Source organism: Streptomyces sp. NPDC002868, from assembly GCF_055563295.1.
This window is the reverse complement of sequence record NZ_JBVHDR010000002.1, coordinates 730,630-842,016: the sequence shown is the minus strand read 5'-3', so window position 1 is coordinate 842,016 and position 111,387 is coordinate 730,630. Positions and strand designations below refer to the sequence as shown.

The window sequence follows — 111,387 nt, the reverse complement described above, 5'->3', positions numbered from 1 at the left end:
ACGGCCAGCACCACCGAGTCCGTCGGCTTGCGGTAGTACAGCTCGATGCCACCGTCGTCGGTCAGCACCGGGGCGAGCGGGCCCCCGGGGACCGGCAGCCGGCTGTCCGGGCGGAAGGTGAGCGGCAGGCCCATGGTGTCCTGCGTCCAGTGGTGCACGCTCTCGCGGCCGGAGCCGAAGACATGGACCCGGCCGGCACTGTCCACGACCGTGGACAGACCGTCCTGGATCTCCGCTCCGCCGAGGTCGCGCCAGCGGTCCCAGCGCCCGGCCCTGTCGCGGACCCGGGTGCTGATGCCCTTGTCGGCATTGCGGACGAAGAGGTGGACCCGGCCGTCGGGGGCCGCCACCGCCACCGGGACGCCGATGCGGCGGCCGCGGTCGTCGTCCCGCTCGGGGTTGCCCAGACCGTTCCAGGCGAGGAACTCGCCGCCGGGGGAGCCCTGCTCCAGCAGGACGACCTCGCGCTGGTTGGGGCCGCCGTGGCCGTCGAGGGCGGCGAAGCGCAGCGCGAACAGCAGCTGACGGCCGTCCTTGAGGGTGGCCGCGCCGAGGGCGGGCGCGAGCGGGCCGCCGCCGAGGTCGTCCGGGGCGCCCCACTGGCCGCTGCCGGGCCTGGTCTCCCGCCAGCGGACCGCACGCAGCCCGAGCACGCCGTAGGCGACCAGCCGGCCGGACGCCTCGGTGGCGACGGTGGCGCGGGGGCCGGGGTAGCGGTGGTGAGTGGCGCGGACCCAGCCCTTCTTGTTCTTGAGCGGGCGGATGCCGCCGACGTTGTAGTCGCCGCAGCCGGCCGTGTTGCCGCAATCCCAGTCCGGGCTGCCGCCGTACGGGACGAGGGCCGCGGCCTTCTCCCGGAGCACCGCGGCCGGGAGGTTCTTCGGCCAGTGGCGGTTGTAGTAGCCGCGGAAGGCGGTGGCGACGAAGCCGGGCACCTCACCGCTGTCCTTCGTCGCACGGGCGACCCAGCGGACCATCGCGGCCCAGCTGAACAACGCGACGGCGGTGTGGTCGGCGTGATCCGAGTAGCCGCGCTGTTCGCTGTCCTTCTTACGGGTCGCCTCGTCGCTGTGCTGGACGTCGGGATCGGGGTCCAGGGTCTGGATCACGGTCGGCCGGTACTGCTCCATGAGCCCGACGAGTACGTCGATGAGCTCGTCGTAGTCGTACGAAACTGTCCCGCGCAGCGGAGAGCCCGCGGCGACAACGGTGTTGAGGCCGAGCGAGCGGTCCCGCCACAGGCTGGGGAGGGCCATGTAGCGGCGAGTGGTGTGCATGGGGAGGTTGAGGAAGATCAGCTCGACCGTGGCGCGGCCGTTGGTGAGGGTGTTGATCTCGGCCCGGTGGCCGCCCTGCAGCGAGGCGACATCCTTGGTCCAGCCGGCGAACCTGTCGAGCCCGAGCAGGGCCGCGTAGGCCTGTCGCAGGCCCTGGTGGCGGGCGGCGGAGTAGGCGGGCCGGTCCGCGGGGACGTCCCAGTCCCCGGGTATGTGGTTCTTGCCGTCGTGCTCACCCGCGGTGACATATATGCAGACCAGCGGAACCCCGGCGTCCAGCATCCGCTGGGTGTCGGGGTTCATGAAGTACAGATCGTCATCCGGATGGGCCAGTATCTGCATCGCCTGCGCCCGCCGCGAGCTGGCGATCGGCATGCCCGGCGCGGGGTCCGCGGCGGGGGTGGAGCGCCGCGGGGCGGGTACGGAGCAGGAGCTGAGGGCCACGGCGGCGGCGAGGACGGTTGTGGCGGTGACCACATGGCGTCTGCTCGGGCCGCCGGGGCGCGCGGCAGCCGTCCCCCGGGCAGGCGCGTTGTTCATCTGTCGTGCTCCGTCCGCTCCCCCGCAGCGGGCAGAAAGGCCCCCCGTGCTGCGTACTGTCGATCTCAGGCAATGGCGGACGGGCTGCTGGTCAGAGCCGTTCCGCGGTCAACAAGACGGCTGAGTGACACGCGAGGTTGCTTCACTGTCGGAAGCTTGTGCGTGAGGCGGAGCGGTGGGGTACTCTCTCCGGCTGCGATTGGCGCGGGGTGTGCCCCCTATGGCACACTGACCAGGTTGCTCGGTTGAGTTGCCGATGTTGCGCGCCTCCCGCCGGGAGGACCGGAAGCGAGTCCCACAGTACTCGTCGCCCCATCTGCCGTAAGGCAGCGCTGGAGCGGACGTACGGGAATCTTCCGGGAAGTGTCAGCGGGGTACCAGCCAGGCACTCGGTGGGTGTTCTTCCCCCGACGCGTGGTCTTCGGCCCGCACCCCCTTGGCTGGGAAATCCTTCGGGAGATCTACGTAGAGGGAGTGCGACACGCCCGACCGCGGGGGTCGGAGAAGATCGCAGGACCGGCCGAGTTCCAGAGCGTTTCTAGAGACAGGACTACTGAGTAGCCATGGCGGGACAGAAGATCCGCATCCGGCTCAAGGCCTACGACCACGAGGTCATCGACTCATCGGCGAAGAAGATCGTCGAGACGGTGACCCGAACTGGTGCGTCGGTCGCGGGCCCGGTGCCGCTGCCCACTGAGAAGAACGTGTACTGCGTCATCAAGTCGCCGCACAAGTACAAGGACTCGCGCGAGCACTTCGAGATGCGCACGCACAAGCGCCTGATCGACATCCTCGACCCGACGCCCAAGACCGTTGACTCGCTGATGCGCCTGGACCTTCCGGCCGGCGTTGACATCGAGATCAAGCTCTGAGAGGCGCGGAAGAGATGGCTAAGCAGATCAAGGGCATCCTGGGCGAGAAGCTCGGCATGACCCAGGTCTGGGACGAGAACAACCGTGTCGTCCCGGTCACCGTGGTCAAGGCCGGTCCGAACGTTGTGACCCAGGTCCGTACGAATGACTCCGACGGCTACGAGTCGGTCCAGATCGCCTTCGGCGAGATCGACCCGCGCAAGGTGAACAAGCCCCTCAAGGGTCACTTCGCCAAGGCCGACGTAACCCCGCGCCGCCACCTGGTGGAGCTCCGTACCTCCGACGCCAGCGAGTACACGCTCGGCCAGGAGATCACTGCCGAGGTGTTCGAGTCCGGCGTCAAGGTCGACGTCACGGGCAAGAGCAAGGGCAAGGGCTTCGCCGGTGTCATGAAGCGTCACAACTTCAAGGGCCTCGGCGCCGGTCACGGTACCCAGCGCAAGCACCGCTCGCCCGGTTCCATCGGTGGCTGCGCCACCCCTGGGCGTGTCTTCAAGGGCATGCGCATGGCGGGCCGCATGGGTAACGAGCGGGTCACCACCCAGAACCTGACCATCCACGCGGTTGACGCGGAGAAGGGCCTGCTGCTCATCAAGGGCGCGGTTCCTGGTCCGAACGGCGGCCTCGTCCTGGTCCGCACTGCGGCCAAGGGGGTCTGAGGACTATGAGCACCATTGACATTCTGTCGCCCTCCGGCGACAAGTCCGGGACCGTCGAGCTCCCGGCCGAGATCTTCGACGCCAAGATCAGCATCCCGCTGCTCCACCAGGTCGTCGTCGCGCAGCTGGCCGCCGCCCGTCAGGGCACGCACAAGGTCAAGCGCCGTGGCGAGGTCCGTGGTGGTGGCAAGAAGCCTTACCGCCAGAAGGGCACCGGCCGCGCGCGCCAGGGTTCGACCCGTGCGCCGCAGTTCGCCGGCGGTGGCGTTGTCCACGGCCCCACGCCGCGTGACTACTCGCAGCGGACCCCGAAGAAGATGAAGGCCGCCGCCCTGCGCGGTGCCCTCACCGACCGGGCCCGCAACTCCCGTATCCACGTCGTCACCGGCGTGATCGAGGGTGAGGTCTCCACCAAGGCCGCGAAGACCCTGCTGGGCAAGATCAGTGAGCGCAAGCACGTGCTCCTGGTCGTCGAGCGGGCCGACGAGGCCGCGTGGCTCTCCGCCCGCAACCTGCCCCAGGTGCACCTCCTGGAGCCGGGCCAGCTGAACACGTACGACGTGCTCGTCTCGGACGACGTGGTCTTCACCAAGGCCGCCTTCGAGTCCTTCGTGTCTGGTCCCAAGGCCGATGAGACCGAAGGGAGCGACGCCTGATGTCTGAGGCGACCGTAACCAGCAAGACCTTCTCGGACCCGCGCGACGTTCTCGTCAAGCCGGTTGTCTCCGAGAAGAGCTACGCCCTGCTCGACGAGAACAAGTACACGTTCATCGTCGCGCCCGGCTCCAACAAGACCCAGATCAAGCAGGCCGTCGAGGCGGTCTTCTCGGTCAAGGTCACCGGGGTCAACACGATCAACCGTCAGGGCAAGCGCAAGCGCACCCGCACCGGTTTCGGCAAGCGCGCCAACACCAAGCGCGCCATCGTGACCCTCGCTGAGGGCGACCGAATCGACATCTTCGGCGGCCCGACCTCCTGACGGAGGTCGAGTCGTCCGGAATCGGACGAGGACTGAGAAATGGGTATCCGCAAGTACAAGCCGACGACCCCGGGCCGTCGTGGCTCCAGCGTCGCCGACTTTGTCGAGATCACGCGGTCCACGCCGGAGAAGTCGCTGGTCCGCCCCCTGCACAGCAAGGGCGGCCGTAACAACACCGGTCGTGTGACCGTCCGTCACCAGGGCGGTGGCCACAAGCGCGCCTACCGCCTGATCGACTTCCGTCGTCACGACAAGGACGGCGTTCCGGCCAAGGTCGCTCACATCGAGTACGACCCGAACCGCACCGCGCGCATCGCGCTCCTGCACTACGCAGACGGCGAGAAGCGCTACATCATCGCGCCGCGTGGCCTGTCGCAGGGCGACCGTGTCGAGAACGGCCCGGCCGCCGACATCAAGCCCGGCAACAACCTGGCGCTGCGCAACATCCCGGTCGGTACGACCATCCACGCCATCGAGCTGCGGCCCGGCGGCGGCGCGAAGTTCGCCCGCTCCGCGGGTGCCTCCGTGCAGCTGCTGGCGAAGGAGGGCTCCATGGCCCACCTTCGTATGCCGTCGGGTGAGATCCGCCTGGTCGACGTCCGCTGCCGCGCCACCATCGGCGAGGTCGGCAACGCCGAGCAGTCGAACATCAACTGGGGCAAGGCCGGCCGTCTGCGGTGGAAGGGCGTTCGCCCGACCGTCCGCGGTGTCGCCATGAACCCGGTCGACCACCCGCACGGTGGTGGTGAGGGCAAGACCTCCGGTGGTCGCCACCCGGTCAGCCCGTGGGGTCAGAAGGAGGGTCGTACTCGCTCGCCGAAGAAGGCGTCCAGCAAGTACATCGTCCGCCGCCGCAAGACGAACAAGAAGCGCTAGGAGCGGGTTTAGATGCCGCGCAGTCTCAAGAAGGGGCCCTTCGTCGACGACCACCTCATCAAGAAGGTGGATGTCCAGAACGAAGCCGGCACCAAGAACGTCATCAAGACCTGGTCCCGTCGCTCGATGATCATCCCGGCCATGCTCGGCCACACGATCGCGGTGCACAACGGCAAGATCCATGTCCCGGTGTTCGTCACCGAGTCGATGGTCGGCCACAAGCTCGGCGAGTTCTCGCCGACTCGCACCTTCCGCGGCCACGTCAAGGACGACCGGAAGTCGAAGCGCCGCTAACGCGGGGTGACTGACTATGACTTACACCGAAGGGACAACCATGGAAGCCAGGGCCCAGGCGCGGTACATCCGCGTCACGCCCATGAAGGCCCGCCGAGTGGTGGACCTCATCCGTGGCATGGATGCCACGGAGGCTCAGGCGGTCCTGCGTTTCGCCCCGCAGGCCGCGAGCGTGCCGGTTGGCAAGGTGCTTGACAGCGCCATTGCCAACGCTGCACACAACTACGACCACACCGACGCCTCTTCGCTGGTCATCAGCGAGGCGTACGTGGACGAGGGCCCGACCCTGAAGCGGTTCCGTCCGCGTGCTCAGGGCCGTGCCTACCGGATCCGTAAGCGGACCAGCCACATCACCGTGGTCGTCAGCAGCAAGGAAGGAACCCGGTAATGGGCCAGAAGGTTAACCCGCATGGGTTCCGGCTCGGCATCACCACGGACTTCAAGTCCCGTTGGTACGCCGACAAGCTGTACAAGGACTACGTCAAGGAAGACGTCGCCATTCGTCGCATGATGACGAAGGGCATGGAGCGAGCCGGTATCTCGAAGGTTGAGATCGAGCGCACCCGCGACCGCGTCCGCGTTGACATCCACACCGCCCGCCCGGGCATCGTCATCGGTCGCCGTGGCGCCGAAGCCGACCGCATCCGCGGCGAGCTGGAGAAGCTGACCGGCAAGCAGGTCCAGCTGAACATCCTCGAGGTCAAGAACCCCGAGGTGGACGCTCAGCTGGTGGCCCAGGCCGTCGCCGAGCAGCTCTCCTCCCGCGTCTCCTTCCGTCGCGCCATGCGTAAGAGCATGCAGGGCACGATGAAGGCCGGCGCCAAGGGCATCAAGATCCAGTGCGGTGGCCGTCTCGGCGGCGCCGAGATGTCCCGCTCGGAGTTCTACCGCGAGGGCCGTGTGCCCCTGCACACGCTCCGCGCGAACGTCGACTACGGCTTCTTCGAGGCCAAGACGACCTTCGGCCGTATCGGTGTGAAGGTCTGGATCTACAAGGGCGACGTCAAGAACATCGCCGAGGTCCGCGCCGAGAACGCTGCGGCCCGTGCGGGTAACCGCCCGGCCCGTGGTGGCGCCGGCGACCGTCCGGCCGGTGGCCGTGGCGGTCGTGGTGGCGAGCGGGGCGGCCGCGGTGGTCGCAAGCCGCAGCAGTCTGCGCCGGCAGCCGAGGCCCCCAAGGCCGAGGCTCCCGCCGCTGCCGCTGCTCCGGCTGCTGAGAGCACCGGAACGGAGGCCTGACCGAAATGCTGATCCCCCGTAGGGTCAAGCACCGCAAGCAGCACCACCCGAAGCGCAGCGGTATGTCCAAGGGTGGTACGCAGGTTGCGTTCGGCGAGTACGGCATTCAGGCCCTCACTCCGGCGTACGTGACCAACCGCCAGATCGAGGCGGCTCGTATCGCGATGACCCGCCACATCAAGCGTGGCGGCAAGGTCTGGATCAACATCTACCCGGACCGCCCGCTGACCAAGAAGCCTGCCGAGACCCGCATGGGTTCCGGTAAGGGTTCCCCTGAGTGGTGGATCGCGAACGTCAAGCCCGGTCGGGTGATGTTCGAGCTGTCCTACCCGAACGAGAAGATTGCGCGTGAGGCGCTTACCCGCGCTGCTCACAAGCTTCCGATGAAGTGCCGGATCGTTCGGCGCGAGGCAGGTGAGTCGTGATGTCGGCCGGTACCAAGGCGTCCGAGCTGCGCGAGCTGGGCAACGAGGAGCTTGTTGCCAAGCTTCGCGAGGCCAAGGAAGAGCTGTTCAACCTCCGCTTCCAGGCGGCGACCGGTCAGCTCGAGAACCACGGCCGGCTCAAGGCCGTCCGCAAGGACATCGCGCGGATCTACACCCTCATGCGTGAGCGCGAGCTGGGCATCGAGACGGTGGAGAGCGCCTGATGAGCGAGAGCAATGTGACTGAGACCAACACTGACCGCGGTTTCCGCAAGACCCGTGAGGGTCTGGTCGTCAGCGACAAGATGGACAAGACCGTCGTCGTCGCTGTCGAGGACCGTGTGAAGCACGCGCTGTACGGCAAGGTCATCCGCCGTACCAACAAGCTCAAGGCGCACGACGAGCAGAACGCTGCCGGCGTCGGCGACCGCGTCCTCATCATGGAGACGCGTCCGCTGTCGGCGACCAAGCGCTGGCGCATCGTCGAGATCCTCGAGAAGGCCAAGTAATCCCTGAGGGGTTTCCCTCAGGACAGTTCCGCCAGGCTCGGCAGGGGCACCCAGGTGCCCCTGCCGGGAACCGGCAGACGATCAGGAGATAGACGTGATCCAGCAGGAGTCGCGACTGCGTATCGCCGACAACACTGGTGCCAAGGAGATCCTTTGCATCCGTGTTCTCGGTGGTTCCGGTCGCCGCTACGCGGGCATCGGTGACGTCATCGTCGCCACCGTCAAGGACGCGATCCCCGGTGGCAACGTGAAGAAGGGTGACGTCGTCAAGGCGGTCATCGTTCGCACCGTCAAGGAGCGCCGCCGCCAGGACGGCTCGTACATCCGCTTCGACGAGAACGCCGCCGTCATTCTGAAGAACGACGGCGACCCTCGGGGCACCCGTATCTTCGGCCCGGTGGGCCGTGAGCTGCGCGAGAAGAAGTTCATGAAGATCATCTCGCTCGCGCCGGAGGTGCTGTAAGCATGAAGATCAAGAAGGGCGACCTGGTTCAGGTCATCACCGGCAAGGACAAGGGCAAGCAGGGCAAGGTCATCGCGGCCTTCCCCCGCGAGGACCGCGTCCTGGTCGAGGGTGTCAACCGGGTCAAGAAGCACACCAAGGCCGGCCAGACCGCTCGCGGTTCGCAGACCGGTGGCATTGTCACGACTGAGGCCCCTGTTCACGTGAGCAACGTTCAGCTCGTCGTGGAGAAGGACGGCAACAAGGTCGTCACGCGCGTCGGTTACCGCTTCGACGACGAAGGCAACAAGATCCGCGTTGCCAAGCGGACGGGTGAGGACATCTGATGGCTACCACCACCACTCCGCGTCTGAAGACGAAGTACCGCGAGGAGATCGCGGGCAAGCTGCGTGAGGAGTTCTCGTACGAGAACGTCATGCAGATTCCCGGCCTCGTCAAGATCGTGGTCAACATGGGTGTGGGCGACGCCGCCCGCGACTCCAAGCTGATCGATGGCGCGATTCGCGACCTCACCACGATCACCGGCCAGAAGCCGGCCGTCACCAAGGCCCGTAAGTCCATCGCGCAGTTCAAGCTGCGTGAGGGCCAGCCGATCGGTGCCCACGTCACGCTTCGTGGCGACCGCATGTGGGAGTTCCTGGACCGCACACTGTCGCTCGCGCTTCCGCGCATCCGCGACTTCCGTGGTCTGTCCCCCAAGCAGTTCGACGGCCGTGGCAACTACACCTTCGGTCTCACGGAGCAGGTCATGTTCCACGAGATCGACCAGGACAAGATCGACCGCGTCCGGGGTATGGACATCACCGTGGTCACCACGGCGACCAACGACGCTGAGGGCCGCGCGCTCCTTCGTCACCTCGGCTTCCCGTTCAAGGAGGCGTAAGCGAGATGGCGAAGAAGGCTCTTGTTGCCAAAGCTGCTCGTAAGCCCAAGTTCGGTGTGCGCGCCTACACCCGCTGCCAGCGCTGTGGCCGTCCGCACTCCGTCTACCGCAAGTTCGGCCTGTGCCGCGTGTGCCTTCGTGAGATGGCTCACCGTGGCGAGCTGCCGGGCGTGACCAAGAGCTCCTGGTAATTCCCTTCTTGGGAATTACCGGAGGCTCTCGGTAAGTATCTGGTCGGCGGGAGCCCTCCCTCACATGCCGTAGGCTTGTGGGGTTGGGCGCCCGTCGCCCTGACCGACTTACTACGCCGTAGGTCCCCGCACCGCACCCGTCCCGCCACTGAGTGGGGAGAGGGATGGCGCATACAGGAAACCCCGGCGAGAGAGGCCGAAGGCCAATTCATGACCATGACTGATCCCATCGCAGACATGCTCACGCGTCTGCGTAACGCGAACTCGGCATACCACGACTCCGTCGTGATGCCGCACAGCAAGATCAAGTCGCACATCGCGGAGATCCTCCAGCAGGAGGGCTTCATCACCGGCTGGAAGGTCGAGGACGCCGAAGTCGGCAAGAACCTCGTCCTGGAGCTGAAGTTCGGCCCGAACCGCGAGCGTTCGATCGCCGGCATCAAGCGCATTTCCAAGCCGGGTCTGCGCGTGTACGCGAAGTCCACCAGCCTGCCGAAGGTTCTCGGCGGCCTGGGCGTGGCGATCATCTCCACGTCCCACGGTCTCCTGACCGGCCAGCAGGCGCAGAAGAAGGGCGTGGGTGGGGAAGTCCTCGCCTACGTCTGGTAGTCGGGAACGGAGGAAAAGCTAATGTCGCGAATCGGCAAGCTCCCCATCCAGGTTCCCGCCGGTGTGGACGTCACCATCGATGGCCGCACGGTCGCGGTGAAGGGCCCCAAGGGTTCCCTCTCGCACACCGTCGCCGCGCCGATCGAGGTCACCAAGGGCGAGGACGGCACCCTGAAGGTGCTGCGCCCGAACGACGAGCGTCAGAACAAGGCCCTCCACGGCCTGTCCCGCACGCTGGTGGCGAACATGATCACCGGCGTGACCCAGGGGTACGTCAAGGCGCTCGAGATCAGCGGTGTCGGTTACCGCGTTGCCGCGAAGGGCTCCAACCTGGAGTTCCAGCTCGGTTACAGCCACTCGATCCTGGTGGAGGCGCCCGAGGGCATCTCCTTCAAGGTCGAGTCGCCGACCAAGTTCTCGGTCGAGGGCATCGACAAGCAGAAGGTCGGCGAGGTCGCCGCGAACATCCGCAAGCTGCGGAAGCCCGACCCGTACAAGGCCAAGGGTGTCAAGTACGCCGGCGAGGTCATCCGCCGCAAGGTCGGAAAGGCGGGTAAGTAAGCCATGGCATACGGTGTAAAGATTGCCAAGGGCGACGCGTACAAGCGCGCTGCCATCAAGCGCCGCCACATCCGCGTCCGCAAGCACGTCTCCGGCACGCCGGTACGTCCGCGCCTGGTCGTGACGCGCTCCAACCGCAACATCGTTGCGCAGGTCATCGACGACATCGCGGGCCACACGCTCGCGTCGGCGTCGACCCTGGACACCTCGATTCGTGGTGGCGAGGGCGACAAGAGCGCCCAGGCCAAGCAGGTCGGCGCGCTTGTCGCCGAGCGTGCGAAGGCTGCCGGCATCGAGACCGTCGTGTTCGACCGTGGTGGCAACAGGTACGCCGGGCGCATTGCCGCTCTGGCTGACGCCGCCCGCGAAGCCGGGCTGAAGTTCTAAGCCCCGGTTCCGGGACTAACGGACGTAACAGAGAGAGGTAAATCCAATGGCTGGACCCCAGCGCCGCGGAAGCGGTGCCGGTGGCGGCGAGCGGCGGGACCGGAAGGGTCGCGACGGTGGCGCTGCCGCCGAGAAGACCGCTTATGTTGAGCGCGTTGTCGCGATCAACCGCGTTGCCAAGGTTGTCAAGGGTGGTCGCCGCTTCAGCTTCACCGCGCTGGTCGTGGTGGGCGACGGTGACGGCACCGTAGGTGTCGGATACGGCAAGGCCAAGGAAGTTCCCGCGGCCATCGCCAAGGGCGTTGAAGAGGCCAAGAAGAACTTCTTCAAGGTTCCGCGTATCCAGGGCACCATCCCGCACCCGATCACGGGCGAGAAGGCCGCGGGCGTCGTCCTGCTCAAGCCTGCTTCCCCCGGTACCGGCGTTATCGCCGGTGGCCCGGTGCGTGCGGTGCTCGAGTGCGCCGGCGTTCACGACATCCTGTCGAAGTCGCTCGGCTCGTCCAACGCGATCAACATCGTGCACGCGACCGTGGCGGCCCTCAAGGGCCTGCAGCGTCCCGAGGAGATCGCGGCTCGCCGTGGTCTGCCCCTCGAGGACGTCGCCCCCGCGGCTCTGCTTCGTGCACGTGCGGGAGCGGGTGCGTAATGGCCCGTCTCAAGATCACGCAGACGAAGTCGTACATCGGTACTAAGCAGAACCACCGCGACACCCTGCGTTCGCTCGGGCTCAAGCGCCTGAACGACGTGGTTGTCAAGGAGGACCGTCCCGAGTTCCGCGGCATGGTGCACACCGTCCGCCACCTCGTCACGGTTGAGGAGGTCGACTGACATGGCGGAGAACAACCCGCTGAAGGTCCACAACCTCCGGCCCGCCCCGGGCGCCAAGACCGCCAAGACCCGTGTGGGTCGTGGTGAGGCGTCCAAGGGTAAGACCGCCGGTCGTGGCACCAAGGGCACCAAGGCCCGCTACCAGGTTCCGGAGCGCTTCGAGGGTGGGCAGATGCCCCTCCACATGCGGCTCCCGAAGCTCAAGGGCTTCAAGAACCCGTTCCGTACCGAGTACCAGGTCGTGAACCTGGACAAGCTGGCCACGCTCTACCCGCAGGGTGGCGAGGTCACTGTGGCCGATCTGGTCGACAAGGGTGCGGTTCGTAAGAACAGCCTCGTCAAGGTCCTTGGCCAGGGCGAGATCTCCGTGGCGCTGCAGGTGACGGTTGACGCCGTCTCCGGTTCCGCCAAGGAGAAGATTGCCGCTGCCGGCGGCACCGTCACCGAGCTCGTCTGAGACGAGTTCGATGGCTGAAAGCTGAAAACCGACCGGGGATGCCTCTCAAATGGGGCATCCCCGGTTGGTCGTTCCTAGGGGGGCACTTCCGCCGGTAAGGTGGCGTGCACTGTTGCTGTAAACAAAGGGGGTTCTGCCCCCGGCCGCGCGGTCTGTCCGACTAAGATCGTGCGGATTGCCTGTTACGTATTCGTCGATCCTCAATACCGTCACCTCTGACGCAGTAGCGCGGGGGTCGCAGGAGGCACCGTGCTCACCGCGTTCGCCCGGGCGTTCAAGACGCCCGACCTGCGCAAGAAGCTGCTCTTCACACTCGCCATCATCGTGCTGTACCGGCTGGGGTCCCATATTCCGGTCCCAGGCGTCAGCTACCAGAACGTACAGATCTGTGTGGACGCGGCCCAGAAGGGCAACAACAGCCTGTTCGGCCTGGTGAACATGTTCAGTGGCGGGGCGCTGCTGCAGATCACCATCTTTGCGCTGGGCATCATGCCGTACATCACGGCGAGCATCATCCTGCAGCTGCTGACCGTGGTCATTCCGCGGCTGGAGGCCCTCAAGAAGGAGGGTTCGGCCGGCACCGCGAAGATCACGCAGTACACGCGATACCTGACTGTCGCCCTCGCCGTGCTGCAGGGCACCGGCCTGGTGGCAACGGCCCGCAGTGGTGCGCTCTTCAGCGGCTGCACAGTCGCCGACCAGATCGTTCCGGACCGGTCGATCTACACGACCATTGTCATGGTCGTCACCATGACCGCGGGCACCGCGGCCGTCATGTGGCTCGGTGAGCTCATCACCGACCGCGGTATCGGCAACGGCATGTCGATCCTGATGTTCATCTCGATCGCCGCCGGCTTCCCGGGCGCCCTGTGGGCCATCAAGGAGAGCGGCAAGCTCGCCAAGGGCTGGATCGAGTTCAGCACGGTCATCCTGATCGGCTTTGTAATGGTCGCCCTGGTCGTCTTCGTCGAGCAGGCTCAGCGCCGTATCCCGGTGCAGTACGCGAAGCGCATGATCGGGCGGCGGTCGTACGGCGGTACGTCCACATACATCCCGCTCAAGGTGAACCAGGCGGGTGTGATTCCCGTCATCTTCGCCTCGTCGCTGCTCTACATCCCGGCGCTGGTCGCGCAGTTCAGCAGTGGCACTTCGGGCTGGAAGACATGGATTGAGCAGCACTTCGTCAAGGGTGACCACCCGTACTACATCGCCACGTACTTCCTGTTGATCGTGTTCTTCGCCTTCTTCTATGTGGCGATCTCGTTCAACCCCGAGGAAGTCGCGGACAACATGAAGAAGTATGGTGGCTTCATCCCGGGTATCCGGGCAGGTCGACCTACTGCCGAGTATCTGAGCTACGTGCTCAACAGGATCACTTGGCCGGGCTCGCTGTACCTGGGTCTGATTGCTCTTGTCCCGACGATGGCGTTGGCAGGCTTCGGCGGCGCGAACCAGAACTTCCCGTTCGGCGGGACGAGCATCCTCATCATCGTGGGTGTGGGTCTGGAGACCGTGAAGCAGATCGAGAGCCAGCTCCAGCAGCGCAATTACGAAGGGTTCCTCCGCTGATGCGAATCGTCCTCGTCGGACCGCCCGGTGCCGGCAAGGGAACGCAGGCTGCGTACCTTGCCAAGAACCTGTCGATCCCGCACATCTCCACGGGCGACCTCTTCCGCGCCAACATCAGCCAGGGCACGGAGCTCGGCGTACAGGCCAAGGCCTACATGGACGCTGGAGAGCTGGTGCCCGACGAGGTCACCATCGCGATGGCCAAGGACCGGATGGAACAGCCGGACGCCGCGAACGGCTTCCTGCTCGACGGCTTCCCGCGCAATGTCTCGCAGGCCGAAGCGCTCGACGCGATGCTGAAGGCCGAAGACATGACGCTGGACGCGGTGCTCGACCTGGAGGTCCCCGAGGACGAGGTCGTGAAGCGGATCGCGGGCCGCCGCATCTGCCGCAACGACTCGAGCCACGTCTTCCATGTGACGTACTCCCCGCCGAAGACCGAGGGTGTCTGTGACATCTGCGGCGGCGAGCTGTACCAGCGTGACGACGACTCCGAGGAGACGGTGCGCAGGCGGCTCGAGGTCTACCACACGCAGACCGAGCCGATCATCGACTACTACAAGGCCCAGGGCCTGGTGGTCACGATCTCCGCGCTGGGCAAGGTCAATGAGGTGACCCAGCGGGCGATGGACGCGCTCAAGAAGTCCCGCGAGGACTGAGCAGTACTCCGTAGTACCCCAGCAGTACCTTCAGTACGGCCGCGGTGTCCGATGGGCGCCGCGGCCGTACTGTTGAGCAGAGACACGTCAGAGGTGGAAGGCAAGGCAATGGTGCAGATCAAGACCCCGGAGCAGATCGCGAAGATGCGAGAGGCGGGGCTGGTCGTCGCCGCGATCCACGCGGCGACCCGCGAGGCGGCGGTGCCCGGCGCCACCACCAAGGATCTGGACGAGGTCGCCCGCAAGGTGATCGACGACCACGGTGCGAAGTCGAACTTCCTGGGGTACGGCGGGTTCCCCGCGACCATCTGCACGTCGGTGAACGAGGTTGTCGTGCACGGCATCCCGGACGAGAAGACCGTCCTCAAGGACGGCGACATCATCTCGGTCGACGCCGGCGCGATCATCGACGGCTGGCACGGGGACGCGGCCTTCACCGCGTTCGTGGGCACGGGGCACCCTCCGGAGCTGATCGAGCTCTCCCGGGTCACCGAGGAGTCGATGTGGGCCGGCATCGCCGCGATGAAGAACGGCAACCGGCTGGTGGACGTCTCGCGTGCGATCGAGACGTACATCCGCCGCCAGCCGAAGCCGGGTGGTGGCCGGTACGGGATCATCGAGGAGTACGGCGGCCACGGCATCGGCACCGAGATGCACATGGACCCGCACCTGCTGAACTACGTCACGCGCAAGCGCGGCAAGGGCCCGAAGCTGGTCCCGGGCTTCTGCCTGGCGATCGAGCCGATGGTCTCGCTCGGCACCCCGCACACCGAGGTCCTCCAGGACGACTGGACGGTCATCACGACGGATGGGACCTGGTCCTCGCACTGGGAGCACTCGGTGGCGCTGACGGAGGAGGGCCCGCTGGTCCTCACGTCTCCTGATGGCGGCAGGGCGAAGCTGGCGGAACTGGGCATCACCGCGGCCCCGGACCCGCTGGCCTGACCCCCTCGCCGCCGCTTAAGGATCTCCGTCGGTGGGCAGACTTGCCGGATTCGTCTTTTCGAGTGGCCTGTCGTAGACTGATGCGTCGGCTCTTGTGTACCCGTGTGTCTCCATGCGGCCGCGCGAGTCGATCAAGGTAGCCGATTCGAAGGGCGAAGCGTGGCCAAGAAGCAAGGTGCCATCGAAATTGAGGGCACCGTGATCGAGTCCCTCCCGAACGCGATGTTCAAGGTGGAACTCCAGAACGGTCACAAAGTCCTCGCGCACATCTCCGGCAAGATGCGGATGCACTACATCCGTATCCTCCCGGACGACCGGGTCGTCGTGGAGCTCTCTCCGTACGACCTGACGCGTGGCCGGATCGTCTACCGGTACAAGTAGATCTTGTCGTCACCCCATTCCGTGGGGTGCCGGCACTGACCCGGAGAACCTCACATCCCATGAAGGTCAAGCCGAGCGTCAAGAAGATCTGCGACAAGTGCAAGGTGATCCGCCGTCACGGCCGGGTCATGGTCATCTGCGACAACCTGCGCCACAAGCAGCGCCAGGGCTGACGCACGACCTTTTGCACTCGCAGTTCTTCGGGCGACGCACGTAAGTAAGTACATACGCAGATCCCGCCTGGCTTCGGCTGGCGATACCCCCGGTGGAGGCCGGGGACCTGGTCCGTACCACCCTCCTTTTTCACTAAGGGTCGGCGGCCACGGAATGGCTCTGCGGAAGACCTCCGAAATTAAACAGGAGCCATGAATGGCACGCCTTTCCGGCGTTGACCTCCCGCGCGAAAAGCGCGTCGAGATCGCCCTCACCTACGTCTTCGGCATCGGGCGTACCCGGTCCAAGGAAGCCCTTGCGGCCACCGGTGTCGACCCCAACACCCGCGTTCGTGATCTGCCCGAAGAGGACCTGGTCAAGCTCCGCGAGTACGTGGACGCCAACCTCAAGACCGAGGGTGACCTCCGTCGCGAGGTCCAGGCCGACATTCGCCGCAAGATCGAGATCGGCTGCTACCAGGGTCTGCGGCACCGCCGTGGCCTGCCGGTCCACGGTCAGCGCACCAGCACGAACGCTCGTACCCGCAAGGGCCCGCGTCGCGCCATCGCCGGTAAGAAGAAGCCGGGCAAGAAGTAGTCCTCAGCCGGACGCTCATCAGCGGTCTTCGCTGTAGGACCGACCACCTCCCGTAGGAGTAATAGATGCCCCCCAAGGGTCGTCAGGGCGCTGCCAAGAAGGTGCGCCGCAAGGAAAAGAAGAACGTCGCTCACGGGCACGCCCACATCAAGAGCACGTTCAACAACACGATCGTCTCGATCACGGACCCCTCGGGCAACGTGATCTCCTGGGCCTCCGCCGGCCACGTCGGCTTCAAGGGCTCGCGCAAGTCCACCCCCTTCGCCGCGCAGATGGCCGCCGAGTCGGCCGCCCGCCGCGCGCAGGAGCACGGCATGCGCAAGGTCGACGTCTTCGTCAAGGGTCCCGGCTCCGGCCGTGAGACCGCGATCCGCTCCCTCCAGGCCACGGGCCTCGAGGTCGGTTCGATCCAGGACGTCACCCCCACCCCGCACAACGGCTGCCGCCCCCCGAAGCGCAGGCGCGTCTGACCTCAGGTGCGTGACGCATCTGTGGTTTCGGGCGGTACGTTCCTTCCGGGGCGTGCCGCCCGTACCCTTGTTCCGTTGGCATCAAATAGTGGGTGCCAAGACTGGAGGCATTTCTCATGCTTATCGCTCAGCGTCCGTCGCTGACCGAAGAGGTCGTCGACGAGTACCGCTCCCGGTTCGTGATCGAGCCGCTGGAGCCGGGCTTCGGCTACACCCTCGGAAACTCCCTTCGCCGTACGCTCCTCTCCTCGATCCCCGGCGCTGCTGTCACCAGCATCCGGATCGACGGTGTCCTGCACGAGTTCACCACCGTGCCGGGCGTCAAGGAGGACGTCACCGACCTCATCCTGAACATCAAGCAGCTGGTCGTCTCCTCGGAGCACGACGAGCCGGTCGTGATGTACCTGCGCAAGCAGGGTCCCGGCCTGGTCACCGCTGCTGACATCGCCCCGCCGGCCGGCGTCGAGGTCCACAACCCGGACCTCGTTCTCGCGACGCTGAACGGCAAGGGCAAGCTGGAGATGGAGCTGACCGTCGAGCGCGGTCGCGGCTACGTCTCCGCCGTGCAGAACAAGCAGGTGGGCCAGGAGATCGGCCGTATCCCGGTCGACTCCATCTACTCGCCGGTGCTCAAGGTCACGTACAAGGTCGAGGCGACCCGTGTCGAGCAGCGCACCGACTTCGACAAGCTGATCGTCGATGTCGAGACCAAGCAGGCCATGCGTCCGCGCGACGCCATGGCTTCGGCCGGTAAGACCCTGGTCGAGCTGTTCGGTCTGGCGCGCGAGCTCAACATCGACGCCGAGGGCATCGACATGGGTCCGTCCCCGACGGACGCCGCGCTCGCTGCCGACCTGGCGCTGCCGATCGAGGAGCTCGAGCTCACCGTTCGTTCGTACAACTGCCTCAAGCGCGAGGGCATCCACTCCGTGGGTGAGCTCGTGGCGCGTTCCGAGGCCGACCTGCTCGACATCCGCAACTTCGGTGCGAAGTCGATCGACGAGGTCAAGGCGAAGCTGGCCGGCATGGGCCTGGCCCTGAAGGACAGCCCGCCCGGATTCGACCCGACCGCCGCCGCCGACGCCTTTGGCGCCGACGACGACGCGGACGCCGGTTTCGTCGAGACCGAGCAGTACTGATCGGGACCCGTCCGGCGGTTGAGTCCTCAATCGCCGGACGGGTTTGATCCACACACTTCCGGTGGGCGGCCGCCTGCCGGTAACTGACACCGGTACCTGGTACGGCCGGTGCAGATCACAAGGAGAAACACCATGCCGCGTCCCACCAAGGGAGCCCGTTTCGGCGGCAGCGCCGCGCACGAGCGTCTGCTTCTCGCGAACCTCGCGAAGTCGCTGTTCGAGCACGGCCGCATCACCACGACCGAGGCCAAGGCCCGCCGCCTGCGTCCGGTCGCCGAGCGCCTGATCACCAAGGCGAAGAAGGGCGACATCCACAACCGTCGCCTGGTGCTGCAGTCGATCACGGACAAGGGCGTCGTCCACACGCTCTTCACCGAGATCGCTCCGCGTTACGCCGAGCGCCCGGGCGGCTACACCCGTATCACCAAGATCGGCAACCGTCGTGGCGACAACGCCCCGATGGCTGTGATCGAGCTGGTCGAGGGTGAGATCGCGAAGAAGGCGACCGTTGCCGAGGCCGAGGCAGCTGCCAAGCGCGCGGTCAAGGAAGACGCCCTCAAGAAGGACGAGGTCGTCGAGGACGCCAAGCCCGAGGGCGACGCCGCTGCGGCGGACGAGTCCAAGGACGCCTGAGCGTTCTGAAGGCTGACGGACGGGCCCGTATCCCTTCGGGGGTGCGGGCCCGTTCCGCTTTGAGAGGATCTTTTCCGTGAGCGATGAGGTGGAGCCGGGGTACGTCCGGGTGCGGCTGGATCTGTCGTACGACGGCAAGGACTTCTCCGGGTGGGCCAAGCAGGCCGCTGGGCGGCGGACCGTCCAGGGGGAGATCGAGGACGCGCTGCGTACTGTGACGCGGTCCTCGCAGACGTACGAACTGACCGTCGCCGGGCGCACCGATGCCGGGGTGCACGCGCGCGGGCAGGTCGCGCACGTCGATCTGCCGGAGAGTGTCTGGGCCGAGCACCAGGACAAGCTGCTGCGGCGGCTGGCCGGGCGGCTCTCGCACGATGTGCGCGTCTGGAAGGTCGAGCAGGCGCCCGCCGGCTTCAACGCGCGCTTCTCGGCGATCTGGCGGCGGTACGCGTACCGGGTGACCGACAACCCCGGTGGCGTCGACCCGCTGCTGCGCGGTCATGTGCTGTGGCACGACTGGCCGTTGGACGTCGAGGCCATGAGCGCGGCCGCGGCCGGGCTGGTCGGGGAGCACGACTTCGCGGCGTACTGCAAGAAGCGCGAGGGCGCCACCACCATTCGTACGCTCCAGCAGCTCGCGTGGGAGCGGGACGAGGCGGGGATCATCACCGCGACCGTGAAGGCCGATGCCTTCTGCCACAACATGGTGCGCTCGCTGGTCGGCGCGCTGCTGTTCGTGGGAGACGGGCACCGGCCGGTGGAGTGGCCGGCCAAGGTGATGGCCGCGGGGGTGCGGGACTCGGCCGTCCATGTGGTGCGGCCGCACGGCCTCACGCTGGAGGAAGTCGGTTACCCCGCCGACGAGTTGCTGGCCGCCCGGAACCGGGAGGCCCGCAACAAGCGGTCGCTGCCGGGGTCACTGTCCGGCGGGAGCGGTGGCTGCTGCTGAGGCCTGGGCCTCGCCGCGGCGCACGATCTGACGGAACGTGAACTCCGCGAGGTCGTCGCCCGTCTGGAAGGCCTTGGTGTCGCCCTTGGTGACGGACTTGGCCTTGGTGTAGCCGGTGGCGGTGAAGTAGGCGTAGCGGCCGTAGGAGTTGGCGGTGAACCGGCAGACCGGGCCGCCCTTGCAGAAGGCCCCGACGCCGGCGCCGGGGAGCGGGGCGACATTGCCCTGCGCCTGCTGAGCGGCCTTCTTGGCCTCGGCCTCGGTGCCGAAGACCGCGACGCCGACGGTGACGGCGATGCCGTCCTTGCTGTACGTGGCGCGGAAGACCTGGTCGCAGCCGTTCTTCTCGAGGACCGAGCCGAGCGCGCCCTGGGTCGCGGAGGGGCAGGTGCCGGTGCGGGCGGTGGCGCCCTTGGCGTAGACCCGGTCGCCCATCGTCAGCTTCTTGCCCGGGAAGAGGATCTCCGCGCTCAGCGGCGCGGTGTCCTTCTTCTCGTCGGAGATGAAGTCCTTCGGGTTCGGTGGCGGCAGCGGCGCGACCGAGGAGAAGGACGGTTCGGGCTGCGTGGTGTCGCTGGGCAGGTCGGGGGCTGCGGGCAGCTCGCTCGCGTTCTCGTCCCCGGCCCGGTTGCCCCCGTCGCTGTTCGAGGAGACGATCCCGGTCGCCACGACGCCGGCTATCAGGGCGGTCGCGAGTGCGCCGCCGCCGACCAGCAGCCACCGCTTGCGGCGGGCGCGGGCGGCGGACGCGTCCGCCAGCGCGGCCCAGTCCGGGGTGTCCCTCTGCGCGCTCGAGCGCAGGCCGAAGGGGTCGGGTGAGCCCGGCCCGGAGGTGTAAGGGTCTTGCCCCCCGTACGGGTTCTGATTCTGTCCACCGGGGCCCCACTGAGGTCCCCCTTGCCCAAAGCTCATGCCGCGCATCCTAAACCTGTTGGGCGAGGGGGACGGCGGCGGCGAGAATCGGCGCATGGGACATCTCGAGGCGGCGCATCTGGAGTACTACCTACCGGACGGACGGGTGCTGCTCGGCGACGCCTCGTTCCGGGTGGGTGAGGGCGCGGTGGTCGCTCTGGTCGGCGCGAACGGTGCGGGCAAGACGACGCTGCTGCGGCTGATGGCGGGGGAGCTGCAGCCGCACGGCGGCACGGTGTCGGTCAGCGGCGGGCTCGGCGTGATGCGGCAGTTCGTCGGGTCGGTACGGGACGAGCGGACCGTACGGGATCTGCTGGTGTCGGTGGCGCAGCCGAGGATCCGCGAGGCCGCGCGGGCGGTGGACGCCGCGGAGCACCTGATCATGACGGTGGACGACGAGGCCGCGCAGATGAAGTACGCGCAGGCGCTGAGCGACTGGGCGGAGGTTCGGGGGTACGAGGCCGAGACCGTCTGGGACATGTGCACGATGGCCGCGCTGGGCGTCTCGTACGAGAAGGCGCAGTGGCGGCTCGTACGGACTCTGAGTGGCGGTGAGCAGAAGCGACTGGTGCTCGAGGCGCTGCTGCGGGGACCGGACGAAGTGCTGTTGCTGGACGAGCCGGACAACTATCTGGACGTGCCGGGCAAGCGGTGGCTGGAGGAGCGGCTGAGGGAGACCCGTAAGACGGTCCTCTTCGTCTCCCACGACCGGGAGCTGCTGTCGCGGGCGGCGGAGCGGATCGTGAGCGTGGAGCCGAGTCCCGCGGGGTCGGACGTGTGGGTGCACGGCGGTGGCTTCGGTACCTACCACGAGGCGCGCAAGGAGCGCTTCGCGCGTTTCGAGGAGCTGAAGCGGCGCTGGGACGAGGAGCATGCGCGGCTGAAGGCGCTGGTGCTGCGGCTGCGGCAGCAGGCGGCGATCAGCCCGGACATGGCGTCGCGGTACCGGGCGATGCAGACGCGCTTCAAGAAGTTCGAGGAGGCGGGGCCGCCGCCGGAGCCGCCGCGTGAGCAGGAGATCCGGATGCGGCTGCGGGGCGGCCGGACCGGGGTGCGGGCGCTGACGTGTGCCGGTCTTGAGCTGACCGGCCTGATGAAACCGTTCGACCTGGAGGTCTTCTACGGGGAGCGGGTCGCCGTGCTCGGCTCGAACGGGTCCGGGAAGTCGCACTTCCTGCGGCTGCTGGCGGGGGATGCGGTCTCCCACACGGGAGAGTGGAAGCTGGGGGCGCGGGTGGTGCCCGGGCACTTCGCGCAGACGCATGCCCATCCGGAGCTGCTGGGGCGGACGCTGGTCGACATCCTGTGGACGGAGCATGCGAAGGACCGGGGCGGCGCGATGAGCGTGCTGCGCCGGTACGAGCTGGAGCGCCAGGGCGACCAGCCCTTCGAGAAGCTGTCGGGCGGACAGCAGGCGCGGTTCCAGATCCTGTTGCTGGAGCTGGAGGGGACGACGGCGCTGCTGCTGGACGAGCCGACGGACAACCTGGACCTGGAGTCGGCTCAGGCGCTGCAGGAGGGGCTCGAGGCGTACGACGGGACGGTGCTGGCGGTGACGCACGACCGGTGGTTCGCGCGGGCGTTTGACCGGTATCTGGTGTTCGGGTCGGACGGGGTGGTGCGGGAGACGGGGGAGCCGGTGTGGGACGAACGGAGGGTGGATCGGGTGCGGTGACCTCGGGCCCGTCCGTTCCCGGGACGGGGCTCGGCCGTATCTGGAGCGCGTCGGTCAACGGCCGTTACAGTGGCGGCCGTTGACGGGTGGGGCAGGACCCGGGGGGCGGGCATGCAGGGTGACGGGGTCGCGGATGCGGTCGAAGTGGGGCGCGGCAGATTCGGGCCGTTCACGGTGCTGGCCGAGCTGGCCAGCGGTGGCATGGGGCGGATCTATCTCGCCCGATCGCCCGGCGGCCGTACGGTCGCCGTGAAGACGCTCCTCACCGACAGCGAGGACGACCGCCGGCGGTTCGCCCGTGAGGTGGTGCTGGCGCAGCGGGTCCGGGGCGTGTACACCGCGAGCGTCGTCGAGGCCGACGCGGGCGCGGCGGTGCCGTGGATGGCCACCGAGTACATCCCCGCGCCCTCGCTGCGGGACCTCGTCGAGGGCTGCGGGACTCTCGGCGCGAGTGCGCTCCACTGGGTGGCGGCCGGAATGGCCGAGGCCCTGGTCTCCATCCACGCGGCCGGCCTGGTGCACCGGGATGTGAAGCCGTCGAACGTACTGCTCCCGGTCGAAGGCCCGCGGGTGATCGACTTCGGCATCTCACAGGCCGGTGACGTGACCCGTACGCAGGTGGCACTGGGAACGGTCGCCTACGCCGCGCCCGAGCAGGCGCGGGGTGAGCCGACCACCGCAGCCTCGGACGTGTTCTCGCTGGGGGCGACCCTCTTCTGTCTGGCGACGGGCCGGGCGCCGTACCGCAACGGCGGCGCGGGCTCCGCGATGGAGCAGCTGGTGCGGGCGGCGACTGGCGATCTCGACGTCTCCGGGCTGCCCCCCGAGCTGGACGCGCTGATCCTGCCGTGCCTGTCCGTGGACCCGGCCGACCGCCCCGCCCCTGCCGAGATCCTGGCGTACTGCGGGTCCCGGCTCCGTGAGCGGCCGGACGCCCGCAGTGGCGAGGACTGGCTGAATCCGGCGTGGACCGAGGCCATCGAGCGGCACCGGGAGCGGCGGACCCGCGCGGTGGAGGACGCCCGGCGGCGGGTGCAGCCGGACGCGGTGACGGACGCGGTGCCGGCGCCTCGGCCGACCTCGCGGATGGCCACGGCGGGGCCGCCGGCGCCGGGTCCGGCCCGGGGCGGCCGGCTCTGGTGGGCTGCCGGCGCGGCGGTGCTCGCCGTAGGGCTCGCCGTGGTCCTGGTGGTGCGCCCGTGGGAGGGCGGCGGGACCGCAGCTACGAATGCCCCGGACAAACCCGTGCGCATCCTGGAGGTGGAGAGCGAGTCCGCCGGGACGTGCCCGACCGGTTCGCCGGACGGCCGGTCCTTCACTTCGGACGACCGCCAGACCTGCGTCGTCGTGTCGACGGCGCCCGGGATGACCGTCAACAGATTCAAGGAGGTTTCCGCCTTCGAGCACAAGGAGCCGGGGATGAGCGGCTGGGCCGTCAAGGTGACCTTCGAGGATGCCGACAAGGGGAAGTTCGCCGAGCTGACCGGGCAGGTCGCGGGCCGGCCCGGGCCGGAGGACCAGCTTGCGTTCGTCCAGGGCGACAATCGGCTGCTGGCAAGCCCGGCGATCATTGAGCGGCTGCCCGGCGGGAACGCGATCATCGCCGTGCGGCTCGGGGCCAACGAGGCCGAGTTTCTGGCCAAGGCGCTGGGCGCGCCCTGACCGGTACCCGTCACCGGTTTTGACCCGCCCGGGGGAGCGCGGGTATTCTTCTGGTTCGTTATGCGTATTGGCTTGCTCTATCTCACGTGAGGGGCCCTTACGCCGGTCCACCGGGCCGATGACCAGCGGCAGGCACTCGGGTTGCGTCCCCGTAGCGCCGCCAAGGCTGTCGTGATCGTCCGGGTGGCCCAGTCAGGACCCTTCCCCTAAGCCCTGGGGCTTGGGGAGGCCCCATCACTGAAGAAGCGAAGGCTACGACCGTGCGTACGTACAGCCCCAAGCCCGGCGATGTCACGCGCCAGTGGCACATCATCGACGCGCAGGACATTGTCCTGGGCCGTCTGGCGACTACGGCAGCGAACCTCCTCCGGGGCAAGCACAAGCCGATTTACGCCCCCCACATGGACATGGGCGACTTCGTCATCATCATCAACGCCGAGAAGGTTCACCTCTCCGGCAACAAGAAGACCCAGAAGATGGCGTACCGCCACTCCGGGTACCCGGGTGGTCTGCGCTCCGTCCGCTACGACGAGCTGCTTGCCAAGAGCCCGGAGAAGGCTGTGGAGAAGGCCATCAAGGGCATGATCCCCAAGAACACCCTGGGTCGTCAGATGCTCTCGAAGCTGAAGATCTACGCGGGCGCCGAGCACCCGCACGCTGCTCAGCAGCCGGTCCCGTTCGAGATCACCCAGGTCGCGCAGTAGTTCCGGCCACCCCCTAAGACGTACAGAAAGATCTGAGGAGAATCGTGGCCGAGACCACTGCAGAGACCCCCGTCGAGGGCACCGAGGCTGAAGAGACCTTCGCCGAGGTGACCACCTTCGAGTCGGAGGTTCCCGTCGAGGGCGAGTACACCAGCGAGTCGCTGGCGTCCCGCTTCGGCGACCCCCAGCCGGCTGCCGGCCTGGGCCGTCGCAAGAACGCCATCGCCCGCGTCCGGATCGTTCCGGGCACCGGCAAGTGGAAGATCAACGGTCGCACCCTTGAGGACTACTTCCCCAACAAGGTGCACCAGCAGGAAGTCAACGAGCCCTTCAAGGTGCTCGAGCTCGACAACCGCTACGACGTCATCGCCCGTATCTCGGGTGGCGGCGTCTCCGGCCAGGCCGGCGCCCTGCGCCTCGGCGTGGCCCGCGCCCTGAACGAGGCGGACGTGGACAACAACCGCGCCCCGCTGAAGAAGGCCGGCTTCCTCTCCCGCGACGACCGTGCGGTCGAGCGCAAGAAGGCCGGTCTCAAGAAGGCCCGCAAGGCCCCGCAGTACAGCAAGCGCTAAATCGCACGCTGGCCTGTACGGCTTTCGTTCGCCCCGGCGGCACTCCGTGCTGCCGGGGCGTTCGTTTATCGACAACCTCGGGCGTATAACGGGCTATGGCGCCCAGAGGCTTGCATTTTCGGAGCATTTTCGGAGGACAGCTGTGGGACGACTCTTCGGCACGGACGGCGTGCGCGGTGTCGCCAATGCGGATCTGACGGCGGAGCTCGCGCTCGGCCTGTCAGTCGCTGCGGCGCATGTGCTCGCCGAGGCGGGGACCTTTGAGGGACATCGGCCGACCGCCGTGGTCGGACGTGATCCGCGTGCGTCGGGAGAGTTTCTGGAGGCCGCCGTCGTGGCGGGTCTCGCAAGCGCGGGCGTGGACGTCCTGCGCGTCGGTGTGCTGCCCACCCCCGCGGTGGCGTACCTCACCGGTGCGCTGGGCGCCGACCTCGGCGTGATGCTCTCCGCGAGCCACAACGCCATGCCGGACAACGGCATCAAGTTCTTCGCGCGCGGCGGGCACAAGCTCGCCGACGAGCTCGAGGACCGTATCGAGACGGTGTACGAGCAGCACCGGACCGGTGCGCCGTGGGAGCGGCCGACCGGCGCCGGCGTCGGACGCGTGACGGACTACGACGAGGGCCTCGAGAAGTACGTCGCCCATCTCATCTCCGTACTGCCGAACCGGCTTGACGGGCTGAAGGTCGTCCTCGACGAGGCGCACGGCGCGGCCTCCCGAGTCTCGCCCGAGGCCTTCGCGCGGGCCGGGGCCGAGGTCGTCACCATCGGAGCCGACCCGGACGGGCTCAACATCAACGACGGCTGCGGGTCCACCCACTTGGGTCTGCTGAAGGCCGCAGTCGTCGAGCACGGCGCGGACTTGGGTATCGCGCACGACGGCGACGCCGACCGCTGCCTGGCCGTCGACGGTGCGGGCGAGGAAGTCGACGGGGACCAGATCCTGGCTGTGCTCGCCCTCGCGATGCGCGAGGCCGGGGCACTGCGCAAGGACACCGTCGTCGCCACCGTCATGTCCAACCTCGGCTTCAAACTGGCGATGGAGCGCGAGGGCGTACAGCTGGTGCAGACCGCGGTCGGCGACCGGTATGTGCTTGAGTCGATGAAGGCCGAGGGGTACGCGCTGGGCGGCGAGCAGTCCGGGCATGTCATCGTGCTCGACCACGCGACGACCGGCGACGGCACGCTCACCGGCCTGATGCTGGCGGCACGTGTCGCCGCTACGGGCCGCTCGCTGGCCGACCTGGCGGGGGTCATGGACCGGCTGCCGCAGGTGCTCATCAATGTGCCGGACGTGGACAAGTCGCGGGTCAACACCTCCGCGGAGCTGGCGGGCGCCGTCTCAGAGGCGGAGCGCGAACTGGGCGCCACCGGTCGCGTACTGCTGCGCCCGTCGGGTACGGAGCCGCTCGTACGGGTAATGGTGGAGGCCGCCGACATCGAGCAGGCCCGCTCGGTGGCCGGACGACTGGCTGATGCGGTGAAGTCCGCGCTCGGCTGACCTGATCACGCAAAGCGATACGCCGCCCGCCCCCTCCACGGGGCCCGGCGGCGTATCGCGTAGACCGCGTATCAGAGCAGCGACTTGGCCGCCGTACGCTCGCGCTGCTTCGCCCAGAAGAACTTCTGGGCGAGCAGCGTCAGCGTGCCCGCCAGCACGATGCCCAGCAGATTGAGCAGCAGTTGCCCCGTCGAGCCCCACGCCTGCTTGTACTCCTGGAAGCTGAAAGCCACCGCCGCGTTCGCCGCCGCCGGGACGGTGGTGACCGAGATCGCCACGCCCACCAGCGCACCCGACTTCGCCGAGGTCAGCGAGAGCATGCCGGCCGCGCCCGCCAGGACCGCGACCACGAACGAGAACCAGTCAGGGCGGTAGATGAAGTTGGTGTTGGGACGTTCCGCCGCCAGCATCTCCTGCTCGAAGAGGTCCACCCAGTCCATGAAGTAGCTGAAGACCACCGTCACGAGCATCGCCGCTGCGAAGCCCACGATCAGCGCCAGGAACGAGCGCCACGCCAGCCGCGGGGCGCGCTGCACCAGCGCCGTGCAGAAGCCCGCCAGCGGGCCGAACTCCGGGCCCACCGCCATCGCGCCCACGATCAGGATCGCGTTGTCGAGCACCACGCCGCACGCCGCGATCATCGTCGCCAGCGCCAGGAACGCGATGTAGGTGACCGAGAGCGTCGACTCCTCGTGCGTCGCGTCCGTCAGGTGCTCCCACAGGACCGCGTCAACGCCCTCGCCCGGAGCCTCTTCCTCCGCCTTGTCGGCACGCCCGGACAGCGACAGATCGATGTTCTCGACGGCGATCGAGCCGGACTCGTCGATGCCGAGCGCGCGCAGGCCGCCGATCAGTTCGTCGCCCGCTTCGCGCGCGACATCGCACATCACCAGGTCGCCCGGGGGATTGCGGGCGGCGCCGGGCACGACGGCGAGGTGCGTCGTGCCGACGGTCCTCTCGATCAGCCGGACCACTTCCGCGGTGCGGTCGGCCGGGGTGATCAGGCGAAGGTGCAGCACGCAGGCGGCTCCTCGGAGTTGGCGCCGGAGTTGCGTCGGAGCACGCGTCAGAGCTTGCGCAGGGACAGGCGCTGGACCTTGTGGTCCGGGCCCTTGCGCAGCACCAGCGTGGCACGGCCGCGCGTCGGAGCCACGTTCTCCAGCAGATTGGGTTTGTTGATGGTGCGCCACATCGTACGGGCGTAGTCCAGCGCCTCCTCCTCGGAGACCTGGGTGTACTTCCGGAAGTACGAGAACGGGTTCTGGAACGCCGTCTCGCGCAGCTTGCGGAAGCGGTTGAGGTACCAGGTCTCGATGTCCTCGGGGCGGGCGTCGACGTACACACTGAAGTCGAAGTAGTCGGCGAGGCCGACTCGCGTGCGGCCGTCCTTGCCGGGCAGGGCCGGCTGGAGGACGTTGAGGCCCTCGACGATCAGGATGTCGGGGCGGCGGACGGTGAGGCGCTCGCCCGGCACGATGTCGTAGATCAGGTGGGAGTAGACCGGGGCGGTGACCTCGTCCTTGCCCGCCTTGATGTCGGCGACGAAACGGGTCAGGGCGCGCCGGTCGTACGACTCGGGGAACCCCTTGCGCGACGTCAGGCCGCGGTCCTGGAGCTCCTTCATGGGCAGCAGGAAGCCGTCGGTGGTGACCAGCTCGACGCGCGGGTGCTCGGGCCAGCGGGCAAGCAGAGCCTGGAGCAGACGGGCGACGGTGGACTTGCCGACCGCGACCGAGCCGGCGACTCCTATGACGAAGGGGGTGCCGCGCTGCTCGCCGTGGCCATTGCCGGCTTCACCCAGGAAGGTGTTGAGCGCGCCGCGCAGACCAGCGGTGGCCTGTACGTACAGATTGAGCAGGCGGGACAGCGGGAGGTAGACGTCCCGCACCTCGTCCAGGTCGATGACATCGCCGAGACCGCGCAGCCGCTCGACCTCCTCGGCGGTGAGGGGGAGCGGAGTTTTCTCGCGCAGGGCGCTCCACTCCGCACGGGTCAGGTCGACGTACGGCGTCGACGCGTGCTCGGCCCGGCGGTGGGCGCTTCGTGGCGGCGAAGAGATCACACGGTCATTGTCGCGGTTTCATGGGCGCCGTGGCGGGTGGGATCGGTCACGCGCGGGGCGCGGGGCGCGGGGCGCAGACGACGAGGGTGGAATGTCAGTGGCGTACGTCACAGTTGTGGAAGGAGTGGGCGCCGACCCCGGCCCCCGCCGACCCCGAGGGGAATCCCATGACGTACGCGATCCAGGCGGAGGACCTGGCCAAACGGTTCAAGGAGACCCGGGCGCTGGCCGGAGTGGATCTGGCGGCCCGTACCGGCACGGTGCTCGGGCTGCTCGGGCCCAACGGGGCGGGGAAGACGACGGCGGTGCGGATCTTCGCCACACTGCTCCGGCCCGACAGCGGCAGAGCGTTCGTGGCCGGTCATGACGTTGTGAAGGAGGCCGGCGTGGTGCGCTCGCTCGTCGGCCTGACCGGGCAGTACGCCGCGGTGGACGAGAATCTGACCGGCACCGAGAATCTGCTGCTCATCGGGCGGCTGCTCGGCCTGCCGAGGTACGAGGCGAGGGCACGGGCCGCCGAGTTGCTGGACCGCTTTCAGCTGAGTGATGCGGCCGGGCGCGCGGTGAAGACTTTCTCGGGCGGGATGCGGCGGCGCCTCGACCTGGCGGCCAGCCTGGTCGGTCGGCCCAGGATCCTCTTCCTCGACGAGCCGACCACCGGTCTCGATCCGCACAGCCGAGGCGAGCTGTGGGACATGCTGCGCGGCCTGGTCGCCGACGGGGTGACGGCGCTGCTGACGACCCAGTATCTGAACGAGGCGGACCAGCTCGCCGACGACATCGTGGTGATCGACAAGGGCAGGGTCATCGCCGAAGGTACTCCCGACCAGTTGAAGTCCCAGGTGGGCGGACAGGTGCTGCAGGTAAGGCCGGTGCGAGCGGTGGACTTGGCAAGGGCACATCTGCTGGTGGCCGAGGCGGCGGGCCCGCAGACCCAGATCGAGGGCGAACTGATCACCGCTCCGGTGAAGGACCCGGAGTTGATGCCCGCGGTCGTCCGGCGGCTCGACCGTGAGGGAATCGCGGTGGGTGAACTGACGTTGCGGCGCTCCTCGCTGGACGAGGTGTTCCTGGCCCTGACCGGACACCGGGCGGAGCCCGAGCGACCCGACGACGCCGACGACGCAGGGCCGGACGAGAGCGAGCTGGAGAAGGCGGTGAGCTCGGCATGACCGCGACGACGATCACTGCCCCGCTGACCAAGTCGGGCCGGGTGCGGCCGCTGGCGGCGCTCCAGCAGACACTCACGATGGCCTGGCGGAGTCTGGTTGCGGTCAAGCACAACCCGCTGGAGCTGGTGGACTACAGCATCACGCCGATCATGTTCGTGTTCCTCTTCACCTATGTGCTCGGCGGGCAGATGGCCGGCTCGCCCCAGGAGTATCTGAAGTACGCGCTGCCCGGGATCATCGTCCAGAACACGCTGTTCATGACGATGTACACGGCGATGGCGCTCAACACCGACCTGACCAAGGGAGTCTTCGACCGGCTGCGCAGTCTGCCGATAGCCCGGTCCGCGCCGCTCGTCGGACGGATCACGGCGGACCTCGCCAAGCATGTGTGGGCGATGCTGCTGATGATCGGGCTGGGCCTGGCGCTGGGGTTCAGGATCACCGGCGGCCTCGACGGATTCCTGCTGGGCGGGCTGCTGTTGGTCGTCTTCGCGGCGGCGGTGTCGTGGAGCGCGGTGCTCATCGGGATGCTGGCGGGCGACGCGGAGAAGGTGCAGGCGTTCGCCTTCACACTGATCTTCCCGATCACCTTCACCAGCAGCGCGTTCGTCCGCGTCGACACGATGCCGGGCTGGCTCCAGGCGTGGAGCGACGTCAATCCGGTCACTCATCTGTCGGACGCGTACCGAGGCCTGCTGCTGGGCGGCGAGGTGGCCGAGCCGGTGCTCTGGTCGCTGCTGTGGGCCGCCGGGATAGCCGCGGTGTTCTACCCGCTGGCGATGCGGGCGTACCGGGCGAAGGCCTGACGGGGGTCGTAGGCTGCGGACATGTGCGGAATCGTGGGTTACGTCGGCGGACAGTCGGCGCTTGATGTGGTCGTCGCGGGCCTCAAACGGCTCGAGTACCGGGGCTACGACTCGGCCGGTGTGGCGGTACTCGCCGACGGCGGGCTGGCCGCGGCGAAGAAGGCGGGCAAGCTCGTCAACCTGGAGAAGGAGTTGGTGGACCGGCCGCTGCCGACCGGGTCCACCGGCATCGGGCACACCCGGTGGGCCACGCACGGCGGGCCGACCGACGCCAACGCCCATCCCCATCTGGACAACGCGGGGCGCGTCGCTGTCGTACACAACGGGATCATCGAGAACTTCGCGGCGCTGCGGGCCGAGTTGGAGACACGCGGGCACGAACTGGCGTCGGAGACCGACACCGAGGTCGTGGCGCATCTGCTCGCGGAGTCGTTCTCGTCGTGCGGGGACCTGGCCGAGTCGATGCGGCAGGTGTGCCGGCAGCTGCAGGGCGCCTTCACGCTGGTCGCCGTGCACGCGGACGAGCCGGATGTGGTGGTCGGTGCGCGGCGGAACTCCCCACTGGTGGTGGGCGTTGGGGAAGGTGAGGCCTTCCTCGCGTCGGACGTGGCCGCGTTCATCGCCCACACGCGGTCCGCGATCGAGCTGGGGCAGGATCAGGTGGTGGAGCTCCGCCGGGACGGCGTGACGGTCACCGACTTCGACGGTGCGCCCGCTCAGGTGCGGACGTACCACGTGGACTGGGATGCTTCCGCGGCCGAAAAGGGGGGCTATGACTACTTCATGCTCAAGGAGATCGCCGAGCAGCCCAAGGCTGTCGCCGATACGTTGCTCGGGCGGATCGACGCCGGCGGGTCGCTGACGCTCGACGAGATCCGGATCCCGGTGTCCGTGCTGCGGGAGGCCGACAAGGTTGTCATCGTGGCGTGCGGCACCGCCTTCCACGCCGGACTGATCGCCAAGTACGCCATCGAGCACTGGACCCGCATCCCGTGCGAGGTGGAGCTGGCGAGCGAGTTCCGCTACCGGGACCCGATCCTGGACCAGCGGACGCTGGTGATCGCGATCTCCCAGTCCGGCGAGACCATGGACACCCTGATGGCTCTGCGGCACGCGCGCGAGCAGGGCGCGAAGGTGCTGGCCATCTGCAACACGAACGGCTCGACGATTCCACGCGAGTCCGACGCCGTGCTGTACACGCACGCGGGTCCCGAGGTCGCGGTCGCGTCGACCAAGGCGTTTCTGACGCAGCTGGTGGCCTGTTATCTGGTGGCGCTGTATCTGGGGCAGGTGCGCGGGACCAAGTGGGGCGACGAAATCCAGGCCGTCATCCGGGACTTGGCGCAGATCTCGGGAGCGGTCGAGCGGGTCCTGGAGACGATGGAGCCGGTTCGGGAACTGGCGCGCTCGCTCGCCGGCAAGAACACGGTGCTGTTCCTGGGGCGGCATGTGGGCTATCCGGTGGCACTGGAGGGCGCGCTGAAGCTCAAGGAACTGGCATACATGCACGCGGAGGGCTTTGCGGCGGGCGAGCTCAAGCACGGGCCGATCGCGCTGATCGAGGAGGATCTGCCGGTGGTGGTCGTGGTGCCGTCACCGCGTGGGCGTTCGGTGCTGCACGACAAGATCGTCTCCAATATCCAGGAGATCAGGGCGCGCGGGGCGCGGACGATCGTGATCGCGGAGGAGGGGGACGACACAGTCGTGCCGTACGCGGATCACCTGATCCGCATCCCGGCCACGCCGACGCTGCTGCAACCGCTGGTGTCGACCGTGCCGTTGCAGGTCTTCGCGTGCGAGCTGGCGACGGCGCGCGGCAATGAGGTCGACCAGCCGCGGAACCTCGCGAAGTCTGTCACCGTCGAATGATCATCGGGGTGGGGATCGACGTCGCCGAGATCGACCGGTTCGCCGCGACGATGCGGCGCACGCCAAACATGGCCGGACGGCTGTTCCTGGAGCGGGAGTTGCTGCTGCCCAGCGGTGAGCAGCGGGGATACGCCTCGTTGGCGGCGCGGTTCGCCGCCAAGGAGGCGGTGGCCAAGGCCCTCGGCGCGCCCGGCGGGCTGTACTGGACCGACGCCGAGGTGTACGTCGAGGACAGCGGGCAGCCGCGGTTGCGGGTGCACGGGACGGTGGCGGCGCGGGCGGCCGAGCTCGGTGTGCGGTCCTGGCATGTGTCGCTCAGTCACGACGCGGGGGTGGCGTCGGCGGTGGTGATCGCGGAGGGTTGACCTTATGCGTACCGCTTACAGCGTGGAGACCGTACGGGCCGCCGAGGCCGAACTGATGGCGAGCCTGCCACAGGGCGCGCTCATGCAACGGGCCGCTGCCGGGCTGGCCGCGGCCTGTGCGGATCTGCTGGGCCGGGTGTACGGCGCGCGGGTGGTGCTGCTCGTCGGGAGCGGGGACAACGGCGGCGACACGCTGTACGCGGGGGCGCGGCTGGCGCGGCGGGGAGCCGGGGTGTCGGCGGTCCCGCTGGGGGCGCGCATCCATGAGGGCGGCCTCGCTGCCCTGCTCGGCGCGGGCGGTCGGGTCGCGGACGACCCCTTCGAGGTGCTGGCCGCGGCGGACCTGGTGCTGGACGGCATCACCGGGATCGGCGGGCACGGCGGGCTGCGTCCTGACGCATTGCCGGTGGCGCGGGCCGCGCGCGGGTCCAACGCGGTCGTCGTCGCGGTGGATCTGCCGAGCGGGGTGGAGGCGGACACCGGGGAGGTGCGGGGCGAGGCGCTGCGCGCGGATGCGACGGTGACCTTCGGTACGTACAAGCCGGGGCTGCTGATCGACCCGGCGAAGGAGTATGCGGGGACGGTGCGCCTCGTCGGCATCGGCCTGGAGCCGCATCTGCCGTCCGTGCCGGACCTCGAGGCGCTCCAACACGCGGATGTGGCTCGGCTGTTGCCGGTGCCGGCCGCGGAGAGCGACAAGTACCGGCGGGGTGTCGTGGGCGTCGTCGCCGGTTCCGCGCGCTACCCGGGCGCGGCGGTGCTCGCGGTCGCGGGCGCGCTGCGCGGCGGCGCGGGGGCTGTGCGGTACGTCGGGCCCGCGGCAGAAGCCGTGATCGCCCGGTTCCCGGAGGCCCTGGTCCACAGCGGCCCCCCGTCGAAGGCGGGCCGGGTGCAGGCGTGGGTCGTCGGCCCGGGGCTCGGCGACGGTCTGGATGTCGTACAGGAGGTACTGGACTCCGACGTACCGGTCCTGGTCGACGCGGACGGCCTGCGGCCGCTCGACGCGTCGGCGCTGCGGGACCGAGGCGCGCCCACGCTGTTGACCCCGCACGCGGGGGAGGCGGCCGCGCTGCTGGGCGTTCCGCGCGAGGAGGTGGAGTCCGCGCGGCTCGCGTCCGTGCGGGAACTGGCCTCGCGCTTTGGAGCGACGGTGCTGCTCAAAGGCTCGACGACACTGGTCGCTGACCCGGACGGTGGCCGTTCCCCGGTCCGGGTGAACCCCATGGGCACGCCCTGGCTGGCGACGGCCGGCAGCGGCGATGTCCTGTCGGGCCTGTCGGGGGCGCTGCTCTCGGCGGGCCTCGACGCGCGCGACGCGGGCTCGGCGGCGGCGTATCTGCACGGCCTGGCGGCCCGCCACGCGATCACGGAGGGCGCGCCGATCACGGCGTACGAGGTGGCGGGGGCGCTGCGGTCGGCGTGGCGCGACGTGCAGGAGACGGGCTGACGGTGCAGGAATGACGGGCGGGGCAGCCGCGACCTCGGCGAAACCGCCCTCCGTTCCCCGAAACCGTGATCAACCGCACAGGCGCAGACTTGTTGAACTCCGCACCGGTAGTACGACCGCTGTCGTACCCCTCTGAGACACTGGGCCCGATGAGCCAGACACTGCCCCTGAGAGCCCGCGCCGAGATCGACCTCGCGGCCCTGCGCGCCAATGTGCGTGCGCTGCGTGCCCGCGCTCCCCGTGCTGCCCTCATGGCCGTGGTGAAGTCGGACGCGTACGGGCACGGCATGGTGCCCTGCGCCAAGGCCGCGCTCGCGGCCGGGGCGACCTGGCTCGGGACCGCCACGCCGCATGAGGCCCTCGCCCTGCGCGAGGCCGGCATCCGGAGCAGGGTCATGTGCTGGCTGTGGACGCCCGGCGGGCCCTGGCGGGAAGGCATCGAGGCCGATCTCGACATGGCCGTGAGCGGCCTGTGGGCTCTCACGGAGGTCACCGCCGCCGCCCGCGAGGCCGGGCGGCCGGCGCGGATCCAGCTCAAGGCCGACACCGGGCTCGGGCGCAACGGCTGTCAGCCCGCCGACTGGCCCGAGCTCGTCGCCGCCGCACTCGCCGCCGAGGCCGAGGGCACCGTAGAGGTCACCGGGCTCTGGTCGCACTTCGCCTGCGCCGACGAGCCCGGGCACCCCTCCATCGCCGCCCAGATGGACGTGTTCCGCCAGATGGTGGCGTACGCCGAGAAGGCGGGCATCGAGCCCGAGGTCCGGCACATCGCGAACTCCCCGGCGACGCTGACCCTCCCGGAGACGCACTTCGATCTCGTACGGACGGGCATCGCGATGTACGGCGTCTCGCCCAGCCCCGAGCTCGGCACGCCCGCGGACTTCGGGCTGCGGCCGGTGATGACGCTCGTCGCCTCCGTGGCGCTGGTCAAGCAGGTCCCGGCGGGCCACGGCGTCAGCTATGGCCATCACTACGTCACCACGGACGAGACGACGCTCGGCCTCATCCCCCTCGGCTACGCGGACGGCATCCCGCGCCATGCCTCCGGCCGTGGGCCGGTCCTGGTCGGCGGCGAGTGGCGACGGGTGGCCGGCCGGGTAGCCATGGACCAGTTCGTAGTCGATCTTGGCGGGCAGAAGATCCCGGAAGGCACCGAAGCGCTGCTGTTCGGACCGGGCGACCGGGGCGAGCCGAGCGCCGAGGACTGGGCGCAGGCGGCGGACACCATCGCGTACGAGATCGTCACCCGCATCGGAACGAGAGTTCCGCGCGTCTTCCTGAACGAGGACCCCGACGAGTAGGAGCGGCACGGTGAGCGAGACCAGCACGGGGCCCGTAGTGGCCGCCGCGGCGACGGCTGCCACGACGGGCAACTGGCGCCGGGCGGGCATCGCAGGCGCCGCGATAGGTGTGATCGCCGCCGGCGCGGCCGCGGGCGTCGCGCTCGAACGCCTCACGGTCGGCCGAGGCATGCGCAAGAAGGCGCGGCTCGCGCTGGACGCGTCGGGGCCGTACGGCTCGCTGCGCGGCCTGCCGGGCAAGGCGATCGCCGACGACGGCACCGAGCTCTACTACGAGGCCGATGAGGTGGACCCGGAAGCGGGTGCCCCGCGCCGCCGCAGGCTCTTCGGCCGCAAGGCGCCCGCCCCGGTCACCGTCGTCTTCAGCCATGGCTACTGCCTGAGCCAGGACTCCTGGCACTTCCAGCGCGCGGCTCTGCGCGGCCTGGTGCGCACCGTGTACTGGGACCAGCGCAGCCACGGCCGGTCGGCCAGGGGAGCGGCCCAGTCGGGCGAGGACGGTGTGCCGGTCGCCATCGACCAGCTGGGCCGCGACCTCAAGGCGGTGATCGACGCGGCCGCGCCCGAGGGCCCGCTGGTGCTGGTCGGGCACTCCATGGGCGGGATGACGGTGATGGCGCTCGCCGACCATTTCCCCGAGCTGGTACGGGAGCGGGTTTCCGGAGTCGCCTTCATCGGCACCTCGGCCGGCAAGCTCGGCGAGGTCAACTACGGCCTGCCGGTCGCGGGCGTGAACGCGGTGCGCCGGGTGCTCCCGGGCGTGCTCAAGGCGCTCGGCTCGCAGGCCGAACTGGTCGAGCGGGGCCGCCGCGCCACCGCCGACCTCTTCGCAGGCCTCATCAAGCGGTACTCGTTCTCGTCCAGGGACGTGGACCCGGCGGTGGCCCGGTTCGCGGAGCGGATGATCGAGGGCACGCCGATCGATGTGGTCGCGGAGTTCTACCCGGCGTTCGTGGAGCACGACAAGGCCGAGGCGCTCGAGATCTTCCGCGAGGTGCCGGTGCTCGTCCTGGCGGGTGACAAGGATCTGGTGACGCCGAGCTCGCACAGCGAGGCGATCGCGGACCTGCTGCCGGACTCGGAGCTGGTGATCGTGCCGGACGGCGGGCATCTGGTGATGCTGGAGCACCCGGAGGTCGTCACGGACCGGCTGGCCGACCTGCTGGCCCGGGTCGGCGCGGTACCGGCACCGGCTAACGTTGGCCCGTATGGAAGCACCGCACAGCCCGGCGGCTGAGAGCGCCACCAACTCCACCAGCGCCCCCCGCCCCACCAGCGCCGCCCGTCTACCCGTCGAGTCCCCCGAGCAGATGCAGGAGTTGGGTCGCCGGCTCGCGAAGCTGCTGCGCGCCGGCGACCTGGTGATGCTCACCGGCGAGCTCGGCGCGGGCAAGACGACGTTGACCCGCGGCCTGGGCGAGGGCCTCGGAGTCCGCGGCGCCGTCACATCCCCGACCTTCGTCATCGCCCGCGTTCACCCCTCGCTGACCGGCGGCCCTGCCCTGGTGCATGTGGACGCGTACCGGCTGGGCGGCGGCCTCGACGAGATGGAGGACCTCGATCTCGATGTCTCGCTGCCGGAATCGGTGGTGGTCGTGGAGTGGGGCGTCGGCAAGGTCGAGGACCTCTCGGACGACCGGCTGCAAGTGCTGATCCACCGGATGGTCGGTGACACGGACGACGACCGCCGCGAGGTCACCCTGACGGGCTTCGGCGCGCGCTGGGCAATGGTCGACCTGGCGGCCCTGGGGGCCTGAGCCGTACAGCACCGGCGTATGCAGGACTCCACCGGCGTATGTATGCCGTTGTATGCCGTCAGTGTGTACGTTCCGACAAGACGTCGGCAAAATGTTGCGCAGGCCGTGCCGGGCGTGGTCACATGGTATCGGGCAGGTTAGGTCTGCCTAACCATGACTGCCCCCGGAGCCCCAGGAGGCGTCCATGTCGGCATCCGAGCGCGAATCCCAGTCACGGCAGCAGCCGGCGCGGCCGCAGGCGCTGACGCCGTCGGCCCTGTCGATGCGCGATCTTCTGGCGTCGTGCGCGGCGGCCAGCGCGGTCTCCACTCCGCCCCGTGAGGAACCGCTCCCCGAGGAGCGTGAAACCCGGCGCGACGCCGCGTAGTCCGTACGAGCTACTGGCTACGAGCCACGAGCCACGAGCTACGAGCCACGGGCCACGGGCTACGGGACGACGACGACCTTCGAGCCGATCGACGCGAACTCCCACATGGCGTCGCCGTCCGCCCGCTTCATCCGTACGCCGCCGGTCTTCTTGTCCGGGTCCGGGCTCGCCATCGACCCGTTCACCGCCGCGCTGAAGCCGATCGCCACATCGTCGACGCTCGCGAACCGCACCACATGCTCGATCGGCACCCCGTCCGACCCGGGGACGGTGCCGGACCGCGAGGTCACCGCGTACACACCGGGCGGCGGGCTGACCGTCGACGGCATGACCTCGAAGGTCCGCGTCAGCTTCCCGTTCTCGCCCACCAGCCACACGCGCCGCTCGGACAGCGAGTACACGACGCGCACGCCGACGCCCGACTTCGCGGGCAGCTGGAGAGGGTTCTTGGAATTGTGCTTGGGGCTGCCGGAGGCATGCGCGGACGGCACCGGGGTCTTGGGCTTGCCGAGCTGGTCGGGGGCGCTCGCCGACGCCTGGTAGGCGAGGTATCCGACGACGGCCAGAGCGGCCGCCGTGAGCCCGGCCACGAGTCCCGAGCTGCTCCGTGCCACCGTGCCCACCTTTCGAAAGTACGTATCCGTGGTGACGGTAGCAGCAGCCGCTTCCCTGGACGCGGCACCGTGCCCGGGCGCCGGAGCCGTAGGCTGTTTGCGTGCTCTTGCTCGCCGTTGATACCGCCACGCCCGCCGTTACCGCCGCCCTCCACGACGGCAATTCCGTCGTCGCCGAGTCCAGTCGCGTCGACGCCCGCCGGCACGGGGAACTGCTGCTGCCCGCCGTCGACCGCGTCCTGGCCGAGGCCGGGGTGAAGCTCGACGCCGTCACCGCCGTGGTGGCCGGCGTCGGCCCCGGTCCGTACACCGGGCTGCGCGTCGGACTGGTCACGGCCTCGACCTTCGGCTCGGCGCTGGGCGTTCCGGTGTACGGGCTGTGCACGCTGGACGGGCTGGCGTACGCCTCCGGTCTGGAGGAGCCGTTCGTGGTGGCGACGGACGCGCGCCGCAAAGAGGTGTACTGGGCGCGGTACGAATCCGCCCGCGGTCGCGTGAGCGAGCCCGCCGTCGACCGGCCCGCCGACATCGCCGAGCAGGTCGCGGGTCTGCCCGCGGTCGGCGCCGGTGCGCTGCTCTACCCCGAGACGTTCCCGGATGCCCGCGGGCCCGAGCATGTCTCGGCCGGTGCGCTGGCCGCGCTGGCCGCCGAGAAGCTGGCAGCCGGGGATGACTTCCTGCCGCCGCTGCCGCTGTATCTGCGCCGGCCGGACGCCCAGGTGCCGAAGAACTACAAGGTGGTCACGCCGAAGTGACCGACCGACCCACCGACCGACCCACCGCTGTGCTGCGTGAGATGCGCTGGTGGGACCTGGAGCATGTGCTTGCGCTCGAGCACGCGCTGTTCCCGGAGGACGCCTGGTCGGCCGGGATGTTCTGGTCCGAGCTCGCCCATGCGCGCGGCCCGCGGGCCACCCGCCGCTATGTGGTGGCCGAGGCGGAAGGGAAGATCGTCGGATACGCGGGCCTCGCGGCGGCCGGCGGCCTCGGAGACGTACAGACGATCGCCGTCGCCCGCGACCAGTGGGGCACGGGACTCGGCTCCCGGCTCCTGACCGACCTGCTGCAGCACGCCACCGCCTTCGAGTGCGACGAGGTGCTCCTCGAAGTGCGCGTGGACAACACCAGGGCCCAGAAGCTGTACGAGCGCTTCGGTTTCGAGCCCATAGGATTCCGCCGCGGCTACTACCAGCCGGGCAATGTCGACGCCCTCGTCATGCGGCTCCACGTACAAGGAACAGAGACTTAACTGATGGCTGACGAACCGCTCGTACTGGGCATCGAGACCTCCTGCGACGAGACCGGCGTCGGCGTCGTCCGCGGTACGACCCTGCTCGCGGACGCCGTCGCGTCCAGCGTGGACACGCACGCCCGGTTCGGCGGCGTGGTGCCCGAGATCGCGTCACGCGCGCATCTGGAGGCGATGGTTCCGACCATCGAGCGCGCCCTGAAGGACGCGGGCGTCTCGGCGCGCGACCTGGACGGCATCGCGGTGACGGCGGGGCCGGGCCTCGCGGGGGCGCTGCTGGTCGGGGTCTCGGCGGCGAAGGCGTACGCGTACGCACTGGGCAAGCCGCTGTACGGGGTGAACCATCTGGCCTCGCACATCTGCGTCGACCAGCTGGAGCACGGACCGCTGCCCGAGCCGACGATGGCGCTGCTGGTGAGCGGTGGCCACTCGTCCCTGCTGCTCGCGCCCGACATCACATCCGACGTACGGCCGATGGGCGCGACGATCGACGACGCGGCGGGCGAGGCCTTCGACAAGATCGCGCGGGTCCTTGACCTGGGCTTCCCGGGCGGTCCGGTGATCGACCGGCTGGCGAAGGAGGGCGACCCGGCGGCGATCGCGTTCCCGCGCGGCCTCACCGGCTCGCGCGACCCGGCGTACGACTTCTCCTTCTCGGGGCTCAAGACCTCGGTGGCCCGCTGGATCGAGGCCAAGCGGGCGGCGGGCGAGGAGGTGCCCGTACGGGATGTGGCGGCGTCGTTCCAGGAGGCGGTCGTCGATGTGCTGACCCGCAAGGCGGTGCGCGCCTGCCAGGACCAGGGCGTCGACCACCTGATGATCGGCGGCGGCGTTGCCGCCAACTCGCGGCTGCGGGCGCTGGCCCAGGAGCGCTGCGAACGGGTGGGGATCCGGCTGCGGGTGCCGCGGCCGGGGCTGTGCACGGACAACGGCGCGATGGTGGCGGCGCTGGGGGCGGAGATGGTGGCGCGCAACCGGCCCGCCTCCGACTGGGAGCTGTCCGCGGACTCGTCGCTTCCGGTGACGGATCCGCATGTCCCGGGGTACGCCCACGACCACGATCATGTGCACGAGACCAGCAAGGACAACCTCTACTCATGACGGTCGCGCTGATGTGGGAGGCCCGGGCCGTGCAGGGGCGGGGCGCGGAGCTGCTCGAATGGGCGCGGGCCCAGGAGCTGGCCCGTGAGCCGGTGCGCCGCGAGACGTTCCGGGCACCCGGGGACCGGGTGCTGGTGATCACCTGGTGGGAGGGCTCCGACGTGGGCGCAGAGCTGCCCGAAATCCCGGAGCCGGACGCCGAGTTGATCACACGGGCGGTGCACCGCTGGCGCTTCGAGTCGCTGGAGACCCTGCCGTCCTGAGCCGTCCCGGGCCGTCCGGTGGCCGCTCCGGCAATCTCTGAGAAGAATTCTCCGAAGAATCTGCCGACGGATGTCGATCCGGCCGTCTCCCGTTCGACGGACGGGTGAGAGGCGGGGAACGGCCCCGCCCTCAAGACCCGAGGAGTCACCATGCCGCGCTACCTGTCGTTGGTCCGTATCGACGAGCAGAACGCCCCCGCCGAGGGCCCCAGCCCCGAGCTCATGGAGCGCATGGGCGCGCTGCTCGATGAGGTCACCAAGGCCGGGGTCATGCTGGACACCGCCGGGCTCACCCCGACCTCCGAGGGCACCCGGGTCACCTGGTCCGGCGGGAAGCTGAGCTACACGGACGGGCCCTTCACCGAGAGCAAGGAAGTCATCGGCGGCTACGCCATCATGCAGTGCAAGGACAAGGCCGAGGCCCTGGAGTGGACCAAGCGCTTCCTGCAGGTCCACGAGGATTTCTGGACCGTCACCGCCGAGGTTCGCGAGATCGCCGAGGGTTGATCCGGCCGCGCTTGCCCCGTCTCGATGCGGCTGCTCTGATGGGTGGCTGTGACGGCAGCAAGCGCGATGGAAACGGTCGAAGCGGTATTCAGGATCGAGTCCGCGCGGATCATCGCCGGCGTCACCCGCATCGTTCGGGACGTGGGCATCGCCGAGGAGATCGCGCAGGACGCTTTGGTCGCCGCGCTGGAGCAGTGGCCGGAGTCGGGTGTCCCGGACAAGCCGGGTGCCTGGCTCATGGCCACCGCCAAGCACCGCGCGATCGATCTCGTACGCCGCAAGGAGACCTACGCCCGCAAGCTGGCGGAGGTCGGGCGAACTCTGGAGGACGTACCGCCGCCCGAGCCGGCCGACGCCGAGGACATCGATGACGACCTGCTGCGACTGATCTTCACCGCCTGCCATCCGGTGCTCTCCACCGAGGCGCGGATCGCGCTCACACTGCGCCTGCTCGGCGGTCTGACGACCGAGGAGATCGCCCGCGCCTTCCTGGCCACGGAGCCGACCGTCGCCCAGCGCATCGTCCGCGCCAAACGCGCCCTCGCAAAGGCGGGCGTCCCCTTCGAAGTGCCGTACGGCTCCGAGCGCGCAGCGCGCCTGGACTCCGTACTGGAAGTCATCTACCTCGTCTTCAACGAGGGCTACTCCGCGACCGCAGGCGACGACTGGCAGCGCCCGGCCCTCTGCGAGGACGCCCTACGGCTTGCCCGGGTGCTGGCCGGCCTGATGCCCAAGGAGCCCGAAGTCCACGGCCTGGTCGCACTGTTGGAGATCCAGGCATCCCGCACGGCCGCGCGCACCGGCCCGGGCGGCGAGCCCGTGCTGCTCGCCGACCAGAACCGCTCCCGCTGGAACCAACTGCTGATCCGCCGCGGATTCACGGCGCTCGGCCGCGCGAACGCGGTGGCGGCCGGGGCCCCCGGGCCGTACGCACTCCAGGCCGCGATCGCCGCCTGCCACGCCAAGGCGGTGCGCTACGAGGAGACGGACTGGTCCGCGATCGCCGCCCTGTACGGGCAACTCGCGGCCCTCACCCCGTCCCCCGTCGTGGAGTTGAACCGCGCGGTCGCGGTCTCGATGGCCGAAGGCCCGGCGGCGGGCCTGGAGTTGGTGGACGCGTTGGCGGAGGAACCCGCGCTGAAGGAGTACCACTTGCTGCCGAGCGTGCGCGGGGATCTGCTGGCGCGGCTGGGCCGACGGGCTGAAGCGCGGGTGGAGTTCGAACGGGCGGCGTCCCTGACCCGTAACGCACGGGAGAGGGAGTTGCTGCTGGCGCGGGCGGAGGAGCGCGGCTGACCGCGGCTGATCATCCCTCCGGTACGGTCGGGGCGTCCCCGGTCCGCCGCGCCCGAGAAGGAACCGCATGCCCAGCCGTACGTTGCCGCCGCCTCCGCCGCCCGTCGAGATGCGGGCCTGGCCCGACCGTGAGGCTTTGCTCGCCGACCGGGCGCGGGCGATGGGCGAGTTGATCCGGCTGAGCATCGGGGTGCCACGACTGCTGCTGCTGTGGCTGACCGTGGCGGGCTTCGCGGTGGGGTGGAGCCTGATCGGCGCCGCGCTGGCGGCATTCGAGGAGAGCATCGACCCGCTCAGCTACCTCTTCGGCGGGATCTTCGCGTGTATCGGTGCCGCGTGCGTGATCCCGACCGTGTTCGTGATCGGGTTCGGCATCCGTCGCGACAAGCTGGTGCGTGAACGGCTCGGCCAGTGGTCGTCGTTGGAGCGTGACCCCCTGCGCGACGCCCACTTGCGGTCGCCGGCGCAGAGCCTGTTCTGGTTCATACCGTCGTTTCTGCTGGGCGCGCTGGGGCTGTGGATGTGCTTCGCGATTCCGGCGACGGCGAAGCCCGGGCGGGAGACGTATGCGGACGTCGCTCTGATGATGGGGCTGGGCTTCATCCTCTGGCTGACGGGCCTGATCGGTGTCGCGAAGGCGGTGAGCCACTACCGGTGGGCGGTGCGGCTGCTGGGCGCCGCGGGCTCGCCGACTGGGGCGCGTCAGGCGCACGCCGGGAGCCGGGGCCGGGCACACCGCTGAGCTCCGATGCTGTCAGTGCAGGGACCGGACTTCGTCGCTCGGAAGGTCCAAGGCCAGGCACGCAGCGAGCGAAGGCCGGTCGTCGCAGGGCGTGAATGCCGCTGCGCGGCGCGGCCGGGGCGGTGCCCTCGAAGAGCTCGCGTGCCACGTCTGCCTGACTCTCGGCCTGCCGCATACGCCGCAGCGCGCGGTACCTCGGCTTACGAGCGCGCGGTACCTCGGCTTACGCAGGCCGCCCGATCAGCATGGTCGGCGCCCCCGCCACCCTCGTCAGAAACACCGTCGCCGCGTTCGGCCCCTGCGGCTTCACCCTGCGGCGCAGCTCTTCCGGCTCCACCGCCGAGCCGCGCTTCTTCACCGTCAGTACGCCGACCCCGCGCTCCCGCAGCAGCGCCTTCAACCTCTTCAGACTGAAGGGGAGTTCATCGGTGATCTCATACGCCGTCGCGTACGGCGTCGCCCGCAGCTCGTCCGCCGTGATGTACGCGATCGTCTCGTCGATCAGCCCGCCGTCCAGCTGCTCGGCGACCTCGGCGACCAGATGCGCGCGGATGACCGCGCCGTCGGGCTCGTAAAGGAAGCGGCCCACCTTGCGCACCGCCGGGTCGGGCAGGCCAGTGCCGGTGAGCGAGCGCGGGCCCGGCAGCAGCGTGGCGCCGACCGTGCCCGGGCGCGTACCGAACCAGAACACCGCCTCCTTCACGTCGCCGCCGTCCGAGATCCACTCCGCCTCGGCGTCCTCGGGGACGGCCTCGTGCGGGATGCCGGGTGCGATCTTGAGCGCGGCGTGCGGGCGGGTGCGGGCCGCGCCGATCGCCCAGGACAGGGGCGGGGAGTACGCCTCCGGGTCGAAGATGCGGCCCCGGCCGCCCCGCCGGGCCGGGTCCACGAACACCGCGTCGTACGCGGCCGTGTCGACCTCCGTGACATCCGCGCAGCGGACCTCGATCCGCTCCGCCAGTCCCAGCGCGTCGGCGTTCGAACGTGCTACTTCGGCCGTCAGCGGGTCCCGGTCCACCGCAAGCACCCGGATCCCGGCCCGGGCGAGTGCGATCGCGTCGCCGCCGATCCCGCTGCACAGGTCCGCCACGCTGCGTACGCCGAGTCCCGCGAAGCGCTCGGCGCGGTACGAGGCGACGGAGCGGCGGGTTGCCTGCTCGACGCCGTTCGGCGTGAAGAACATCCGCCGCGCGTCCTCGGCGCCGAACTTCGCGACCGCCCGCTGCCGCAGCCGCGCCTGCCCCAGTGCCGCCGACACCAGTGCGGTCGGGTGCTCGCGGCGCAGCCGGGTGGCCGTGGCCAGCTCCTGCGCCGGGTCGTAGGCGTCCAGGGAGTCCAGCAGCGCCCGCCCCTCATCGGTGAGCAGTGCGGCGAAGGAGGCGAGGGGATCCAGGTCGTTCACCCGGCCCATTGTGGGCCAGGCGGGGGATGGTGCGCCCGCGGTGGCGGTGTCGGCCGGGCCGTACGGATCCGTGCTGACAGGATCCGGCGACATGCAGCTAGTAAGACAAAATGAGAAAAATCGTGCGCGGCGGAGCCGTGCAGTCCTGGCCGTGCTCCTCGTCGCCGCCCTCGGCTCCGCCTGTGCGGCCGAGCCCCCGAAACCTGCCGCCGGCGCGAACGCCGCCCGGGGCAAGGCGAAGCGGCCCGGCCCGGCCGGTGCGCTCTCCGCGTATGTGGAGAAGGTCAAGCGCACCCAGGCCGAACGGGCCGCCGCCGCCAAGAAGTGGGGTCTGGCCAACATCCCGCTCGCCGCGCCCCAGCCCCCCGCCACCAAACCGAAGATCACCACCCGCAAGGGCTTCGAGGTCGAGGACGGTGAGTCCTTGCCACCCGTCTTCACGACCGTGCCGGTCAAGGAGAAGATCGTCTTCCTGACGATCGACGACGGTTCGGAGAAGGACCCCGCCCTGCTCCAGATGATGAGCGAGCTCCAGATCCCGTACAGCGCCTTCCTCAGCGACTACGTGATCAACGACAACTACGGCTACTTCGAGCAGATGCAGGACCGCGGCGTCTCGCTGCACAACCACACCCTCAACCACCGCTATATGCCCGGCCTTTCGTACGACGAGCAGGAGCACGAGATCTGCGACCAGCAGACCAAGCTCGAGAAGCGGTACGGCAAACGGCCGTCGCTCTTCCGCCCGCCTTACGGCAACTACAACAAGAAGACCCTGCGCGCCGCCCAGTCGTGCGGGGTGAAAGCCGTGCCCCTGTGGGCCGCCGAGGCGTTTCCCGATCACATGGAGTGGCGGGAGTGGGACCAGGATCTGCACCCCGGCGACATCATCCTCACGCACTTCCGCGGCAGCGAGGACTGGGAGGGCACCATGCCCGACATGATCCGGCGGGTCATGAAGACGGTCACCGACAGGGGCTACGCCGTGGCAAAGCTGGAGGACTACGTATGACGCAGGCGCACCGGCTGCTGGCCGGACTGCTGGCGGCCGGTGCGCTTTTCACCGCGGGGTGCGCACAGTCGGTGGACCCGATCGAGCGGCTCGGGCGCAAGGCCGCGAAGCAGGTCACGCCGGGCGTGGGCGCGCCGGGGGCCGCCCACCGGCGGTGGGGGCTGGCCCGGCCGCTGGCCGCCGCGCCGAAGCCGCCCGCACGCCGGCTCTCGGCGCCGCCCGTGGTGGACCGGGTGCCCACCCGCGACAAGGTCGTCTTCCTCACCTTCGACGAGCGCGCGGCGCGCGATCCGCGGTTCGTACGGATGGCGGGCGAGCTGAAGTTACCGGTCAGCGTGTTCCGCACGGCCCGGCATCCGGACCTGCGCATGCTCTCGTACGAGGGACAGCGCGCCGAGATCTGCGGACACCATGAGGTCCGCCTCTTCCGCCCGCCGCGCGGCGCGTACAACGAGGACACGCTGCGGGCGGCGGCCGACTGCGGGGTCCGCGCGGTGGTCCTGGGGCGGGAGTACACGGAGGGCGAACAGTTGCGGCCCGGTGAGATCGTGAGGGCGGATGCCCGAACGGCAGCACGGCTGCTGCGCCGTATCGAGAAGCAGGGATACGCGGTGGCGCGCCTGGAGGACTACATCTGAGCCCTCGTGCCGGGGGGCGTGGGCCTGCGGAACCAATGGGTCGGGGGCGACGTTCTCCGTACCGGGATCAGTGCGGCGCGCGCCGTTGATTGGCACTCCGCTTGACCGAGTGCTAATCGCAGTCATAGTCTCGGGTCTGGCACTCCCCACTGGAGAGTGCCAACACAGCGACGGGCAGGTCCGGCACCCGCGACGACGGATCCACCTGGTCGCCACCTCAGACAGTTAGCCCCGTGAGATCTCCGAAGGGGGAGGTCGGATCGTGACGACCGCCAGCTCCAAGGTTGCCATCAAGCCGCTCGAGGACCGCATTGTGGTCCAGCCGCTCGACGCCGAGCAGACCACGGCCTCTGGCCTGGTCATCCCGGACACCGCGAAGGAGAAGCCCCAGGAGGGCGTCGTCCTCGCTGTGGGCCCGGGTCGCTTCGAGAACGGCGAGCGTCTGCCGCTCGACGTCAAGACCGGCGACGTCGTGCTGTACAGCAAGTACGGCGGCACCGAAGTCAAGTACAACGGCGAGGAGTACCTCGTCCTCTCGGCTCGCGACGTACTCGCGATCATCGAGAAGTAGGTCGGGGGTCTGGGGGTCGCCCCCCAGAGGACTCCGCACCCGAAGTTGTTTGATCTGCGCCCCTGGCCCCCGCACTGATGTAGCCGGGAGGTCAGGGGCGCAGTTCGTTTGAGAGGACAGAGAAGCTCCCATGGCGAAGATCCTGAAGTTCGACGAGGACGCCCGTCGCGCCCTCGAGCGCGGCGTCAACAAGCTTGCCGACACGGTCAAGGTGACGATCGGCCCCCGCGGCCGCAACGTCGTCATCGACAAGAAGTTCGGCGCCCCCACCATCACCAACGACGGTGTCACGATCGCCCGTGAGGTCGAGCTCGACGACCCGTACGAGAACCTCGGCGCCCAGCTGGTGAAGGAGGTGGCGACCAAGACCAACGACATCGCGGGTGACGGCACCACCACCGCCACCGTGCTGGCCCAGGCGCTGGTCCGCGAGGGCCTGCGCAACGTCGCAGCCGGCGCGTCCCCGGCCGCCCTGAAGAAGGGCATCGACGCCGCGGTCAGGGCCGTGTCCGAGGAACTCCTCGCGACCGCCCGCCCGATCGAGGACAAGGCCGACATCGCCGCCGTCGCCGCGCTCTCCGCGCAGGACCAGCAGGTCGGCCAGCTCATCGCCGAGGCGATGGACAAGGTCGGCAAGGACGGTGTCATCACCGTCGAGGAGTCCAACGCCTTCGGCCTGGAGCTCGACTTCACCGAGGGCATGGCCTTCGACAAGGGCTACCTGTCGCCGTACATGGTGAGCGACCAGGAGCGTATGGAGGCCGTCCTCGACGACCCGTACATCCTGATCCACCAGGGCAAGATCGCCTCCATCCAGGACCTGCTGCCGCTGCTGGAGAAGATCATCCAGGCGGGTGGCTCCAAGCCGCTGCTGATCATCGCCGAGGACGTCGAGGGCGAGGCCCTGTCGACCCTGGTCGTGAACAAGATCCGCGGCACCTTCAACGCGGTGGCCGTCAAGGCCCCCGGCTTCGGCGACCGCCGCAAGGCGATGCTCGGCGACATGGCCGCCCTCACGGGTGCCACCGTCATCGCCGAGGAGGTCGGCCTCAAGCTCGACCAGGCCGGTCTGGACGTGCTGGGCACCGCCCGCCGCGTGACCGTCTCCAAGGACGACACCGTCATCGTCGACGGTGGCGGCAACCACGAGGACGTCGTCGGCCGTATCAACCAGATCAAGGCCGAGATCGAGTCCACGGACTCCGACTGGGACCGCGAGAAGCTCCAGGAGCGCCTCGCGAAGCTGGCCGGCGGCGTGTGCGTGATCAAGGTCGGCGCCGCCACCGAGGTGGAGCTGAAGGAGAAGAAGCACCGTCTGGAGGACGCCATCTCCGCGACCCGCGCCGCGGTCGAGGAGGGCATCGTCTCCGGTGGTGGCTCCGCGCTCGTCCACGCCGCCAAGGTGCTCGAGGGCAACCTCGGCAAGGAGGGCGACGAGGCCACCGGTGTCGCGGTCGTCCGCCGCGCCGTCGTAGAGCCGCTGCGCTGGATCGCCGAGAACGCCGGCCTCGAGGGCTACGTCATCACCTCCAAGGTGGCGGAGCTGGACGCGGGCCAGGGCTTCAACGCCGCGACCGGCGAGTACGGCGACCTGGTGAAGGCCGGCGTCATCGACCCGGTCAAGGTCACGCGCTCCGCGCTGGAGAACGCCGCGTCCATCGCCTCGCTGCTGCTCACGACCGAGACCCTGGTCGTCGAGAAGCCGGCCGAGGAGGAGGCCGACGCGGGTCACGGCCACGGCCACGGTCACAGCCACTGACGTCGCACGACGTGTGAAGGCCCCCGGTCCCGCCGCTCGGCGGGAACGGGGGCCTTCGGCATCCGGCCGGGCGCGCTGTTACTGACCCATCGCGCCGAGCTGCCGCATCAGGCGCAGGATGTCGAAGTGCCACCAGCCTTCCTGGATCCTGCCGTCCTTGAACCGGAAGATCGTGGTGCCCGTCATGGTGCACTGCTTGCCCGTGGGCGCGATGCCCATGAACTCGCCCTGGTGGGTGCCGGTCCAGGTCCACAGCGTCACGACGTCGTCGCCCTCGCAGATCTGCCTGTCCAGGCTGAAGGTGAAGTCGAAGGCCGCGCGCCATGTGCTGACATCGCCGCGGATGACGTCGGACCCGACCGTGGTGTCTTCTTCCTTCATGATGTCGTGGTCGGCGTAGTCGGCCGCGAACACTTCGTCGATGGCGTCGAGGTTGCCCCCGGTGGCGATCTCGTGGAAGAACCGGCGAGAGGTTGCCTGGTTCAACTGTTCGTCGCGGACCACATCGAGGTCCGTGAAGGTGGGCATCCCGTCGCAGAGCGCCACCATCTCCTGGAAGATCCGGTCCGTCTCCGGCAGATGGGAGTTCTTCATGGCCTCTTCGTACGACGGAAATTCGACGATCTCGACGAAGTGCGACCCGTCGGCGCGGTCCTTGCCGATGAGGCTGTGGGTGGCGGTCCGCTTGCCTTGGGTCTGCTCGACCCACTGGTCCATGAGTCGGTCCATGTCGTCGAACCGCTCGGTCTTGCAGTCGATTATCTGTACGAATTTCATGGTGTCTCCCGGGATGGGTGGGATGCATCCATTTTAGTGAGATATGGGGCTTTTGAGCGTTCGAGGTGAATTGGCTCAGGCCGAGTGATTCAGGGCCCCGGGATGGACCGGGTCCGCGAAGGGCAGGCCCTGCGTGTAGCGCTCCAGTTCGTCGAGGGCATGGTCCGCCATCCGGTGGAGCTCATTGCCCAGCGAACCGGCGATATGCGGGGTCAGCAGGACGTTCGGCAGGGTGTACAACGGCGAGTCGGCGGCCGGGACTTCGGGGTCGGTGACATCGAGTACGGCGTGCAGCCGGCCCGAAACCAGCTCCGGCAGCAGCGCGTTCTCGTCGATCAGCGAGCCGCGCGAGGTATTGATCAGTGTCGCGCCGTCCGGCAGCAGCGCGAGCCGGCGTGCATCGATCATGTGGCGAGTGGACGCCAGCTGCGGAGCGTGGACCGTGACGATGCTGCTGAGGTGGCAGAGCTCGTCCAGCTCGGTGCGTACGACGCCCAGTTCCGCCGCTTCGGCGTCGGTGACGTACGGGTCGTACAACAGCACCTGTACGTCGAAGGGGCGCAGCAGTTCGATCACGCGACGGCCGATCCGGGACGCGCCGACGATCCCCACCGTCCGGCGGTAGTTGCCGACGCCGTCGAATTCGCACAAGTCGTGGTCGGTGCGCAGCCGCTCGTAGCGCTGGGCCGAGCGCAGGACGTGCTTGCCGGCGAAGAGGATCGCGGCCAGCGTGTACTCGGCGACGGGCAGGGCGTTGACCGCGGCGGCCGAGGACACCGTGATGCCGCGGGCCCAGCAGGCGTCGGTGATGTGGTGCTTGACGGATCCCGCGGCGTGGACGACGGCGCGCAGCCGGGGAGCGCCGGCGAGGACTTCGGCGGTGAGCGGGGGCGCGCCCCAGCAGGTCAGCAGGGCTTCGGCGGTGGCGAGCGCGGCGGCGACCGGGGGCGTCGGGGCGGCCAGGTCGTGGGCGATCAGGTGCGGGTCGGTGCGGGCGAGGGCGCTGAGGCGGTCGCGGTGACGGTCCGCGAACAGCCGCTCGGCGATGCCTGGGCCCATGGCGAGCAGAAGCGCGGGGCGCTCGGCGCCCGGCTGGGCGGGGCGCTCGCCGGGGCCGTCCGCCGGGCGACTGTCAGTGGCGCGGTCCATGGTGGAACTCGAGCTCCTCATATGTCGCTTGAGGTCACTTGACGCTGCCGGCGGTCAGGCCCGTGCCCTTACTGCGGACCGTACTTCCGGCCTGTCCTGGACGTCATCCCGCCGAGCAGCCTGCGCGGCGCCAGCTTCACCACACCCATCAGCGCCTTGTACCGCGGGTCCGGGATCGACAGCGACTTCCCACGGGCCAGGTCCGCCAGCGCCGCCGACACCAGCTTGTCCGCGTCCAGCCACATCCACCCCGGGATGTTGTCCGTCCCCATCCCGGCCCGCTGGTGGAACTCCGTGCGTACGAAACCGGGGCACAGCGCCATCAGCCGCACCCCCGACCCCGCCAGATCGCGGGCCGCTCCCTGTGTGAACTGCACGACCCACGCCTTCGAAGCGCCGTACGTCCCGCGCGGTACGAACGCTGCCACCGACGCCACATTCACCACCCCACCCCGCCCGCGTTCGCGCATCGACTCAGCGGCCGCCGAGGTGAGCCGGAGCACCGCCTCGCAGTGCACCTTCAGCATCGTCAGCTCGTCGGCCATGGACACGTCGAGGTAGCGCCCCTTGTTCCCGAACCCGGCGTTGTTGACCAGCAGATCCACCGGGCTCTTCGGGTCGGACAGCCGCTTCTCGACCGCCTCGATCCCGTCGTCCTGCGACAGATCGGCGGTCAGCACTTCCGCCTCGATGCCGTGCCGGTCGTGCAGCTCGGTGGCCTGCTCCTGCAGCCGCTTGGTGTCGCGGGCCACCAGCACCAGGTTGTGTCCCTCGGCGGCGAGCCGCCGCGCGAACGCGGCGCCGATCCCCGCGGTCGCTCCCGTAATCAGTGCAGTCGTCATAGGCGGCACGTTAGTGCCCCGTGTGTGAGTGCGGTGCACGCACCGTGCCCGCACGCTGTCCCTTCTCGACGACCACGAACTGACCCATCATCCCCAGGTCCTCGTGGTACAGCAGATGGCAGTGGTACATATACGGAGTGTCCGGGTCCGCGGGCCCGTCGAAGCGCATCGCGAGCTTGACCGTTTTGTGCGGCGGCACGAAAACCGTGTCCTTCGCGCCGCGCAGCTCCGGCGGCGGCTGCTTGCCGTCCACCTCCAGCACCCGGAACTGCACATCGTGCACATGGAAGTTGTGCGGGGTGCCGTGATCATTGCGTACGGTCCAGGTTTCGGCGGTGCCCCGGGTGACCGTCTCGTCGATCCGGTCCATCTTCATGCCCTTGCCGTTGATGCCGCTGGTCACAAGACCGAAGAACCGCCCGCGCACCGAGTCCGACCCGTCGGGGACCTCCAGCTTGCCCAGCTCCCCGGGGATGTCTGGCGAGGGCCGCAGCGCATGGGCCGCGCGCAACTCCAGTACGTCGAAGCTGTCGTCGCCACCGGCGAGCCGCCCCTGCCAGCCGCCTCCGTAACTGTCGTGCGGGAAGCTGCGCAGCACGGTCTTCTCGCCCGGCTTCATCCGCACCACGATCTCGGCCCGCTCAGCGGGCGACAGCTGGATGCGGTCCATCCGGGCCTGCTTCTCCAGCAGCCCGCCGTCCGTCCCGATCAGCGCGAACTCACGGTCGTCGGAGAATCCGAAGTCGAAGATGCGCGCGGTCGAGGCGTTGAGCAGCCGCAGCCGTACGAGCTCGTCGCCGACGACTTTGTACGGGCCGAGGGTGCCGTTGACCATCGTCCGGTCCCCGAGGAACCCGGTGTCCCGCAGGATCTTGTGCCCGTGGTCGAACTTCGCCCCGTTGAAGCGGACGTCCTGGACGATGACCGGCAGATCGTCGACGCCGTACTTCTTGGGCAGCGCCAGCCGCGCGGACTTCTCGTCGTCGAGGAAGAACATCCCGGCCAGCCCCCGCTGCACATGCTTCTCCGTCTTGCCGTGCGGATGCGGGTGGTACCAGAGGGTCGAGGCCGGCTGATTCACGGTCCAGCGCGGGGTCCAGGTTGCCCCGGGGGCGACCATCTGGTGCGGACCGCCGTCCATTTTCGCGGGCAGATGCATGCCGTGCCAGTGCACGGTGGATTCCTCGCCCAGCGCGTTCTTGATCTTCACCTCCACCTTCTCGCCGCGCTTCGCGCGCAGCGTCGGCCCGAGAAAGTCACCACCAGCCGCATCCCCCTGGGGACGACCCCCGGACCCGCGGAAGTACCAGGTGGGTGTGGGCTTCCCGGCTCGGAACTCCTTCTGGCCGGCCTGCATGGTCAGTTCGAAGAGCCGGGTCCCGTCGCGCTTCACCGTCGACTTCGCGAGCGGCGGTACAGCCAGCTCGTTGCTGAACTCCGTCGTCCCGGCCGTGGACACCTTGGCGTTCGAGTAGACGTAGAGAGCACCGCCACCGAGTGCGAGGCCTATGACGACGACGACCGTCGTGAGAATGATGAGGACGCGCTTCAGCCGAGACATACAACGAGCGTCCTGTGGGCCGCTCGTTGCGACATCGGGGACGGCCCCAGCCGTCCCCGAACCAAATCCCTTACTGTCTAAGGGATTTCCCCTCTAAGGGATTTTCCCTACGCGCCGTACTTCGCCACGTACTCCCGGGCGTCCTTGAGCTGCTCGGGGTGGAGCGCGTCGCCCGCCGCGAGCACCTGAGGCAGCAGCGTCCGCTCGGTGGTGTCCGCCCGGAACGACAGATCGACCGTCACCTCATGGTCCGGCCGGTGCACGATCTCGATCGCGTCGCCCGCGCGGATCTCGCCGGGCTCGATAACGCGCAGATACGCGCCGGGCGCGCCCTGCTGCGTAAAGCGCTTGACCCACCCTTTCTCGCCCAGCCAGCTCGCGAACGTACGACACGGAACGCGGCCGCTCGTCACCTCCAGCACCAGCTCGCCGCCGATCCGCCAGCGCTCGCCGATCCTCGCCCCGCTCACATCGAGCCCGCTCGTCGTGAGGTTCTCCCCGAACGCGCCATTGGCGAGGTGCCGGCCCAACTCCCGCTCCCAGAAGTCGAGATCCTCGCGGGCGAATGCGTACACCGCCTGGTCGGTGCCGCCGTGGTGGCGCAGATTGCAGACCGCGTCCCCGGCCACCCCGCTGGCACCTTCGCCTTTGGGGCCGGGGTCCATCACCCGTACGGCCCCGTCGGCCGGCCTTTTGTCGATGCCGGTCGCGCCGCCTGGTGCGTCGGCGTACTCGACGGTCTTGGGCCGGCCCACATTCACGGTCAGAAGCTTCATGGACAGCACGCTAACCCCCCGTTCTCAAAGGAACCACCCAATAATTATGGTTCCCCCCAAGGGTCCCTTATATTCGGAGTGTGATCGAAGCCCGTCATCTCCGAGTTCTGCGCGCCGTGGCCGCCACTGGCTCGTTCTCCGCCGCCGCGCGCAGGCTGGGCTGTACCCAGCCCGCCGTCAGCCAGCAGATGAAGGCACTGGAGACCACCGCGGGCACCCCGCTGCTGATCCGTACGGGCCGCGGAATGCGCCTGACCCAGGCGGGCGAAGCACTTGTACGCCACGCGTCGGGCATCCTCGCCGGGCTGACCGCGGCCGAGGAGGAGATCGCCGCCATCGCCGGTCTGCGGGCCGGCCGGGTCCGGCTCGTGTCGTTCCCCAGCGGCAGCTCCACGCTCGTGCCGACTGCTCTCGCTGCCCTGCGCGCGGCGCATCCGGGCACCCGGGTCTCCCTCGTCGATGCCGAGCCGCCGCGCTCGGTGGAGATGCTGCGCGAGGGCGACTGCGATGTGGCGCTGGCCTTTCGGTACGGCGCGACGGCCGCGGAGTGGGGCGACCTGATCGTCCGCCCCTTGCTCACCGACCGCCTCGTCGGGCTGGTCCCCGAGGGTCACCGGCTCGCCGATTCGGGCACGGTGACCATCGGCGATCTGGCCGACGAGCCCTGGATCGCGGGCTGCCCCCGCTGCCGACGCCAGCTGGTCGAGGTCTGCGAAGAAGCCGGGTTCACGCCCCGCATCGACTTCGCCACCGACGACTATCCGGCCGTGATCGGCCTGGTGGGAGCGGGTCTTGGCGTGGCGGTGCTGCCTGAGCTCGCGATGGAGTCGGTGCGGCCCAAGGGTGCGCGCACCGTGACCGTCGAGCCGTCCGTGCACCGCGAGATTGTGGCGCTCACGCTCCCGGACCTGGCCCAGGTCCCCGCGGTCGCGGCCACGCTCGACCAGCTGACACTGGCCGCGCGCCGCTAGGAAACCGCACCATCCCCGTCCGAGACGGGCGGGGATGGTGCAGGAACGTTTCTTCGAAACCTTTCGAACCTCGCGTGTCAGCTCCGCGCCGGGCCCCCCGCGCTGGACGCCGGAATCAGTCGGTGCCGCGCGCGCCCCATCAGCTCCTCGCGCTCGTCCTCCGTCAGTCCGCCCCACACGCCGTACGGCTCCCGCACCGCCAGCGCATGCGCCGCGCACTCCGCGCGGACCGGGCACCTCATACAGACCTCTTTCGCCGAGTTCTCACGCGCACTTCGTGCTGCGCCCCGCTCGCCCTCGGGGTGGAAGAAGAGAGAGCTGTCCACCCCACGGCAGGCTGCGAGGAGCTGCCAGTCCCACAAATCGGCGTTGGGTCCGGGAAGGCGGGAGAAATCTGCCATAGCGCATGTCCCCTTGAAACCGTGCTGAGTGGATACAGGTCAGGTCGAACACGAGCGGGGTACGAGCCGATCCGGCACCCGCACGTGCCTCACCGACCGTACATCTACTGTGTTAGTAGATGTAAATATGACTCATTGCGAATCTAGCCACATACGCCACAAAAAGGGAAGAAAAGGCGCTAAATGGGGCATAGCTTCCGGGTGAAGGACTCGTGACCTGCAGTGCTCTCCTCCGCGCACGGCCCCTCACATAGAGTGCTGAAGGCGGCTGTCCGACCCGTAACTCTTTCGAGTGACCGTCGTTGAGAGTGCGGAAGCGGTTGAAAGAAGAAGCGCTCGGGCACATGTCCGACAGCGTTCAACCGCACAGGTGACGAAACGTACCCAGCCTGGAGGCTCAAGGTGACGCGCATCAGCTGCGGAGGGCGGCCATGACATCCGTCCTCGTCTGCGACGACTCCCCGCTTGCCCGAGAGGCGCTCCGCCGGGCGGTTGCGACCGTGCCCGGCGTCGAGCGCGTGACGACCGCGGCCAACGGCGAGGAAGTCCTCCGCCGCTGGGGCGCCGACCGCTCGGACCTGATTCTGATGGACGTACGCATGCCCGGTCTGGGCGGCGTCGAGACGGTCCGCCGACTGCTGTCCGCGGACCCCGGCGCCCGGATCATCATGCTCACCGTCGCCGAGGATCTGGACGGCGTCGCGCTGGCGGTCGCCGCCGGCGCCCGCGGCTATCTGCACAAGGACGCCTCGCGCGCCGAACTGCGCGCGACCGTCACCCAGGCGCTCGCCGATCCGACCTGGCGGCTCGCCCCGCGGCGGCTGCGTTCAGCCGAAATGGGTGCGGCGCCCACGCTCACCGCGCGTGAGATCCAGGTGCTCGAAGGTATGAGCCACGGACGGTCGAACGCCGAGATCGGCCGTGAGCTCTTCCTCTCCGAGGACACGGTGAAGACGCACGCCAGGCGGCTTTTCAAGAAATTGGGCGCCTCGGACCGGGCGCACGCCGTGGCGCTCGGATTCCGCTGGGGCCTGGTCCGATAGGTCCCGCGAGTGCATTGCCGCGGGGGTACGACGAACCCCGCCCGCCGTCGGGTGGGCGGGGTGACGGAAGCCAGTGGGCAACCGTTTCCCTCGCGATGCCGCATCCTTGAGGGGTGGAGGACCTCGGGGACGAGTCGGTCGAGCGGAAGGGGAGGGCGCAGGAGATGAGTTCCGGCGCACCTACTCATAACGCTTCGGTGCACAACATTGGACGCGGTGCCACGGAATCTCAGCCGTCAAGGCACCATGGACCGATGCGCGAGGACGAGGCTGCGAATGCCCAAGGGGCCATCGGCGCGCTCGTTCATCTTGCCGTCGATGGCGACGAGCAGGCTACGCACGATCTCCTCGCGCATGTCCATCCGCTCGCGCTGCGCTACTGCCGCACTCGGCTCAGCCGGCTGCCGGGCGACGCGCGCCACTTCGTGGAGGACCTCGCGCAGGAGGTCTGTGTCGCCGTGCTGATGGCGCTGCCTCGGTACAAGGACACCGGCAGGCCTTTCGAGGCCTTCGTCTTCGCCATCGCGTCGCACAAGGTCGCCGATCTGCAGCGGGCCGCCATGCGGCACCCGGGATCGACCGCCGTGCCGTCCGACGAGATGCCGGAGCGCCCTGACGACTCCCTCGGTCCCGAGGAGCGCGCGCTGCTCAGCTCGGATGCCGAGTGGGCCAAGAAGCTCCTCGCCAACCTCCCGGAGAACCAGCGCGAGCTGCTGGTGCTGCGGGTCGCGGTGGGGCTGACCGCCGAGGAAACCGGGCAGATGCTGGGCATGTCCCCCGGGGCGGTACGGGTCGCGCAGCACCGGGCGCTCAGCCGTCTGCGGGCGCTTGCCGAGCAGTGATTCGGGCGGCGCGCCGCGTACGTACGAACACACAAAGCTGCCCAGTGATCTTGATCGTGGAATGAGACGGGTGTGAAGCCCGTTAGCATGGACATCCGCACCGATCAAGGCCATTTGGGGAAGGTGTCATGACCAACGTCGACGGAGTGCCCGATAAATTCGCGACACTCGGGCTGACCTACGACGATGTGCTGCTGCTGCCGGGCTCGTCGGACATGGCGCCCGACCAGATCGACACCGCCTCGTACATCTCGAAGAACGTACGGGTGAACATCCCGCTGCTGTCCGCCGCCATGGACAAGGTGACCGAGGCCCGGATGGCGATCGCCATGGCCCGGCAGGGTGGCGCTGGTGTGCTGCACCGCAATCTCTCCATCGCCGGCCAGGCCAACCAGGTCGATCTGGTCAAGCGCTCCGAGTCCGGCATGGTCACCGACCCGATCACGGTGAACCCGGACGCGACGCTCGCCGATGCCGACCAGCTGTGTGCGAAGTTCCGCATCAGCGGTGTCCCGGTGACCGACCGCGGGGGCAAGCTGCTCGGCATCGTCACCAACCGCGACATGGCCTTCGAGTCGGACCGCAGCCGCCAGGTGCGCGAGGTCATGACCCCGATGCCGCTGGTCACCGGCAAGGTCGGGATCTCCGGTGTGGACGCCATGGAGCTGCTGCGCCGGCACAAGATCGAGAAGCTTCCGCTGGTCGACGAGGCCGGTGTGCTCAAGGGCCTGATCACGGTCAAGGACTTCGTCAAGGCCGAGAAGTACCCGATGGCCGCCAAGGACAATGAAGGCCGGCTGCTCGTCGGCGCGGCCGTCGGTGTCGCGGGCGACGCCTTCGAGCGGGCCCAGGCGCTGATCGAGGCGGGTGTCGACTTCATCGTCGTCGACACCGCGCACGGCCACTCCCGGCTGGTCGGCGACATGGTCGCCAAGATCAAGTCGAACGCCTCGGGCGTCGACGTGATCGGCGGCAACATCGCCACGCGCGACGGCGCGCAGGCGCTGATCGAGGCCGGCGTCGACGGCATCAAGGTCGGCGTCGGACCGGGCTCCATCTGTACGACCCGCGTGGTCGCCGGCATCGGCGTACCGCAGGTCACGGCGATCTACGAGGCCTCGCTCGCCGCCAAGGAGGCCGGCGTCCCGGTGATCGGCGACGGCGGTCTGCAGTACTCCGGCGACATCGCGAAGGCGCTGGTCGCGGGCGCGGACACGGTGATGCTCGGCTCGCTGCTCGCGGGCTGCGAGGAGTCGCCGGGCGAGCTGCTCTTCATCAACGGCAAGCAGTTCAAGTCGTACCGCGGCATGGGTTCACTCGGCGCGATGCAGTCCCGCGGCGAGCAGCGCTCCTTCTCCAAGGACCGCTACTTCCAGGAGGGTGTCGCCTCCGACGAGAAGCTGGTGCCCGAGGGCATCGAGGGCCAGGTGCCCTACCGCGGCCCGCTCTCCGCGGTGGTGCACCAACTGACCGGCGGTCTGCGGCAGTCGATGTTCTACGTCGGCGGCCGGACGGTGCCTGAGCTGCAGGACCGCGGCCGGTTTGTACGGATCACGTCGGCGGGGCTCAAGGAGAGCCACCCGCACGACATCCAGATGACGGTCGAAGCGCCGAACTACAGCAGGAAGTAGTCCACGCGTGGTCAGGGGCGGTCCCGGTTCCCGGGGCCGCCCCTGACGTGTGTGTCGGGGATACTGGAACGGCAGACGTAGAGGGAAAGGCCACACATCGTGACTGAGATCGAGATCGGGCGCGGAAAGCGCGGCCGCCGGGCGTACGCGTTCGATGACATCGCCGTCGTACCGAGCCGACGCACCCGGGACCCGAAGGAGGTCTCGATCGCCTGGCAGATCGACGCCTATCGCTTCGAGCTGCCCTTCCTGGCCGCTCCGATGGACTCGGTGGTCTCCCCGCAGACCGCGATCCGCATCGGTGAGATGGGCGGTCTGGGCGTGCTGAACCTCGAGGGTCTGTGGACCCGGTACGAGGACCCGCAGCCGCTGCTCGAGGAGATCGCAGGTCTCGACGAGGCCGCCGCGACCCGTCGTCTGCAGGAGATCTACGCGGCTCCGATCAAGGAGGACCTGATCGGGCAGCGGATCAAGGAGGTGCGCGACTCGGGTGTGGTGACCGCCGCCGCGCTCTCACCGCAGCGCACCGCGCAGTTCTCGAAGGCCGTCGTGGACGCGGGTGTCGACATTTTCGTCATCCGCGGCACCACCGTCTCGGCCGAGCACGTCTCGGGCGCCGCGGAGCCGCTGAACCTGAAGCAGTTCATCTACGAACTCGATGTGCCGGTCATCGTGGGCGGCTGCGCCACCTACACGGCCGCGCTGCACCTGATGCGTACGGGCGCGGCGGGCGTGCTGGTCGGCTTCGGCGGCGGGGCCGCGCACACCACGCGCAACGTCCTGGGCATCCAGGTCCCGATGGCGACGGCTGTCGCGGATGTGGCCGCGGCCCGCCGCGACTACATGGACGAGTCCGGCGGCCGGTACGTTCACGTCATCGCGGACGGCGGTGTGGGCTGGTCGGGCGACCTGCCGAAGGCGATCGCGTGCGGCGCGGACGCGGTGATGATCGGCTCCCCGCTGGCCCGCGCGACGGACGCGCCGGGGCGCGGTCACCACTGGGGCATGGAGGCGGTCCACGAGGACGTGCCGCGCGGCAAGCTGGTGGACCTGGGCATCGTGGGCACGACCGAGGAGGTCCTCACCGGTCCCTCGCACAGCCCTGACGGGTCGATGAACTTCTTCGGCGCGCTGCGCCGGGCCATGGCTACGACGGGCTACAGCGAGCTCAAGGAGTTCCAGCGGGTCGAGGTGACGGTGGCGGACTCGCAGCACCGCCGCTGACGCCGCTGCGTACGAAGGGGCCCCGCACCGGGTGGTGCGGGGCCCCTTCGTATGCCTGGATCACGCGTGGATCAGCCGTTGGCCTTCTTGGCGCCCGCGAACGCGGCGGCCGCGCCGACAGCGAGGAAGACGTAGGACATGGCGTCCGCCGCCTCTTTCCACACCTTGGTCAGGTCGCTGAAGTTGTCGAAGAAGTACTCCGTGAAGGAGAGGTCACCCAGCTTTGTGAAGATGACCGCGATGGCGACCAGCTGGCCCAGGTAGACGGCGCCCAGCGCGAGCACCGCGCTGACGATGGGCAGCAGAGGGTTGCGACCGCCGACCTTGGCGGCGGCGAAGCCGACCAGGAAGCCGACACCGAGGGCCGCGTAGCCGATCTCGCGCTCGATGGCACCGCCGATGCCGCCGTACGCGCCCGCGGCGACCAGTGCGGCGACGATGGCCGCGACGATGCCGAGCCCCACGTTGTTACGGACGGGCGCCGGCGGCGGTGCCGGGGCGTACTGGGTGTCGGCGCCGGCGAACGGGTTGCCGGTCGGCGGTGGGACAGGCTGGCTCATGTGGAATTTCCCCCAGGGACGAGTGCATCGCACGACCGTGCGAGCGGAGATCCCGGAGACTAGCAGTCAGGTCCGACAGTGCCGCAGCGAGTTATCGGGCTGTTGTACTCGATCACAGGCGGTGTGCCGCACCGGCCGGGCTGGCTCCCCTTGTGTCGAGCAGGAGTTGGGCCTTGACCGCCAGTCCCTGGAGGTCGTACGTGCGGTGGTGCTGGAGCAGCACCGTCAGATCCGCGCTGGCGGCGGCCTCGTAGAGGGAGTCCGCACGGGGGACGGGCAGTTCGCGCACGCGCCAGTCCGGGACATACGGGTCGTGGTAGCTGACGGCAGAGCCCAGGTCCATCAGGCGGCGGGCGATCTCGGTGGCGGGGGAGCTCTCCAGGTCGGGGAGGTCCGGCTTGTAGGTGATGCCGAGGAGCAGCACGCGCGCGCCGCGGGCCGATTTGCCGTGTTCGTTGAGGAGCGTGGCGCAGCGCTGGATGACGTACTGCGGCATCCGGGTGTTGATCTCCTGGGCGAGGCCGACGATCCGCAGCGGGTGGCCGGGGGTGCGTCCGGTGTGCGGGAGGCCGTTGGGGTCCAGGGGGACGCCGTGGCCGCCGACGCCGGGGCCGGGGCGGAAGGCCTGGAAACCGAAGGGCTTGGTCTCGGCGCAGCGGATGACGTCCCAGAGGTCGACGCCCAGGTCGTGGCAGAGCACCGCCATCTCGTTGACCAGGGCGATGTTGACGTGGCGGAAGTTCGTCTCGAGGACCTTGACGGTCTCGGCCTCGCGCGGTCCGCGCGCGCGGACCACCTTGTCGGTGAGGCGGCCGTAGAAGGCGGCGGCCGATTCGGTGCAGGCAGGGGTGAGACCGCCGATGACTTTGGGGGTGTTGGCGTAGCCGTGGGTGCGGCTGCCCGGGTCGACGCGGCTGGGGGAGTACGCGAGATGGAAGTCGCGGCCCGCCCGCAGCCCGGAGCCCTCTTCGAGGATCGGGCGGAGGAAGGTTTCCGTGGTGCCGGGCTGGACGGCGGATTCGAGCAGCACGGTGGTGTGCGGGCGCAGCCGCGCGGCGAGCGCGCGGGCGGCCTCGGCGAGTGCCGTGAGGTCGAGGTTGCCGTCCGCGCCGAGGGGGGTGGGGGCGCAGATGGCGGCGGTGCGGACGCGGCCCAGCTCGGCCGGGTCGGTGACGGTCCTGAAGCCTCCGGAGAGCATGCGGCGGATGTCGGCGGGGGTACGCCCCGCCGCCGGTTCCGTGAGATGGCGGGGGTCCGTGTCGTAGCCGATGGTCTCGATGCCGGCGGTTACGGCGGCCTGGGCGAGGGGCAGGCCGAGATGACCGAGTCCGATGACGGCGAGATCTGCGGGCATGGCGTAGGCCGTCCTTCCCTTAACCGGAGGGGGCAGAGAGCGCAAGCCCTGTGGGCAGAACGAGCAGGCGCAATGTCAGACTAGGCATAAATATGACTGATATGCCGCATTGCGAGCCTGTGGCTGTCCGAGTGTTATCCACAGGCGGTGGCTGAAGTCGGCGACTGCGGACAGAATCGACGTTGTGAGCCCGACCGCAGGGGACACACGGGGGCGACGGGAGGCAGCAGTGAGGACAGCGACACTGGGACCCGAAAAGCGTGCCGAGGCGCTCGCCGGGATGGCCGAGCGTGAACTGGACGTGCTGGTGGTGGGCGCGGGCGTGGTCGGAGCCGGGACCGCGCTGGACGCCGTGACGCGAGGGCTCTCCACCGGTCTGGTCGAGGCCCGTGACTGGGCGTCGGGCACATCGAGCAGATCGAGCAAGCTCATCCACGGCGGGCTGCGCTATCTGGAAATGCTGGACTTCGCACTCGTACGGGAAGCGCTGAAGGAGCGCGGGCTGCTGCTGGAGCGGCTGGCGCCGCATCTGGTGAAACCGGTGCCGTTTCTGTACCCGCTCCAGCACAAGGGCTGGGAGCGGCTCTACGCCGGATCGGGCGTCGCACTGTACGACGCGATGTCGGTGTCGTCGGGGCACGGGCGAGGACTGCCCGTCCACCGGCATCTGTCGCGGCGGCACGCGTTGCAGGTCGCGCCCTGCCTGAAGAAGGACTCGCTGGTCGGAGCGTTGCAGTACTACGACGCGCAGATGGACGACGCGCGCTATGTGGCCACGCTGGTGCGGACGGCCGCGAGCTACGGCGCCCAGGTCGCCAGCCGGGCCCGGGTGATCGGCTTCCTGCGGGAGGGCGAGCGGGTCGTCGGCGCGCGGGTTCAGGACGTGGAGGCCGGCGGGGAGTACGAAGTCCGGGCCAAGCAGATTGTCAACGCGACCGGGGTGTGGACGGACGACACCCAGGCGCTGATCGGGGAGCGCGGGCAGTTCCATGTGCGCGCCTCCAAGGGCATCCACCTGGTGGTGCCCAAGGACCGGATTCACTCGACAACCGGGCTGATCCTGCGGACCGAGAAGTCGGTGCTGTTCGTCATCCCCTGGGGACGGCACTGGATCGTGGGGACGACCGACACCGACTGGGACCTCGACAAGGCCCATCCGGCGGCGTCCAGCGCGGACATCGACTATCTGCTTGAGCACGTCAACTCCGTGCTGGCCGTCCCGCTGACACGGGACGACGTCGAGGGGGTGTATGCGGGGCTGCGGCCGCTGCTCGCCGGGGAGTCGGACGCGACCAGCAAACTGTCGCGCGAGCACACGGTGGCGCATCCCGTGCCGGGCCTCGTGGTCGTGGCCGGCGGCAAGTACACGACGTACCGGATGATGGCGAAGGACGCGGTGGACGAGGCGGTGCACGGGCTCGACCAGCGAGTCGCGGCCTGCGTCACGGAGAACGTGCCACTGGTCGGCGCCGAGGGGTACGGCGCGCTGTGGAACGCGCGGGCGAGGATCGCGGCACGGACGGGGCTTCATGTGGTGCGCGTGGAGCACCTGTTGAACCGGTACGGCTCGCTGGCCGAGGAGGTGCTGGCGCTGATCGCCGACGACCCGAAGCTCGGCGAGCCGCTCGGGGGTGCGGAGGACTATCTGCGGGCCGAGATCGTGTACGCGGCGTCGCACGAAGGGGCGCGACACCTCGACGACGTACTGACGCGGCGGACCCGGATCTCGATCGAGACGTTCGACCGGGGGACGCGCAGTGCGCGGGAGTGTGCGGAGTTGATGGCGCCGGTGCTCGGCTGGGAGAAGGAGCAGATCGAGAAGGAGGTGGAGCACTACGAGAAGAGGGTGGAGGCGGAGCGCGAGTCGCAACGGCAGCCTGACGACCTGACGGCGGACGCGGCGCGGCTGGGGGCGCCGGACATCGTGCCGCTCTGATCCCGGGCGCCGCTCTGATCCCGATCCCGATCCCCTGCGCCGGTCTGGTCCTGGCGCCGGTCCGAACCGGTCGCCGGGCTGGTCCTGGTCCCCGCGACCGGTCCGAAACCGGTGGTTATCCGTCCGTTGGTGCTGATCCCGGTGGCGGCCGGGCAGGGCTGCGACCAGCGAGGCGGTGAGCTTTACGCCGTGTAGTGGCATTGTGGGTGGTCCCAACCTCCCGGGCCCGTCTGGCGGACGGCGGACCCGGGAGAAACGCCGGTCCCGGAGTAAGAGACAATGGAGGCTCTGCCAGGGCGGGTTACCGCATCGCGCGGGAAGCGGCAGGCGCGGGCGAAGATCAGGGATCGCAGAGGGGACGCATGTCGGAGGCGGAGCAGTCGCGGGAGCCCCAGCGGGACACGGCCGAGGAGCCCAAGGAGCCCAAGGAGTCCACGTCGCGGGAGTTGGGGGCCGGGGCCGGTAAGCAGTCCGCGGACGGTGCTGGGCGAGGCGCGGATTCGGGGGCCGGGGCCGAAGGGGTTGTCGATGCCGAGACCGGTTCCGAGGCCGGTTCCGGAGTCGAACCCGAGCGCGGGTCCGGTGTCCGGTCCGAGGGCGGAGCTACGGCCCGAGCCGGGGCCGAGAAGTCGGGCGAGGCTGCGGGACAGGTGTCCGCGAGGGCGTCCGCCGCGGGTGCCGTGCACGAGCGTGAGCAGAAGTCCGAACAGGGCTCAGAGAAGAGCGGCTCCGGGAAGCGGGACGAGGAGGTGCCCGCCCGGTCTGCTGACAGCGGTTCGGGGCGGGGCGATGCTTCCGGTGCCGGGCGGGAGCCCGCGCAGGCCGCTGACAGTGGCTCAGCGCCGGGCGGCGCGTCCGCGGCCGGGGCAGGCGCCGGGCGGGGGGCCGGGCAGAGTGCCGTCAAGGCGGGCGCGGCCGGGCGGAGTTCCGGGCGGGAGGCCGAGGGGCGGCTGCTCGCAGGGCGGTACCGGCTCGGAGGCGTGCTCGGTCGCGGAGGCATGGGCACCGTCTGGCGGGCCGTCGACGAGACCCTCGGCCGTACGGTCGCGGTGAAGGAGCTCCGCTTCCCCAACAGCATCGACGAGGATGAGAAGCGCCGGCTCATCACGCGTACGCTGCGCGAGGCCAAGGCGATCGCCCGGATCCGCAACACCAGCGCGGTCACCGTGTACGACGTCGTCGACGAGGACGACCGCCCCTGGATCGTCATGGAACTCGTCGAGGGCAAGTCGCTCGCCGAAGCCGTGCGCGAGGACGGGACGCTGACGCCGAGGCGGGCCGCCGAGGTCGGGCTCGCGATCCTCGACGTGCTGCGCTCCGCGCACCGCGAGGGCATCCTGCACCGCGATGTGAAGCCGTCCAACGTGCTGATCGCCGAGGACGGGCGCGTCGTGCTCACGGACTTCGGCATCGCGCAGGTCGAGGGCGACCCGTCGATCACCTCGACCGGCATGCTCGTCGGTGCCCCTTCGTACATCTCGCCGGAGCGCGCCCGCGGTCACAAGCCCGGTCCTGCCGCGGACCTGTGGTCGCTGGGCGGGCTGTTGTACGCGAGCGTCGAGGGCAGTCCGCCGTACGACAAGGGCTCCGCCATCGCGACGCTGACCGCGGTGATGACCGAGCCGCTCGACCCGCCGAAGAACGCGGGGCCCCTGGAGGAGGTCATCTACGGCCTGCTCGTCAAGGACCCCGATCAGCGGCTGGACGACGCGGGCGCGCGGGCGTTGCTCACCAACGTGCTCTACGCGCCCGAGGTTCCGGAGCCGCCCGTCGAGCCCGAGCCGGCGCCGGATGCGACGCGCGCCATACCGCTGCCGCCGATTCCGCCGGTGCCACCGCAGGCGAGGCCGAAGGATCCGGCCGCCGACCGGGTGCGGGCCGCGCTGCGCTCCGTACGGAATGCCGCGGCGGCTGCGAAGCCGGAACCGAAGCCTCGGCCCGCGTCGCAGACGCCCGCCGCGCGACCCGTGCCGGTGCGGGCGCCGCTCACCGATGTGGTGCCCCGGCGCACCCTGGTGATCATCGCGGTTGTCGCCGCGCTCGCCGTGCTGACCACGGTGCTCTATCTGACCCTGGGTGGCGACGACTCGGGCAGCAAGGGCAAGTCCAAGGACGACAAGACCGCTTCGGCCGGCGCTGCGAACGGCGGAAGTGGGAACGGCAAGGGCACGGACGCCACCCCGGACAAGGGCAAGGACACCGGGAATGGCGACAACGGCGGCGGGAGCGGCGGGAGTCCGGGCGGCGGGAAGCCGTCCGGCGCGCCCAAGGCGGACAAGCCCGCGGGCGGGAACGGAGTGCCGGCCGGGTATGCCCTGGTCTCCAACGACCAGTTCCACTTCACGATGGCGATGCCCAAGGGCTTCAGGCTGACCGGCATCGCCGGCCAGAACTCCGGCGGGATCTTCAGCCGGAACGGCGGATTCCCGCGCGTTCAGGTCGACTTCAACGGCAGCCCCAAGGACGACGCGGCCGCCGCCTGGAGCGCCGCGGTGGCCGCGACCCGTGCCAGCAGTAACGGCTACAAGCACCTGGGGATCGGGAAGGTCGCCTACAACGGCTATCCGACGGTCGCGGACTGGCAGTTCGAGCGCAATCAGGGCGGTCAGCGGGTACGGGTCCTCAACAGGGGCTTCAAGGTGGACGCCCGGCGCGGCTACTCGATCATGATCACGTGCAAGGCGAGCGAGTGGGAGAGCACGGAGTGTGAGACGTTGCGCAAGACGGCGTTCGCCACATTCAAGCCCAAGGACTGAGTAAGGCCACGTATCGTGAGAGCTCGCGGACGGTAGGCAGCTGCAAGGGGTCGTATGAGGCCGTAAGGGGCCGTCAAATGACCGGAATTGACGCTTTGCTGCGGCACGGCTGCGACACCTCCGGGACGGACCGGCCTGGGGACAGCACGCTCGTGGGGAGGCGTCGTGGACGACTATGCGGGAAGGGTGCTCGCCGACCGCTACCGCCTGCCGCTGCCGCCCTCCGACGAGTACGAACTGGTCGAGACCCGCGCGTTCGACACTTATAGCGGGCAGGAAGTCCTGGTGCGGCAGGTGCCGTTGCCGGAGGTGGTGGACGCGGAGGTCGTCGAAGCGGACGGCCTGGCCGGGGCGGCGGTACCGCGGCGGACCCAGGGGCGTACGACGCGCAGGCCCACGGACCCGGCGGTGCGGCGGGCCATCGAGGCCGCGCAGGCGGCCGCGCAGATCCCCGACCACCCGCGCCTGGACCAGGTCTTCGACGTCTTCGCGGAAGGCGGTTCGCTCTGGATAGTGAGCGAACGTGTCGCGGCACGGCCGCTGGCGGCGCTGCTCGCGGAGAAGCCGCTCAGTCCCTACCGGGCGGCGGAGGTCGCCTCCGACGTGCTCACCGCGCTGCGTGTGCTGCACGCGCATGGCTGGACCCACCGGAACATCACCGTCCGTACGGTGCTCGTCTGCGACGACGGGCGCGTGGTCCTGACCGGGCTGGCGTCGGGCGCGGCGGAGGAGGCGCTGTGCGGGTACGCCCCGGTGCCGGGCCCGCCGGACGAGCACACGGACGAGCACTCGGAAGAGCCGCCGGAGTACGACGACCCGTCGGGGGAAGCCGTACTGCCCGCCGCGCCGGCCGCACCGGCCGCGCTGCCCGGCGCCGGAACCGGTGGAGCGACGACCGGCGTGCCGGACGTCCGGGCCGCCAGGGCGGGCGCGATCGCGGCGTACCGCGCGGGTGCCCGGGCCGCGGCCCGCGTCAGCGAGGACCAGCGCCAGGGCGACGGCTCCGGCGACATGGGGGACCGTCCGGTGCAGGGCTTCGACCCGGACTGGTGGGCCAGTCGGCCGGGCGAGTTGGGCCCGGTCCTCAATGTGGACGACACCGACGACGACGAGATCGACGACGAGGACGAGACCGAGGGCGGCTGGCACCCGGGCGGCGGGCCGCGCGGCCCCGGCCGCGCACGGCTGGCGGGGACCTGGCACGACGGGCCCTTCCCGGGACACGACGGCCCACGCCCCCTCCCGGCCGGTGGAGGGCCCGCCGGTGATCGGCCCACCCCTGAACTGCCCTACGGCGCTCGCCAGGTGGGCCCGGACGGTAAGCCCCGCGCCGCCCGCGACCGCCCCGCCGGAGACCCGTACGCCTCCCGGCCCGCGCTCCCCAGCGCCCGCACCGGCACCACCCCCGCCACCAGCAACACCACGAGCTGGGACCAGGGCGGTGCCGGACGGGAAGCCCTGCGGGCCGACGCCCAGAGGCAGCCCGTCGTGGCCGGGGCCCCCGTGCCCACCGGGCGGTGGGACGAGATCGTCGCGAGCGGCAGCACCCCCGCCTACCGCGGCCCCGCAACGCCGCTCGCCGCCGAGCGTGCCCGGCAGGCGCGTATCGCCGTCGTCGGAGCCGTCACCGAGCGATGGGCCCCCGAGCAGGCCGGACCCGTCCACGAGAACTGGCAGTTGGCGGCCCCCGTCGGCCCCGCCACCGATCTCTGGGCTCTGGGCGCGCTCCTCTACCGGGCGGTGCAGGGCCACGCCCCCTACCCCGAGGAGAGCGCCGTCGAGCTGGTCCAGCTCGTGTGCGCGGAGCCGCCCGCGTTCGCCGAGGAGTGCGGGCCGCTGCGCCCGGTAGTCGAGTCCCTGCTGCGTCAGGACCCCACGGAGCGCCCGGACTTCGAGGAGCTGCGCGGCTGGCTGCGTTCGCTCGTACGGTCCGCGCCCGAGCCCGAGGCCGGGATGGACGTCGTGCCGGTCCCGTCGAGCCCGGTGGACGGCACCCGGCTGCCGGTCGTACGCCGCCGGGGCGAGCTCGTGCGCAAACGCCGCGCGGGCTCGGCCGAAGTGGTGCACGGCCGCCACCGCCACAAGAAGGCCCGCAACCGGGAGCGGCGCGGGCCGCGTGCGCTCGGCCGCACCTTCCTGCTGCTGATACTGCTCCTTCTGGTCGCCGCCATCGCGTACGCCGTCCTGTTCATGCCGAAGGCCGAGCCACAGCAGCAGAACCAGCCCCAGGACAAGGGCGGCGGGCGTCCGTCGGCGGCCGGCCCGAGCCCGGACCGTACGGCCCCGGACACCCCGACCACGACCCCCACCACCAGCCCCGGAGCCCAGCAGCCCCAGACCTCCGCGCCGGCCGGAAGCCTGCCGTCCGGCTATACGCTGCGTAAGGACCCCGAGGGTTTCCAGACAGCCGTCGACAAGACCTGGCAGCGCCGCCCCATCAACGACATCGGCCAAGTCCGTTATACCGACGGTGACTTCACACTGATCGTGGTTCCCGGCCGCGACACCGTGAAGGCGAACGGCAACGACCCGCTGGCCTATCAGCGCGACAAGGAGCGCGAGCTCCAGCCGTGGCGGGAGTCCTCCTGGGCCGGGGCGAGCGGGCTGCGCCGTATCGAGGTGGGGCAGCAGGTCATGGCCGAGGGCCAGTTCACCTGGCAGGACAGCAACGGCCGCGAGGTGTACGTACGTAACCTCGCCCTGATCGTCGGCGGCAGCTACCACGTCGTCCAGGCGATCGGCCCCGAGGACCAGCGTGACAAGGTGACGGAGGTCTTCCGGGAAGCCACGACCGCTTACCGCGCCACCCGTTAGACCCGCCCAAGACCCGCCCAAGACCCGCCCGAGACCCGCCCAAGAACCGCCCAAGAACCGCCCGAAAGCCGCCGTGCGCTCGCCGGGGGCTCGCCCAAGCCCCCGCCGGAAATCCGTTAGTGGGCGTTTTGGCTCCGGTTGCGCAGAGTCACAATCATCACAGTGCGGTCACTTGAGGCTTCCGAGGTTCCGTGGCCGTATTCCCCTCCGTAACCTGTGATCCCAAGGAACTGGGCGGGGGACGTGGAACACTCTCAAAGTACGGGCGCGGGTCTACTGCTCGCTGGGCGTTACCGCCTGAGCGAGACCATCGGCAGCGGCGGCATGGGCAAGGTCTGGCGCGCACACGACGAACTGCTGCACAGGGTCGTCGCGGTCAAGGAGCTGACGGCCGGACGGTATGTCTCCGAAGCCGACCGGGTCGTCCTGCACGCCCGCACCCAGAAAGAGGCCCGGGCCGCCGCCCGGATCAGCCACCCCGGTGTCGTCACCGTGCACGATGTGCTGGAACACGACGCCCGCCCCTGGATCGTCATGCAGTACGTCGACGGGCCCTCCCTCGCCGACGCGGCCAAGGAGTCCGGGCGGATACCCGCACAGGAGGCCGCCCGGATCGGGCTGCACGTCCTGCGCGCGCTGGGCGCTGCGCACGCGGCCGGGGTGCTGCACCGGGACGTCAAGCCCGCGAACGTACTGCTCAACCGCGACGGCCGGGCGCTGATCACCGACTTCGGCATCGCCGCCATCGAGGGCGACTCGACGATCACCAGAACCGGGGAAATCGTCGGGTCCATCGACTACTTGGCCCCTGAGCGGGTCCGCGGCTCCGATCCGGGGCCCGCGTCCGACCTCTGGTCGCTGGGCGCGACGCTGTACACGGCGGTCGAGGGGGAGTCGCCGTTCCGGCGCTCGTCGCCGTTGTCCACGATGCAGGCCGTGGTTGACGAGGAGCCGCGCCATCCCGACCAGGCGGGACCCCTGGCACCGGTCATCATGGCGCTGCTGCGCAAGGACCCGGCGGCCCGGCCGTCGGCCGCCGAGGCCGAGCAGTTGCTGCTGGAGGCGATGGGAGGCGGCTCGTCGGCCGCCACGAGGAAACACGTACCGCCCGAGCACGCGACTCAGCAGCACACCCGGCCCGTGACCACACAGCTGCCTTCCCCGACGCCCGCCGCTCCCGCCCCCGTCCTCCCGCACCCGGGGCACGCCACCACGGTTCCCGCGGCTGATCCCCGGCGCGGCGGCCGTCTGCGCAGAGCGGCGATCGTCGTCGTCCTCGCGGCCGTCGTCGGCGGCGGCGCCGGACTGGCGGCCATGAAATACGCGGGCGGCGGCAACGGCGGCGGGGAGCGCACCGGTACGCAGTCGACCGCGCCGCCGGGCACCTCGTCGAGCGTGCCGACCGGCTGGCACCGGGAGGAGGATCCGGAGGGCTTCAGCCTGTGGGTACCGGACGGCTGGACGCGCCAGATGGACGGCGACCAGATCGACTACACACCCGACAACGGCCGCCATCGCATACGGATCAGCAGCAACACGTCGCCCGACTTCGAGAATCCGTACATGCACATGCTGGACATGGAGAAGGGGCTGGAGAAGCGGCTGCCCAAGTACAAGAGACTGAAGCTCAGCCCCAACACCTTCCGTGACCAGACGAACTCCGCACAGTGGGAGTTCACCTGGACCGAGAAGAAGACCTTCCCGGGGCCGCGGCGGGCCATCGACCAGATGTACTACACGGACGACGGCACTGAATACGCCCTCTACATGTCGGGACCGGCCGACGACTGGGCGACAACCCGCGAGCAGTTCGACACCATGCTGCGGGGCTGGCGGCCTCCGGCATGATGTACGCAGGCTGATCAAGGGGGAGTTGCGTGTCCGAGGAAACGCGGCTGATCGCGGGCCGCTACCGGCTCCTCGACCGGCTGGGACGCGGGGGCATGGGCACCGTGTGGCGCGCGGACGACGAGCTGCTCGGGCGTCGCGTTGCCGTCAAGGAGCTGCATCCGGAGGACGAGGGGCGCCGTTCCGCGTCCCCGTACACCTCCACGGCCGCGCCGCTGCGCGAGGCCCGCGCCGTCGCCCGGGTCAAGCATCCGCATGTGGTCGTCGTCCATGACGTGGTGGTGCACGAGGGACTCCCGTACATCGTCATGGAATTGGTCGACGGCGGCTCGCTCGCCGAACGGATCACGCGGCGCGGTCCGGTCGACGTCGCCGAGGCGGCGCGCATCGGGCTGGCGCTGCTGGGCGCGCTGCGCGCTGCGCACGGGCTCGGCGTGCTGCACCGGGATCTGAAGCCCGCCAACGTACTGCTTGAGGAGTCGACCGGCCGGGTCGTCCTCACCGACTTCGGCATCGCGCAGTTCGCCGGGTCGACGACGATCACCGAGTCGGGGTCGTTCGTCGGATCGCCCGAGTACACCGCGCCGGAGCGGATGCAGGGCGTCACCGCGGGTCCCGAGTCGGACCTTTGGTCGCTGGGGGTGCTGTTGTGCGTGGCGCTGAGCGGTGAATCGCCGTTCCGCCGCGACTCGTTGGGCGGCATTCTGCATGCGGTCGTCGAGGACGAGATCCGTCCGCCCGCCCAGGCCGGGCCGTTGCTGCCGGTGGTGCTGGGGCTGCTCGAGAGGGATCCGGAGCGCAGGCTGGGCGCGGCGGAGGCGGAGGAGCTGCTGCGTACGTACGTCACGACGGGGGCCGTACCGACGCCCGAGGTGTCCCGGCCCGGGTCCGGGTCCGGGTCCGCGGTGCGTTACACACCCACCCGTCTCGACGCGCCGCGCGCGCCCGCGCCCCGACCACCAGTCGACCCACCAGTCGACCCGCCAGTCGACCTGCCCGCGCCCGCGAAGGCCGCTCGCCGCCGTACGCCGTTGCTCGTCGCAGCCGCCCTGGTCGCCGCGCTGGCCGGGGCGGGAGGGGCCGCCGCGCTCCTCCTGGACGACGGCGGGGGCGACGGCCGGGCGGCTGCGGGGCGCACCGCCGCGAGCAGTACGCCTCCGGTGCGTACGGCGCAGTCGCCCGTGGCAGGCGCGAAGCCCACGCCCACGCCCACGGTGACCGTCACCGCCTCCACGTCACCCAACAGGCCGGTGGCGCCGGAGGGCTATCTCATGGTGTCCGATCCGGACGGTTTCGCGCTTGCCGTCCCCGCAGGCTTCGCCCGTTCCGCGGACGACAAGCGGGTCTACTACATGGCGCCGGACAAGGGCATCAGGATCGGCGTACGCATGCAGCAGCCGGCCTCCGACGGGCCGCTCGGCGCGATGCGGCGCTCGGACGCCGACGGGCCCGGCACCAACCCCGGCTACCGCGACGGCAAGGTCACCGCGACCACGCACAACGGACTGTCCGCCGCGCTCTGGGAGTTCACCTGGAACGGCTTCTCCAAGGCGGAGGGACCCCGGCACACCTTCGACATCTGCTGGGACGAGGACGGGAAGATGTACGACGTCTGGGTCTCGGCCCCGGTCGGCCGGCTCGACGAGGCGCGACGGCATTTCGACACTGCGCTCGACTCCTTCACCCCCAGGATGTGAGCATGACCAGTTCGGGCGAGGGGCGGCTGATCGGCGGCCGTTACCGCCTCGTCGAACGCGTCGGCTCCGGCGGCATGGGCACCGTCTGGCGGGCCCGCGACGAACTCGTCGGCCGCGACTGCGCGGTGAAGGAGCCGCGGCTCCCGGGCGATCCCGGCGACCCCGGCCGGCAGCGGCTGTACGAACGGCTCCGGCGGGAGGCCCGGGCCGCGGCCCAGGTCGAGCATCCGGCGGCCATCGCCGTCCACGACGTCGTCACGGACGGCGGACTCCCCTGGATCGTCATGGAGTTGATCCGTGGCGAATCCCTCCACGAACTCCTCAAGCGCGGCGCGCTGCCCCCGGCCGAGGCCGCGCGGATCGGCCTCGCCGTGGCGAGCGCGCTGGGCGCGGCGCATGCGAAGGGGGTCGTCCACCGGGACGTGAAACCCGCGAACGTGCTGCTCGGTCCGCACGGCCGGGTGGTGCTCACCGACTTCGGCATCGCCCGCATCCAGGGCGAGGAGCCGCTGACGGTGAGCGGCGAGTTCGTGGGATCGCTCGAATCCATCGCGCCGGAGCGCATGCAGGGGATCCCGCGTCGGATCTGTGGTCGCTGGGGGTGTTGCTGTACGCGGCGGTGGAGGGCTGGTCGCCGTTCCGCCGTACGACGCTCGAGTCGACGCTCGCCGCGATCCTCCAGGCGGAGCCGCCGGAGCCGGTACGGGCGGGGCCGCTGGCGGAGTTGATCGTACGGCTGCTGTCGAAGGACCCGTCGCAGCGGCCGTCTGTGGGCGAGGTGGAACGGGAACTCTCCCCTACCCGCCCCTTCCCGAAACTGGGGGCAAGCCCCCAGACCCCGTATGCCCTTCGGGCATGTCCTCAATCGCCGGACGGGCTGGATTCTCCAGCCCCGTCGGCGATTGAGGCGCGGGGTCTGGGGCAGAGCCCCAGTTCGGGAAGGGGCGGGGCGGGGGAGAAGCCCGCCGCAGGCGCCAAGAGCCGTCGCGCCCGCCTCCCCTACGCGCTCGCCGGCACCGCCGCCGCGATCGCCGTAGCCGTAGCGGTATGGGCCTACGCCCCCGCCCCACCCAGCGGCGGCACCTCCACCTCCACCCGCAGCACCCCGCCCCCCATGCCCACCCCCGACGCCTGGAAGACCTGGCGGCCCTACGTCGAGTCCCGGCTCGACGCGGAGATCTCCGTCCCGGCCTCGTACAGACGCGAGCCCGTCACCTCCGAGGCGGCCCTCGCGAAGGACAAGGAGATCACCTTCGAGGAGCGCGGCAACCCCGTCTGGGTCGAGCTCAAGCGCGCGGCCAAGGCGACGGACACACCCTTCCAGTGGGCACGGCGCGAGCTGAAGTGGCTGAAGGACGGCGGCCCCCGCGCGGGCCAGTTCACCGCGTCCGAGGCGAGAGGCACCGTCGTCCCCGCCAACCACAACGGTGTCGACGCCGCCCTGCTGGACGTGACGTACTACGCCCAGGAGGGCGACACAGCGCGCCCCGTCCACCGGCTGGCGTTCTACGTCGTGACCGAAGCCGATGAGCGCTACACCGTGCTCGTCGAGATGCCCAAGGGCGGCAAGGAGGAGGCCGAGGGGCAGGATCTGTTCCGCGGCGTACGAGAGCGGCTGAAGCTCGGTAGAGCCGAGACGAGCCCCTGATCAGGCCTTATCTGCCAGTGATCGCTGGCGCGATGGTGAGGGCCTGGTGAAAAGCCGTTACTGACGGGTACCCAAAGCTCCGTTTGCGGCATACTCTCGCCCCCATGACGGACTCGCAGGCCCCCGCCGCCGCCCTCGGTACCAACCCGACAGCCGCCTCCCCGGCCGGTGCGCGCACCGCAGCCGACGTGGTCACTCCCGAGGTGGTCGCCCAGCTCACCCGTGGTGTGGTCGGCTCCGGCCGTACCGCCAACCACACCCCGTTCACCGGGGAGAAGCTGGCGGACCTGCCCGAGTCCACGCCCGAGGACGTCGCCGAGGCCTTCGAACGCGCCCGAGCCGCACAGCCCGTGTGGGCCGCCGCCTCCGCTCGCGCCCGCGCCGCCGTGCTGCTGCGCTTCCACGATCTGGTCCTGGAGCGCCAGGCCGAGGTCCTCGACCTCATCCAGCTGGAGACCGGGAAGGCCCGCCTCCACGCGCACGAAGAGGTCCTGGCCGTCGCCGTCGCCGCCCGCCACTACGGCCGCAAGGCGCCCGCCTATCTCAAGCCCAAGCGGCACACCGGCGTCGTCCCCGTCCTCACCAAGACCACCGAACTGCGCCAGCCGCGCGGCGTCGTCGGCCAGATCGCACCCTGGAACTACCCGCTCGAGCTCTCCGTCGGTGATGCGCTGCCCGCGTTCGTCTCCGGCAACGCCGTCGTGATGAAGCCCGACACCGAGACCGCGCTGACCGCCCTGTGGGCCCGTGATCTGCTGATCGAGGCGGGCCTGCCGGCCGGCGTCTTCCAGGTCGTCATCGGCGAGGGACCGGTCGTCGGTCCGGAGGTCGTCAAGCACGCGGACTACGTCTCCTTCACCGGCTCCACCCGCACCGGCCGCGAGGTCGCCCAGGGCGCGGCGGCCCGTCTGATCGGCGTATCCCTCGAACTCGGCGGCAAGAACGCCATGCTGGTGCTGCACGACGCGGACGTGGAGAAGGCGGCGGCCGGAGCGGTCCGCGCCTGCTTCTCCTCCGCGGGCCAGCTGTGCATCTCCATCGAGCGGCTGTACGTCCACGAGTCGGTCGCCGACGACTTCGTCGAGCGTTTCGCGGCCCGTACGAAGGCGATGCGCCTCGGCAAGTCCCTCGCGTACGGCGCCGACATGGGCTCGCTCGTCGGCGAGCGCCAGCTGGAGACCGTCACCCGCCATGTCGAGGAGGCCGTCGCCAAGGGCGCGACCCTCGTCGCGGGCGGCGTCGCGCGTCCCGACATCGGCCCGCTCTTCTACGAGCCGACCATCCTCGACGGTGTCGAGGCCCCGATGGCCGTGTGCACCGAGGAGACCTTCGGCCCGGTCGTCTCCATCTACCGCTTCACGGACGAGGACAAAGTCGTCGAGCAGGCCAACGCCACCCCGTACGGCCTGAATTCCAGCGTCTGGACCAAGGACGGCAAGCGCGGCCACGCCGTCGCCGCGAAGCTGCGCACCGGCACCGTCAACATCAATGAGGGGTACGCACCGGCGTACGGCAGTGTGCAGTCCCCGATGGGCGGCATGAAGGACTCAGGCCTCAGCCGGCGGCACGGCTCGGAGGGCATCCTCAAGTACACCGAGGCCCAGACCGTCGCCCAGCAGCGGCTGATCCCGCTGGCTCCGTCCTTCGGCATGGACGACGAGAAGTACGCCGCGTTCATGAGCCGCAGCCTGAAGGCGATGAAGGCCCTGCGCCTGCGCTAGTTTCCGCCCTTTTCGCACGAGGAGAGCCAATGTCACGGGACACCCAGGCCCAGATCCAGGACGACGAGTCGCTCTACGACTACGACGTCATCGTCGTCGGCTCGGGCTTCGGCGGCTCGGTCTCCGCGCTGCGGCTGACCGAGAAGGGCTACCGGGTCGGGGTCGTGGAGGCGGGCCGCCGCTTCACCCGCGAGACCCTGCCCAGGAACTCCTGGGACATCAGGAACTATCTGTGGGCGCCGGCGCTCGGCCTGTACGGCATCCAGCGCGTCCATCTGCTGGGCAAGGTGATGGTGCTGGCGGGCGCGGGCGTCGGCGGCGGTTCTCTCAACTACGCCAACACCCTGTACGTACCGCCGGCGGCCTTCTTCGAGGACCGTCAGTGGGCCGGGATCACCGACTGGCAGGCGGAGTTGTCGCCGTACTACGACCAGGCGAAGCGGATGCTGGGCGTACGGCTCAATCCGACGACGACCCCGTCCGATGTGCATCTCAAGGCGGCGGCGCAGGCGATGGGGGTCGGCGACAGCTTCCACCTGGCGCCGGTGGGCGTCTTCTTCGGCGACGGGAAGGACGCTGACGGTACCTCAAAGGCGAAGCCGGGCACGGCGGTCGACGATCCGTACTTCGGGGGCGCGGGCCCGTCCCGCAACGCGTGCACCGAGTGCGGGGAGTGCATGACGGGCTGCCGCCACGGCGCGAAGAACACCCTCAACGAGAACTACCTCTACCTGGCGGAGAAGGCCGGGGCTGTCATCCATCCGATGACGACGGTCGCCGCGGTCCGCGAGGACGCGGAGGGCGGCTACCAGGTGACGACCGTCCCGACCGACGCGCGCCGGAAGGGCAGGACCAAGGTGCTGCGCGCCCGGCAGGTCGTCGTGGCGGCGGGCACGTACGGCACGCAGACTCTGCTGCACACCATGAAGGACCGCGGTCTGCTGCCCCGGATCTCGCCGCGGCTGGGCGAGCTGACCCGTACGAACTCCGAGGCGCTCGTGGGCGCCCAGACCGACAACCGCCGCTACCGCCAGCGGCACGGGGTGAAGAAGGCCGACTTCACCCAGGGTGTCGCGATCACGTCGTCGATCCACCCCGACGACAACACCCACATCGAGCCGGTCCGCTACGGCAAGGGCTCCAACGCGATGGGCGCGCTGTCCATCCTCCAGGTGCCCTACCGCAACCGCCGGGTGCTGGGCTGGCTGGGCAACGCGGCGAAGCACCCGGTGCTGGTGGCGCGTTCGCTGTCCAACCGCCGCTGGTCGGAGCGGACCATCATCGGCCTGGTCATGCAGTCCCTGGACAACTCGCTGACGACGTTCCGCAAGCCGGGCGGCATCGGCAAGGGCCTGCTCACAGCCCGCCAGGGCCACGGGGCCCCGAACCCTCAGCAGATCCCGGAGGCGACGCGGGCGGCGTCTCTCCTCGCCGAGGAGATCAACGGCTTCGCCGGCAGCAACGTCGGCGAACTCATCGGCACGCCCCTGACCGCCCACTTCCTCGGCGGCTGCCCGATCGGTGCGGCGCCGGAGTCGGGTGTCATCGACCCCTACCACCGGCTGTACGGCCACCCGGGCATCTCGGTCGTGGACGGCGCGGCGGTCTCGGCGAACCTGGGCGTGAACCCGTCGCTGACGATCACGGCGCAGGCGGAGCGGGCGATGTCGTTCTGGCCCAACAAGGGCGAGGAGGACCCGCGTCCGGCGCAGGGTTCGGCGTACGAACGCCTGACCCCGATCGCGCCGAAGTCCCCGGCGGTCCCGGAGGCGGCCTTCGGCGCGCTGAGGCTGCCGTTCCTGGGGATCCCGGCGGTCCCGCCGAAGAAGTCCTGACCGCCACAGACACAAAGAGGCCGCTGCACCCCCCTCCGAGTGCAGCGGCCTCTTGGCCTTGTGTGGCCGGGTGTTACGCGGTGGCGCCGTCGCTGCGGCGACGCTTCATCGCGAACACGACACCGGCGCCGGCGACGATGGCGATGCCACCGGCGATACCGACGGTCGGCAGGATGGAGCTGGAACCGGTCTCAGCGAGGTTGCCGGTCACGTTGCCCGCGGTGTTGGTGTCCGGCTTCTCGGACGGGACGGGAACCTTGCCGCCCTCCTGCGGCTTGGTGCCGCCGGTGTCCGTGCCGGGCTTGACGATCTGGAACTTGTACGCGACGTCCTGGAAGCCGAGGCAGTCCTTGTCGCCGATGTAGATGCCACCGCCGAGGGTGAAGCCGGCGCCGGCCGGGGCGGACGCCTTGACGTTGAGCCGCAGCGGGAGTTCGACCTCGTAGCCCGGCTTCAGCTCGTCGGAGCTGCCGATGTAGCCGACAGCCTGCCCCTCCTCGTCGAGGGTCTCCCAGGTGTTGGTCTCCGGGTTGAGAGCCTGCAGCTCGACCTGCTTCGTCTCGAAGAGGTTCTCGCCGTCCTTGTCGAAGGAAGCCCCGGCGATGTAGTCGATCTCCTTGACGGTCGTCTCGGAGGAGTTGTAGACGCTCAGCTTGAACTTGTGCCAGCCACTACCCGCGGCGATCTTGCCCGGCAGGCCGGTGATCGAAAGCTCGAGGTCGGAGGTCTTGCACTCGAAGTCGTCCTCCTCCTCGTCCTCGCCCGGCGTGGTGGCAGTGGTGCTCGGCGAAGTGGCCGGCGTGCTCGGGCTGTTCGCCGGCGTGCTCGGGGCCGTAGCCGTGCCCGTCGGCGCGGGGGGCGTGGTGACGGTGTCCGTCGGCGACGGAGACGTGGTCGCCGTGTCCGTCGGCGACGGCGACGTGGTGGTCGTCTCCGTCGACGTCGGGGTAGGGGTCGTCGCGAACGCGGCAGGCGCCGCCAGGAAGGTGGCGGGGGCTATAACAGCCGTCGCGGCAGCGACTGCCATGGCGCGGCGAAGCTTCATTGAGACCTCAGCGAAGTCCGGCGTACCGCTTGACACGGCACGGAGTTTGGAGGCCTTCCGAGGTGGGGGTACACGGGTGAGGCCGTTGTTTCGCATGCATGACTTGCGAATGGCTGGAATGGTTGCCCTCGGTCTCACAGAAAACTTATGTGGCCCCCGTCACACGCCCCGTCACAGCCCCCGTCGTTCGCCCCCGGCAGGCGCCCCCGTCACCCGCCCTCGTCGCGCGCATCCGCGCATGAGCAAGGGCCCCGCGGATGCGTGATCCGCGGGGCCCTTGTGGTCAGCACCGACGTCAGGGCAGCGCCGGTGCCGAGGTGCGGCGCCGGGGGGTAGCGCCGCTTGGGGAGGGTCGCCGACCCGGCGCACTTGCGGCGCGCGGGTGGTATCGACCTTTGGCACTGTTGTCGCGCAGAGTGGGACGCGCTTGTTCTTGCATCGTGCTGGAAGGGCTGCGGCCTGCGCAACCTTTTGGACCGGATGCGGTCGGCCCCGGGCGTCCCCGGAGCCGACCGCCTTTGGGGTGACCGGGCTGCTGTCCCCTGCCGACCGGTCACGCGCGCTGGGGCGAGGTCCCACGACGTACCTGCGGTACGTCACACGCTCCAGCGGAGCCACGCGTGGTTTCCTTCGGGGCCCGCCCCTGGCTGGCACGGACACCGGTACCAACGAAGCCTCGTCGGGTGCGGTCACGCGCCGTACGGGTGAGGGACGCGCCCGAACTCAGATACGGCCCCGGCACAGCTCCAGCAGCGTCATCGCGAGCGCCGTTCCGGGCTTTCCGAGCGCGTCGCGGAAATGGCCGAGAACCTCCATCTCGCGCGACAGGTTCACGCGGCCGCCGCCGGAGGAGATGCGGGCCTGCTGGATGACGGCCGAGACCGCCATCCGTTCCTGGATCAGTCCGATGATGCGGTCGTCGAGTGCGTCGATGCGCTCACGGGCGCCGGTGATCACAGACGCGGCCTCGTCGGTACGGGCTCCGGTGTCGGCTCCGGCGTTGGCTCCGGTGTCGGTGACAGTCATGCGGGGCTCCTTGTCGGGGGCGGCGGCCCCGGAGCGGCAAGGCCCGGAAATGACAGAACGCCCCGGGCCTTGTCGGCCCGGGGCGCCTGGGAAGTTGCTTGTCAGTGGCTCAAGCAGCACGACCATGGCAGCCGGACGGGCCGGTGCCATAGGTAAAGACGAAGGTCAGCTGCTTGTGCATGGCGACAGTATGGACCGCCCGCCCGAGCGGGCCCAATCCGGGTTCGGATGGTGAGACGAAGAGCTCTACCGGCGCGCCGGTAGAATCGACAACGCAGACCCTCCCTCCCACCGCCGGAAGGCCGCCACCCGTGCCAGCAGCACCCCCCGCCGCCACCGACGTCGTACTCGTTGTCGACTTCGGCGCGCAGTACGCCCAGCTCATCGCCCGCCGCGTCCGTGAGGCCCGGGTCTACAGCGAGATCGTGCCGTCCACCATGCCGGTGGCGGAGATGCTGGCCAAGAACCCCAAGGCGATCATCCTCTCCGGCGGCCCGTCGTCCGTGTACGCGGAGGGCGCCCCGCGGCTGGACCGCGAGATCTTCGAGGCCGGGGTCCCGGTCTTCGGCATGTGCTACGGCTTCCAGCTGATGGCGACGACGCTCGGCGGGACCGTCGACAACACGGGCGCGCGTGAGTACGGCCGTACTCCGCTGCACGTCTCCAAGCCCGGCTCGACGCTCTTCGAGGGCACCCCGGCCGAGCAGTCGGTGTGGATGTCCCACGGCGACGCCTGCTCCGCCGCCCCCGAGGGCTTCACCGTCACCGCGTCCACGAACGTCGTGCCGGTCGCGGCCTTCGAGAACGACGAGAAGAAGCTGTACGGCGTCCAGCACCACCCCGAGGTGATGCACTCGACGTACGGCCAGCAGGTCCTGGAGCACTTCCTCTACCGGGGCGCCGGCATCGAGCCGACCTGGACCACGACCAATGTCGTCGAGGAGCAGGTCGCGCTGGTCCGCGAGCAGGTCGGCACCAAGCGCGCCATCTGCGGTCTGTCCGGAGGCGTGGACTCGGCGGTGGCCGCGGCCCTGGTGCAGAAGGCCATCGGCTCGCAGCTGACCTGCGTGTACGTCGACCACGGGCTGATGCGCAAGGGCGAGACCGAGCAGGTCGAGAAGGACTTCGTGGCGGCGACCGGCGTCCAGCTGAAGGTCGTGGACGCGGCCGACCGCTTCCTGAACGCGCTCACCGGGGTGTCCGACCCCGAGCAGAAGCGGAAGATCATCGGCCGCGAGTTCATCCGGGTCTTCGAGCAGGCCCAGGCCGAGATCGTGGCGGAGGCCGCGGGCGGCGAGGCCGTCGCCTTCCTGGTCCAGGGCACGCTCTACCCGGACGTCGTCGAGTCCGGCGGCGGCACCGGCACCGCCAACATCAAGTCGCACCACAATGTCGGCGGCCTGCCCGAGGACCTCGAGTTCGAGCTCGTCGAGCCGCTGCGCAAGCTGTTCAAGGACGAGGTCCGGATGGTCGGCCAGGAGCTCGGCCTGCCGGACGAGATCGTCCAGCGCCAGCCCTTCCCGGGCCCGGGCCTCGGCATCCGTATCGTCGGCGAGGTCACCAAGGACCGCCTCGACCTGCTGCGTGAGGCGGACGCCATCGCCCGCGAGGAGCTCACGGCGGCGGGCCTGGACCGTTCCATCTGGCAGTGCCCGGTGGTGCTGCTCGCGGACGTGCGCAGCGTCGGCGTCCAGGGCGACGGCCGCACCTACGGCCACCCGATCGTGCTCCGTCCCGTCTCGTCCGAGGACGCGATGACGGCGGACTGGACGCGGATGCCGTACGAGGTGCTGGCCAAGATCTCGACCCGGATCACCAACGAGGTCGCGGACGTCAACCGCGTGGTCCTCGACGTGACGAGCAAGCCGCCGGGCACCATCGAGTGGGAGTAGCCCTTTCCGCAGGGCCGATGCCGACGCCGCCGCTCAGCAGTCCTGAGCGGCGGCGTCGGCGTTCTTAGGGCTGCTCCAGCGTGAAGTCGTCGAAGTGGAAGCCCGGCGCCACGATGCACGTCACCAGGACCGGCTCGGTGCCCGCGGGTTCCGCCTCCTGCCAGGTGTTCGCGGGGACAAGGAGCTGGGGCTGCTCGCCCGACTCCACCGACGGGCCAAGGGCGAGCGTCTCGGTCGCCGAAGGCTTCTCGGCCGTGCCGCCGAGGTGCAGACTGAGCGGGCCACCACGGTGCCAGAGCCAGAGTTCGTCGGAGCGTACGCGGTGCCATCGCGAACTCTCGCCGGGGTGCAGCAGGAAGTAGATGCCGGTGGCGTACGCCCGCGGCCCGGGGTAGCCGGGCGGGGTCGTCGAGCCCGCCGTCTGCCAGGTCTGCCTGAACCAGCCGCCCTCCACGTGCGGTTCGAGGCCGAGGAGCGGGACCAGGGGGGATGTCGGTTCGGTCATGCGCGCATTCTCGTGCAAGGCGCGTGACGTCTCTGGTCAGTTGCGGTACCCGGAGGTAGCTTCCCAGCCATGACTGAGACGCCCGCGCCGATCCCTGTCGAGCAGCTGCGATTCGCCATGCCGCCCGTGCACGAGTCCGTCGTGGACGAGCGGGCGTACCGCAAGGAGCGGCTCGCCGGGGCGCTGCGGCTCTTCGGGCGGTTCGGTTACGAGGACGGGGTGTCCGGCCATATCACCGCTCGGGATCCGGAGTTCACCGACTGCTTCTGGGTGAACCCTTTCGGCGTCCCCTTCGCGCGTGTCACCGCAGGTGATCTGATCCTCGTCAACGGGGAGGGCCAGGTTGGCCGGGTTGTAATCGGGAGGCACCACGTCAACCAGGCGGCGTTCGCCGTCCACGCCCAGGTGCACCGCGCCCGGCCCGAGGTCGTCGCCGTCGCGCACACCCACTCCGTGCACGGGCGGGCGCTGTCCGCGCTCGGTGAGCTGATCGAGCCGATCACACAGGAAGCCTGCGCTTTCTACGAGGACCACGCCCTGGTCGACCGGTACACAGGAGTGGTCGTCGACGAGGGGGAGGGGCGGCGGATCGCCGGCGCCCTCGGCGCGCACAAGGCCGTCGTCCTGCGCAATCACGGGCTGCTGACCGTCGGCGACTCGGTCGACGCCGCGGCCTGGTGGTTCATCTCCATGGAGCGCTGCGCCCAGGTGCAGCTCGCCGCGCGGGCGGCGGGCAAGCCCGTGCTGATCGAGCACCGGGACGCGGTGGCCACCCGCGAGCAGCTCGGCAGCGATCTGGTCGCATGGATCAACTACCAGCCCCTGTGGCGGCAGATCAGCCAGGCGGAACCCGAACTGCTGCAGTAGCGAAGCAGTAACAGAGCAGTAGCAAGCAGTAGCAAAGCAGTAGGGTCAATCGGGCACCGGCACGTTCACCCCCTGTAGCCTCGGGCGCCGGGGCGTGCGCCCCTTTCGTACGGCACAATTCCCATGAATTACACGGAAGTTCAGTCAGTACGGGGCGCGGAAGGCGGCTTTCACTCGTGGCGGTGCAAGAAGCGGGACAGTGCGACGAATGTACGCACGGCGCGCGCGAAGGGCATCGGCGGGCAGTGGCCGAATTCCTCGCCAAGCGGGACGAGTTCGCCGCCGGGCAGGGGCTGCCGGCCGCCGTCGCCCACTCGCCGGGCGCCTCGCGCCAGTGGGTGTCGGACGAGCTGACCCAGTCGGCCCGCACGGTCGCCGACCGCAGCCGCGAGGCGGGCGAGGCATGGCTCCAACTGGTCTGGCAGCGCTCGCTGTTGGTCGTCTGGGCGGCCTTCGCCGCCCTCGCGCTCGGGCAGTTCTTGACCGCGATCGGCGCGGGCTGGACCGGAGCCCGCACGTCCGGACTGCTCGCCGCGTTCGTCGTCGCCTCCCTGCTGAGCGGCGCGGCCCGCCTGCACCGGTCGCGCGGCGGCCTTCTCGCCCCGCTGATCGGCGAGGACAACCGTCTCTCCACCTCGCGCGCCGTCGCCACCGCCTGGGTGCTGCTCGTCGTCTTCTCGGTGCTGGTGCTCGCCCTCCAGCTGGCCTGGGCCTCGTCCACCGCCGAACGGGACGCGCTGATCGAAGGACTCGACCTGGCCCGTGGCGCGGGCATGCTGTCCGTCCTCGCGCTCGTGTGCGCGATCGCCGTCGTCGTACGCCGCGTGGTGGCCGTACGCGTGTCCGGCCAGCGGCTGCAGAAGATCCGCGCCGACCGGCCGCGTCTGGCGGATCTGCTCTGCGACGACAGCGGGCGCGGCAGCTTCGCGGATGTGCAGTACGCGCTGGTGAGCTCCGTCGCGGCGGTCTTCGCGCTGGTACGGCTCGCCCGCCGGCCCGACCAGCTGCCCGATCTGCCGTGGGGGCTTGCCCTGCTGGTCGCGATCTCGGCGGCGACGTACTTCGCGGGGAAGTACGCGGAGGGCGGCCGGCCGATCGTGCTCTCGGTCGTCCGGGCCCGCGAGGCCGGGGATCTGGACGCCCCCATCCGTACCGGCGACGACATCGAGATCCGCGGCGCCGGCTTCGTGCCTCCGGGCGCGGGCACGCCCGACCGGCTCGCCCGAATGGTCGTGCGCTTCGGCGCGGTTCATGTCCATGTCCCGCTGATCCCGGTCCCCGGTGGCTTCGCCAATCCGACGGACACCGCGCTCACCGTGCCGGTCCCCGTGGACGTCGAGCCGGGGACGGTGAACATCCAGGTGGTGACGGCATCGGGGATGGAAAGCAACCGCTGCCTCATCGAGGTGACGGACTGACCCACCTGGCGCAAACGGACCGATTCCGCCCGCCCCTGAATGTCACAGAGTGAGCCGCACGGCTGGTGAGCGGCCCGGCTTCGTCGTACGTATGGTCAGTTGACGGGTCTACCGAAGGCGGGACCAGCGATGACACACACATATCGGACTACGGTCGACTACGGCACGGTCGACGGCGGGCGGCGCGGCGGCTGGAGAGACCGGGCGAGCCATTACGCCCTTCTGCCGCTGCGGCTCTTCCTCGGCGTGACTTTCATCTACGCGGGGATCGACAAGCTCACGGACAGCCAGTTCATGGCCGCGAGCGGCCAGGGCTCCGTCGGCGATCTGATGCGCAGCGTGCGCGACACCTCCGCCGTGCCCGCTCTTGTGGACCTTGCGCTCAAGAGCCCCGAGGGCTTCGGCTACGCGATTGCCCTCGGTGAGCTCGCCGTTGGCATCGGCATCCTCGTCGGGCTGCTGGCCCGGCTCGCCGCGCTCGGCGGGGCTCTCATCTCGCTGAGCCTGTGGCTGACGGTGAGCTGGCAGACCGAGCCGTACTACTACGGCAATGACCTCGCCTATCTGATGGCCTGGCTGCCGCTGGTGCTCGCCGGGGCCTCGTTCCTCTCGCTCGACGCCCTTCTGGCCGACCGGCGGCGCCGAATGCCGTAGTGCGCCCAGGTCACCGCCCCGGCCAGGAACAGACCGCCGAAGACGACCGGGAAGACCACGAACCAGGGTGTCTGCCAGGAGCCGGCCGCATCGCCCGCGTACAGCAGCGCTACGGCCAGCACGGCGAGGCCCGCGATCAGCTTGCCCGGCCGGAATTCATGCCGGAGTTCACGACGCGGCACGGGTCACCTCCACCTGTCCGATGCCTACTTCGAGGCGGAGTTCCAGCGTGCCCGACGGCTTCGCGCCGGCCGGCGCGGGCAGGGTGCTCTGCCGGTCCTGGCCAGGGGCGACGTCGATGTCGTTCGCCGCGTCCTCGGGGAGCCGGATGTCGCCGAGGCCCGCTTCGACCCGCAGCTTCACCGTCGCGTCCTTCGGTACCACGACCTTGAGCTGACCGGCCCCGACCTCCGCCCTCGTCGACACCGTCTGCCCGGCGGGGACGGCGAGGGACGAGAGGTCGAGGGTCGCGACGCCGGAGCCCATTTCGTACCGCGGCTGGACGGCGGCCACCGAGGCCGGCTTCCAGTCCGTACGCGCCCAGTGGGTGCTGATGTCCTTGGGGAGCGCGGCGGCCCCCGCCAGCAGACCCGCCGTGATCACCGTCATCATGATCGTGCCGAAGCCGGTACGGCCCAGCAGTGCGCTGACCAGCAGGCCGAGCCCGAACACCGCCAGCGCGCAGACAAGACCGATCTGCAGACTCGTCCCCAGCGGACTGCTGTCCCAGCTGAGCCGGGTACCGAGACCGCCCGCGAGCAGGGCGAGAAGGAAGACGGTGCCGCCGATTCCGCGCGGCCCGCGCGTCTGCGGGGGAGCTGGTGAAGGACGCCGCTGGGGCGGTGCGGCGGCTTCCGCGACCGCCTGGGCCGCAGCCTCTTCCGGGCCCCACAGATAGCCGGTCGCCACCGGGCCCGTCGTGCCGTCCTTGACGATCGGGTCCCGCCACCAGGAGGGGCTGTCGGGGACGGGCGGCGCCTTCGTCTCGGGTGGCGCCTCGGCCACCGCGTGCGCCGTCGCGGCGTCCAGCAGCGCACCGTCGGGGGCGGCGACACGGCGGCGCTGCGACCACACCGACGCGCCGACGACCGCGACCGAGAGGAGGGCGGCGAAGGCGAGCGTCCCGCTGTTGCCCAGCATGGACAGGAACAGTCCGCAGCCGATCAGGGCGAGGAGCACGGCGGTCAGCGACGCGCCCTCCACCCGGCCCGACAGCAGGCGACGCGCCTCGTTCTCCTCCTCGTCCTCGAAGGGGATCAGCAGCCAGGCGAAGCCGTAGAAGATCAGGCCGATGCCACCGGTCACGGAGAGCACACCGATCACGATCCGGAAGATCACCGGGTCTATGTCGCAGTACCGGCCGAGCCCGCCGCAGACACCCGCCACAACCTTCTGGTTCGGTGTGCGACGCAGCGGCTGCGTCTCGGCACGCGCCTCGGGCGGCGCGTCCGGTTTCGCAGGAGGCGGAGTGGTCGGCTGTGTCATACGTCCATGGTGACGGGCCCCGCGCCGGGACGGCACCCACGCCGACCCTGGCCCTTCCCTGATATTGGCCCGTCGCATATTGGCCCGCCGCGGGCCAGGGCTTTCAGGGTCGGTTTAAGGGAGGACCCTGATACCCCGGCCCGCTCCCGCATGTGACGATCGGAGCATGCCAGTCGCCACGCCCCGACCCGCCGGACCCTCCCGCGCCCCCGCGCCGGAGGAGCAGCCGCTGCGCAAGCTGTACCGCAGCGCCGACGGCCGGATGCTCGGTGGTGTGGCGCGCGGCCTCGCCGGGCATCTGGGACTGCCCGTCATCTGGGTCCGTCTCGTCTTCCTCGGCCTGTTCATGGCCGACGGCCTCGGCGTGCTGCTGTATGCCGTCTTCTGGATAGTCGTGCCGCTCGGCGTCGGCGGCAGGACCGCCGAGCCGCGTTCCGTCTTCGAGACCACGGACGACGGCCGGCGCCGGCTGCGCAAGCCCGACAAGGGGCAGCTGTTCGCGTTGGTCGCGCTGATGATCGGCGCGGCGATCTTCGTCGGCAATGTGAACATGGGCGGCAATGCCAGCCGCTACATCTGGCCGATCCTGCTGACCGGCGCCGGTGTGGTGCTGGTCTGGCGGCAGGCGGACAACGCTCGCCGGGCCCGCTGGACCGAAGTCGGCCGCCGCCGCAGGCTCCTCCAACTCGGCCGCGCACTCGCGGGCGTGGCCCTGGTCGGCATGGGCCTGACCGTCTTCATCCTGGTACGCGGGTCCGCCGCCCAGCTCGGCAATGTGCTGACGGCGGCGATCGCCGTCATCGCCGGCATGGCCCTGCTCGCCGGGCCCTGGCTGGTGCGGATGACCCAGGACCTCTCGGAGGAGCGGACGATGCGCATCCGGGCCCAGGAACGTGCGGAGGTCGCCGCGCATGTCCATGACTCCGTACTGCACACCCTCACCCTGATCCAGCGGAACGCCGACGACGCGGGCGAAGTGCGCCGCCTCGCCCGCGCCCAGGAGCGCGAGCTGCGGAACTGGCTCTACAAGCCGGAGGGCAACGGCAAGGACGAGGACGAGGAACCGGACACCCTCGCCGAGGCGGTGAAGAAGGCCGCGGCCGAGGTCGAGGACAAGCACGGCGTCCCGCTGGAGGTCGTGGTCGTCGGCGACTGCCCGCTGGACGAGAAACTGGCCGCACAGATGCAAGCCGCACGCGAGGCAATGGTCAATGCGGCCAAGTACGGTGGCGAGGGCGGGGCCGTCCAGGTCTACGCCGAGGTCGAGGGCCGCACGGTATTCGTGTCGGTACGGGACCGGGGGCCGGGCTTCGACCTGGATTCCGTCCCCGGCGACCGGATGGGCGTAAGAGAATCGATCATCGGCCGGATGCAGCGCAACGGCGGGACGGCACGGCTTCGCTCGGTGCCCGGCGGGGGCACCGAGGTCGAGCTGGAGATGGAGAGGGCGGGCGAATGACCGAGACCGAGGCTGCTGGAGAGACTGCCGAGCGGCGCGTACGGGTCGTGCTCGTCGACGACCACAGGATGTTCCGCACCGGAGTGCAGGCCGAAATCGGCCAGACCGACCGCACCGGCGTCGAGGTGGTCGGCGAGGCCGCCGACGTCGACCAGGCGGTCACCGTGATCACGGCGACCCGGCCCGAGGTCGTCCTGCTGGACGTGCATCTGCCGGGCGGCGGTGGAGTGGAGGTGCTGCGCCGCTGTGCCTCGCTGATGGCGGCGTCTGAGAACCCGGTGCGCTTCCTCGCGCTGTCCGTCTCGGACGCGGCCGAGGATGTGATCGGGGTGATCCGGGGCGGCGCCCGCGGCTATGTCACCAAGACGATCACGGGCACGGATCTGGTCGACTCGATCTTCCGGGTGCAGGACGGGGACGCGGTGTTCTCGCCGCGTCTGGCGGGCTTCGTGCTGGACGCCTTCGCCTCGACGGACGCGCCGCCGGTGGACGAGGACCTCGATCGGCTCACCCAGCGGGAGCGCGAGGTGCTGCGGCTGATCGCGCGGGGTTACGCGTACAAGGAAATCGCGAAGCAGCTGTTCATCTCGGTGAAGACGGTGGAGTCTCATGTGTCGGCGGTGCTGCGGAAACTGCAGCTGTCGAACCGTCACGAGCTGACGCGATGGGCCACGGCACGACGTCTGGTTTAGGCTCCATCGTGAGGTAACTGGTACATAGCCGGGCAACCGTCCATGCCATGTTCACCTCTTGTTCTGCGTGATGAATTTGACGGGGAACACCTTCTTCCTGGTCACGATCGGCCTGGTCGTGATCGCTGTACTGCTGCCGCTGCTGCTCTGGAGCCGTCTGCGCGGACCCGCCCTGGTGCGGGGCGCCGGCCGGCTGCTCATGGTGCTCTTCGCGCAGGCCACGGCGGTCCTGGTGGTGTTCGTGGCGGTCAACAACGCCAATGGCCTCTACGACAGCTGGGACGACCTGCTCGGCACGGCGGACCATGTCGACTCGGCGCTCGACCTCGGGCCGAACGGCACCGGCGGCAAGCAGATCTCCGCGCTGCCGAGGGTGATCCAGAAGTGGGAGAAGGTCAAAGACCCGTCGCTCGGCAGCGGTCTGCGGCGCACCGAGCTCAAGGGCGCCATCTCGGGTGTCGTGGGCGAGGTGTACGTCTGGCTGCCGCCGCAGTACGACGACCCCGCGTACCGCGACAAGAAGTTCCCGGTCGTAGAGGTGCTTTCAGGCTTCCCCGGCTCCTCGAAGAACTGGTTCCGGACGCTGAAGTTCCAGGATCGGGTGCAGCCGCTGATCGAGTCGGGCAGGGTCGCGCCCTTCATCCTGGTCTCGCCGCGCACCATGCTGGGCGACGCGGACACCGGGTACGCGAACATACCGGGCAAGGTGAATGCGGACAGCTGGCTGACCGTCGACGTACGCAAGATGGTCGCCGACAACTTCCGGGTGTCGCTGGCACCTGAGAACTGGGCGATCGCGGGCTACTCGGCGGGCGCGCACGGCGCGGCCAAGCTGGCCTTCGCCCACCCCGACCGCTACAGCGCGGCCGTCAGCTTCTCCGGCTACAACGACCCGGCCGCCGAGTCCCGCTCGCTGACGGCCGCGGACCCGAAGCTGCGAGTCGAGAACAACGTCCTGCACATCCTGAAGTCGGCCAAGACCCCGCCGCGGGTCTCGCTGCTGGCGACGGGGGAGGGCGCGGACGGGTACGAGCCGGGTCTTGCGCTGAAGCGGGCGGCCAAGCCGCCGACGAAGGTGGATGTACGGGCGACGAAGGGCGGGCATGTCACTCCGGTGTGGAGCAGGCAGCTGCCGTACGCCTTCGAGTGGCTGACGCAGCAGCTGCGGCCGCGGTTCTGACCCGCGGTTCTGAACTGTGGGTCCGACCTGCGGTTTTGATCTACGGGTCTGATCTACGGTCTGACTCGGCCGACGGCTTACACGGGGCGGGTCGCGCCCGCGAAGGGCATCTCGTCGATCGGCGCGACACGGACCGGGGCGCCGGGGCGCGGGGCATGGATCATCTGGCCGCCGCCGACGTACAGGCCGACGTGGCTGATCCCGGAGTAGAAGAACACCAGGTCGCCGGGGGCGAGTTGGGAACGGGAGACCCGTCGGCCCGCGTTGATCTGCGTGTACGTGGTGCGGGGCAGCGAGACCCCGGCGGAGCCCCAGGCGGCCTGGGTGAGCCCCGAACAGTCGAAGGAGGCGGGCCCGGTCGCGCCCCAGACGTACGGCTTGCCGAGCGCTCCGTAGGCGTACGCGACGGCTTGGGCGGCACGGGAGTTGGGGGCCTCGAGGGAGCCGCGGGGGCCGGCTGACCGGTCGGCACGCGTATCCGCGGGGCTTTCCGCACTGTTCGAGCTCTCGTACGAGGCGCGCTGCTCGGCGGTGAGCGCGGCGAGGAGACGTTCGGCGGCCGCGAGCTTGTCCTGGACGGTGGCCTTGTGCTTGGCCAGCTCGGTCTGCCGGGCCTTGAGACCGTCCATGCGCTCGCCCGCCTCGGCCCTCAACCGGGCGATCTCCACCAGCTGTTGGTGCACACCGGCGATGGAGTCCGCCTGCCGCGTGCCGACCCGCTCGGTGAGCGCGGCCCGCTCCAGATACTCGTCGGGGTCGGAGGTGAGGGCGAGCTGCACCCCCGGGTCCATGCCACCGGCGCGGTACTGGGCGGTGGCGATCGAACCGAGGGCATTGCGTGAGGCGTTGAGCCGATCGGTCCTGCGGGCGGCCTCCTCGCGCAGCCGCTCCAGCGACGCGCGGGCCTTCGCGGTCTGCTCCTTGGCCCCGTTGTACTTCTCGGTGGCGGCCTCCGCCTCCTGGTAGAGCTTGTCGACCTTGGCCTTGATCTGTGCGGGAGTGAGACGGGGCTCGGCGTGCCCGGTGCCGTCGAACGCGGTGGCGGTCGCTGCGCCGGCGAGCGCGAGGGTGGCGGCGGTCCGGGCGGCGGGCCCGCTGAGCGGATGCTGCTTGGGTTTCCGGTGCGCTGCCACGAGGGCGTCCACGTCCTTCCGTTTTCCCTGCGGTCCGAATCCGACGCCGAGTCCGCCGAGTCCGACGGCGGCCCGCACAGGGGAGCGGCCCGCCGCCGGATCTCTCGGCGGGGGTGGCCGACTGCCGCCCGGGAGCTCGGCGGCGGTGGGGAGTCGGTCACCTGAGGAAGGACGCTAAACCTGAGAGTCACGGGAATGAGGCGTGGACCGGTACTGCCCGAAGCTGGACATGTGGGTGCGCTTTCTGAGAGCGCGACTGATGGTGCCGGCTCGGATCCCCGTGCCGCTGTGACCGATGCGGCGAATGAGGCATACCTGCCTGGAGATCGGTGCTATGGGGAGGGTTAGGCTCCGCGACATGGACGTACTCATCAATGTCTTCGTCGCCCTGCACATCATCGGCATCGCGTCGCTGCTCGGCGGCTTCCTCACCCAGATGAAGGCGATGGGCGCGGGAACGGCCCGCTTCACCCCGGCGATGCTGCACGGCGCGCTGACCATGCTGATCACGGGCGTGGCACTGGTGGGTCTGAACCAGGCGGACGACCAGCCGGTGAACAACCTGAAGGTCGGCATCAAGCTGGCGGTGCTGGTTGTGATCCTGGGCCTGGTGTACGTCAAGCGGGACGAGGAGAAGGTGGACAAGGCGCTGTTCGGCGCGGTGGGCGGGCTGACGGTCGCGAACATCTTCATCGCGACGCTCTGGACGTGAGCCGGGCGTGCGCCGGACATGAGAACGCCCGGGCGCCTGTGTCGGCCCCGGGCGTTCGTGCGTTGACCGGTCTCAGGCCGGGCGCACGCTGCCGTAGATCGGCATGTAGTAGATCGACTCCTCGCGGACGTTCGTACCCGGCTTGGGCGCGTGGATCATCTTTCCGTCGCCGATGTAGATGCCGACGTGGCTGATGTCGTCGTAGAAGAAGACCAGGTCACCCGGGAGCAGATCCTTCGTCTCGACCCGCACACCCACCTTCACCTGGTCCCAGGTGGTGCGCGGCAGGTCCACGCCCGCGGCCTTCCAGGCGGCCTGGGTCAGTCCCGAGCAGTCGTACGAGCTCGGGCCCGACGCGCCCCAGACGTACGGCTTGCCAATCTGGGAGCGAGCGAAAGAGAGGACCTTCTCGGCCTTCGCCGCGTACGTGGCGCCGCCCGTGGAACCGGAGCCGGTGTCCGACCCGGTGCCCGTGCCCGTGCCCGTGCTGCCGCCCTGGTTCTGCTCCTGTTCCTGCTCCTGGCGCAGGCGCTCGGCCTCCGCGCGGGCCTCCGCCTCCTCCTTGGCCTTGGCCTCGGCCCTGCGGCGGGCCTCTTCTTCCTTCTCGCGCTCGATCGCCGCGAGCCGCGCCTTCTCCTCGGCCGTCAGCTTCGACAGCAGCGTGCGCGCCTCGGCGAGCTTCGCCTGGACGTCCTGCTTGCTGGTGCGCAGGGCCTGCTGGGAGCGGGTGAGCGACTCGAGGCTTTTCGTCGCCTCCGCGCGCTGCTCGGCGGCCGCGGCCCGCTGAGTCTCGTAGTCGTCGATCACACTGCGCTGACGGTCGGTCATCCGGTCCATCAGCTGCGTCTGGTCGAAGTACGCCTGCGGGCTGTCCGCGAAGAGCAGCGCGGCGGTCGGAGTGACCGCGCCCGTGCGGTACTGCGCGGCCGCATAGGTGCCGAGCTCCCGGCGGGACTCGTTCAGCTTGTCCGTGCGCTTGGCGGCGTCGTCGAGGAGCTCGTCGACCTCGCGGCGCTTCTCCTCGGTCGCTTCCTTGGCCTTGTTGTACTTCTGGGTCGCTGTGCCGGCCTGCCGGTACAGGTCGTCGACCTTCTTCTGCACCTCTTCGACGGAGGGCTTCGGCTCGGCGGGTGCGGCATTGGCGCTCTGCGTCGACAACAGGGTGACGGAGGCGAGGGCTGCCGTCGTGAACCCGACGGCAGGGGAGGTCTTTACGGTTCGACTTCGCGTTTTGCGATGCGACGCCAAGGCCGGCATCTCCTTCTTCCGTGGACCGCCTACCGGGTTAGCTGTCGGGTTCGGGCGGAACGGAAGATCGCCCTACGGACCGAGTGAGGCGGTCCGATTCACCCCGGTTGTGCATGGTGGGTCCCCGGTTCCGAACTCCCTTGCGGAAAGCCCGAATTCGGCGCAGGCCGCCCGATTGGCGTGGATCGCCATGGGGGTACGGGCCGCCTTGGGGGAGCACGCTAGCCAACTCGTGTGGCTGCTGTGAAGGTTGATGTTCGAAATGTCCGATACATTTTCGTGACCTTGGCGATCGGCGAACCGGCGCCCCCAAATGATGACCCGATGGTATAGGCCGATGACGGAGAGTCGCGGCGTCGATCGCCCGTCGAATCGCCCGTCGAAACGTCCTGTGCATCGTCCGTCGTAACCCAATGCGGCGGCGAGCTGTCAGTGCGGCGGCCTAGACTCGTAGAGCGATGAGCAGCCTCTTTGACGACAGCTTCCTGGCGGACCTCCAGCCCAGCGCGGAGCACCACCCGCCGCCACCCGAGGACTCGGCCCCGGAGGAGATCCCTGACGATCTCTTCCAGGGCGCCTACGACGTCCCCCCGGCCCGGGACCCGTACCACCGTGACGGCGCCCCGCGCACGGTCGTGGACCCCGCCGCCCTGCTCGAAGGGCTGAACGAACAGCAGCGTGCCGCCGTCGTGCACACCGGCTCGCCGCTGCTGATCGTCGCCGGGGCCGGGTCCGGCAAGACCCGGGTGCTGACCCACCGGATCGCGTATCTGCTGGGCAGCCGCAGCGTCCACCCCGGCCAGATACTGGCGATCACGTTCACCAACAAGGCCGCCGGCGAGATGAAGGAGCGCGTCGAGCACCTCGTCGGCCCGCGCGCCAACGCCATGTGGGTTTCCACCTTCCACAGCGCCTGCGTCCGCATCCTGCGCCGGGAGTCCAAGAGGCTCGGCTTCACCTCTTCGTTCTCGATCTACGACGCCGCCGACTCCAAGCGCCTCATGGCCCTGGTCTGCCGTGATCTGGAACTCGATCCCAAGAAGTTCCCGCCGAAGTCCTTCAGCGCGAAGATCTCGAACCTGAAGAACGAGCTGATCGACGAGGAGACCTTCGCCGACCAGACTGTTGGGGGTACCTCCCAGGCCGAAGGCTCTGGGGGAGGTTTCGAGAAGACGCTCGCAGAGGCGTACCGGATGTACCAGGCGAGGCTGCGCGAGGCCAATGCCCTGGACTTCGACGACATCATCATGACGACGGTGCATCTGCTGCAGGCGTTCCCGGACGTCGCCGAGCACTATCAGCGCCGGTTCCGCCATGTCCTGGTGGACGAGTACCAGGACACCAACCACGCTCAGTACACGCTCGTACGCGAGCTGGTGGGTCCCTCTGGCCCGGACGACGACCCGGCCGAGCTCTGCGTCGTCGGCGACGCCGACCAGTCGATCTACGCCTTCCGTGGCGCGACCATCCGCAACATCCTCCAGTTCGAGGAGGACTACCCGGACGCGACGACGATCCTGCTCGAGCAGAACTACCGCTCCACGCAGACGATCCTCTCCGCCGCCAACGCCGTCATCGAGCGCAACGAAAGCCGCCGCCCGAAGAACCTGTGGACCAACGCCGGCGCCGGCGCGCAGATCACCGGCTATGTCGCCGACACCGAGCACGACGAGGCGCAGTTCGTCGCCGACGAGATCGACCGGCTGACGGACGCCGGCGACGCGAAGGCCGGCGACGTCGCCGTCTTCTACCGTACGAACGCCCAGTCCCGTGTCTTCGAAGAGATCTTCATCCGGGTCGGGCTGCCGTACAAGGTCGTCGGCGGAGTGCGCTTCTACGAGCGCAAGGAGGTCCGGGACGTCCTCGCGTATCTGCGAGTTCTCGCCAACCCCGAGGACAATGTCCCGCTGCGCCGCATCCTCAATGTCCCCAAGCGCGGCATCGGCGACCGAGCCGAGGCGATGATCGACGCGCTCGCGCTGCGCGAGAAGATCACCTTCCCGCAGGCGCTGCGCCGCGTCGACGAGGCGTACGGCATGGCGGCCCGCTCCGCCAACGCCGTCAAGCGGTTCAACGTGCTGATGGAGGAGCTGCGTACGGTCGTCGAGTCGGGCGCCGGACCGGCCACCGTGCTCGAGGCCGTCCTGGAGCGGACCGGCTACCTCGCCGAGTTGCAGGCGTCGACCGATCCGCAGGACGAGACGCGCATCGAGAACCTGCAGGAACTGGCCGCCGTGGCCCTGGAGTTCGAGCAGGACCGCGCCGAGGAGGAAGGCGCGGGCACGCTCGCCGAGTTCCTGGAGCAGGTCGCGCTCGTCGCCGACTCCGACCAGATCCCGGACGAGGACGAGGACGGTTCCGGCGTCATCACGCTGATGACGCTGCACACGGCGAAGGGCCTCGAGTTCCCGGTGGTGTTCCTGACCGGCATGGAGGACGGCGTCTTCCCGCACATGCGCGCGCTCGGCCAGGCGAAGGAGCTGGAGGAGGAGCGGCGGCTGGCGTACGTCGGCATCACGCGCGCCCGCGAGCGCCTCTATCTGACGCGGTCGTCGATGCGCAGCGCCTGGGGCCAGCCCTCGTACAACCCGCCCTCGCGCTTCCTGGAGGAGATCCCCGGGCAGCACCTGCAGTGGAAGCGGACCGGTCCGATGGCCGCGCCCGCCGGTCCGACGTCCGGTATCGCCTCGTCGCTCTCGTCCTCGCGCTCACGCGCGGGCGGCGGTGCTTCGGGCTTCGCCACGCGGCGTACGACCGACAAGCCGGTGATCTCGCTGGCCGTCGGAGACCGCGTCACGCACGACCAGTTCGGCCTGGGGACCGTGGTGGAGGTGACGGGGTCGGGCGCGGACGCGCAGGCGACGATCGACTTCGGGGACACCAAGCCGAAGCGCCTGCTGCTGCGGTACGCGCCGGTCGAAAAGCTCTGATCGAGCTCGGACCGAGCTCGGATCGGCGTTTTTACGTCGGGTCGATGCCGTGGCTGCGAAGCCACGGCAGCGGGTCGATCGCCGAGCCGCCGCCGGGCCGTACCTCGAAGTGGAGGTGCGGTCCGGTGGAGTTGCCCGAGTTGCCGGAGTACGCGATGACGTCACCGGCCTTGACCGAACCGGAGCGGATCTTGGTGCTGCTGAGGTGGCAGTACCAGGTCTCGGTGCCGTCGGCGGCGGTCACGATGGCCATGTTGCCGTAGGCGCTGTTCCACTGCGTACGGACGGTGCCGTCGGTCGCGGCCATCACCTCGGTGCCGTACGACACCGGGAAGTCGATGCCGGTGTGCACGGACATCCAGTTGACGCCGGCCTGGCCGTAGTACGCGCTCAGGCCTTCCCGGTTCACCGGCAGTACGAACTTGGGGCGCAACGCCTCGCGGCGCCTGGCCTCTTCCTCGCGCTTCTTTTTCTCCGCCTCCTGGCGCGCCTTCAGGTCGAGGCGTTCCTGGGTGCGCGACGCGCGGTCGCCGAAGTCGCGGGCGTCGGCGCTGAGGGCGGCGAGCTGCGTGTCCATCTTGTTGTTGGCCGCGATCGCCTTGGGGGAGGACGGATCGGCCGCTTCCACGTTGCTGTCGCCCTTGGTGTCGCCGGTGCCGAGGCTGCCGACGGAGGCGGCGGCGATGCCGGCAACGCCCATCACACACGCGGAGGGCACGGCGACGGTGAGGAGCGCGGAGCGTTTCGCGGGGGTGCGGCGACGGCCGCGGGACCCGCCGGAACGGCGGACGGGGCGGGGGATGACCGCGGCGGCGATGGGTTCGGGTTCCGGCGCGAGCTCGTATTCGCCGTCGAGTTCGGCTTCCGCTTCGAGTCCGGCTTCTGCTTCGAGTCCGCCCTCGGCCTCGGCCTCGGGCTGGGCCTCGGGTTCAGGCTCGGCCTCGTACTGGTACTCCTCGTACTCGTACGTGAGGTCCGACTGGAACTCCGGCTGGAATTCGGTGGTGAGGTCGGCGGGCGCCGCGGGGCTGAAGTCCTGGTCCGGGATGAACTCATGCTCCGGCGTGAACTGTTGCGGTACATGCGGTACGACGGCTTCCGCGCCGGTGTTCCAGGCGGTGGCGTCGTACGTGCCGGTGTCGAAGGTGGGCGCCGCCCACTGTCCGGTGGTGTCGTACGCGAATGTGGCCGCGGCGGTTTCGTACTGGTCCGTCTGCGCGGTCTGGTTCCACGCGCCGGCGTCCCACTGGCCCGTCGTGTCGTACTGGACCGCGGCGGCGTCGTAGTGGCCGGTGGTGTTGTACTGGCCGGTGCTGCCGTACTGGGCGGCGCCGTCGTACTGGGCGGCGCCGTCGTACTGCGCGTGAGTCTCGTACTGCGGGAATTGCTGCGCCTGCTGCGGCTGTTGTGCCTGCTGCGTGGCGTAGACGTCGTAGCCGGAGGTCTGGTGCGACCCGGTGTCCCACTGGGTGGTGTCGTACTGGCCACTGTTGCCGGCTTCGTAACTGCCAGGGAGCGCACCGAAGAGCGGGTCGGTGTCGAAGCTGCCAGTGGAGTAGCCGTCGTACCCGGCGTGGGCGTGCTGGTCGTTCACCAACTTCTCTCTCGCCTCGGCAGCAGGACCTGGGTTCTGGGGCCGTGGAGCGCAGGGGTCCCAGAGGGAAAGCAGTGGCGCGACTGTACCCGGCGGTATGCGACGGCGACAATCTTCGGCAGGTTTTAGGCAATCAGGAAAGGGGCATTCGGATGCCTTTCGGCGGACTGTGGGCACAGCTTTGGCTCTACGTTCGAAAAGTGTTCGACATTTCGTTACCCGGTCTGCCGGGGCTGGGCGTGGTGACGCGCGCCGTCGGGCCCGAATCAGGCGACGGAAACGGCGCCGGATGTGCCGGTCGCAGGTTGGCTCGACTCCAGCGCCTGCCGGATGCCGGCCGCTACGGCCGGGTGGACCGGGAGCGCGAGATGCCCGATTCCGCTGACCTGTACGTTCTGCGCGATGAGGTCCGGGTGGTCGATGCAGGCCGTCTCGACCGGGACCATCAGCTGGTCGAGGTCGCTCCAGAAACTCACGAAGCGAGTGCGGCAGCCGGGCGCGGGCATGCGCAGCTCCTCGATCACGGCGGATCCGGGGCGCATCTGGCGCACGATGGGGTGCGCGCTGGCGAGCGGGGCGACGCTGGTGCCCGAATGCGGGGTGCCGAGGGTGACGAGCGTGCGTACCCGATGGTCACCGCCCAGGCACTGTACGTAATAGCGGGCGATCAGGCCGCCGAGGCTGTGCCCGACGATGTCGACCTCGGACCGGCCCGTACGCGCGCAGATCTCCTCGATGTGCCGGCCGAGCAGCTCGGCGGCGGTGCGGATGTCGCAGGTCAGCGGGGAGTAATTGAGGCACTCGAGGTGCCGCCAGCCGTGCCGGGCGAGGGAGCGGCGCAGCAGTACGAACACGGAGCGGTTGTCCACGAAGCCATGGAGGAGCACGGCAGGCGGGCGGTCTGCGCCGGGCGTCGGGAGCTGGGGATTCGGTCCTGGGGCGGGGTCCGGGTCGGGTTCGCGACGCTCCGGGACGAGACCGGCGGGGTAGAGGAGCAGATGCCCGGCGAGGATCGCCAGCTCGAGGGTGGCGGCGCGCAGCAGCACGGCCGGTATTTGTAGGTGTCGCACGGGGCGCAGACACAGCGGAAAGAAGGGAAAAGCCTTCATGGCCGACCTCCCGTACGGCACGCTGGAGGACGGCTCCGTCCCCCGTGTGCCCTCGTGGGTGCCACTCAGGCCCTGTGCCCGTGCTGGGCCAGTACCGAAGAGGTCGTAACGCCGTGCCGCGCGGCTGACGGCACGGGGCTACGAACCCTGAAGCGGCTCCCGTAGCGATCGTCCCCGCGGTGGTGCGGTGCGGCGTGTGTGCCGCGTGGTGCGGGTACGACGCATAGCTAAGTTGTCCCATGTGTGATTTCCCCCTCGCTATCGGCCGCGAAACGGCGGGTTGCGGGATGCTGGAGATAACGTTCGTTCACTTCCCCGGGCCGCTGCGGTTCGGGACCCGTGCCCAGGGCGGCGCAGTCGGTAGGTGGAGGCAGTGATGGGTGTGACTGGTCCGATCCGTGTGGTGGTGGCCAAGCCGGGGCTCGACGGCCATGATCGCGGGGCAAAGGTGATTGCGCGGGCGCTGCGTGACGCGGGCATGGAGGTCATCTACACCGGTCTCCACCAGACCCCCGAGCAGATCGTGGACACGGCGATCCAGGAGGATGCGGACGCGATCGGCCTGTCCATCCTCTCCGGTGCGCACAACACGCTCTTCGCGAAGGTCATCGAGCTGCTGAAGGAGCGCGACGCGGAGGACATCAAGGTCTTCGGCGGCGGCATCATCCCGGAGGCGGACATCGCGCCGCTGAAGGAGAAGGGCGTCGCGGAGATCTTCACTCCGGGCGCGACGACGGCGTCGATCGTTGACTGGGTCAACGCAAACGTCCGCCAGCCCGCGGGCGCCTGACGCCGCCTGACGACGCCGGGTGGGGCTGCGGTCGCCTGACGCGGTCCGGCGACGCCGGCCGAGACGTGACCCCCGTGCCCTGCGGGCGCCTGGCGACGCCACCGGGTGGGGAGTCTGCGGTCGACTGACAGCGGCGCCTGGCGGGGATGCAGTGCCCGTTCCCTGCGACTGGGGCCCGGCGCGGCGCGGCGCGAAGCTGCCGCTTCCGGGGGCGTGGGGGCGTAAGCCCCCACGCCCACCTCCCCCTGCCCGGGGGGCTGGGGGCATCAGCCCCCAGGTTCGGGAAGGGGTGGGGTGGGGGAACACACACCCCCCAGCTCCACCCGCATCGCCGCCCGCAACCGCAACGTCGACACCAGCCGCTGAAACGCCTCCGACCAGTAACCCCCCGCCCCCGGCGACGCCCCCTCCGTCTCGTCCGGCGTCGCCGTCAGCAGCTCCAGCCGGCTCGCCTCCGCCGGGTCCAGGCAGCGTTCCGCCAGGCCCATCACCCCGCTGAAGCTCCAGGGGTAACTCCCCGCCTCGCGCGCGATGTCCAGCGCGTCCACCACCGATCGGCCGAGCGGCTCCCCCCACGGCACCGCGCAGACGCCGAGCAGCTGGAACGCCTCCGACAGGCCGTGCGCCGCGATGAACTCCGCGACCCACACCGCCCGTTCACCGTCCGGCAGCGTCGCGAGCAGCTTCGCCCGTTCGGCGAGGGACGACGTGCCGGGGCCGGTGTCCGGCGGGTTGCCCGGCGCCCCGAGCAGGGCGCGGGACCACTCCGCGTCCCGCTGCCGCACCGCCGCCCGGCACCACGCCGCGTGCAGCTCCTCGCCCCAGCCGTCGGCGACGGGCAGCGCGACGATCTCCTGCGCCGTACGCCCGCCGAGCCGCCCCCGCCAGGTGGACAGCGGGGCCGCCTCCACCAACTGGCCCAGCCACCAGGACCGTTCGCCCCGCCCCGTCGGCGGGCTCGGCGCCACCCCGTCGCGCTGCATGCCCGCATCGCATTCGTGCGGCGCCTCCACGCCTACCGCCGCGTCGCCACTGCGGTCCAGGCTGACGCACGACGCCGCCCGCGCCGCCATCCGCCCGGCGAGTGCGGAGTGCGGCAGCGCCGACAGGAGTTCGGCCGCGGTGGCACGGACGTTGCGGCTGCGATCGGACAGGGCCTGTTCCAGGAACGGCTCGTCCGCGTCGGACAGTCCGGTACGCAGAGAGTCGAGGAACATCAGCCGGTCCTCGGCCCGCTCCGTCGCCCACGTCGCGGTCAGCAGCGCCAGCGCCGCCCCCGCATCGTGCACCCGCACCGCCGCCAGCAGCGCGACCCGCTCGGCGAACAGTCCTTCCTCCCACAGCCGTTGGACCGCCTCGGCGTCACCGGCGTCCGGCAGCACAGAGCTTCCGGACGCGCCGCGCAGCGCGAACTTCCACTCCGGGTTGAGCCGGGCCAGCCACAGCCCGCGCGGTCCCGCGAAAGTGAGGGCCTGCGGCCGCAGATCCGTACGCGCACGGGCCGCGTCCAGGACAGCGGGCAGTACGGACGGCGGCGCCTGGTACCCGTGCTCGTTGGCCGCGGCCAGCCACTGGGGGAGCAGCTCGGTGAGATCGGGCGCCGTACCCCGCCGTCCTCCCGCGTGCGACGGGGCGGACCGGTCCGCCAGCAACTGGGCGAGCCGGCGCCGGGCGGCCGCGGGCAGCTGCGGGCGGGCGTCGTGCGGCGCGAGCTCCGGCCGGTCGGCGGCGGGCGCGGGCAGCAGTCCCGCCCTGCGCCGTACGGTCTGGACCGCCGCCGCGTCCAACAGCGCGACCGGCGCGTCCTTGCCCGGGGACAGCACGGCATCCGGCGGCGTACGGCGGTCGGTGCCGAGCAGGGCCGAGGTGACGAGCTCTTCCCACAGTGAGGTGCTGACGATGCTGGTCATGACGTCCTCCGTACGTTCAGATGAGCGGGATCGTCTCGGCCGGACCCGTGGTGTCCTCGGGCCGGGCGACCCAGGCGGCGAGCGGAGTGAAGCCCTGGTGGCCGCACTCGCCGAAGACGGTGACCGGGCCACCGCCGGAGAGCGCCACGAGCTTCCACAGCCCGGGGCGGGAGAGCGCGCCGGGCGCGATGGGCAGCGCGGACTCGCCGTCGGCGTCGGCCAGTTGCCACCCCTCGCCCGCCTGGGTGGGAATGACGCCGCTCAGCGTGAACGGCCAGGAGTCCAGCCAGGGGTCGTCCCGCAGAGCCTTGCCGTATGCCTCGAGGGCCGCCGCGGCCGGACCGCCCGGCGGCGGGAACCCGATCGGGACGGGCGCGCCGAACTGCTTGCCCAGGTCCGCCCGCAGCTGCCCCGCGCCGGTGTACGCAGTGAGCTCGGCATCGATCATCAGCCCCACCGGGAGCGCCTGTTGCGGAGAGCGGCCCGCCGCGCGGAAGGAGAGCAGCAGTGCCGTACGCCCGGAGCCGCGTCCGTACAGCCATATACGGCGCGTGGTGATCTTCCCGTCGGAGGAGTCGTACTGGGCCAGGATCAGCCAGTCGTCCCGGGCCGGCGGTCCCTCGGCGGTCGAGGTGAGGCCGACCCGGGTGCGGACCGTCGCGGCCAACGGGTCCGGCAGCTTCTCCAGCCCGAGCCACGCCTCGTCCAGCAGATGGATCAGCGCGCACTCCTCCAGCAGCCGCAGCGGCCAGCCCGGCCCCGAGCCCGGAATCGCGCCCAACTCCCGCACCCGGCCCGCCAGCCCGGGTGCCTGAGCGTCGACCATGCGAGCCGCGGTCTCCTCCCACAGTTCGTAACCCCTCTGTTCGGCCGCGGCCAGGCCGCCGCGCAGCAGATCCGTGAGCCGCTGCTCCAGCTCCGTGGCCCCCGCGGTGATCCGCCCCGCCCGGCGCTCGGCCCGGCGCCTGGCCGCCTCGGGGTCGGCGGTCTTCGCGGGCTGTCCCGCCCCCGCGTCGCTCTGTTCCTTGTCCGTGGCGCGCTTTCTGCGCGCTTCAAGCCACTCCTCGGCCCAGTCCGGCGTGGTGGAGACCGGTGCGGTGCCCTCGTCCGCCGCCCAGAGCAGCAGCAGCCCCAGCGCGTGCTTGCACGGGAACTTCCGGCTCGGGCAACTGCATTTGTAGGCTGGGCCCGTGGTGTCGACGACCGTCTGGTACGGCTTGCTGCCGCTGCCCTTGCACAGGCCCCACACGGCCCCCGAGCCGCTGCTGCCCGCACCGGACCACGGCCCGGCCGTGCCGAGTTTGTTTCCCGCCCTGCGTGACGCGTCGTCAGGAGCCAGTGCAAGCACCTGATCCGACGTCCAGCGCACCCCCTGCTCAGGGGGGTTCGGGGGTTCTTCCCCGTTAGATCGCAGCATGCTGAAGACGCTACGGGCCACCACTGACAATCAGTCCTGACCTGCGGATTCGCATGCCCGACAGCATCTTGGCCCTACCTTCCCTTTGTGATTGGCTGGGGGGCTCAGCCTCAGGATCCGGGGGGATTCCATATGAACCGCACCATCCGCGCTGCCGTCTGCGCCGTTGCTGTCTCCGGCCTCACGCTCGGCCTCTCCGCCTGCTCCGACGCCGTCGACGCCGTCGACAAGGCCACGAACGAGACGTACGAAGTCACGTACGAGGTCACGGGGAAGAACGTCGACTCGATCGACTTCCACGGCGGTGGCGGCAAGGCGACGGAGCCGAAGACCGAGACGGTGCAGAAGCCCACGCTGCCGTGGAAGAAGACGGTCACGCTGCGCGGCATCATGCCGCCTGCGGTCATGCCGGTTGCCGCGGACATCACAGGCTCCGAGGTCAGCTGCAAGATCACGTACAAGGGCAAGGTCATCAAGGAGGAGAAGGGCGCGGGCCTGGCTGCCGCGGCCGGTTGCATCGCGGTCTCCCCGATCGTGGAGTAACTGCCGCAACTCCCCGGCGAATCCTGGCCATTGAGGTCCTGACCTGCGGCGACGGCCGATTGTCAGTGGCATGGTGCACGGTGGATCCCACATCGGGTCGAACGATCTGGAGGGGGATCCATGACCGTGTCCGAAACCGGCGCGACCGCCGGCGCAGCCACCGGGGCCGAGGCTCTGCGACCGCATGCCGAGGACGCATTCGCCGAGGAACTCAAGGCGCTCGCCGCGGCCGACGACCGGCCGCGGCCGGTCGGCTGGCAGCTGTCGCCGTGGGCCGTCGCCACCTATCTGCTCGGCGGCACGCTGCCCGACGGCACGGCGATCACGCCCAAGTACGTGGGGCCGCGCCGGATCGTCGAGGTCGCCGTCACCACACTCGCCACCGACCGGGCGCTGCTGCTCCTCGGCGTGCCGGGCACCGCCAAGACCTGGGTCTCCGAGCATCTCGCCGCGGCCGTCAGCGGCGACTCCACGCTGCTCGTGCAGGGCACGGCGGGCACGCCCGAGGAGGCGATCCGCTACGGCTGGAACTACGCCCAGCTGCTCGCCCACGGCCCCAGCCGGGACGCGCTTGTGCCCAGCCCCGTCATGCGCGCGATGTCCGAGGGCATGACCGCTCGGGTCGAGGAGCTCACCCGTATCCCCGCGGACGTACAGGACTCGCTGATCACGATCCTGTCCGAGAAGACCCTGCCGATCCCTGAGCTGGGGCAGGAGGTCCAGGCGGTACGCGGGTTCAACCTCATCGCCACGGCCAATGACCGCGACCGCGGGGTCAACGACCTGTCCAGCGCGCTGCGCCGCCGGTTCAACACCGTCGTGCTGCCGCTGCCCGCGACGCCCGAGGACGAGGTCGGCATCGTGTCCCGGCGCGTCGACCAGATAGGGCGCTCGCTCGATCTGCCGGCAGCGCCGGAGGGGCTCGAGGAGATCCGCCGGGTGGTCACTGTCTTCCGGGAGCTGCGGGACGGCGTCTCGGCCGACGGCCGCACCAAGCTCAAGTCGCCCTCGGGCACGCTCTCCACGGCCGAGGCGATCTCCGTCGTCACGGGCGGTCTCGCGCTCGCCGCGCACTTCGGCGACGGCGTGCTGCGGCCCGGCGATGTGGCGGCCGGCATCCTCGGCGCGGTCGTCCGCGACCCGGCGGCGGACCGGGTCATCTGGCAGGAGTACCTGGAGACGGTGGTCCGTGAGCGCGAGGGCTGGAAGGACTTCTACCGCGCCTGCCGCGAGGTGAGCGCATGACCGGGCCCCTGCTGCTCGGCGTCCGTCACCACGGGCCGGGTTCGGCGAGGGCGGTGCGGGCCGCGCTGGAGGCGGCCTTGCCACCGGCGGTGCTGATCGAGGGGCCGCCGGAGGGAGACGCGCTGCTCGGGCTCGCGGCGGACGAGCAGATGCGCCCGCCGGTCGCACTGCTCGCGCATGCCGTGGACGACCCGGGGCGGGCGGCGTTCTGGCCGCTGGCCGAGTTCTCCCCGGAGTGGGTGGCGATTCGCTGGGCGCTCGCCCGGGGGGTGCCGGTGCGCTTCATCGACCTTCCGGCAGCGCATTCGCTGGCGCTGGCGGCCGAGGAAGAGGCCCGGGACGCGGACGCTGCCCGGCCGGAGCCGGACGAGGCGGCGGGCGCGGACCCGGCTCAGCAGGACCCGGCTCAGCAGGACCCGGCTCAGCAGGACCCGGCTCAGCAGGAGCCGGCTCCTGCACGGCCTGAGTCGGCCCTCGCACGGCCCGAGCCGGCGGAGGAGCCCGCCCTGACGCCGGGCGGCGAGGCGAGCGGCGTACGCATCGATCCCATCGCGGTCCTCGCCGAAACCGCCGGGTACGACGACCCGGAGCGCTGGTGGGAGGACGTCGTCGAGCACCGGGGGTCCGCGGCCGAGGCCCCGTCCCGGCACGCGTCTGTACCCGGGTCCGGGGACGAGCCCCGCCCTGAGGTCGCGCCCGCACTCCGCTCCCACGGTGCCGACCCCCGCGCCCCCTTCGTGGCGCTCGGTGAAGCCATGGCCGCCTTGCGCGAGATGTACGGACACGGCGGGCACGAACGCGATCTCGCGCGCGAGGCCCATATGCGGATCCAACTGCGCGCCGCGCGCAAGGAGTTCGGGGACGACGTCGCCGTCGTCTGCGGTGCCTGGCACGTGCCCGCGCTCGCCGCGAAGTCCACCGTCGCCGCCGACAAGGCCCTCCTCAAAGGCCTGCCCAAGGTCAAGACCGAGATGACCTGGGTGCCTTGGACGCACCGCAGGCTCGCCCGGCACAGCGGGTACGGCGCGGGGATCGACTCGCCCGGCTGGTACGGCCATCTCTTCGGCGCGCCCGACCGGCCCGTCGAGCGCTGGATGACCAAGGTCGCCGGGCTGCTGCGGGACGAGGACCGGATGGTCTCGTCCGCCCATGTCATCGAGGCTGTCCGACTCGCCGGCACGCTCGCCGCCATGCGCGGCCGTCCGCTCGCCGGACTGACCGAGACGACTGACGCCATCCGGGCCGTGATGTGCGACGGCTCCGACGTGCCGCTCGACCTCATCCGGGACCGGCTGATCGTCGGGGACGTGCTCGGCGAGGTGCCGGACGCCGCGCCCGCCGTGCCGTTGCAGCGCGACCTGAGCCGGCTCCAGCGCAGCCTGCGGCTCAAACCGGAGGCGCTGGAGCGGGAGCTGGACCTCGATCTGCGCAAGGAGACCGACGCGGCGAAGAGCCGGCTGCTGCACCGGCTGCGGCTGCTGGCCATCGGCTGGGGCGAGCCCGTCACGGGGCGGGGGAGCACAGGCACGTTCCGGGAGAGCTGGCGGCTGCGCTGGGAGCCCGAGCTGTTCGTCCGGGTCGCGGAGGCCGGGGTCTGGGGTACGACGGTGCTCTCCGCGGCCACGGCGAAGGCCGAGAACAGAGCCGTATCGGCGGCCGCCCTCGCCGATGTCACCGCGCTCGCCGAGCAGTGCCTGCTGGCCGAACTGCCCGACGCGCTCCCCGTCGTGATGAAGGCGCTCGCCGACCGCGCCGCTCTCGACACCGATGTCGGCCATCTCGCCCAGGCGTTGCCCGCCCTGGCCCGCTCCCTGCGGTACGGGGATGTGCGGTCCACCGACACGGCCGCGCTCGGCGAGGTGGCGGCCGGGCTCGCCGAGCGCATCTGCGTCGGCCTGCCGCCCGCGTGCACCGGGCTCGACGCGGACGGCGCGGCCGAGATGCGGGGCCATCTGGACGGGGTGCACACAGCGATCGGGCTGCTGCCCAAGGCGCGGGAGCTGGGCGAGCGTTGGGGCTCCGTACTGCACCGGCTCGCGGCCCGGGACACCGTGCCGGGAGTGATACGCGGCCGGGCCGCCCGGCTGCTGCTGGACGACGGGCGGCTCGCGGAGGACGAGGCGGCGCGGCTCATGGCCCTCGCGCTCTCACCGGGCACGCCGCCCGCCGAAGCCGCCGCCTGGATCGAGGGTTTCGTCGGCGGTGCGTCCGGGGGCGGGATGCTCCTGGTCCACGACGAGCGCCTGCTCACACTCGTCGACACCTGGCTGACCGGCGTGCCCGCGAACGCCTTCACCGACGTACTGCCGCTGCTGCGCCGCACCTTCTCCGCGTACGAATCGGGTGTCCGCCGCACCTTGGGTGAGCTGGTCCGGCGCGGACCCGCGGCGGCATCCGGTCCGGTGCACGCCGCGCCCACGATGCCCGGATTCGGCCCCGGTCTCGACGAGCCGCGGGCGGACGCGGTACTGCCGGCGCTCCAGCTGCTCCTCGGAATCGACGACAACGACCTTGCGGGGGTGGCCCGATGACAGGGACCGAGTACGACGAGCGGCTGCGGCGCTGGAGGCTGGTGCTGGGCGGGGAGTCCGCCGACGGCACCGGGTGCGCGCTCGCGGGGACGGACGCGGCGATGGACGGCGCCCTCACCGCCCTCTACGGCAGAGGCGGCGGCAACCACCAGGGCGGACGCGACCGTTCGGCCGGGCTCGGGGCGTCCGCGCCGTCCGTCGCGCGCTGGCTCGGCGACATCCGTACGTACTTCCCCAGCTCCGTCGTCCAGGTCATGCAGCGCGACGCGATCGACCGGCTCGGCCTGTCCACGCTCCTGCTGGAGCCGGAGATGCTGGAGGCCGTCGAGGCGGACGTCCACCTCGTCGGCACGCTGCTCTCCCTCAACAAGGCGATGCCCGAGACGACCAAGGAGACAGCCAGAGCCGTCGTACGGAAAGTGGTGGACGACCTCGAGAAGCTGCTCGCCACCCGTACCCGGTCCACCCTCACCGGTGCGCTCGACCGCTCGGCGAAGATCAACCGGCCGCGCCACCGGGACATCGACTGGGACCGCACCATCCGGGCCAACCTCAAGAACTATCTGCCGATTCCTGAAAAAGAAGGTGCCTACACCGTCGTCCCTGAGCGGCTGATCGGATACGGCCGGGCGTCCCAGTCAGTGAAGAAGGACGTGGTCCTCTGCATCGACCAGTCGGGCTCGATGGCGGCCTCCGTCGTCTACGCATCCGTCTTCGGCGCGGTCCTGGCGTCGATGCGCTCCATCGCCACCCGCCTCGTCGTCTTCGACACCGCGGTCGTCGACCTCACGGACCAGCTCGACGACCCGGTCGACGTCCTGTTCGGCACCCAGCTCGGCGGCGGCACCGACATCAACAGGGCGCTCGCGTACTGCCAGTCGCAGATCACCCGCCCCGCCGACACCGTCGTCGTACTGATCAGCGACCTCTACGAAGGCGGTATACGGGACGAGATGCTGAAGCGGGTCGCGGCGATGAAGGCGTCAGGCGTGCAGTTCGTGGCGCTGCTCGCGCTCTCCGACGAGGGGACACCCGCGTACGACCGGGAGCACGCCGCGGCTCTCGCGGCGCTGGGCGCACCGGCCTTCGCATGTACGCCGGACCTCTTCCCGGATGTGATGGCGGCGGCGATCGAGAAGCGTCCACTGCCCATACCGGACATGGTGACCCATCAGTAACGTAGGACTTGCGCCGACCCGGGCGACTCGGCGAGCATCGTCCCGATCCCCGCGGAAGGTCCACTTCCGCCAACCTCGGGAAGGCTCCTTCACCGTGACTGCCGCAGCTGCTCGTTCTGCTGCTGTCCTGTGCGCACTGCGCCGGGCAGCCGGTGAGCGGCGTGCGCTGCGGGTGATGCTGTTCCTCGGGGGTCTGCTGACGGTCGGTTTCCTCTACGGCGGACAGGCGCAGGCGGCCGAGCTGCCGGATCCGGTGCGGAGCTCCCAGGCGCCCGCCGACACCGAGGTGAGCGACCCGGCATCGACCCGGCCGGTCCCGGCGCGGGAACTGCGGCGCGCGGCAACGGACTCCGTCGACGCGGCGACGTCCATTGCGCCGGTGCGATCCGTACGCGAGGTGCTTCAGCCGGCCGCGGGCACTGTGGCGGATGTCGTAGGGCCGGTGGTCGAGCCGGTGACCGGCACACCGGGCGAGTTCCTTCCCGTACCGCCGCCGTCTGCCGGCGGCGGTACAGACCCCGGACAGCCGCAAGGTCCCGCCGACCGGCTCGTGGACGAGTCCCCGGCCGGGTTCACGGCCAAGCCCTCCTCGGGCGAGGCGGACCCGGCCCGGCCGTCCGGCGCAACCGTTGCCGCGGCCGGTGGGTACGACGGTGGCCTCGGCCGGCACCTCGGTGAAGTCCCGCACGCGCAGCCCGCGTCGGCACCCGCGCCCGCTCAAGTCCCCGGCACGCCCTGCAACTCCACGCCCGGCGCGCTGCAGCAGTCCACCGAGACGCATATCCCGCGTACGGGAGACCAGCCCGCGGCGGTGAGTGCGTACGACAGTCCGTACGCGCTCGTCTCCGGCGCGGTCCGGGCGGCGGCGGATGCGCCGACTCGCGAACGACCCCGCGACATCCTCGAATTCCCCGGCTAGGGCAGTCCTTTCCCCGCTCAAGACCTGCCGCGCGGGGGCGGGACAGGTCTGCCCGCCAACCGGACAGTTCCGGACAGCCGAACTCATTCGAAGGATTCGACTCAAGCATGCACAAGAATATTCGCCGTTCTATAGCTGTCGCCGCCACGGCCGGCGGCATGTGGGCCATCGGCACCGCCGCGGCCGGCGCCGACGAGGTGCACGTCTCCGTACCGCTCTCCACGCCCGACCAGGCGGCCGACGCCGTCCAGGACGCCAAGGGTGCCGCCTCCGACGCGCGCTCCACCGCTACGGGTGCGGTCACCCAGGCCAAGGGCAAGGCGACGGGCACGGCTGCGCAGGCTCAGCGCACCGCTACGGGTGCGGTCACCCAGGCCAAGGGCAAGGCCACCGGTACGGGTGCGGTCACCCAGGCCAAGGGCAAGGCCACCGGTACGGCCGCGCAGGCTCAGCGCACCGCCGCCGGCACCGCCGCCCAGGCCCAGGGCAACGCCCAGTCCGCTGCCCGCACCGACGTCCAGGGCGAGATCGACTACCTCTTCGGCCCGCTCTCGGCCTTCGCGCACGAGCTGGAGCAGGCCCCGGCCCAGGCCCAGTACCGGGCCCAGGGCGCTGTCGCCGACGCCACTCCGGTCGTCGACGCCGCCGCTCAGGACGTTCTGCCGCCCATCGCGGGCCGGGCCGTCAACGGCGTCGTCCCGGTCGCCGGTCAGGCGGTCGGTGACGTCGGCGGCCTCGCCCAGGGCGTGGCCGCCGACGTGACGCCGTTCGCCGGCGGTGTCGTCAGCGAGGTCCAGCCGTTCGCCGGCGGCGTCGTCTCCGACGTCCAGCCCTTCGCGGGCGGTGTCGTCGGCTCGGTCCAGCCGCTCGTCCACACGCTGGTCGATCACGTGGCGCCGGTCGCGTACGGCGTCGGCGGCAGCGCCGGCTCCCTCGCGCACGGTGTCGTCGGCGACGTGACGCCGTTCGCGGGCGGTGTGGTCTCCGAGGTCCAGCCGTTCGCGCAGGACCTGACCGGCACGGTCACCGCGGCCCCGCTCGCCGGCAACGCCGTTTCCGGCATCCAGGGCGCGGCTTCCTCTGTCACTCCGGGTTACGCGTCGCACCTGACGCAGGGCATCTGACACAGAACGTATGACGCAGAACGTCTGACAGGCGGGTCGGAAGTTACGCGGTTCTACGGAGCTCCACGGGCGGTCCTCATTGGGGTGGGGACCGCCCGGTTCCGTTTCCGGCACAGCCGCCGGGTGCGATCTGTGACTGTTATCACCGCCCAGGTGTGAGCTGCGATTTAGGGACCTACGGCCCACGGGGATAACCTGCGAGACGGACATGCCGCGGCCACGGACACCGTGTACGCCTCCCTTGTGACAGCGCAGTCACGTTGCCCTTCGCGGCACGCCCACGCAGACAACGAACCGCGATCATCAGAAAAGGGACGGACGCGCGTGGACCTGTTCGAGTACCAGGCGAGGGACCTCTTCGCCAAGCACGGTGTACCGGTGCTGGCCGGTGAAGTCATCGACACGCCTGAGGCGGCGCGCGCGGTGACCGAGCGTCTGGGCGGCCGGTCGGTCGTCAAGGCGCAGGTGAAGGTCGGCGGCCGCGGCAAGGCGGGCGGCGTCAAGCTGGCCTCCGACCCGGACG

109 protein-coding genes, 1 pseudogene and 1 riboswitch (2 of these 111 cut by a window edge) are annotated in these 111,387 nt (G+C 70.0%); of the genes and pseudogenes, 86 read left to right on the top strand and 24 right to left on the bottom strand.

What is annotated here, in order from left to right:
- A protein-coding gene (locus ACZ3H8_RS09810) for a PIG-L family deacetylase (RefSeq protein ID WP_467399552.1) crosses the window boundary here: on the bottom strand, window positions 1–1,817 show its 5' portion. The gene continues 280 nt to the left of window position 1, outside the view; 1,817 of the gene's 2,097 nt are visible here — the first part of the coding sequence; it begins with the start codon at window positions 1,815–1,817; its stop codon lies off the left edge, out of view.
- A 563-nt stretch (window positions 1,818–2,380) separates the two neighbouring features.
- Here ACZ3H8_RS09810 and rpsJ point away from each other — a divergent pair.
- The 31 genes from rpsJ (at window position 2,381) to truA (ending at window position 19,546) form a co-directional block, all read left to right on the top strand.
- A complete protein-coding gene (gene rpsJ / locus ACZ3H8_RS09805) occupies window positions 2,381–2,689 on the top strand; it encodes a 30S ribosomal protein S10 (protein WP_003948644.1) in 309 nt (102 codons plus the stop codon).
- Between the two features lie 14 nt (window positions 2,690–2,703).
- Complete coding sequence (gene rplC, locus ACZ3H8_RS09800) at window positions 2,704–3,348, top strand: 50S ribosomal protein L3 (RefSeq protein ID WP_307661683.1); 645 nt, start codon at window positions 2,704–2,706, stop codon at window positions 3,346–3,348.
- A gap of 5 nt (window positions 3,349–3,353) precedes the next feature.
- Entirely contained in the window at window positions 3,354–4,004 is a 651-nt protein-coding gene (gene rplD, locus ACZ3H8_RS09795) for a 50S ribosomal protein L4 (RefSeq protein WP_467399549.1), read from the top strand.
- Complete coding sequence (rplW, locus tag ACZ3H8_RS09790; RefSeq protein WP_398991176.1) at window positions 4,004–4,327, top strand: 50S ribosomal protein L23; 324 nt, start codon at window positions 4,004–4,006, stop codon at window positions 4,325–4,327. The genes rplD and rplW overlap by 1 nt, the downstream gene beginning before the upstream one ends.
- A gap of 39 nt (window positions 4,328–4,366) precedes the next feature.
- Window positions 4,367–5,203 carry a 50S ribosomal protein L2 gene (gene rplB / locus ACZ3H8_RS09785; RefSeq protein WP_307661680.1) on the top strand — a complete coding sequence of 279 codons (837 nt, stop codon included), beginning with the start codon at window positions 4,367–4,369 and terminating at the stop codon, window positions 5,201–5,203.
- 12 nt (window positions 5,204–5,215) lie between these two features.
- The gene (rpsS, locus tag ACZ3H8_RS09780) at window positions 5,216–5,497 is read left to right on the top strand and encodes a 30S ribosomal protein S19 (RefSeq protein ID WP_127356386.1); all 282 of its coding nucleotides are present in this window, start codon (window positions 5,216–5,218) and stop codon (window positions 5,495–5,497) included.
- A gap of 40 nt (window positions 5,498–5,537) precedes the next feature.
- Entirely contained in the window at window positions 5,538–5,885 is a 348-nt protein-coding gene (rplV, locus tag ACZ3H8_RS09775; protein ID WP_004571827.1) for a 50S ribosomal protein L22, read from the top strand.
- Window positions 5,885–6,736 (top strand): 30S ribosomal protein S3, encoded by an 852-nt coding sequence (gene rpsC, locus ACZ3H8_RS09770; RefSeq protein WP_307661679.1) that lies wholly within the window; start codon window positions 5,885–5,887, stop codon window positions 6,734–6,736. The genes rplV and rpsC overlap by 1 nt, the downstream gene beginning before the upstream one ends.
- Before the next feature lie 5 nt (window positions 6,737–6,741).
- Window positions 6,742–7,161 (top strand): 50S ribosomal protein L16, encoded by a 420-nt coding sequence (gene rplP / locus ACZ3H8_RS09765; RefSeq protein ID WP_014047785.1) that lies wholly within the window; start codon window positions 6,742–6,744, stop codon window positions 7,159–7,161.
- Window positions 7,161–7,385, top strand: coding sequence for a 50S ribosomal protein L29 (gene rpmC / locus ACZ3H8_RS09760; RefSeq protein WP_017949657.1), 225 nt, complete (start codon window positions 7,161–7,163; stop codon window positions 7,383–7,385). Before rplP ends, rpmC begins: the two co-directional genes overlap by 1 nt.
- Window positions 7,385–7,669 carry a 30S ribosomal protein S17 gene (rpsQ, locus tag ACZ3H8_RS09755; RefSeq protein WP_307661677.1) on the top strand — a complete coding sequence of 95 codons (285 nt, stop codon included), beginning with the start codon at window positions 7,385–7,387 and terminating at the stop codon, window positions 7,667–7,669. Before rpmC ends, rpsQ begins: the two co-directional genes overlap by 1 nt.
- Before the next feature lie 94 nt (window positions 7,670–7,763).
- Window positions 7,764–8,132, top strand: coding sequence for a 50S ribosomal protein L14 (rplN, locus tag ACZ3H8_RS09750; protein WP_008739701.1), 369 nt, complete (start codon window positions 7,764–7,766; stop codon window positions 8,130–8,132).
- A gap of 2 nt (window positions 8,133–8,134) precedes the next feature.
- Window positions 8,135–8,458: a 50S ribosomal protein L24 gene (gene rplX, locus ACZ3H8_RS09745; RefSeq protein ID WP_142214201.1), complete on the top strand. Its 324-nt coding sequence runs from the start codon at window positions 8,135–8,137 to the stop codon at window positions 8,456–8,458.
- Window positions 8,458–9,015, top strand: coding sequence for a 50S ribosomal protein L5 (gene rplE, locus ACZ3H8_RS09740; RefSeq protein ID WP_307661676.1), 558 nt, complete (start codon window positions 8,458–8,460; stop codon window positions 9,013–9,015). Before rplX ends, rplE begins: the two co-directional genes overlap by 1 nt.
- A gap of 5 nt (window positions 9,016–9,020) precedes the next feature.
- Window positions 9,021–9,206, top strand: a complete 186-nt coding sequence (locus ACZ3H8_RS09735) for a type Z 30S ribosomal protein S14 (RefSeq protein ID WP_099500629.1) — start codon at window positions 9,021–9,023, stop codon at window positions 9,204–9,206.
- 210 nt (window positions 9,207–9,416) lie between these two features.
- Window positions 9,417–9,815 (top strand): 30S ribosomal protein S8, encoded by a 399-nt coding sequence (rpsH, locus tag ACZ3H8_RS09730; protein WP_307661675.1) that lies wholly within the window; start codon window positions 9,417–9,419, stop codon window positions 9,813–9,815.
- Between the two features lie 21 nt (window positions 9,816–9,836).
- Complete coding sequence (rplF, locus tag ACZ3H8_RS09725) at window positions 9,837–10,376, top strand: 50S ribosomal protein L6 (RefSeq protein ID WP_307661674.1); 540 nt, start codon at window positions 9,837–9,839, stop codon at window positions 10,374–10,376.
- A 3-nt stretch (window positions 10,377–10,379) separates the two neighbouring features.
- Window positions 10,380–10,763: a 50S ribosomal protein L18 gene (gene rplR, locus ACZ3H8_RS09720; protein WP_389181113.1), complete on the top strand. Its 384-nt coding sequence runs from the start codon at window positions 10,380–10,382 to the stop codon at window positions 10,761–10,763.
- Window positions 10,764–10,809: 46 nt separating this feature from the next.
- The gene (gene rpsE / locus ACZ3H8_RS09715) at window positions 10,810–11,412 is read left to right on the top strand and encodes a 30S ribosomal protein S5 (RefSeq protein WP_160506669.1); all 603 of its coding nucleotides are present in this window, start codon (window positions 10,810–10,812) and stop codon (window positions 11,410–11,412) included.
- Window positions 11,412–11,594 carry a 50S ribosomal protein L30 gene (gene rpmD, locus ACZ3H8_RS09710; protein WP_307661673.1) on the top strand — a complete coding sequence of 61 codons (183 nt, stop codon included), beginning with the start codon at window positions 11,412–11,414 and terminating at the stop codon, window positions 11,592–11,594. The genes rpsE and rpmD overlap by 1 nt, the downstream gene beginning before the upstream one ends.
- Before the next feature lies 1 nt (window position 11,595).
- Complete coding sequence (rplO, locus tag ACZ3H8_RS09705) at window positions 11,596–12,051, top strand: 50S ribosomal protein L15 (RefSeq protein ID WP_467399532.1); 456 nt, start codon at window positions 11,596–11,598, stop codon at window positions 12,049–12,051.
- Window positions 12,052–12,300: 249 nt separating this feature from the next.
- Window positions 12,301–13,620 (top strand): preprotein translocase subunit SecY, encoded by a 1,320-nt coding sequence (gene secY, locus ACZ3H8_RS09700; RefSeq protein ID WP_307661672.1) that lies wholly within the window; start codon window positions 12,301–12,303, stop codon window positions 13,618–13,620.
- Window positions 13,620–14,279, top strand: a complete 660-nt coding sequence (locus tag ACZ3H8_RS09695) for an adenylate kinase (RefSeq protein WP_467399530.1) — start codon at window positions 13,620–13,622, stop codon at window positions 14,277–14,279. The genes secY and ACZ3H8_RS09695 overlap by 1 nt, the downstream gene beginning before the upstream one ends.
- 108 nt (window positions 14,280–14,387) lie before the next feature.
- Window positions 14,388–15,224 carry a type I methionyl aminopeptidase gene (gene map / locus ACZ3H8_RS09690; RefSeq protein ID WP_467399527.1) on the top strand — a complete coding sequence of 279 codons (837 nt, stop codon included), beginning with the start codon at window positions 14,388–14,390 and terminating at the stop codon, window positions 15,222–15,224.
- 159 nt (window positions 15,225–15,383) lie between these two features.
- A complete protein-coding gene (gene infA / locus ACZ3H8_RS09685; RefSeq protein WP_003956442.1) occupies window positions 15,384–15,605 on the top strand; it encodes a translation initiation factor IF-1 in 222 nt (73 codons plus the stop codon).
- 59 nt (window positions 15,606–15,664) lie between these two features.
- Window positions 15,665–15,778, top strand: coding sequence for a 50S ribosomal protein L36 (gene rpmJ / locus ACZ3H8_RS09680; protein ID WP_003956441.1), 114 nt, complete (start codon window positions 15,665–15,667; stop codon window positions 15,776–15,778).
- Between the two features lie 196 nt (window positions 15,779–15,974).
- Window positions 15,975–16,355 carry a 30S ribosomal protein S13 gene (rpsM, locus tag ACZ3H8_RS09675; RefSeq protein ID WP_307661669.1) on the top strand — a complete coding sequence of 127 codons (381 nt, stop codon included), beginning with the start codon at window positions 15,975–15,977 and terminating at the stop codon, window positions 16,353–16,355.
- Between the two features lie 65 nt (window positions 16,356–16,420).
- On the top strand, window positions 16,421–16,825 hold the full coding sequence (gene rpsK, locus ACZ3H8_RS09670) for a 30S ribosomal protein S11 (RefSeq protein WP_003956432.1): 405 nt from the start codon (window positions 16,421–16,423) through the stop codon (window positions 16,823–16,825).
- 116 nt (window positions 16,826–16,941) lie between these two features.
- Entirely contained in the window at window positions 16,942–17,964 is a 1,023-nt protein-coding gene (locus ACZ3H8_RS09665) for a DNA-directed RNA polymerase subunit alpha (protein ID WP_003956430.1), read from the top strand.
- Between the two features lie 132 nt (window positions 17,965–18,096).
- Complete coding sequence (rplQ, locus tag ACZ3H8_RS09660; protein WP_307661668.1) at window positions 18,097–18,597, top strand: 50S ribosomal protein L17; 501 nt, start codon at window positions 18,097–18,099, stop codon at window positions 18,595–18,597.
- 76 nt (window positions 18,598–18,673) lie between these two features.
- The gene (gene truA, locus ACZ3H8_RS09655) at window positions 18,674–19,546 is read left to right on the top strand and encodes a tRNA pseudouridine(38-40) synthase TruA (RefSeq protein WP_467399523.1); all 873 of its coding nucleotides are present in this window, start codon (window positions 18,674–18,676) and stop codon (window positions 19,544–19,546) included.
- On the opposite strand, the gene ACZ3H8_RS09650 is transcribed toward truA, so the two are convergent.
- Window positions 19,514–20,458 carry a hypothetical protein gene (locus tag ACZ3H8_RS09650; protein ID WP_467399521.1) on the bottom strand — a complete coding sequence of 315 codons (945 nt, stop codon included), beginning with the start codon at window positions 20,456–20,458 and terminating at the stop codon, window positions 19,514–19,516. The two genes, truA and ACZ3H8_RS09650, sit on opposite strands and share 33 nt — an antisense overlap.
- A 55-nt stretch (window positions 20,459–20,513) precedes the next feature.
- Here ACZ3H8_RS09650 and ACZ3H8_RS09645 point away from each other — a divergent pair, with 55 nt between their 5' ends.
- From ACZ3H8_RS09645 to glmM, 5 genes are all read left to right on the top strand, one after another.
- Window positions 20,514–22,133 (top strand): ABC-F family ATP-binding cassette domain-containing protein, encoded by a 1,620-nt coding sequence (locus ACZ3H8_RS09645; protein ID WP_467399519.1) that lies wholly within the window; start codon window positions 20,514–20,516, stop codon window positions 22,131–22,133.
- A 111-nt stretch (window positions 22,134–22,244) separates the two neighbouring features.
- Window positions 22,245–23,795 carry a serine/threonine-protein kinase gene (locus ACZ3H8_RS09640; RefSeq protein WP_467399516.1) on the top strand — a complete coding sequence of 517 codons (1,551 nt, stop codon included), beginning with the start codon at window positions 22,245–22,247 and terminating at the stop codon, window positions 23,793–23,795.
- A gap of 260 nt (window positions 23,796–24,055) precedes the next feature.
- Window positions 24,056–24,499 (top strand): 50S ribosomal protein L13, encoded by a 444-nt coding sequence (gene rplM, locus ACZ3H8_RS09635; RefSeq protein ID WP_307661663.1) that lies wholly within the window; start codon window positions 24,056–24,058, stop codon window positions 24,497–24,499.
- A 44-nt stretch (window positions 24,500–24,543) separates the two neighbouring features.
- Window positions 24,544–25,071: a 30S ribosomal protein S9 gene (gene rpsI / locus ACZ3H8_RS09630; RefSeq protein WP_327325497.1), complete on the top strand. Its 528-nt coding sequence runs from the start codon at window positions 24,544–24,546 to the stop codon at window positions 25,069–25,071.
- Window positions 25,072–25,213: 142 nt separating this feature from the next.
- Window positions 25,214–26,572, top strand: a complete 1,359-nt coding sequence (glmM, locus tag ACZ3H8_RS09625; protein WP_467399512.1) for a phosphoglucosamine mutase — start codon at window positions 25,214–25,216, stop codon at window positions 26,570–26,572.
- A 71-nt stretch (window positions 26,573–26,643) separates the two neighbouring features.
- Here glmM and ACZ3H8_RS09620 read toward each other — a convergent pair whose 3' ends face one another.
- Both ACZ3H8_RS09620 and coaA read right to left on the bottom strand, forming a co-directional pair.
- On the bottom strand, window positions 26,644–27,591 hold the full coding sequence (locus ACZ3H8_RS09620; protein WP_467399510.1) for a DUF389 domain-containing protein: 948 nt from the start codon (window positions 27,589–27,591) through the stop codon (window positions 26,644–26,646).
- A gap of 47 nt (window positions 27,592–27,638) precedes the next feature.
- The gene (gene coaA, locus ACZ3H8_RS09615; RefSeq protein WP_398991205.1) at window positions 27,639–28,634 is read right to left on the bottom strand and encodes a type I pantothenate kinase; all 996 of its coding nucleotides are present in this window, start codon (window positions 28,632–28,634) and stop codon (window positions 27,639–27,641) included.
- Window positions 28,635–28,801: 167 nt separating this feature from the next.
- On the opposite strand from coaA, the gene ACZ3H8_RS09610 reads away from it, so the two are divergent.
- From ACZ3H8_RS09610 to ACZ3H8_RS09570, 9 genes are all read left to right on the top strand, one after another.
- Window positions 28,802–29,806, top strand: a complete 1,005-nt coding sequence (locus ACZ3H8_RS09610) for an ATP-binding cassette domain-containing protein (RefSeq protein WP_467399506.1) — start codon at window positions 28,802–28,804, stop codon at window positions 29,804–29,806.
- Entirely contained in the window at window positions 29,803–30,612 is an 810-nt protein-coding gene (locus ACZ3H8_RS09605; RefSeq protein ID WP_467399504.1) for an ABC transporter permease, read from the top strand. Before ACZ3H8_RS09610 ends, ACZ3H8_RS09605 begins: the two co-directional genes overlap by 4 nt.
- A 21-nt stretch (window positions 30,613–30,633) precedes the next feature.
- Entirely contained in the window at window positions 30,634–32,481 is a 1,848-nt protein-coding gene (gene glmS / locus ACZ3H8_RS09600; RefSeq protein ID WP_467399501.1) for a glutamine--fructose-6-phosphate transaminase (isomerizing), read from the top strand.
- Entirely contained in the window at window positions 32,478–32,846 is a 369-nt protein-coding gene (locus tag ACZ3H8_RS09595; RefSeq protein ID WP_307661658.1) for a holo-ACP synthase, read from the top strand. The genes glmS and ACZ3H8_RS09595 overlap by 4 nt, the downstream gene beginning before the upstream one ends.
- Before the next feature lie 4 nt (window positions 32,847–32,850).
- Window positions 32,851–34,293, top strand: coding sequence for an NAD(P)H-hydrate dehydratase (locus ACZ3H8_RS09590; protein WP_467399498.1), 1,443 nt, complete (start codon window positions 32,851–32,853; stop codon window positions 34,291–34,293).
- A 149-nt stretch (window positions 34,294–34,442) separates the two neighbouring features.
- Window positions 34,443–35,594: an alanine racemase gene (gene alr, locus ACZ3H8_RS09585; protein ID WP_467399496.1), complete on the top strand. Its 1,152-nt coding sequence runs from the start codon at window positions 34,443–34,445 to the stop codon at window positions 35,592–35,594.
- A gap of 10 nt (window positions 35,595–35,604) precedes the next feature.
- Complete coding sequence (locus tag ACZ3H8_RS09580) at window positions 35,605–36,831, top strand: alpha/beta fold hydrolase (protein WP_467399492.1); 1,227 nt, start codon at window positions 35,605–35,607, stop codon at window positions 36,829–36,831.
- Window positions 36,803–37,351 (top strand): tRNA (adenosine(37)-N6)-threonylcarbamoyltransferase complex ATPase subunit type 1 TsaE, encoded by a 549-nt coding sequence (gene tsaE / locus ACZ3H8_RS09575; protein WP_467399490.1) that lies wholly within the window; start codon window positions 36,803–36,805, stop codon window positions 37,349–37,351. Before ACZ3H8_RS09580 ends, tsaE begins: the two co-directional genes overlap by 29 nt.
- A gap of 184 nt (window positions 37,352–37,535) precedes the next feature.
- Window positions 37,536–37,718 (top strand): hypothetical protein, encoded by a 183-nt coding sequence (locus ACZ3H8_RS09570; RefSeq protein WP_467399488.1) that lies wholly within the window; start codon window positions 37,536–37,538, stop codon window positions 37,716–37,718.
- Between the two features lie 59 nt (window positions 37,719–37,777).
- On the opposite strand, the gene ACZ3H8_RS09565 is transcribed toward ACZ3H8_RS09570, so the two are convergent.
- Window positions 37,778–38,332, bottom strand: coding sequence for a L,D-transpeptidase (locus tag ACZ3H8_RS09565; RefSeq protein WP_467399485.1), 555 nt, complete (start codon window positions 38,330–38,332; stop codon window positions 37,778–37,780).
- Window positions 38,333–38,433: 101 nt separating this feature from the next.
- Here ACZ3H8_RS09565 and tsaB point away from each other — a divergent pair, with 101 nt between their 5' ends.
- From tsaB to ACZ3H8_RS09530, 7 genes are all read left to right on the top strand, one after another.
- A complete protein-coding gene (tsaB, locus tag ACZ3H8_RS09560) occupies window positions 38,434–39,087 on the top strand; it encodes a tRNA (adenosine(37)-N6)-threonylcarbamoyltransferase complex dimerization subunit type 1 TsaB (protein ID WP_467399483.1) in 654 nt (217 codons plus the stop codon).
- A 41-nt stretch (window positions 39,088–39,128) separates the two neighbouring features.
- Entirely contained in the window at window positions 39,129–39,581 is a 453-nt protein-coding gene (gene rimI, locus ACZ3H8_RS09555) for a ribosomal protein S18-alanine N-acetyltransferase (RefSeq protein ID WP_307665857.1), read from the top strand.
- Between the two features lie 3 nt (window positions 39,582–39,584).
- Entirely contained in the window at window positions 39,585–40,682 is a 1,098-nt protein-coding gene (gene tsaD / locus ACZ3H8_RS09550) for a tRNA (adenosine(37)-N6)-threonylcarbamoyltransferase complex transferase subunit TsaD (protein WP_467399480.1), read from the top strand.
- Window positions 40,679–40,945, top strand: coding sequence for a hypothetical protein (locus tag ACZ3H8_RS09545; RefSeq protein WP_467399478.1), 267 nt, complete (start codon window positions 40,679–40,681; stop codon window positions 40,943–40,945). Before tsaD ends, ACZ3H8_RS09545 begins: the two co-directional genes overlap by 4 nt.
- A 150-nt stretch (window positions 40,946–41,095) precedes the next feature.
- Entirely contained in the window at window positions 41,096–41,452 is a 357-nt protein-coding gene (locus ACZ3H8_RS09540; protein ID WP_467399475.1) for a YciI family protein, read from the top strand.
- A gap of 66 nt (window positions 41,453–41,518) precedes the next feature.
- Window positions 41,519–42,748, top strand: a complete 1,230-nt coding sequence (locus tag ACZ3H8_RS09535) for an RNA polymerase sigma factor (RefSeq protein WP_467399988.1) — start codon at window positions 41,519–41,521, stop codon at window positions 42,746–42,748.
- A 67-nt stretch (window positions 42,749–42,815) separates the two neighbouring features.
- On the top strand, window positions 42,816–43,490 hold the full coding sequence (locus tag ACZ3H8_RS09530; RefSeq protein WP_467399472.1) for a hypothetical protein: 675 nt from the start codon (window positions 42,816–42,818) through the stop codon (window positions 43,488–43,490).
- 223 nt (window positions 43,491–43,713) lie between these two features.
- Here the strand turns inward: ACZ3H8_RS09530 and ACZ3H8_RS09525 are convergent, their stop codons facing one another.
- A complete protein-coding gene (locus tag ACZ3H8_RS09525) occupies window positions 43,714–44,901 on the bottom strand; it encodes a THUMP-like domain-containing protein (protein ID WP_467399985.1) in 1,188 nt (395 codons plus the stop codon).
- A gap of 82 nt (window positions 44,902–44,983) precedes the next feature.
- On the opposite strand from ACZ3H8_RS09525, the gene ACZ3H8_RS09520 reads away from it, so the two are divergent.
- The 4 genes from ACZ3H8_RS09520 (at window position 44,984) to groL (ending at window position 48,872) form a co-directional block, all read left to right on the top strand.
- Window positions 44,984–45,904, top strand: a complete 921-nt coding sequence (locus tag ACZ3H8_RS09520) for a polysaccharide deacetylase family protein (RefSeq protein ID WP_467399469.1) — start codon at window positions 44,984–44,986, stop codon at window positions 45,902–45,904.
- Window positions 45,901–46,542 (top strand): polysaccharide deacetylase family protein, encoded by a 642-nt coding sequence (locus tag ACZ3H8_RS09515; protein ID WP_467399467.1) that lies wholly within the window; start codon window positions 45,901–45,903, stop codon window positions 46,540–46,542. Before ACZ3H8_RS09520 ends, ACZ3H8_RS09515 begins: the two co-directional genes overlap by 4 nt.
- Before the next feature lie 262 nt (window positions 46,543–46,804).
- Entirely contained in the window at window positions 46,805–47,113 is a 309-nt protein-coding gene (gene groES / locus ACZ3H8_RS09510; protein WP_003948573.1) for a co-chaperone GroES, read from the top strand.
- A 130-nt stretch (window positions 47,114–47,243) separates the two neighbouring features.
- Entirely contained in the window at window positions 47,244–48,872 is a 1,629-nt protein-coding gene (groL, locus tag ACZ3H8_RS09505) for a chaperonin GroEL (RefSeq protein ID WP_467399464.1), read from the top strand.
- Between the two features lie 78 nt (window positions 48,873–48,950).
- Here groL and ACZ3H8_RS09500 read toward each other — a convergent pair whose 3' ends face one another.
- The 5 genes from ACZ3H8_RS09500 to ACZ3H8_RS09480 form a co-directional block, all read right to left on the bottom strand.
- Window positions 48,951–49,649: an ester cyclase gene (locus ACZ3H8_RS09500; RefSeq protein ID WP_467399461.1), complete on the bottom strand. Its 699-nt coding sequence runs from the start codon at window positions 49,647–49,649 to the stop codon at window positions 48,951–48,953.
- Window positions 49,650–49,724: 75 nt separating this feature from the next.
- Complete coding sequence (locus ACZ3H8_RS09495) at window positions 49,725–50,708, bottom strand: hydroxyacid dehydrogenase (RefSeq protein ID WP_467399982.1); 984 nt, start codon at window positions 50,706–50,708, stop codon at window positions 49,725–49,727.
- A 158-nt stretch (window positions 50,709–50,866) separates the two neighbouring features.
- Window positions 50,867–51,640: an SDR family NAD(P)-dependent oxidoreductase gene (locus tag ACZ3H8_RS09490; RefSeq protein ID WP_467399459.1), complete on the bottom strand. Its 774-nt coding sequence runs from the start codon at window positions 51,638–51,640 to the stop codon at window positions 50,867–50,869.
- Between the two features lie 10 nt (window positions 51,641–51,650).
- Window positions 51,651–53,201, bottom strand: a complete 1,551-nt coding sequence (locus ACZ3H8_RS09485) for a multicopper oxidase family protein (RefSeq protein ID WP_467399456.1) — start codon at window positions 53,199–53,201, stop codon at window positions 51,651–51,653.
- Window positions 53,202–53,308: 107 nt separating this feature from the next.
- Complete coding sequence (locus tag ACZ3H8_RS09480) at window positions 53,309–53,977, bottom strand: MOSC domain-containing protein (protein ID WP_467399454.1); 669 nt, start codon at window positions 53,975–53,977, stop codon at window positions 53,309–53,311.
- Between the two features lie 80 nt (window positions 53,978–54,057).
- Between ACZ3H8_RS09480 and ACZ3H8_RS09475 the strand changes: the two genes are divergently transcribed.
- The gene (locus ACZ3H8_RS09475; protein WP_467399450.1) at window positions 54,058–54,948 is read left to right on the top strand and encodes a LysR family transcriptional regulator; all 891 of its coding nucleotides are present in this window, start codon (window positions 54,058–54,060) and stop codon (window positions 54,946–54,948) included.
- A 77-nt stretch (window positions 54,949–55,025) separates the two neighbouring features.
- Here ACZ3H8_RS09475 and ACZ3H8_RS09470 read toward each other — a convergent pair whose 3' ends face one another.
- The gene (locus ACZ3H8_RS09470) at window positions 55,026–55,349 is read right to left on the bottom strand and encodes a WhiB family transcriptional regulator (protein WP_307661638.1); all 324 of its coding nucleotides are present in this window, start codon (window positions 55,347–55,349) and stop codon (window positions 55,026–55,028) included.
- Window positions 55,350–55,780: 431 nt separating this feature from the next.
- Here ACZ3H8_RS09470 and ACZ3H8_RS09465 point away from each other — a divergent pair, with 431 nt between their 5' ends.
- From ACZ3H8_RS09465 to ACZ3H8_RS09450, 4 genes are all read left to right on the top strand, one after another.
- On the top strand, window positions 55,781–56,392 hold the full coding sequence (locus ACZ3H8_RS09465) for a response regulator transcription factor (protein WP_003948568.1): 612 nt from the start codon (window positions 55,781–55,783) through the stop codon (window positions 56,390–56,392).
- 254 nt (window positions 56,393–56,646) lie between these two features.
- Entirely contained in the window at window positions 56,647–57,234 is a 588-nt protein-coding gene (locus tag ACZ3H8_RS09460; protein WP_307661637.1) for a sigma-70 family RNA polymerase sigma factor, read from the top strand.
- 128 nt (window positions 57,235–57,362) lie between these two features.
- Window positions 57,363–58,865, top strand: coding sequence for an IMP dehydrogenase (gene guaB, locus ACZ3H8_RS09455; protein WP_467399446.1), 1,503 nt, complete (start codon window positions 57,363–57,365; stop codon window positions 58,863–58,865).
- A gap of 99 nt (window positions 58,866–58,964) precedes the next feature.
- Window positions 58,965–60,089 (top strand): GuaB3 family IMP dehydrogenase-related protein, encoded by a 1,125-nt coding sequence (locus ACZ3H8_RS09450; protein ID WP_398991253.1) that lies wholly within the window; start codon window positions 58,965–58,967, stop codon window positions 60,087–60,089.
- Between the two features lie 71 nt (window positions 60,090–60,160).
- Here ACZ3H8_RS09450 and ACZ3H8_RS09445 read toward each other — a convergent pair whose 3' ends face one another.
- Both ACZ3H8_RS09445 and ACZ3H8_RS09440 read right to left on the bottom strand, forming a co-directional pair.
- Complete coding sequence (locus ACZ3H8_RS09445) at window positions 60,161–60,649, bottom strand: hypothetical protein (RefSeq protein WP_467399443.1); 489 nt, start codon at window positions 60,647–60,649, stop codon at window positions 60,161–60,163.
- Window positions 60,650–60,761: 112 nt separating this feature from the next.
- The gene (locus ACZ3H8_RS09440; protein ID WP_467399441.1) at window positions 60,762–62,003 is read right to left on the bottom strand and encodes a nucleotide sugar dehydrogenase; all 1,242 of its coding nucleotides are present in this window, start codon (window positions 62,001–62,003) and stop codon (window positions 60,762–60,764) included.
- 229 nt (window positions 62,004–62,232) lie between these two features.
- On the opposite strand from ACZ3H8_RS09440, the gene ACZ3H8_RS09435 reads away from it, so the two are divergent.
- The 8 genes and pseudogenes from ACZ3H8_RS09435 (at window position 62,233) to ACZ3H8_RS09400 (ending at window position 78,258) form a co-directional block, all read left to right on the top strand.
- Complete coding sequence (locus ACZ3H8_RS09435) at window positions 62,233–63,939, top strand: glycerol-3-phosphate dehydrogenase/oxidase (protein WP_467399438.1); 1,707 nt, start codon at window positions 62,233–62,235, stop codon at window positions 63,937–63,939.
- Window positions 63,940–64,301: 362 nt separating this feature from the next.
- On the top strand, window positions 64,302–66,695 hold the full coding sequence (locus ACZ3H8_RS09430; protein WP_467399436.1) for a serine/threonine-protein kinase: 2,394 nt from the start codon (window positions 64,302–64,304) through the stop codon (window positions 66,693–66,695).
- A 165-nt stretch (window positions 66,696–66,860) separates the two neighbouring features.
- Window positions 66,861–69,509 carry a protein kinase gene (locus tag ACZ3H8_RS09425; RefSeq protein ID WP_467399433.1) on the top strand — a complete coding sequence of 883 codons (2,649 nt, stop codon included), beginning with the start codon at window positions 66,861–66,863 and terminating at the stop codon, window positions 69,507–69,509.
- A 243-nt stretch (window positions 69,510–69,752) separates the two neighbouring features.
- The gene (locus ACZ3H8_RS09420; protein WP_467399430.1) at window positions 69,753–71,357 is read left to right on the top strand and encodes a serine/threonine-protein kinase; all 1,605 of its coding nucleotides are present in this window, start codon (window positions 69,753–69,755) and stop codon (window positions 71,355–71,357) included.
- 29 nt (window positions 71,358–71,386) lie between these two features.
- Window positions 71,387–73,054 (top strand): protein kinase domain-containing protein, encoded by a 1,668-nt coding sequence (locus ACZ3H8_RS09415; RefSeq protein WP_467399428.1) that lies wholly within the window; start codon window positions 71,387–71,389, stop codon window positions 73,052–73,054.
- 2 nt (window positions 73,055–73,056) lie between these two features.
- Window positions 73,057–73,821 (top strand): annotated as a pseudogene (locus ACZ3H8_RS09410) (serine/threonine-protein kinase); the annotation flags it as partial.
- A 985-nt stretch (window positions 73,822–74,806) separates the two neighbouring features.
- Window positions 74,807–76,423 (top strand): succinic semialdehyde dehydrogenase, encoded by a 1,617-nt coding sequence (locus ACZ3H8_RS09405; RefSeq protein WP_467399425.1) that lies wholly within the window; start codon window positions 74,807–74,809, stop codon window positions 76,421–76,423.
- Between the two features lie 29 nt (window positions 76,424–76,452).
- Window positions 76,453–78,258 (top strand): GMC family oxidoreductase N-terminal domain-containing protein, encoded by a 1,806-nt coding sequence (locus ACZ3H8_RS09400; RefSeq protein ID WP_467399423.1) that lies wholly within the window; start codon window positions 76,453–76,455, stop codon window positions 78,256–78,258.
- Between the two features lie 73 nt (window positions 78,259–78,331).
- Here ACZ3H8_RS09400 and ACZ3H8_RS09395 read toward each other — a convergent pair whose 3' ends face one another.
- Together ACZ3H8_RS09395 and ACZ3H8_RS09390 are read right to left on the bottom strand one after the other, a co-directional pair.
- Window positions 78,332–79,285 (bottom strand): LPXTG cell wall anchor domain-containing protein, encoded by a 954-nt coding sequence (locus ACZ3H8_RS09395; RefSeq protein WP_467399421.1) that lies wholly within the window; start codon window positions 79,283–79,285, stop codon window positions 78,332–78,334.
- A 741-nt stretch (window positions 79,286–80,026) separates the two neighbouring features.
- Entirely contained in the window at window positions 80,027–80,329 is a 303-nt protein-coding gene (locus ACZ3H8_RS09390) for a chorismate mutase (RefSeq protein ID WP_467399418.1), read from the bottom strand.
- Window positions 80,330–80,640: 311 nt separating this feature from the next.
- Here ACZ3H8_RS09390 and guaA point away from each other — a divergent pair, with 311 nt between their 5' ends.
- Window positions 80,641–82,221, top strand: coding sequence for a glutamine-hydrolyzing GMP synthase (gene guaA / locus ACZ3H8_RS09385; protein ID WP_467399415.1), 1,581 nt, complete (start codon window positions 80,641–80,643; stop codon window positions 82,219–82,221).
- Window positions 82,222–82,285: 64 nt separating this feature from the next.
- Here the strand turns inward: guaA and ACZ3H8_RS09380 are convergent, their stop codons facing one another.
- Window positions 82,286–82,726: a cupin domain-containing protein gene (locus tag ACZ3H8_RS09380; RefSeq protein ID WP_467399413.1), complete on the bottom strand. Its 441-nt coding sequence runs from the start codon at window positions 82,724–82,726 to the stop codon at window positions 82,286–82,288.
- 69 nt (window positions 82,727–82,795) lie between these two features.
- Between ACZ3H8_RS09380 and ACZ3H8_RS09375 the strand changes: the two genes are divergently transcribed.
- The 3 genes from ACZ3H8_RS09375 (at window position 82,796) to ACZ3H8_RS09365 (ending at window position 85,665) form a co-directional block, all read left to right on the top strand.
- On the top strand, window positions 82,796–83,593 hold the full coding sequence (locus tag ACZ3H8_RS09375) for a class II aldolase/adducin family protein (protein WP_467399411.1): 798 nt from the start codon (window positions 82,796–82,798) through the stop codon (window positions 83,591–83,593).
- 176 nt (window positions 83,594–83,769) lie between these two features.
- Window positions 83,770–85,011 carry a hypothetical protein gene (locus ACZ3H8_RS09370; protein WP_467399408.1) on the top strand — a complete coding sequence of 414 codons (1,242 nt, stop codon included), beginning with the start codon at window positions 83,770–83,772 and terminating at the stop codon, window positions 85,009–85,011.
- A gap of 129 nt (window positions 85,012–85,140) precedes the next feature.
- Window positions 85,141–85,665, top strand: a complete 525-nt coding sequence (locus ACZ3H8_RS09365) for a DoxX family protein (RefSeq protein WP_467399406.1) — start codon at window positions 85,141–85,143, stop codon at window positions 85,663–85,665.
- Window positions 85,666–85,833: 168 nt separating this feature from the next.
- Here the strand turns inward: ACZ3H8_RS09365 and ACZ3H8_RS09360 are convergent, their stop codons facing one another.
- A complete protein-coding gene (locus ACZ3H8_RS09360) occupies window positions 85,834–87,150 on the bottom strand; it encodes a PspC domain-containing protein (RefSeq protein WP_467399403.1) in 1,317 nt (438 codons plus the stop codon).
- Between the two features lie 166 nt (window positions 87,151–87,316).
- Here ACZ3H8_RS09360 and ACZ3H8_RS09355 point away from each other — a divergent pair, with 166 nt between their 5' ends.
- From ACZ3H8_RS09355 to ACZ3H8_RS09345, 3 genes are all read left to right on the top strand, one after another.
- On the top strand, window positions 87,317–88,609 hold the full coding sequence (locus ACZ3H8_RS09355; protein WP_398991290.1) for a PspC domain-containing protein: 1,293 nt from the start codon (window positions 87,317–87,319) through the stop codon (window positions 88,607–88,609).
- Complete coding sequence (locus ACZ3H8_RS09350; protein WP_467399399.1) at window positions 88,606–89,301, top strand: LuxR C-terminal-related transcriptional regulator; 696 nt, start codon at window positions 88,606–88,608, stop codon at window positions 89,299–89,301. The genes ACZ3H8_RS09355 and ACZ3H8_RS09350 overlap by 4 nt, the downstream gene beginning before the upstream one ends.
- A 70-nt stretch (window positions 89,302–89,371) precedes the next feature.
- On the top strand, window positions 89,372–90,481 hold the full coding sequence (locus tag ACZ3H8_RS09345) for an alpha/beta hydrolase (protein WP_467399397.1): 1,110 nt from the start codon (window positions 89,372–89,374) through the stop codon (window positions 90,479–90,481).
- Between the two features lie 77 nt (window positions 90,482–90,558).
- Here ACZ3H8_RS09345 and ACZ3H8_RS09340 read toward each other — a convergent pair whose 3' ends face one another.
- Entirely contained in the window at window positions 90,559–91,614 is a 1,056-nt protein-coding gene (locus ACZ3H8_RS09340) for a C40 family peptidase (RefSeq protein WP_467399394.1), read from the bottom strand.
- 358 nt (window positions 91,615–91,972) lie between these two features.
- On the opposite strand from ACZ3H8_RS09340, the gene ACZ3H8_RS09335 reads away from it, so the two are divergent.
- On the top strand, window positions 91,973–92,326 hold the full coding sequence (locus ACZ3H8_RS09335; RefSeq protein WP_307661615.1) for a hypothetical protein: 354 nt from the start codon (window positions 91,973–91,975) through the stop codon (window positions 92,324–92,326).
- Window positions 92,327–92,398: 72 nt separating this feature from the next.
- On the opposite strand, the gene ACZ3H8_RS09330 is transcribed toward ACZ3H8_RS09335, so the two are convergent.
- The gene (locus ACZ3H8_RS09330; RefSeq protein WP_467399391.1) at window positions 92,399–93,583 is read right to left on the bottom strand and encodes a C40 family peptidase; all 1,185 of its coding nucleotides are present in this window, start codon (window positions 93,581–93,583) and stop codon (window positions 92,399–92,401) included.
- Window positions 93,584–93,585: 2 nt separating this feature from the next.
- Window positions 93,586–93,747: riboswitch (cyclic di-AMP (ydaO/yuaA leader) on the bottom strand.
- Between the two features lie 285 nt (window positions 93,748–94,032).
- On the opposite strand from ACZ3H8_RS09330, the gene pcrA reads away from it, so the two are divergent.
- The gene (gene pcrA / locus ACZ3H8_RS09325) at window positions 94,033–96,504 is read left to right on the top strand and encodes a DNA helicase PcrA (protein ID WP_467399388.1); all 2,472 of its coding nucleotides are present in this window, start codon (window positions 94,033–94,035) and stop codon (window positions 96,502–96,504) included.
- A gap of 31 nt (window positions 96,505–96,535) precedes the next feature.
- Here pcrA and ACZ3H8_RS09320 read toward each other — a convergent pair whose 3' ends face one another.
- Window positions 96,536–98,098 (bottom strand): M23 family metallopeptidase, encoded by a 1,563-nt coding sequence (locus ACZ3H8_RS09320; RefSeq protein ID WP_467399386.1) that lies wholly within the window; start codon window positions 98,096–98,098, stop codon window positions 96,536–96,538.
- 266 nt (window positions 98,099–98,364) lie between these two features.
- Window positions 98,365–99,207 (bottom strand): esterase/lipase family protein, encoded by an 843-nt coding sequence (locus ACZ3H8_RS09315; RefSeq protein WP_467399383.1) that lies wholly within the window; start codon window positions 99,205–99,207, stop codon window positions 98,365–98,367.
- Between the two features lie 376 nt (window positions 99,208–99,583).
- On the opposite strand from ACZ3H8_RS09315, the gene ACZ3H8_RS09310 reads away from it, so the two are divergent.
- On the top strand, window positions 99,584–99,997 hold the full coding sequence (locus ACZ3H8_RS09310) for a cobalamin B12-binding domain-containing protein (protein ID WP_307661610.1): 414 nt from the start codon (window positions 99,584–99,586) through the stop codon (window positions 99,995–99,997).
- A gap of 266 nt (window positions 99,998–100,263) precedes the next feature.
- Here ACZ3H8_RS09310 and ACZ3H8_RS09305 read toward each other — a convergent pair whose 3' ends face one another.
- Both ACZ3H8_RS09305 and ACZ3H8_RS09300 read right to left on the bottom strand, forming a co-directional pair.
- Window positions 100,264–101,907: a DUF5691 domain-containing protein gene (locus tag ACZ3H8_RS09305; protein WP_467399381.1), complete on the bottom strand. Its 1,644-nt coding sequence runs from the start codon at window positions 101,905–101,907 to the stop codon at window positions 100,264–100,266.
- Between the two features lie 16 nt (window positions 101,908–101,923).
- Window positions 101,924–103,324 (bottom strand): SWIM zinc finger family protein, encoded by a 1,401-nt coding sequence (locus ACZ3H8_RS09300; RefSeq protein WP_467399379.1) that lies wholly within the window; start codon window positions 103,322–103,324, stop codon window positions 101,924–101,926.
- A gap of 132 nt (window positions 103,325–103,456) precedes the next feature.
- Here ACZ3H8_RS09300 and ACZ3H8_RS09295 point away from each other — a divergent pair, with 132 nt between their 5' ends.
- From ACZ3H8_RS09295 to sucC, 7 genes are all read left to right on the top strand, one after another.
- Entirely contained in the window at window positions 103,457–103,867 is a 411-nt protein-coding gene (locus tag ACZ3H8_RS09295) for an MmpS family transport accessory protein (RefSeq protein WP_467399377.1), read from the top strand.
- A gap of 120 nt (window positions 103,868–103,987) precedes the next feature.
- Window positions 103,988–105,112, top strand: coding sequence for an ATP-binding protein (locus ACZ3H8_RS09290; RefSeq protein ID WP_467399374.1), 1,125 nt, complete (start codon window positions 103,988–103,990; stop codon window positions 105,110–105,112).
- Entirely contained in the window at window positions 105,109–107,643 is a 2,535-nt protein-coding gene (locus ACZ3H8_RS09285) for a DUF5682 family protein (protein ID WP_467399371.1), read from the top strand. The genes ACZ3H8_RS09290 and ACZ3H8_RS09285 overlap by 4 nt, the downstream gene beginning before the upstream one ends.
- Window positions 107,640–108,821, top strand: coding sequence for a VWA domain-containing protein (locus ACZ3H8_RS09280; protein ID WP_467399368.1), 1,182 nt, complete (start codon window positions 107,640–107,642; stop codon window positions 108,819–108,821). Before ACZ3H8_RS09285 ends, ACZ3H8_RS09280 begins: the two co-directional genes overlap by 4 nt.
- 94 nt (window positions 108,822–108,915) lie before the next feature.
- Window positions 108,916–109,740 carry a hypothetical protein gene (locus ACZ3H8_RS09275; RefSeq protein ID WP_467399365.1) on the top strand — a complete coding sequence of 275 codons (825 nt, stop codon included), beginning with the start codon at window positions 108,916–108,918 and terminating at the stop codon, window positions 109,738–109,740.
- Between the two features lie 107 nt (window positions 109,741–109,847).
- The gene (locus tag ACZ3H8_RS09270) at window positions 109,848–110,864 is read left to right on the top strand and encodes a hypothetical protein (RefSeq protein WP_467399363.1); all 1,017 of its coding nucleotides are present in this window, start codon (window positions 109,848–109,850) and stop codon (window positions 110,862–110,864) included.
- 324 nt (window positions 110,865–111,188) lie between these two features.
- On the top strand, window positions 111,189–111,387 hold the start of the coding sequence (sucC, locus tag ACZ3H8_RS09265; RefSeq protein WP_467399361.1) for an ADP-forming succinate--CoA ligase subunit beta. It continues 980 nt past the right edge of the window; the window shows 199 of its 1,179 coding nt (coding positions 1–199); it begins with the start codon at window positions 111,189–111,191; the stop codon falls past the right edge of the window.

What these genes read in the sequence shown, in the direction of transcription:
- ACZ3H8_RS09335 (WP_307661615.1), top strand. Translation starts at nt 91,973, where the DNA reads ATGGACGTACTCATCAATGTCTTCGTCGCCCTGCACATCATCGGCATC.
- rplE (WP_307661676.1), top strand. Translation starts at nt 8,458, where the DNA reads ATGGCTACCACCACCACTCCGCGTCTGAAGACGAAGTACCGCGAGGAG.
- rpsC (WP_307661679.1), top strand. Translation starts at nt 5,885, where the DNA reads ATGGGCCAGAAGGTTAACCCGCATGGGTTCCGGCTCGGCATCACCACG.
- rplB (WP_307661680.1), top strand. Translation starts at nt 4,367, where the DNA reads ATGGGTATCCGCAAGTACAAGCCGACGACCCCGGGCCGTCGTGGCTCC.
- rimI (WP_307665857.1), top strand. Translation starts at nt 39,129, where the DNA reads ATGCGCTGGTGGGACCTGGAGCATGTGCTTGCGCTCGAGCACGCGCTG.
- ACZ3H8_RS09460 (WP_307661637.1), top strand. Translation starts at nt 56,647, where the DNA reads ATGCGCGAGGACGAGGCTGCGAATGCCCAAGGGGCCATCGGCGCGCTC.
- ACZ3H8_RS09525 (WP_467399985.1), bottom strand. Translation starts at nt 44,901, where the DNA reads ATGGGCCGGGTGAACGACCTGGATCCCCTCGCCTCCTTCGCCGCACTG.
- ACZ3H8_RS09440 (WP_467399441.1), bottom strand. Translation starts at nt 62,003, where the DNA reads ATGCCCGCAGATCTCGCCGTCATCGGACTCGGTCATCTCGGCCTGCCC.
- ACZ3H8_RS09305 (WP_467399381.1), bottom strand. Translation starts at nt 101,907, where the DNA reads ATGACCAGCATCGTCAGCACCTCACTGTGGGAAGAGCTCGTCACCTCG.
- rpsE (WP_160506669.1), top strand. Translation starts at nt 10,810, where the DNA reads ATGGCTGGACCCCAGCGCCGCGGAAGCGGTGCCGGTGGCGGCGAGCGG.
- rplP (WP_014047785.1), top strand. Translation starts at nt 6,742, where the DNA reads ATGCTGATCCCCCGTAGGGTCAAGCACCGCAAGCAGCACCACCCGAAG.
- ACZ3H8_RS09595 (WP_307661658.1), top strand. Translation starts at nt 32,478, where the DNA reads ATGATCATCGGGGTGGGGATCGACGTCGCCGAGATCGACCGGTTCGCC.
- ACZ3H8_RS09665 (WP_003956430.1), top strand. Translation starts at nt 16,942, where the DNA reads ATGCTTATCGCTCAGCGTCCGTCGCTGACCGAAGAGGTCGTCGACGAG.
- rplD (WP_467399549.1), top strand. Translation starts at nt 3,354, where the DNA reads ATGAGCACCATTGACATTCTGTCGCCCTCCGGCGACAAGTCCGGGACC.
- ACZ3H8_RS09490 (WP_467399459.1), bottom strand. Translation starts at nt 51,640, where the DNA reads ATGACGACTGCACTGATTACGGGAGCGACCGCGGGGATCGGCGCCGCG.
- ACZ3H8_RS09640 (WP_467399516.1), top strand. Translation starts at nt 22,245, where the DNA reads ATGCAGGGTGACGGGGTCGCGGATGCGGTCGAAGTGGGGCGCGGCAGA.
- rpsH (WP_307661675.1), top strand. Translation starts at nt 9,417, where the DNA reads ATGACCATGACTGATCCCATCGCAGACATGCTCACGCGTCTGCGTAAC.
- ACZ3H8_RS09695 (WP_467399530.1), top strand. Translation starts at nt 13,620, where the DNA reads ATGCGAATCGTCCTCGTCGGACCGCCCGGTGCCGGCAAGGGAACGCAG.
- rpmJ (WP_003956441.1), top strand. Translation starts at nt 15,665, where the DNA reads ATGAAGGTCAAGCCGAGCGTCAAGAAGATCTGCGACAAGTGCAAGGTG.
- ACZ3H8_RS09310 (WP_307661610.1), top strand. Translation starts at nt 99,584, where the DNA reads ATGGGTGTGACTGGTCCGATCCGTGTGGTGGTGGCCAAGCCGGGGCTC.
- ACZ3H8_RS09395 (WP_467399421.1), bottom strand. Translation starts at nt 79,285, where the DNA reads ATGGCAGTCGCTGCCGCGACGGCTGTTATAGCCCCCGCCACCTTCCTG.
- ACZ3H8_RS09390 (WP_467399418.1), bottom strand. Translation starts at nt 80,329, where the DNA reads ATGACTGTCACCGACACCGGAGCCAACGCCGGAGCCGACACCGGAGCC.
- ACZ3H8_RS09445 (WP_467399443.1), bottom strand. Translation starts at nt 60,649, where the DNA reads ATGAGCCAGCCTGTCCCACCGCCGACCGGCAACCCGTTCGCCGGCGCC.
- ACZ3H8_RS09545 (WP_467399478.1), top strand. Translation starts at nt 40,679, where the DNA reads ATGACGGTCGCGCTGATGTGGGAGGCCCGGGCCGTGCAGGGGCGGGGC.
- ACZ3H8_RS09590 (WP_467399498.1), top strand. Translation starts at nt 32,851, where the DNA reads ATGCGTACCGCTTACAGCGTGGAGACCGTACGGGCCGCCGAGGCCGAA.
- ACZ3H8_RS09405 (WP_467399425.1), top strand. Translation starts at nt 74,807, where the DNA reads ATGACGGACTCGCAGGCCCCCGCCGCCGCCCTCGGTACCAACCCGACA.
- ACZ3H8_RS09530 (WP_467399472.1), top strand. Translation starts at nt 42,816, where the DNA reads ATGCCCAGCCGTACGTTGCCGCCGCCTCCGCCGCCCGTCGAGATGCGG.
- ACZ3H8_RS09270 (WP_467399363.1), top strand. Translation starts at nt 109,848, where the DNA reads ATGCACAAGAATATTCGCCGTTCTATAGCTGTCGCCGCCACGGCCGGC.
- rpsM (WP_307661669.1), top strand. Translation starts at nt 15,975, where the DNA reads ATGGCACGCCTTTCCGGCGTTGACCTCCCGCGCGAAAAGCGCGTCGAG.
- rplF (WP_307661674.1), top strand. Translation starts at nt 9,837, where the DNA reads ATGTCGCGAATCGGCAAGCTCCCCATCCAGGTTCCCGCCGGTGTGGAC.
- rpsS (WP_127356386.1), top strand. Translation starts at nt 5,216, where the DNA reads ATGCCGCGCAGTCTCAAGAAGGGGCCCTTCGTCGACGACCACCTCATC.
- ACZ3H8_RS09290 (WP_467399374.1), top strand. Translation starts at nt 103,988, where the DNA reads ATGACCGTGTCCGAAACCGGCGCGACCGCCGGCGCAGCCACCGGGGCC.
- pcrA (WP_467399388.1), top strand. Translation starts at nt 94,033, where the DNA reads ATGAGCAGCCTCTTTGACGACAGCTTCCTGGCGGACCTCCAGCCCAGC.
- rpsK (WP_003956432.1), top strand. Translation starts at nt 16,421, where the DNA reads ATGCCCCCCAAGGGTCGTCAGGGCGCTGCCAAGAAGGTGCGCCGCAAG.
- ACZ3H8_RS09465 (WP_003948568.1), top strand. Translation starts at nt 55,781, where the DNA reads ATGACATCCGTCCTCGTCTGCGACGACTCCCCGCTTGCCCGAGAGGCG.
- ACZ3H8_RS09540 (WP_467399475.1), top strand. Translation starts at nt 41,096, where the DNA reads ATGCCGCGCTACCTGTCGTTGGTCCGTATCGACGAGCAGAACGCCCCC.
- ACZ3H8_RS09295 (WP_467399377.1), top strand. Translation starts at nt 103,457, where the DNA reads ATGAACCGCACCATCCGCGCTGCCGTCTGCGCCGTTGCTGTCTCCGGC.
- rpsJ (WP_003948644.1), top strand. Translation starts at nt 2,381, where the DNA reads ATGGCGGGACAGAAGATCCGCATCCGGCTCAAGGCCTACGACCACGAG.
- ACZ3H8_RS09735 (WP_099500629.1), top strand. Translation starts at nt 9,021, where the DNA reads ATGGCGAAGAAGGCTCTTGTTGCCAAAGCTGCTCGTAAGCCCAAGTTC.
- tsaD (WP_467399480.1), top strand. Translation starts at nt 39,585, where the DNA reads ATGGCTGACGAACCGCTCGTACTGGGCATCGAGACCTCCTGCGACGAG.
- rplW (WP_398991176.1), top strand. Translation starts at nt 4,004, where the DNA reads ATGTCTGAGGCGACCGTAACCAGCAAGACCTTCTCGGACCCGCGCGAC.
- rpmD (WP_307661673.1), top strand. Translation starts at nt 11,412, where the DNA reads ATGGCCCGTCTCAAGATCACGCAGACGAAGTCGTACATCGGTACTAAG.
- ACZ3H8_RS09345 (WP_467399397.1), top strand. Translation starts at nt 89,372, where the DNA reads ATGAATTTGACGGGGAACACCTTCTTCCTGGTCACGATCGGCCTGGTC.
- ACZ3H8_RS09500 (WP_467399461.1), bottom strand. Translation starts at nt 49,649, where the DNA reads ATGAAATTCGTACAGATAATCGACTGCAAGACCGAGCGGTTCGACGAC.
- ACZ3H8_RS09495 (WP_467399982.1), bottom strand. Translation starts at nt 50,708, where the DNA reads ATGGGCCCAGGCATCGCCGAGCGGCTGTTCGCGGACCGTCACCGCGAC.
- groL (WP_467399464.1), top strand. Translation starts at nt 47,244, where the DNA reads ATGGCGAAGATCCTGAAGTTCGACGAGGACGCCCGTCGCGCCCTCGAG.
- tsaE (WP_467399490.1), top strand. Translation starts at nt 36,803, where the DNA reads ATGGAAGCACCGCACAGCCCGGCGGCTGAGAGCGCCACCAACTCCACC.
- rplX (WP_142214201.1), top strand. Translation starts at nt 8,135, where the DNA reads ATGAAGATCAAGAAGGGCGACCTGGTTCAGGTCATCACCGGCAAGGAC.
- ACZ3H8_RS09350 (WP_467399399.1), top strand. Translation starts at nt 88,606, where the DNA reads ATGACCGAGACCGAGGCTGCTGGAGAGACTGCCGAGCGGCGCGTACGG.
- ACZ3H8_RS09400 (WP_467399423.1), top strand. Translation starts at nt 76,453, where the DNA reads ATGTCACGGGACACCCAGGCCCAGATCCAGGACGACGAGTCGCTCTAC.
- ACZ3H8_RS09285 (WP_467399371.1), top strand. Translation starts at nt 105,109, where the DNA reads ATGACCGGGCCCCTGCTGCTCGGCGTCCGTCACCACGGGCCGGGTTCG.
- ACZ3H8_RS09430 (WP_467399436.1), top strand. Translation starts at nt 64,302, where the DNA reads ATGTCGGAGGCGGAGCAGTCGCGGGAGCCCCAGCGGGACACGGCCGAG.
- ACZ3H8_RS09535 (WP_467399988.1), top strand. Translation starts at nt 41,519, where the DNA reads ATGGAAACGGTCGAAGCGGTATTCAGGATCGAGTCCGCGCGGATCATC.
- ACZ3H8_RS09355 (WP_398991290.1), top strand. Translation starts at nt 87,317, where the DNA reads ATGCCAGTCGCCACGCCCCGACCCGCCGGACCCTCCCGCGCCCCCGCG.
- ACZ3H8_RS09570 (WP_467399488.1), top strand. Translation starts at nt 37,536, where the DNA reads ATGTCGGCATCCGAGCGCGAATCCCAGTCACGGCAGCAGCCGGCGCGG.
- ACZ3H8_RS09380 (WP_467399413.1), bottom strand. Translation starts at nt 82,726, where the DNA reads ATGACCGAACCGACATCCCCCCTGGTCCCGCTCCTCGGCCTCGAACCG.
- ACZ3H8_RS09300 (WP_467399379.1), bottom strand. Translation starts at nt 103,324, where the DNA reads ATGCTGCGATCTAACGGGGAAGAACCCCCGAACCCCCCTGAGCAGGGG.
- rplO (WP_467399532.1), top strand. Translation starts at nt 11,596, where the DNA reads ATGGCGGAGAACAACCCGCTGAAGGTCCACAACCTCCGGCCCGCCCCG.
- ACZ3H8_RS09520 (WP_467399469.1), top strand. Translation starts at nt 44,984, where the DNA reads ATGCAGCTAGTAAGACAAAATGAGAAAAATCGTGCGCGGCGGAGCCGT.
- ACZ3H8_RS09650 (WP_467399521.1), bottom strand. Translation starts at nt 20,458, where the DNA reads ATGAGCTTTGGGCAAGGGGGACCTCAGTGGGGCCCCGGTGGACAGAAT.
- guaB (WP_467399446.1), top strand. Translation starts at nt 57,363, where the DNA reads ATGACCAACGTCGACGGAGTGCCCGATAAATTCGCGACACTCGGGCTG.
- rplC (WP_307661683.1), top strand. Translation starts at nt 2,704, where the DNA reads ATGGCTAAGCAGATCAAGGGCATCCTGGGCGAGAAGCTCGGCATGACC.
- ACZ3H8_RS09315 (WP_467399383.1), bottom strand. Translation starts at nt 99,207, where the DNA reads ATGAAGGCTTTTCCCTTCTTTCCGCTGTGTCTGCGCCCCGTGCGACAC.
- rplQ (WP_307661668.1), top strand. Translation starts at nt 18,097, where the DNA reads ATGCCGCGTCCCACCAAGGGAGCCCGTTTCGGCGGCAGCGCCGCGCAC.
- ACZ3H8_RS09360 (WP_467399403.1), bottom strand. Translation starts at nt 87,150, where the DNA reads ATGACACAGCCGACCACTCCGCCTCCTGCGAAACCGGACGCGCCGCCC.
- ACZ3H8_RS09470 (WP_307661638.1), bottom strand. Translation starts at nt 55,349, where the DNA reads ATGGCAGATTTCTCCCGCCTTCCCGGACCCAACGCCGATTTGTGGGAC.
- ACZ3H8_RS09280 (WP_467399368.1), top strand. Translation starts at nt 107,640, where the DNA reads ATGACAGGGACCGAGTACGACGAGCGGCTGCGGCGCTGGAGGCTGGTG.
- ACZ3H8_RS09485 (WP_467399456.1), bottom strand. Translation starts at nt 53,201, where the DNA reads ATGTCTCGGCTGAAGCGCGTCCTCATCATTCTCACGACGGTCGTCGTC.
- map (WP_467399527.1), top strand. Translation starts at nt 14,388, where the DNA reads ATGGTGCAGATCAAGACCCCGGAGCAGATCGCGAAGATGCGAGAGGCG.
- ACZ3H8_RS09645 (WP_467399519.1), top strand. Translation starts at nt 20,514, where the DNA reads ATGGGACATCTCGAGGCGGCGCATCTGGAGTACTACCTACCGGACGGA.
- glmS (WP_467399501.1), top strand. Translation starts at nt 30,634, where the DNA reads ATGTGCGGAATCGTGGGTTACGTCGGCGGACAGTCGGCGCTTGATGTG.
- alr (WP_467399496.1), top strand. Translation starts at nt 34,443, where the DNA reads ATGAGCCAGACACTGCCCCTGAGAGCCCGCGCCGAGATCGACCTCGCG.
- ACZ3H8_RS09610 (WP_467399506.1), top strand. Translation starts at nt 28,802, where the DNA reads ATGACGTACGCGATCCAGGCGGAGGACCTGGCCAAACGGTTCAAGGAG.
- ACZ3H8_RS09480 (WP_467399454.1), bottom strand. Translation starts at nt 53,977, where the DNA reads ATGAAGCTTCTGACCGTGAATGTGGGCCGGCCCAAGACCGTCGAGTAC.
- ACZ3H8_RS09605 (WP_467399504.1), top strand. Translation starts at nt 29,803, where the DNA reads ATGACCGCGACGACGATCACTGCCCCGCTGACCAAGTCGGGCCGGGTG.
- rpsQ (WP_307661677.1), top strand. Translation starts at nt 7,385, where the DNA reads ATGAGCGAGAGCAATGTGACTGAGACCAACACTGACCGCGGTTTCCGC.
- rplV (WP_004571827.1), top strand. Translation starts at nt 5,538, where the DNA reads ATGGAAGCCAGGGCCCAGGCGCGGTACATCCGCGTCACGCCCATGAAG.
- rplR (WP_389181113.1), top strand. Translation starts at nt 10,380, where the DNA reads ATGGCATACGGTGTAAAGATTGCCAAGGGCGACGCGTACAAGCGCGCT.
- rpmC (WP_017949657.1), top strand. Translation starts at nt 7,161, where the DNA reads ATGTCGGCCGGTACCAAGGCGTCCGAGCTGCGCGAGCTGGGCAACGAG.
- ACZ3H8_RS09365 (WP_467399406.1), top strand. Translation starts at nt 85,141, where the DNA reads ATGACACACACATATCGGACTACGGTCGACTACGGCACGGTCGACGGC.
- ACZ3H8_RS09375 (WP_467399411.1), top strand. Translation starts at nt 82,796, where the DNA reads ATGACTGAGACGCCCGCGCCGATCCCTGTCGAGCAGCTGCGATTCGCC.
- ACZ3H8_RS09330 (WP_467399391.1), bottom strand. Translation starts at nt 93,583, where the DNA reads ATGCCGGCCTTGGCGTCGCATCGCAAAACGCGAAGTCGAACCGTAAAG.
- ACZ3H8_RS09515 (WP_467399467.1), top strand. Translation starts at nt 45,901, where the DNA reads ATGACGCAGGCGCACCGGCTGCTGGCCGGACTGCTGGCGGCCGGTGCG.